The 115343-nt window shown below is 67.5% G+C and carries 91 protein-coding genes (1 of these 91 running past the window's edge); 43 read left to right on the top strand and 48 right to left on the bottom strand.

The genetic code is table 11. The annotated features are described in order from the left end of the window. Both AC3A4T_RS17755 and AC3A4T_RS17760 read right to left on the bottom strand, forming a co-directional pair. On the bottom strand, positions 1–242 hold a 242-nt coding region (locus AC3A4T_RS17755), incomplete at its 3' end, for a helix-turn-helix domain-containing protein (protein ID WP_487676579.1). 141 nt (positions 243–383) lie between these two features. Further along, positions 384–1250, bottom strand: coding sequence for an energy transducer TonB (locus AC3A4T_RS17760; RefSeq protein ID WP_487676580.1), 867 nt, complete (start codon positions 1248–1250; stop codon positions 384–386). A 225-nt stretch (positions 1251–1475) separates the two neighbouring features. On the opposite strand from AC3A4T_RS17760, the gene AC3A4T_RS17765 reads away from it, so the two are divergent. After that, a complete protein-coding gene (locus AC3A4T_RS17765) occupies positions 1476–3311 on the top strand; it encodes a monovalent cation:proton antiporter-2 (CPA2) family protein (protein WP_487676581.1) in 1836 nt (611 codons plus the stop codon). A gap of 222 nt (positions 3312–3533) precedes the next feature. On the opposite strand, the gene AC3A4T_RS17770 is transcribed toward AC3A4T_RS17765, so the two are convergent. The 4 genes from AC3A4T_RS17770 to AC3A4T_RS17785 all read right to left on the bottom strand — a co-directional run bounded on the left by AC3A4T_RS17770 (position 3534) and on the right by AC3A4T_RS17785 (position 9909). Next, positions 3534–6884, bottom strand: a complete 3351-nt coding sequence (locus AC3A4T_RS17770) for an ankyrin repeat domain-containing protein (RefSeq protein WP_487676582.1) — start codon at positions 6882–6884, stop codon at positions 3534–3536. Beyond that, entirely contained in the window at positions 6877–7149 is a 273-nt protein-coding gene (locus AC3A4T_RS17775) for a YcgL domain-containing protein (protein WP_487676583.1), read from the bottom strand. Before AC3A4T_RS17775 ends, AC3A4T_RS17770 begins: the two co-directional genes overlap by 8 nt. 237 nt (positions 7150–7386) lie before the next feature. Continuing rightward, positions 7387–8391 (bottom strand): cytochrome d ubiquinol oxidase subunit II, encoded by a 1005-nt coding sequence (cydB, locus tag AC3A4T_RS17780; protein ID WP_056110569.1) that lies wholly within the window; start codon positions 8389–8391, stop codon positions 7387–7389. Positions 8392–8508: 117 nt separating this feature from the next. Further along, a complete protein-coding gene (locus AC3A4T_RS17785) occupies positions 8509–9909 on the bottom strand; it encodes a cytochrome ubiquinol oxidase subunit I (RefSeq protein WP_487676584.1) in 1401 nt (466 codons plus the stop codon). 1037 nt (positions 9910–10946) lie between these two features. Here AC3A4T_RS17785 and AC3A4T_RS17790 point away from each other — a divergent pair. From AC3A4T_RS17790 to hemF, 3 genes are all read left to right on the top strand, one after another. Then, a complete protein-coding gene (locus tag AC3A4T_RS17790; protein WP_487676585.1) occupies positions 10947–13331 on the top strand; it encodes a prolyl oligopeptidase family serine peptidase in 2385 nt (794 codons plus the stop codon). An 8-nt stretch (positions 13332–13339) separates the two neighbouring features. Beyond that, the gene (locus AC3A4T_RS17795; RefSeq protein WP_487676586.1) at positions 13340–14359 is read left to right on the top strand and encodes a hypothetical protein; all 1020 of its coding nucleotides are present in this window, start codon (positions 13340–13342) and stop codon (positions 14357–14359) included. Positions 14360–14756: 397 nt separating this feature from the next. Beyond that, entirely contained in the window at positions 14757–15686 is a 930-nt protein-coding gene (hemF, locus tag AC3A4T_RS17800; protein ID WP_487676587.1) for an oxygen-dependent coproporphyrinogen oxidase, read from the top strand. 128 nt (positions 15687–15814) lie between these two features. Here hemF and AC3A4T_RS17805 read toward each other — a convergent pair whose 3' ends face one another. Then, positions 15815–16291: a DUF421 domain-containing protein gene (locus AC3A4T_RS17805; RefSeq protein WP_487676588.1), complete on the bottom strand. Its 477-nt coding sequence runs from the start codon at positions 16289–16291 to the stop codon at positions 15815–15817. A gap of 343 nt (positions 16292–16634) precedes the next feature. Here AC3A4T_RS17805 and AC3A4T_RS17810 point away from each other — a divergent pair, with 343 nt between their 5' ends. Further along, positions 16635–18638 carry a TonB-dependent receptor domain-containing protein gene (locus tag AC3A4T_RS17810; protein WP_487676589.1) on the top strand — a complete coding sequence of 668 codons (2004 nt, stop codon included), beginning with the start codon at positions 16635–16637 and terminating at the stop codon, positions 18636–18638. Positions 18639–19318: 680 nt separating this feature from the next. Here AC3A4T_RS17810 and polA read toward each other — a convergent pair. Beyond that, complete coding sequence (polA, locus tag AC3A4T_RS17815; RefSeq protein WP_487676590.1) at positions 19319–22090, bottom strand: DNA polymerase I; 2772 nt, start codon at positions 22088–22090, stop codon at positions 19319–19321. A 241-nt stretch (positions 22091–22331) separates the two neighbouring features. Here polA and AC3A4T_RS17820 point away from each other — a divergent pair, with 241 nt between their 5' ends. Both AC3A4T_RS17820 and AC3A4T_RS17825 read left to right on the top strand, forming a co-directional pair. Further along, positions 22332–22592, top strand: coding sequence for a DUF2782 domain-containing protein (locus AC3A4T_RS17820; protein WP_056110750.1), 261 nt, complete (start codon positions 22332–22334; stop codon positions 22590–22592). Positions 22593–22731: 139 nt separating this feature from the next. Next, positions 22732–23166 (top strand): GNAT family N-acetyltransferase, encoded by a 435-nt coding sequence (locus tag AC3A4T_RS17825; RefSeq protein ID WP_487676591.1) that lies wholly within the window; start codon positions 22732–22734, stop codon positions 23164–23166. Between the two features lie 255 nt (positions 23167–23421). On the opposite strand, the gene AC3A4T_RS17830 is transcribed toward AC3A4T_RS17825, so the two are convergent. Further along, positions 23422–25551 carry a S9 family peptidase gene (locus tag AC3A4T_RS17830; protein WP_487676592.1) on the bottom strand — a complete coding sequence of 710 codons (2130 nt, stop codon included), beginning with the start codon at positions 25549–25551 and terminating at the stop codon, positions 23422–23424. Positions 25552–25724: 173 nt separating this feature from the next. Between AC3A4T_RS17830 and AC3A4T_RS17835 the strand changes: the two genes are divergently transcribed. Then, positions 25725–26273, top strand: a complete 549-nt coding sequence (locus AC3A4T_RS17835; RefSeq protein WP_487676593.1) for a hypothetical protein — start codon at positions 25725–25727, stop codon at positions 26271–26273. Positions 26274–26359: 86 nt separating this feature from the next. On the opposite strand, the gene AC3A4T_RS17840 is transcribed toward AC3A4T_RS17835, so the two are convergent. Then, positions 26360–27571 carry a phytase gene (locus AC3A4T_RS17840; RefSeq protein WP_487676594.1) on the bottom strand — a complete coding sequence of 404 codons (1212 nt, stop codon included), beginning with the start codon at positions 27569–27571 and terminating at the stop codon, positions 26360–26362. A 192-nt stretch (positions 27572–27763) separates the two neighbouring features. Between AC3A4T_RS17840 and AC3A4T_RS17845 the strand changes: the two genes are divergently transcribed. After that, positions 27764–30127 carry a TonB-dependent receptor plug domain-containing protein gene (locus AC3A4T_RS17845; RefSeq protein WP_487676595.1) on the top strand — a complete coding sequence of 788 codons (2364 nt, stop codon included), beginning with the start codon at positions 27764–27766 and terminating at the stop codon, positions 30125–30127. Between the two features lie 539 nt (positions 30128–30666). On the opposite strand, the gene uvrD is transcribed toward AC3A4T_RS17845, so the two are convergent. Then, positions 30667–32862: a DNA helicase II gene (gene uvrD / locus AC3A4T_RS17850; RefSeq protein WP_487676596.1), complete on the bottom strand. Its 2196-nt coding sequence runs from the start codon at positions 32860–32862 to the stop codon at positions 30667–30669. A gap of 53 nt (positions 32863–32915) precedes the next feature. Here uvrD and AC3A4T_RS17855 point away from each other — a divergent pair, with 53 nt between their 5' ends. Next, the gene (locus AC3A4T_RS17855) at positions 32916–33965 is read left to right on the top strand and encodes a hypothetical protein (protein WP_487676597.1); all 1050 of its coding nucleotides are present in this window, start codon (positions 32916–32918) and stop codon (positions 33963–33965) included. A 139-nt stretch (positions 33966–34104) separates the two neighbouring features. Here the strand turns inward: AC3A4T_RS17855 and AC3A4T_RS17860 are convergent, their stop codons facing one another. Next, positions 34105–34749, bottom strand: a complete 645-nt coding sequence (locus AC3A4T_RS17860) for a TIGR00645 family protein (protein ID WP_487676598.1) — start codon at positions 34747–34749, stop codon at positions 34105–34107. A 229-nt stretch (positions 34750–34978) separates the two neighbouring features. Between AC3A4T_RS17860 and AC3A4T_RS17865 the strand changes: the two genes are divergently transcribed. The 3 genes from AC3A4T_RS17865 to AC3A4T_RS17875 all read left to right on the top strand — a co-directional run bounded on the left by AC3A4T_RS17865 (position 34979) and on the right by AC3A4T_RS17875 (position 40017). Further along, positions 34979–35689 carry a glutathione binding-like protein gene (locus AC3A4T_RS17865; RefSeq protein ID WP_487676599.1) on the top strand — a complete coding sequence of 237 codons (711 nt, stop codon included), beginning with the start codon at positions 34979–34981 and terminating at the stop codon, positions 35687–35689. 73 nt (positions 35690–35762) lie between these two features. Continuing rightward, on the top strand, positions 35763–37970 hold the full coding sequence (locus AC3A4T_RS17870) for a S9 family peptidase (RefSeq protein WP_487676865.1): 2208 nt from the start codon (positions 35763–35765) through the stop codon (positions 37968–37970). A gap of 208 nt (positions 37971–38178) precedes the next feature. Then, the gene (locus AC3A4T_RS17875; protein WP_487676600.1) at positions 38179–40017 is read left to right on the top strand and encodes a DUF885 domain-containing protein; all 1839 of its coding nucleotides are present in this window, start codon (positions 38179–38181) and stop codon (positions 40015–40017) included. Positions 40018–40881: 864 nt separating this feature from the next. Here the strand turns inward: AC3A4T_RS17875 and AC3A4T_RS17880 are convergent. After that, the gene (locus AC3A4T_RS17880) at positions 40882–42858 is read right to left on the bottom strand and encodes a serine hydrolase domain-containing protein (RefSeq protein ID WP_487676601.1); all 1977 of its coding nucleotides are present in this window, start codon (positions 42856–42858) and stop codon (positions 40882–40884) included. A 136-nt stretch (positions 42859–42994) separates the two neighbouring features. On the opposite strand from AC3A4T_RS17880, the gene AC3A4T_RS17885 reads away from it, so the two are divergent. Together AC3A4T_RS17885 and AC3A4T_RS17890 are read left to right on the top strand one after the other, a co-directional pair. Further along, a complete protein-coding gene (locus AC3A4T_RS17885; protein WP_487676602.1) occupies positions 42995–43786 on the top strand; it encodes a hypothetical protein in 792 nt (263 codons plus the stop codon). 614 nt (positions 43787–44400) lie between these two features. After that, positions 44401–45111, top strand: coding sequence for a helix-turn-helix domain-containing protein (locus AC3A4T_RS17890; RefSeq protein ID WP_487676603.1), 711 nt, complete (start codon positions 44401–44403; stop codon positions 45109–45111). Between the two features lie 168 nt (positions 45112–45279). On the opposite strand, the gene AC3A4T_RS17895 is transcribed toward AC3A4T_RS17890, so the two are convergent. From AC3A4T_RS17895 to AC3A4T_RS17920, 6 genes are all read right to left on the bottom strand, one after another. Further along, positions 45280–46584 carry a JmjC domain-containing protein gene (locus AC3A4T_RS17895; RefSeq protein ID WP_487676604.1) on the bottom strand — a complete coding sequence of 435 codons (1305 nt, stop codon included), beginning with the start codon at positions 46582–46584 and terminating at the stop codon, positions 45280–45282. A 14-nt stretch (positions 46585–46598) separates the two neighbouring features. Next, positions 46599–47795 (bottom strand): hypothetical protein, encoded by a 1197-nt coding sequence (locus tag AC3A4T_RS17900; RefSeq protein WP_487676605.1) that lies wholly within the window; start codon positions 47793–47795, stop codon positions 46599–46601. Continuing rightward, positions 47792–50230: a DUF6624 domain-containing protein gene (locus AC3A4T_RS17905; protein WP_487676606.1), complete on the bottom strand. Its 2439-nt coding sequence runs from the start codon at positions 50228–50230 to the stop codon at positions 47792–47794. The genes AC3A4T_RS17900 and AC3A4T_RS17905 overlap by 4 nt, the downstream gene beginning before the upstream one ends. A gap of 129 nt (positions 50231–50359) precedes the next feature. Continuing rightward, positions 50360–50509: a hypothetical protein gene (locus AC3A4T_RS17910; protein ID WP_487676607.1), complete on the bottom strand. Its 150-nt coding sequence runs from the start codon at positions 50507–50509 to the stop codon at positions 50360–50362. A 34-nt stretch (positions 50510–50543) separates the two neighbouring features. Beyond that, entirely contained in the window at positions 50544–50696 is a 153-nt protein-coding gene (locus AC3A4T_RS17915) for a hypothetical protein (RefSeq protein ID WP_157476530.1), read from the bottom strand. A gap of 387 nt (positions 50697–51083) precedes the next feature. After that, complete coding sequence (locus AC3A4T_RS17920) at positions 51084–51767, bottom strand: YdcF family protein (RefSeq protein WP_487676608.1); 684 nt, start codon at positions 51765–51767, stop codon at positions 51084–51086. 300 nt (positions 51768–52067) lie between these two features. On the opposite strand from AC3A4T_RS17920, the gene AC3A4T_RS17925 reads away from it, so the two are divergent. From AC3A4T_RS17925 to AC3A4T_RS17935, 3 genes are read left to right on the top strand one after another with little or no spacing between them, the layout of a single operon-like run. Further along, positions 52068–53273: a beta-ketoacyl-[acyl-carrier-protein] synthase family protein gene (locus AC3A4T_RS17925; protein WP_487676609.1), complete on the top strand. Its 1206-nt coding sequence runs from the start codon at positions 52068–52070 to the stop codon at positions 53271–53273. A 23-nt stretch (positions 53274–53296) separates the two neighbouring features. Beyond that, the gene (locus AC3A4T_RS17930) at positions 53297–54085 is read left to right on the top strand and encodes a beta-ketoacyl synthase chain length factor (protein WP_487676866.1); all 789 of its coding nucleotides are present in this window, start codon (positions 53297–53299) and stop codon (positions 54083–54085) included. Next, positions 54078–54962, top strand: coding sequence for a glycosyltransferase family 2 protein (locus AC3A4T_RS17935; protein ID WP_487676610.1), 885 nt, complete (start codon positions 54078–54080; stop codon positions 54960–54962). The genes AC3A4T_RS17930 and AC3A4T_RS17935 overlap by 8 nt, the downstream gene beginning before the upstream one ends. Before the next feature lie 390 nt (positions 54963–55352). Here the strand turns inward: AC3A4T_RS17935 and AC3A4T_RS17940 are convergent, their stop codons facing one another. From AC3A4T_RS17940 to AC3A4T_RS17985, 10 genes are all read right to left on the bottom strand, one after another. Beyond that, a complete protein-coding gene (locus AC3A4T_RS17940) occupies positions 55353–55838 on the bottom strand; it encodes a DUF4156 domain-containing protein (RefSeq protein WP_157476528.1) in 486 nt (161 codons plus the stop codon). A 259-nt stretch (positions 55839–56097) separates the two neighbouring features. Then, on the bottom strand, positions 56098–56838 hold the full coding sequence (gene fabG / locus AC3A4T_RS17945; RefSeq protein ID WP_487676611.1) for a 3-oxoacyl-ACP reductase FabG: 741 nt from the start codon (positions 56836–56838) through the stop codon (positions 56098–56100). Between the two features lie 128 nt (positions 56839–56966). Further along, a complete protein-coding gene (locus tag AC3A4T_RS17950; RefSeq protein WP_487676612.1) occupies positions 56967–57476 on the bottom strand; it encodes a hypothetical protein in 510 nt (169 codons plus the stop codon). Positions 57477–57766: 290 nt separating this feature from the next. Further along, positions 57767–58198 carry a hotdog family protein gene (locus AC3A4T_RS17955; protein ID WP_487676613.1) on the bottom strand — a complete coding sequence of 144 codons (432 nt, stop codon included), beginning with the start codon at positions 58196–58198 and terminating at the stop codon, positions 57767–57769. Then, on the bottom strand, positions 58185–60545 hold the full coding sequence (locus tag AC3A4T_RS17960; RefSeq protein WP_487676614.1) for an MMPL family transporter: 2361 nt from the start codon (positions 60543–60545) through the stop codon (positions 58185–58187). The genes AC3A4T_RS17955 and AC3A4T_RS17960 overlap by 14 nt, the downstream gene beginning before the upstream one ends. Then, positions 60545–61231 (bottom strand): LolA-related protein, encoded by a 687-nt coding sequence (locus AC3A4T_RS17965; protein WP_487676867.1) that lies wholly within the window; start codon positions 61229–61231, stop codon positions 60545–60547. The genes AC3A4T_RS17960 and AC3A4T_RS17965 overlap by 1 nt, the downstream gene beginning before the upstream one ends. After that, the gene (locus tag AC3A4T_RS17970) at positions 61191–62171 is read right to left on the bottom strand and encodes a lysophospholipid acyltransferase family protein (RefSeq protein ID WP_487676615.1); all 981 of its coding nucleotides are present in this window, start codon (positions 62169–62171) and stop codon (positions 61191–61193) included. Before AC3A4T_RS17970 ends, AC3A4T_RS17965 begins: the two co-directional genes overlap by 41 nt. After that, the gene (locus AC3A4T_RS17975) at positions 62168–62488 is read right to left on the bottom strand and encodes an ApeI family dehydratase (protein ID WP_487676616.1); all 321 of its coding nucleotides are present in this window, start codon (positions 62486–62488) and stop codon (positions 62168–62170) included. The genes AC3A4T_RS17970 and AC3A4T_RS17975 overlap by 4 nt, the downstream gene beginning before the upstream one ends. 259 nt (positions 62489–62747) lie before the next feature. Beyond that, a complete protein-coding gene (locus tag AC3A4T_RS17980; protein WP_487676617.1) occupies positions 62748–63455 on the bottom strand; it encodes a COG4648 family protein in 708 nt (235 codons plus the stop codon). Positions 63456–63718: 263 nt separating this feature from the next. Beyond that, positions 63719–63988 carry a phosphopantetheine-binding protein gene (locus AC3A4T_RS17985; protein ID WP_487676618.1) on the bottom strand — a complete coding sequence of 90 codons (270 nt, stop codon included), beginning with the start codon at positions 63986–63988 and terminating at the stop codon, positions 63719–63721. A 219-nt stretch (positions 63989–64207) separates the two neighbouring features. On the opposite strand from AC3A4T_RS17985, the gene AC3A4T_RS17990 reads away from it, so the two are divergent. Next, the gene (locus tag AC3A4T_RS17990) at positions 64208–65614 is read left to right on the top strand and encodes an NAD(P)/FAD-dependent oxidoreductase (protein WP_487676619.1); all 1407 of its coding nucleotides are present in this window, start codon (positions 64208–64210) and stop codon (positions 65612–65614) included. A gap of 14 nt (positions 65615–65628) precedes the next feature. Beyond that, entirely contained in the window at positions 65629–66627 is a 999-nt protein-coding gene (locus AC3A4T_RS17995) for a chorismate transformation FkbO/Hyg5 family protein (protein WP_487676868.1), read from the top strand. A 165-nt stretch (positions 66628–66792) separates the two neighbouring features. Here the strand turns inward: AC3A4T_RS17995 and AC3A4T_RS18000 are convergent, their stop codons facing one another. Continuing rightward, entirely contained in the window at positions 66793–71661 is a 4869-nt protein-coding gene (locus tag AC3A4T_RS18000; protein ID WP_487676620.1) for a beta strand repeat-containing protein, read from the bottom strand. Between the two features lie 366 nt (positions 71662–72027). On the opposite strand from AC3A4T_RS18000, the gene AC3A4T_RS18005 reads away from it, so the two are divergent. From AC3A4T_RS18005 to AC3A4T_RS18015, 3 genes are all read left to right on the top strand, one after another. After that, positions 72028–72462 carry a post-PEP-CTERM-1 domain-containing protein gene (locus AC3A4T_RS18005; protein WP_487676869.1) on the top strand — a complete coding sequence of 145 codons (435 nt, stop codon included), beginning with the start codon at positions 72028–72030 and terminating at the stop codon, positions 72460–72462. After that, positions 72455–74119: a PA domain-containing protein gene (locus tag AC3A4T_RS18010; RefSeq protein WP_487676621.1), complete on the top strand. Its 1665-nt coding sequence runs from the start codon at positions 72455–72457 to the stop codon at positions 74117–74119. Before AC3A4T_RS18005 ends, AC3A4T_RS18010 begins: the two co-directional genes overlap by 8 nt. 177 nt (positions 74120–74296) lie before the next feature. Then, positions 74297–74545 carry a hypothetical protein gene (locus AC3A4T_RS18015; RefSeq protein ID WP_036108061.1) on the top strand — a complete coding sequence of 83 codons (249 nt, stop codon included), beginning with the start codon at positions 74297–74299 and terminating at the stop codon, positions 74543–74545. Positions 74546–74803: 258 nt separating this feature from the next. On the opposite strand, the gene AC3A4T_RS18020 is transcribed toward AC3A4T_RS18015, so the two are convergent. Both AC3A4T_RS18020 and AC3A4T_RS18025 read right to left on the bottom strand, forming a co-directional pair. Beyond that, positions 74804–76393: a dipeptide ABC transporter ATP-binding protein gene (locus tag AC3A4T_RS18020; protein ID WP_487676622.1), complete on the bottom strand. Its 1590-nt coding sequence runs from the start codon at positions 76391–76393 to the stop codon at positions 74804–74806. Next, positions 76390–77235, bottom strand: a complete 846-nt coding sequence (locus AC3A4T_RS18025) for an ABC transporter permease (RefSeq protein ID WP_487676623.1) — start codon at positions 77233–77235, stop codon at positions 76390–76392. Before AC3A4T_RS18025 ends, AC3A4T_RS18020 begins: the two co-directional genes overlap by 4 nt. A 265-nt stretch (positions 77236–77500) precedes the next feature. Here AC3A4T_RS18025 and AC3A4T_RS18030 point away from each other — a divergent pair, with 265 nt between their 5' ends. The 4 genes from AC3A4T_RS18030 to AC3A4T_RS18045 all read left to right on the top strand — a co-directional run bounded on the left by AC3A4T_RS18030 (position 77501) and on the right by AC3A4T_RS18045 (position 81006). Next, a complete protein-coding gene (locus tag AC3A4T_RS18030) occupies positions 77501–78010 on the top strand; it encodes an RrF2 family transcriptional regulator (protein WP_487676624.1) in 510 nt (169 codons plus the stop codon). Next, positions 78007–78336, top strand: coding sequence for a hypothetical protein (locus AC3A4T_RS18035; protein ID WP_487676625.1), 330 nt, complete (start codon positions 78007–78009; stop codon positions 78334–78336). Before AC3A4T_RS18030 ends, AC3A4T_RS18035 begins: the two co-directional genes overlap by 4 nt. A 171-nt stretch (positions 78337–78507) precedes the next feature. After that, positions 78508–79968 (top strand): OprO/OprP family phosphate-selective porin, encoded by a 1461-nt coding sequence (locus tag AC3A4T_RS18040; protein WP_487676626.1) that lies wholly within the window; start codon positions 78508–78510, stop codon positions 79966–79968. Positions 79969–80001: 33 nt separating this feature from the next. Beyond that, the gene (locus AC3A4T_RS18045; protein ID WP_487676627.1) at positions 80002–81006 is read left to right on the top strand and encodes a sulfate ABC transporter substrate-binding protein; all 1005 of its coding nucleotides are present in this window, start codon (positions 80002–80004) and stop codon (positions 81004–81006) included. Positions 81007–81162: 156 nt separating this feature from the next. Here AC3A4T_RS18045 and AC3A4T_RS18050 read toward each other — a convergent pair whose 3' ends face one another. The 3 genes from AC3A4T_RS18050 to AC3A4T_RS18060 form a co-directional block, all read right to left on the bottom strand. After that, positions 81163–81504 carry a DUF6678 family protein gene (locus tag AC3A4T_RS18050; protein WP_487676628.1) on the bottom strand — a complete coding sequence of 114 codons (342 nt, stop codon included), beginning with the start codon at positions 81502–81504 and terminating at the stop codon, positions 81163–81165. Next, complete coding sequence (locus tag AC3A4T_RS18055; RefSeq protein WP_487676629.1) at positions 81488–84493, bottom strand: RHS repeat domain-containing protein; 3006 nt, start codon at positions 84491–84493, stop codon at positions 81488–81490. The genes AC3A4T_RS18050 and AC3A4T_RS18055 overlap by 17 nt, the downstream gene beginning before the upstream one ends. A 105-nt stretch (positions 84494–84598) precedes the next feature. Then, complete coding sequence (locus AC3A4T_RS18060) at positions 84599–87343, bottom strand: RHS repeat protein (protein ID WP_487676630.1); 2745 nt, start codon at positions 87341–87343, stop codon at positions 84599–84601. Between the two features lie 351 nt (positions 87344–87694). On the opposite strand from AC3A4T_RS18060, the gene cysT reads away from it, so the two are divergent. From cysT to hemB, 4 genes are all read left to right on the top strand, one after another. Next, the gene (gene cysT, locus AC3A4T_RS18065; RefSeq protein WP_487676631.1) at positions 87695–88561 is read left to right on the top strand and encodes a sulfate ABC transporter permease subunit CysT; all 867 of its coding nucleotides are present in this window, start codon (positions 87695–87697) and stop codon (positions 88559–88561) included. Next, complete coding sequence (cysW, locus tag AC3A4T_RS18070; RefSeq protein WP_487676632.1) at positions 88554–89429, top strand: sulfate ABC transporter permease subunit CysW; 876 nt, start codon at positions 88554–88556, stop codon at positions 89427–89429. The genes cysT and cysW overlap by 8 nt, the downstream gene beginning before the upstream one ends. 90 nt (positions 89430–89519) lie before the next feature. Further along, positions 89520–90563: a sulfate/molybdate ABC transporter ATP-binding protein gene (locus tag AC3A4T_RS18075; RefSeq protein WP_487676633.1), complete on the top strand. Its 1044-nt coding sequence runs from the start codon at positions 89520–89522 to the stop codon at positions 90561–90563. Positions 90564–90806: 243 nt separating this feature from the next. Next, positions 90807–91799, top strand: coding sequence for a porphobilinogen synthase (gene hemB, locus AC3A4T_RS18080; protein ID WP_487676634.1), 993 nt, complete (start codon positions 90807–90809; stop codon positions 91797–91799). A 214-nt stretch (positions 91800–92013) separates the two neighbouring features. Here the strand turns inward: hemB and AC3A4T_RS18085 are convergent, their stop codons facing one another. The 3 genes from AC3A4T_RS18085 to AC3A4T_RS18095 form a co-directional block, all read right to left on the bottom strand. Continuing rightward, positions 92014–92598 (bottom strand): hypothetical protein, encoded by a 585-nt coding sequence (locus AC3A4T_RS18085; RefSeq protein ID WP_487676635.1) that lies wholly within the window; start codon positions 92596–92598, stop codon positions 92014–92016. 77 nt (positions 92599–92675) lie between these two features. After that, complete coding sequence (locus tag AC3A4T_RS18090) at positions 92676–93005, bottom strand: DUF7684 family protein (protein ID WP_487676636.1); 330 nt, start codon at positions 93003–93005, stop codon at positions 92676–92678. After that, on the bottom strand, positions 93002–93907 hold the full coding sequence (locus AC3A4T_RS18095) for a TolB family protein (RefSeq protein ID WP_487676637.1): 906 nt from the start codon (positions 93905–93907) through the stop codon (positions 93002–93004). The genes AC3A4T_RS18090 and AC3A4T_RS18095 overlap by 4 nt, the downstream gene beginning before the upstream one ends. 361 nt (positions 93908–94268) lie before the next feature. On the opposite strand from AC3A4T_RS18095, the gene aroE reads away from it, so the two are divergent. The 4 genes from aroE (at position 94269) to AC3A4T_RS18115 (ending at position 96208) form a co-directional block, all read left to right on the top strand. Further along, positions 94269–95138 (top strand): shikimate dehydrogenase, encoded by an 870-nt coding sequence (gene aroE / locus AC3A4T_RS18100; RefSeq protein ID WP_487676638.1) that lies wholly within the window; start codon positions 94269–94271, stop codon positions 95136–95138. A 75-nt stretch (positions 95139–95213) separates the two neighbouring features. Then, the gene (locus AC3A4T_RS18105) at positions 95214–95561 is read left to right on the top strand and encodes a hypothetical protein (RefSeq protein WP_487676639.1); all 348 of its coding nucleotides are present in this window, start codon (positions 95214–95216) and stop codon (positions 95559–95561) included. 39 nt (positions 95562–95600) lie between these two features. Then, complete coding sequence (locus tag AC3A4T_RS18110) at positions 95601–95948, top strand: DUF952 domain-containing protein (protein WP_487676640.1); 348 nt, start codon at positions 95601–95603, stop codon at positions 95946–95948. Then, positions 95945–96208: a YkgJ family cysteine cluster protein gene (locus tag AC3A4T_RS18115; protein WP_487676641.1), complete on the top strand. Its 264-nt coding sequence runs from the start codon at positions 95945–95947 to the stop codon at positions 96206–96208. Before AC3A4T_RS18110 ends, AC3A4T_RS18115 begins: the two co-directional genes overlap by 4 nt. A 195-nt stretch (positions 96209–96403) precedes the next feature. Here AC3A4T_RS18115 and AC3A4T_RS18120 read toward each other — a convergent pair whose 3' ends face one another. From AC3A4T_RS18120 to AC3A4T_RS18155, 8 genes are all read right to left on the bottom strand, one after another. Continuing rightward, positions 96404–97798: a DUF58 domain-containing protein gene (locus AC3A4T_RS18120; RefSeq protein WP_487676642.1), complete on the bottom strand. Its 1395-nt coding sequence runs from the start codon at positions 97796–97798 to the stop codon at positions 96404–96406. Positions 97799–97808: 10 nt separating this feature from the next. Next, a complete protein-coding gene (locus tag AC3A4T_RS18125) occupies positions 97809–98798 on the bottom strand; it encodes an AAA family ATPase (protein WP_056110472.1) in 990 nt (329 codons plus the stop codon). Continuing rightward, positions 98795–100009, bottom strand: coding sequence for a DUF4350 domain-containing protein (locus tag AC3A4T_RS18130; protein WP_487676643.1), 1215 nt, complete (start codon positions 100007–100009; stop codon positions 98795–98797). The genes AC3A4T_RS18125 and AC3A4T_RS18130 overlap by 4 nt, the downstream gene beginning before the upstream one ends. Beyond that, the gene (locus AC3A4T_RS18135; RefSeq protein WP_487676644.1) at positions 100006–101667 is read right to left on the bottom strand and encodes a DUF4129 domain-containing protein; all 1662 of its coding nucleotides are present in this window, start codon (positions 101665–101667) and stop codon (positions 100006–100008) included. The genes AC3A4T_RS18130 and AC3A4T_RS18135 overlap by 4 nt, the downstream gene beginning before the upstream one ends. Continuing rightward, on the bottom strand, positions 101664–102677 hold the full coding sequence (locus AC3A4T_RS18140; RefSeq protein ID WP_487676645.1) for a stage II sporulation protein M: 1014 nt from the start codon (positions 102675–102677) through the stop codon (positions 101664–101666). Before AC3A4T_RS18140 ends, AC3A4T_RS18135 begins: the two co-directional genes overlap by 4 nt. Next, a complete protein-coding gene (locus tag AC3A4T_RS18145) occupies positions 102674–103357 on the bottom strand; it encodes an RDD family protein (protein WP_487676646.1) in 684 nt (227 codons plus the stop codon). The genes AC3A4T_RS18140 and AC3A4T_RS18145 overlap by 4 nt, the downstream gene beginning before the upstream one ends. Continuing rightward, positions 103357–103869, bottom strand: a complete 513-nt coding sequence (locus AC3A4T_RS18150; RefSeq protein ID WP_487676647.1) for an RDD family protein — start codon at positions 103867–103869, stop codon at positions 103357–103359. The genes AC3A4T_RS18145 and AC3A4T_RS18150 overlap by 1 nt, the downstream gene beginning before the upstream one ends. Before the next feature lie 67 nt (positions 103870–103936). Continuing rightward, the gene (locus tag AC3A4T_RS18155) at positions 103937–104479 is read right to left on the bottom strand and encodes a gamma carbonic anhydrase family protein (protein WP_487676648.1); all 543 of its coding nucleotides are present in this window, start codon (positions 104477–104479) and stop codon (positions 103937–103939) included. A gap of 292 nt (positions 104480–104771) precedes the next feature. Here AC3A4T_RS18155 and AC3A4T_RS18160 point away from each other — a divergent pair, with 292 nt between their 5' ends. The 4 genes from AC3A4T_RS18160 to xth all read left to right on the top strand — a co-directional run bounded on the left by AC3A4T_RS18160 (position 104772) and on the right by xth (position 109959). Then, on the top strand, positions 104772–106199 hold the full coding sequence (locus AC3A4T_RS18160) for a coniferyl aldehyde dehydrogenase (protein WP_487676649.1): 1428 nt from the start codon (positions 104772–104774) through the stop codon (positions 106197–106199). Positions 106200–106626: 427 nt separating this feature from the next. After that, positions 106627–107916, top strand: coding sequence for a hypothetical protein (locus AC3A4T_RS18165; protein WP_487676650.1), 1290 nt, complete (start codon positions 106627–106629; stop codon positions 107914–107916). After that, positions 107913–109160: a hypothetical protein gene (locus tag AC3A4T_RS18170; protein WP_487676651.1), complete on the top strand. Its 1248-nt coding sequence runs from the start codon at positions 107913–107915 to the stop codon at positions 109158–109160. The genes AC3A4T_RS18165 and AC3A4T_RS18170 overlap by 4 nt, the downstream gene beginning before the upstream one ends. Positions 109161–109188: 28 nt before the next feature. Next, positions 109189–109959 (top strand): exodeoxyribonuclease III, encoded by a 771-nt coding sequence (gene xth, locus AC3A4T_RS18175; RefSeq protein ID WP_487676652.1) that lies wholly within the window; start codon positions 109189–109191, stop codon positions 109957–109959. A gap of 321 nt (positions 109960–110280) precedes the next feature. On the opposite strand, the gene AC3A4T_RS18180 is transcribed toward xth, so the two are convergent. Together AC3A4T_RS18180 and AC3A4T_RS18185 are read right to left on the bottom strand one after the other, a co-directional pair. Then, positions 110281–110556: a GlsB/YeaQ/YmgE family stress response membrane protein gene (locus AC3A4T_RS18180; RefSeq protein ID WP_036107986.1), complete on the bottom strand. Its 276-nt coding sequence runs from the start codon at positions 110554–110556 to the stop codon at positions 110281–110283. Between the two features lie 336 nt (positions 110557–110892). Beyond that, entirely contained in the window at positions 110893–112290 is a 1398-nt protein-coding gene (locus AC3A4T_RS18185; protein ID WP_487676653.1) for an AMP-binding protein, read from the bottom strand. 218 nt (positions 112291–112508) lie between these two features. Between AC3A4T_RS18185 and AC3A4T_RS18190 the strand changes: the two genes are divergently transcribed. From AC3A4T_RS18190 to AC3A4T_RS18205, 4 genes are all read left to right on the top strand, one after another. Then, entirely contained in the window at positions 112509–113117 is a 609-nt protein-coding gene (locus AC3A4T_RS18190) for a 4'-phosphopantetheinyl transferase family protein (protein ID WP_487676654.1), read from the top strand. 213 nt (positions 113118–113330) lie between these two features. Continuing rightward, the gene (gene rsmG, locus AC3A4T_RS18195; protein ID WP_487676655.1) at positions 113331–113996 is read left to right on the top strand and encodes a 16S rRNA (guanine(527)-N(7))-methyltransferase RsmG; all 666 of its coding nucleotides are present in this window, start codon (positions 113331–113333) and stop codon (positions 113994–113996) included. Between the two features lie 189 nt (positions 113997–114185). Then, complete coding sequence (locus AC3A4T_RS18200; protein ID WP_487676656.1) at positions 114186–115004, top strand: ParA family protein; 819 nt, start codon at positions 114186–114188, stop codon at positions 115002–115004. After that, positions 115001–115343, top strand: the beginning of a protein-coding gene (locus tag AC3A4T_RS18205; RefSeq protein ID WP_056110446.1) for a ParB/RepB/Spo0J family partition protein. Its footprint extends 575 nt past the window's final position; the window shows 343 of its 918 coding nt (coding positions 1–343); its start codon is at positions 115001–115003; its stop codon lies beyond the right edge, outside the window. Before AC3A4T_RS18200 ends, AC3A4T_RS18205 begins: the two co-directional genes overlap by 4 nt.

The raw sequence follows: 115343 nt of genomic DNA on the forward strand, positions 1-115343 counted from the left end.
CGGCCCAGGGCCGGCGTCGCGGTCGGGGCGCGATGGCCATTGCGGGCCAATTCGCGCGACACGCTGCTGGCCGAGCGCTCCAGCGCACGCGCGATCGCGCGGCTACTGTGGCCCTGCTTCGTCATGATCATGATCACACCGCGTTCTTCTTGGCTGAAGTGGCTGTACTGCGTTCCCATCGGATTGGACTCAAGGCGGGTGATGCACTTGAGGGTAGTCAGTGCAGTCGATGCCGGACTCATGTCGCGAAAAAACAAACGCCTCCCGAAGGAGGCGCTTGGTTCATGCGGAACGAATCGAATCCGGATCAGCCCGCGAACAGCAGACGATTGCCGGCGTGGCGCGTTGCTCGTATCGAGCTTGCGCGTCGCGCGTGCGCGACCTCAGCTGTTGCCGTCGAGCGGCGTCATCAGGCGCCGGCCCCGTCCGACCGATTGCATGCGCTCGTCGCCGAAGGCATCGACGCCCGCGGTCGCATCGCGGTCGGCCTCGATCCAGGGCGCGCGCTGGCGCGGACCGGGGATGTAGAGGTCCCATTGCCCGTAAGCCGGCGCCTTGTCGCGCTTGAGTGCGTACGCCACCGGCACCCGGACCAGCCAATGCGCCTCGTCGGCATACGGCCCCTGGGTCGGCGGCGCGAACCGCCACTGCTTGGCGGTGGTCAGCGTCGACTGCGCCAGCAACTCGCGGAACCGCTTCATCTGGGCTTCGCTGCCGACCGCGTGGAGGTTGACCTGTTCGGCGAAGGCATCCTCGACCCGGCCGTCGCGGCCGATCCGCGCCACCACGTAGACCAGGCCCGACACATTCGAACGCGCGGCCAATTCCGGATAAGTCGGCGGCCGCATCTCCGCCTGGCTGGGCAGGTGCGAAGGCTCGTCGCGGCCGAAGTGGGCGCTGCCCAAGCGCAGTTCGTAGGCCTCATCGGCCTGCTCGTACAGCCGGCGCGCGACCACGCGCAGGTTCATCGGCGTGTCGGTCGCGACCGCGGCATCCGTGGTCGCGAGCGGCTCGAACCGCCATTGCGGGACGTTCTGCCGGATCAGGTCGGCGACGGCTTTGGGGATCTCGTTTTCGCGATCGATCCGCACGCCGTCGACCCGGCCGTCGGCCGCGATGCGGACCTGGCCGGTCACCACCATGCTCATCTCGGCCTGCTTGCGCACCGCGCCCGGGCCCTTGCCGGCCGCGAACGCCGGCGGCGCGAACACCATCGCCATCACCAGCCACATCGCAATCCAATTCCACATCCTGTGATGAATCATTTTTCTGTCCCTTGATTGAGCCGTAGCCACGTGCGCACCATCAGCGCCTGGGCGCCGCGATTTCCTCGCCGGCGATTGAAATCCGCCGACCCGGCAACCATAGCAAAGCACCGGCGTCATCCGCCCTCGTTACGATGCGTTGCATCCACAGCGTCCGTTTCGCCACCTCAGCCTCGGCGCAGCGCGCCATAATCCCCTCAGGAGGTGCCCATGCACGGTGGCGGTCTAGAACTCGCATTGTTGTTTCTGCTCGCCGCGGTCATCGCGGTGCCGGTGTTCCGCAAGTTCGGGCTCGGCGCGGTGCTGGGTTATCTGGCCGCGGGCGTGGTGCTCGGCCCATACGGGGTGAAAGTCATCAGCGACGCCGAACCGGTGCTCGCGGCCTCGGAAATCGGCGTGGTCATGATGCTGTTCGTGATCGGCCTGGAGCTGTCGCCGGCGCGATTGCGGGTGATGCGCAAGCCGGTGTTCGGCGCCGGCGGCCTGCAGGTGCTGCTCAGCGGCCTGGCCCTGGGCGCGCTGGCGATGTTCGGCGGCCACCTGGGCTGGAAGGCGGCGACCGTGGTCGGCCTGGGCCTGGCCCTGTCCTCGACCGCGGTGTGCCTGCAATTGCTGTCCGAACGCAAAGGGCTGGCGGCCGATTACGGCCGGCTCGCGTTCGCGATCCTGCTGTTCCAGGATCTCGCGGCGATCCCGCTGCTGGCGGCGATTCCGCTGCTCGGCAAGGCCGCGGCGGTCGAGGGCCTGAACTGGATCGCGGTGGCCAAGGCGGTCGGCGCGATCGCGGCGGTGGTGTTCGGCGGCCGGGTGCTGCTGCGCCAGGTGTTCCGGATCGTCGCGCGTACCCAGATGCCCGAGGTGTTCACCGGCGCGGCGCTGCTGACCGTGCTGGGTTCGGCGTGGATCCTGCAGACCGCCGGGCTGTCGGCCGGCCTGGGCGCGTTCCTGGCCGGCGTGCTGCTGGCCGATTCGGAATTCCGCCACGAACTGGAATCGCAGATCGAGCCGTTCAAGGGCCTGCTGCTGGGCCTGTTCTTCATGGCCGTGGGCATGAGCATCGACCTGCAGCGCGTGCTCAACGAACCGCTGCTGATCGGTTCGATCGTGGCCGCGTTGCTGACGGTGAAATTTCTGCTGCTGTTCGGCGTGGGCATCAGCGCCGGCGGCCTGGACAAGCGCGGCGCGTTTCAGTTGGCGACGGTGATGTCGCTGGGCGGCGAGTTCGCCTTCATCGTGTTCAACGAAGCGGTCAAGGCCAACCTGCTCGACGATCCGACCCGCGACCGCCTGATCGCCGCGGTCGGCGTGTCGATGGCGCTGACCCCGCTGCTGGTGATCGGCGCCCAACGCATGCTCGACGCCGCGCCCGCGGCCAAGCCCAAGCGGCCGTTCGACGAGATTCCCGATCATCACCCGCAGGTGCTGATCGCCGGCATGGGCCGGTTCGGCCAGATCATCGCGCGCCTGCTGGTCGCGCACCGCACCCCGTTCATCGCGATCGAGAACAGCGCCGAGCAGGTCGATTTCATGCGCCGCTTCGGCAATGCGATCTATTACGGCGACCCGGCCCGGCCCGAGTTGCTGCGTTCGGCCGGCGCGGCCCAGGTCAAGATCTTCGTGATCGCGATCGACGACCGCGACAGCGGCATCCGCACGGTGCGCACGATCCGGCGCCTGTACCCGAAGGCCAAGGTGTTCGCCCGCGCGCGCGATCGCCGGCACGCCTGGGACTTGATGGACCTGGGCGCCGAGCCGATGCGCGAGACCTTCCATTCCAGCCTGAAACTGGGCGAGGACGTGCTGATCGAGCTGGGCGTGGAGGCCGAGACCGCGCGCGACCATGTCGAGCGGTTCCGCGAACTCGACGAACGCATGCTCGAGGCGCAGTACCTGGTCCACGACGACGAAGACGCGCTGATCCAGACCGCGCGCGATGCGCGCAAGGAGCTGGAGGAGTTGTTCAACGCCGATCGCGGCGAGGGCATGTTGGCCGACATGGTCGACAAGCGGGCGACGCCGGCGCCGGAGAATGCGACGCGGCATTGAGGGACGGGTGGCGTGGGGTTTGGCGTGTTGGCGGATCGATGCGTTGAGCTGCTGCGAATTGCGCCGGCCGGTCAGTTGCCGCGGTCGCGGCTCGCGCCGCTCCTACAGTCGCTTCGGTCAATCACGCAGCCCCTGTAGGAGCGGCGCGAGCCGCGACCGCGAAACTTCAAACGCCTGCGCAGGCCTCGACAGCCGCCGCGAACTCAGCCGCGGCGCGGCGCCTTAATTCCCCGGCCCGCGCAAGAACCGCGCCATCGACACCCCGTTGCCGGCATTGCCCGACGGCGTACTCGGCGCGAACTCGGCGGCGATATCGACGAAACCACGCATCACCGCGATCTCGCGCGGGGTGCGGTTGAGCGCGTCGCGCAGATCCGGGTTGGCGCCGTTGCGCAGCAGGCGCTGCACCACGCGCAACAGGCCATGCAGCGCGGCCAAGTGCAGCGGGCCGAAACCGCGCGGGTCCTGCACGTCGAGCGAGGCTTCGTGGTCGAGCAGCAGTTCCAGGCCGGCGATCAGCACGTCCTCGTCGGCCGCGGTGCCCGGTTCGGCGCGCGCGCCGAGCAACAGCAGCAACGGTGTCGCGCCGGCGGCGGATTGGTCGGCGTCGACGCCGGCCAGCAGCAAGGTGTCGAACAAGGCGACCAGGCGGCTGCGCTCGCGCGCGGTGAAGCCGAACATCGCCGCGCAATGCAGGGCCATGCGCCCCTGCGCGTCGCGCGCCTGCACGTCGGCGCCGGCGGCGAGCAGGCGCGCGGCCAGGTCGGTGAGGCCGAGCGCGCACGCAACCATCAGCACGGTCAGGTCGCCGGGCAGGCGCTGCTCCAGCGAAGCGCCGGCCGACACCAGCCGGTCGACGATTTCGCCGTGACGCATGCTGACCGCCGCCGACAGCGGGGTCGCGCCGGAATTGGCCGCGCGCTGCGGGTCGGCGCCGCGCGCGAGCAGCAGGTCGACCACCGCGCGATGACCGCCACCGGCGGCGCGCAGCAGCGCGGTGCAGCCCTGGCTGTCGGGCGAATCGACCGACAGGCCCAGATCGAGCAAGCGCCGCACCGCGTCTGCATCGCCGACGATCGCCGCGGCCGGCACGTCGGCGGCCTGCAGCGGACGCCGCGGCAACGCCCAGCCGCGCCAATCCAGCCAGTCGGCCAGATCGCGCCGGCCCGAGGCCAGAGCGACGCCGAGCGGGGTCTGACCGTCGGCGGCGAGCAGATTCGGGTCGGCGCCGTGCGCGACCAGCCGCTTGAGCATGCCGTCGCGGCCGAGCGCGGCGGCCAGGTGCAACGCGCTCATGCCGTGGCTGTCGCGGGTATTGAGGTCGACGCCGGCGGCGAGCAGGCGATCGAGCAGGCGCGACCAGCCCAGCCGGACCGCGATCGCCAGCGGCGGATCGCCGGCCGGGGTGCGCGAAAACGCATCGGCGCCGCGTTCGAGCAGGTCCAGGGCGAATTGTTCCAGCCCACGCGCGGCCTGATCGCCGGCCGAGCAGGTCGCCAGGAACCGGCCCAGGCCGCCGCGACCGGCCGGCGACACGCCGTGGCGCAGCAGCGCCTGCAGCGCCGGCAACGAGGCCGGGGCCTGACCGAGCAGCGCGAACAGCACGGTATCGCCGTGGCCGTCGTAGACATTGGCGTCGGCGCCCTGGCCAAGCAGCCAGTCGATGCGTTCGGCGGTCGGCACGTGGCCGTCTTCTTCGAACAACTGCGCGCCCAGTTCGGCCGGGCTCAGCAGCTTGGCCAGCCCGGTCAGTTCCGAGGCACGGCCGTCGCGCAGGCCGTCGCGCAGCAGCGCGGCCGGCATGCGATCGACGATCACCCGTTCGCCGTCGGGCGCATCGCTGTCGCCCTCGCCGCTGACCGCGGTCGGCAGCGGATACGCCCGATCGAGCGCGGCGACCAGCGACCAGCGACCGGCCTCGGCGGCGCGATCGACCGCGCGCTTGCCGGTGCGGTCGCGCAGTTCCGGGTCGATGCCCAGGTCGAGCAGGCGCATCACCAGCGGCGGCGAGGCGGTTTCGGCCTGGCAGGCCAGGATCAGCGCGCTGGCGCCGTCGGCGTCGAGCGCCTTGGCCTCGGCGACGCCGCCCTGCGGCAGATGTTCGAGCAAGCGTTCCAGCACCGCGGCGCGGCCGCCGCGCGCGGCCTCGAGCAGCGGCGTGCGCTGCAGGCGGTCGATCGCGTTGGCGTCGGCGCCCGCCGCCAGCAGGGCGGTGACGATATCGAGATGGCCGGCGAACGAAGCCGCATGCAACGCACTGCGACGCTGACCGTCGCGCGCGTCGATCCGCGCCTTGTGCTTGAGCAACAGCAACGCCCCGGCCGGATCGTCCTCCTCGCCGCCGGCCGCGGCCAGCAACGCCGGCACGCCGTCGGCCTGTTCGGTCTTGGCGCCGCGCTCGAGCAGGAACTTGGTCAGGCGCCAGTTGCCGCTGGCGCAGGCCACGCCGAGCGGCGACAGGCCGTCGTGGTTGAGCGGGTCCAGATCGGCCTGGGCGTCGCGCAGCAGCGCGGCCACCCCCGGGTCGGAGCTGCGCGCGGCATGGTGCAGCGGCGTATTGCCGTCTAGGTCGGCCAGGCGCGGGTCGGCGCCGTTGGCGAGCAGAGTCATGACCGCGTCGGGGCGGCCGTGCCAGCTGTCGCGGGTCGCGGCCAGCAGCGGGGTCATGCCGGCGGTGGCGGCGTTGAGATCGACGCCTCGGGCGATCAACTCGCGCAGCAGGCGCAGGTCCGGCAGCACCGCGGCCAGTACCGGCAGGCTGCGGCGGTCGCGTTCGTCGCCGATCGGCGCGGCGTCGATATCGGCGCCCAGCTCGATCAGTTCCAGCGCGCGCTCGACCTTGCCGGTGCGCGCGGCGGCGTACAGCGCCGGCTCCAGCGGGTCGTCGTCGCCGAGCAATTCATCGGCGTTGTGGACGGTGTCGAGATCGGGGTCGAACTCCACGCCCGGCAGCGCCTGCGCCGGGGCGATTTTCTGCAGCACTACGTGCAAGGCCGGCGAAGCCAGCGCGAACACGGCCGCGAGCGACCAGCGTCCGCCGTCGCTCAGCAATCCGGGCCAGGCCAGCACCAGCACCAGCCCGGACAGGCCGGCGACGATCGCCGCCACACCCAGGCCGCGCCAAGCGCCGACGTCGAGATCGGCCAGCCGCGCCCATTGCGGCGCCAGCGCCGCGCCGTCGCGCTCGGCCGCCTGCCACAGCGGCCACAGCCGCCACAGGCCGAGCAGGATCAGGCCGGCGACCACGCTCAAGCCGATCACCGCCAGCAACGAACCGCTTTGCAGCAGCGCGCTCAGCGGCCAGACGACCAGCGCCGCGGTGGCCGCGGTCGCGCCGCCCCACAGCGCGGCCAATGCGCCCAGTTCGGATTTCCAGTCGATCGTCGCGTCGCGGCGCAGCCACAACCGCGCGGCCAGGGCGAACGCGGGTTGCGCCAGGGCGCCGCCGATCAGCGCGATCGCCGCGCCACCGAGACTGCCGCCGAAACCGGTCGCCAGCGCCAGCACCAGACCGGCGGCCAGGGCCAGGCCCAGGTTGCGGGCACCGCCGCGCGCAATGGGAGCGTCAGGCATCGGGCGTCGGCGCCTCGGCGAAATACGGCGCGTCCACCGACGGCGGCAACTGGATATGAAAGCCGTTGGCGAGCAGGTTCTGCCGCACCTGGGCGGCGTCGGCGCGGGCCAGTTTGCGCTCCGGCGTCAGCTCCAGATCCAGCACGAACTGCAGCGAACCCAACTGCGCGCGCAGCGAGTCGGGCAGGCGCGCGAAGTCGTCGCGCGCGCTCAGAAAAACGTAGGTGTCTGCCTTGCGGAGACTTTTGTATACGTAGGCTTGCATGGGGCGGGCGATACAGCCGGGGGAGACTGTTTTTCTGCGTCGCAGATGTGATGCACAGCATACCTGCCCACTCGCGCTACGCGAACTTTCATGTTCAGCGCAAGGCCCGGACGGGGGTGGTAAGGCCCGCCGGCCTGTGGGGCGATCGGGGGACGCCGGTCCGCCGAAGGATTCGCCGGCACGGTCGCCGGATCGAATCGCTGACCTCCCGCCCCCGCGGTCGCCCGCCCGCGCCGGTCAGTGGTAGCCCACGTCGGCCGCGATTTTTCCGCTGAACACCCGGTACGACCAGTAGGTGTACCCCAGGATCGCCGGCAGCAGCACCACCAGCCCGACCAGCACGAACCCCTGCGAGGACGGCGGCGAGGCCGCGTCCCAGATCGTCAGCCCAGGCACGATGTTGGGCCAGATGCCCAGCACCAGCCCGGCGAAGCCGAGCACGAAGAACAGCAGCGCGTACACGAACGGATGCCCGTCGCGGCCGTCGCGCATCACCGAGCGCCACAGCGCCCAGGCGTTGGCGACGACCAGCAGCGGCACCGGGAACAGCCAGTAGAAATTCCCGCCTTCGAACCAGCGCGCCATGATCCGCGAGTCCAGGAACGGCAGCCACGCGCTGACCAACCCGATGAACACCGCGACCACCAACACCAGCGGCCGGGCCAGGGTCCGCGCGATCAACTGCATGCGCCCCTCGGTCTTGAGGATCAGCCAGGTCGACCCGAGCAAGGCGTAACCGAACACCACCGCCGCGCCGGTCAGCATCGAAAACGGACTGAACCAGTCGAAGATGCCGCCGACGTACTTGCCGCCCTGCAGCGGCATGCCTTCCATGATCGCGCCGAGAATCACGCCCTGAGCGAACGCGCACAACAGCGAGCCTAGCGAAAACGCCACGCCCCAGGCCGATTTCGCGCGTCTGGCCTTGAACCGGAACTCGAACGCCACGCCGCGGAACACCAGCGCGATCAGCATCAGCAGCACCGGCAGGTACAGCGCCGACAGCACCAGCGCATACGCCTTGGGAAACGCCGCGAGCAGGCCCGCGCCGCCGAGCACCAGCCAGGTTTCGTTGCCGTCCCAGATCGGCGCGGCGGTGTTCATCATGTGGTCGAGTTGCGCGTCGTCCTCGGCGAACGGCGCCAGGATGCCCAGGCCGAGCACGAAGCCGTCGAGCAGCACGTACATCAACACGCCGAAACCGATCACGCCGAACCAGATCACCGGCAGCCAGTATTCCATCGTCCTACTCCGTCTTGCTGGGCGAGGCCGCGATCGAGCGACCCTCGCGTGCGTTTGCGCCGGCGCGAATGCGCGCGCCGAGTGCGATCGTTACGAGTGCGCGTCGGGCAGGCCGGTTCATGCGCCGGTCTCGCTGGATTCGTCGGGCACCGACAGCGGCCGCGCCGGGGTCTTGTCGCCCAACCCGGCGCGCGGTGGCGGCTCGTGCGGATGCGGGCCCTTGCGGATCAATTTGACGATGTAACGAAAGCCCGCGCCGAACACGGTGAAATACACCAGCGCGAACACGATCAGCGAGGTCATCACGCTGGCCGCCGCGATCGGACTGACCGCATCGGCGGTGCGCAACAAGCCATAAATCACATACGGCTGGCGGCCGATCTCGACCACGTACCAACCGGCCAGGATCGCGACGAAACCGCTCATGGTCAGCACCCGCCAGCCCCACAGCACCGCGCGCGATTGGTACAGGCGCTTGCGCCACAGCAGCAACAGCGACACCAGCACCAAGGCCAGCATCGCCATGCCCAGGCCGACCATCACCCGGAACGCATAGAACACCGGCTTGACCGGCGGCCGCTCGCTGGCCGGGACCGACTTGAGCGGCTGGATATCGCCGTCGAGGGTGTGAGTGAGGATCACGCTGCCGAGCTTGGGAATCGCGACCTCATAATCGTTGCGCTCGGCCTTCTCGTTGGGCACCGCGAACAGGATCAGCGGCACGCCCTCGCCCGGCTCGCCCGACTCCCAATGCGCCTCCATCGCCGCGACTTTGATCGGCTGATGCTCACGCACGTTCAAACCGTGCAGATCGCCGACGAACACCTGCATCGGCACGGTGATCGCGGCGAAGATCACCGCGGCGCGCAGCATCCGCTTGCCCGCTTCGACATGCACCCCGCGCAGCAGGTACGACGCGCCGACGCCGCCGATCACGAAACAGGTGGTGATGAACGCGGCCAGCACCATGTGGGCAAGCCGGTACGGGAACGAAGGATTGAAGATGATCGCCCACCAGTCGGCGGGTTCGAACACGCCGTCGACGATCGTGTAACCGGTCGGCGTCTGCATCCAGCTGTTCGCCGAAATGATCCAGAACGTCGAGATCAACGTCCCCAGCGCGACCATGCAGGTCGCGAGGAAATGCATCTTTTCGTCGACCCGGCTCCAGCCGAACAGCATCACCCCAAGGAAAGTCGCTTCCAGGAAGAACGCGGTCAGCACCTCGTACGACAGCAGCGGGCCGAGGATGTTGCCGGCCTGTTCGCTCAGCACCGCCCAGTTGGTGCCGAACTGGAAACTCATCACGATGCCCGAGACCACGCCCATGCCGAACGAGACGGCGAAGACCTTGGTCCAGAAGAAATACAGATCGCGCCAGAGCGTGTCGCGGGTGCGCAGCCAGCGCCATTCGACGAAGGCCAGCCAGCTCGCCAGGCCGATGGTGAAGGCCGGGAACAGGATATGAAACGAAATCACGAAGCCGAACTGGATACGCGACAGCAACAGAGCGTCCACGTGCATTGCCTCCATGGCACGGAACATCGCGCCAGCGGGTTCATTTTGCGCCGCAACATGCACGCGCGGCGGCGGCTCGGTGGAATCACATAAACCGCAAAGGCGGTGAGCGTGATGTGGTGGGGCCTGTAGCGGCTGCGTTTGCGGCGCCGCATCCTCGCGCGGGCATGTTGGAACAAGCACTTGGACGGCGACCGCAGGCGTCACTGTCTCACGATCGCCTCGTGTTCGGTGGCTCGACGCGGCATGCGCGGTGCGACAAAACGCGGCAAGCCGACGAAACGTTTTAGCGCTCGCCCCAACCGCCCGTGTCGCTCACGTCCGCTCACCTTGAGACGTTTTGTCCAATGGCGTTCTCCCTTCTCCCTCCTGTGGAAGGAGTCATTGATGTCCCTTCTCCCGCAAGCGGGAGAAGGTGCCCGAAGGGCGGATGAGGGTGCGCTTTTCATCGCGCCCCACCCTCACCCCACCCCCTCTCCCGCAGGCGGTAGAGGGGCTTGCTGCAGATCGGCCACCCTCTCGGCGGCAAAGCGTTTTCTCGCAAAGCGTGAGAAAGCATGAGAAGGCCTTTGACCTCCCTTCTCCCGCAAGCGGGAGAAGGTGCCCGAAGGGCGGATGAGGGTCGCTTTTCATCGCGCCCCACCCTCACCCCAAGCCCCTCTCCCGCAGGCGGGAGAGGGGCTTGCTGCAGATCGGCCACCCTCTCGGCGGCAAAGCGTTTTCTCGCAAAGCATGAGAAAGCATGAGAAGGCCTTCGACCTCCCTTCTCCCGCAAGCGGGAGAAGGTGCCCGGAGGGCGGATGAGGGGGCGCTTTTCATCGCGCCCCACCCTCACCCCAACCCCTCTCCCGCGAGCGGGGCTTGATGCAACTCGCCGCAATCGTCCAGCCAGACCCCACCAAATCACCGATCCCGCAAAACCCACGCCTCCACGCCATCCACCGCACCGCCAACCACCACGCCCATGACCAACGGCCGGCCCGGCGCCCGCCCCCGGACTGCTAACCTGCGCCCACTTTTGTCCTAGAGCCCGCTCGATGCGCATCTCCTTTGCCACGCTCGCCGCGCTGCCCCTGGCGCTGTTGTCCACCGCTGCGTTCGCGCAGGCCACCGCGCCCCTGACCCTCGCTGACACCATGGCCAATCCCGACTGGATCGGACCGCCGGTGGAGCGCGCCTGGTGGGCCTGGGACGGCCAGCGCGTGCAGTACCAGATCAAACGCGACGACGGGATCATCCGCGACACCTGGCAGACCGGCGTCGCCGGCGGCACGCCGCAGCGCCTGGACGGCGCCGCGCGCAACGAACTCGACGCAGCCAATCCGGCGTTCGACGCGCAGCGCACGCGCATGGCGTTCGTGCGCAACGGCGACGTGTTCGTGCGCGACCTGCGCAGCGGCGCGTTGACCCAGGTCACCCGCAGCAACGACACCGAATCGCGCCCGCAATTCAGCCGCGACGGCAATCTGGTGTTCCGGGTCGATAACCAGTGGTACCAGTGGCGCGCCGGCCAGGGCCTGAGCCAGGCCGCGCAGGTCCGCGCCGAGAAAGACCCGGCGCAGGCGCCCAAGGCCGACGCGCTGCGCGATTACCAACTCGCCACCATCGACACCCTGCGCAACGACCGCGCCCAGCGCGACGCCGCGCGCGAACAGGACGAGGCCTGGCGTCGCGGCGACGGCAGCCGCGCGCCCAAGCCGGCCTACCTCGGCGACGAGGTCGAGATCATCGACAGCGCCCTGTCGCCCGACGCGCGCTGGCTGCTGGTGGTGACCCAGGAAAAGAAGGGCGACGCCGGCACCGGCGGCAAGATGCCCAAGTACGTGACCGAATCGGGTTACGAGGAATTCGAGGAAGTCCGCACCCGCGTCGGTCGCAACGACCCCTTGCCGCAGAAGCTGTGGTTGGTCGACGTGGCCAACGCCAAGGTCACCGAACTCGGCTTCGACGGCCTGCCGGGCATCAGCGACGATCCGCTCGCGGCGTTGCGCAAGGCCGCCAAGCAGGACCCGCTCAAGGGCGAACGCCCGGTGCGGATCGAATCCGACGGCGACGGCAGCGGCGTATCGATCCGCTGGAGCGACGACGGCCGCCACGCCGCGGTGCTGGTGCGCGCGATCGACAACAAGGACCGCTGGCTGACCTCGGTCGACCTGGCCAAGACCCGTCTGGAAACCCGCCATCGCCTGACCGACAAGGCCTGGATCAACTGGAATTTCAACGATTTCGGCTGGCTGCCCGGCAAAGGCGCCGGCGACCTGTGGCTATTGTCGGAACAAAGCGGCTACTCGCACCTGTACCTCAGCCAGGACGGCGGCGCGCCGCGCGCGCTGACCTCGGGCAAGTGGGAAGTGTCCGAACCCGAACTCGCCGCCGACGGCAAGACCTTCTTCTTCCTGTGCAACCGCAAGTGGCCGGGCGATTACGAAGTCTGCGCGGTCGACCGCAACGGCGGCGCGGTGCGCGAAGTCACCGCGCTCGACGGCGTGGAAAACTTCACCCTCTCGCCCGACGGCCGCAAGGTGCTGGCGCGTTATTCGGAAAGCTACCTGCCGCCGCAACTGGCGGTGGTCGATGCCGGCGGCGGCGACGCGGTCAAGCTCACCGACACGCGCAAGCCCGAGTTCAAGAACCGCGAGTGGATCCAGCCCGAGTACGTGCAGGTGCCGTCCAAGCACGGCGCCGGCACGGTCTGGGGCAAGTTCTACGGCCCGAAGAACTACGATCCGAACAAGAAGTACCCGATCGTGATGTTCGTGCATGGCGCCGGCTACCTGCAGAACGTCAGCACGCGCTACCCGAATTACTTCCGCGAGCAGATGTTCCACAACCTGCTGGTCGACAAGGGCTATGTGGTGCTCGACCTCGACTACCGCGCGTCCGAAGGCTACGGCCGCGACTGGCGCACCGCGATCTACCGGCAGATGGGCCATCCCGAACTCGAGGATTACCAGGACGGCCTGGACTGGCTGGTCGCCAACAAGCACGGCGACCGCGACCGCGCCGGCATCTACGGCGGCTCCTACGGCGGTTTCATGACCTTCATGGCGCTGTACCGCGCCCCGGGCCTGTTCAAGGCCGGCGCCGCGCTGCGCCCGGTCTCCGACTGGTCGCAGTACAACCACGAATACACCGCCAACATCCTCAACACGCCTGAGCTCGACCCGGAGGCTTACAAGAAGTCCTCGCCGATCGAGTATGCCGCCGGCCTCAAGGACAACCTGCTGATCGCCCACGGCATGATCGACGACAACGTGTTCTTCAAGGACTCGGTGATGATGACCCAGAAGCTGATCGAACTGCGCAAGGACAAGTGGGAAATCGCCCCGTATCCGCTAGAGCGCCACAGCTTCGTGCATGCCGACGCGTGGTACGACGAGTATCGGCGTATCTATGAGTTGTTTGAGCGGACGTTGAAGTAAGCGCATCGATGACGAAAGCCGCTCGCAACGCTTTCGTCATTCTCGCCGCCGGCCTGTGGTCGGCGGCCTGGAGCGCGTTGCCCCACGCGGTCTATCAGCAGCTCGAGGAACCGCTGCGTTCACAGATGCTGGAAACCGCGAGCATCGCGGGCATGGCCCTGGCCAAACGCATGGGCGTGACCGCGTTGTCAGGACTGGCCGTGCAGACCACGGCTGTATTCCTCGCCGCGGTCGTTGCTGCCTCGGCATGGCGAGCCGTATTGGGCTGGCTGGATCGCGGAACCGCCTCTGCGCCGGTCGTGCGCTGGGGATTGCGTTCCATCGCAATGCTGGGACTTTGGAGCGCAGGTCTGGGGGCCGGCATCGCACTGGTTTTTTTCTTGCCCCAAGGCCTCGAAATAATCGGTTGGCTGATTGCGGTTGGCAGTTTTTTAGCATTGCCGCTGCTTTGTTGGCGCAGCGAGATCGTGGCCGCTCCATCCCCACCGCGGTTCTGGGCACCGGCTTGGCCCGGGGCCTATCCCGTTGGATTTGCCGCCATCATGGCGATACTGTACTTCGCCTTATCCACCGGGTTCGCAATAGCGGGCGGTCTCATCGCATGGAGCGCGCCCGCATTGGCCTTGGTCGAATTTTGTATCGCAAGTGCGTTGCTCGCCTTCACAGCCGCGCCTTGGCTGCAGCGCGCGCACGGCGCGCAAACGTTGCGAGTCGCCATGCGTGCGTTACGTCCTGGCCCGTTACGCGCGGTCCTGGCCGTTCAATGGCGCATTCAAGGATTCTTTCTACTGGTGTTCGGACCGCCGATCCTGATCGTGATGGTGGATCTGATCTTTTTCATGCCGCAAGCCACCGCCTCTTTCGCCTTGGTCGATCGAGACGTTCCGAACTGGCTGAGTCGTTGGAGCGCATTCGAGGATGGGGTCCGACAGGCATGGTATCTGCCGACAACCGCGGTACTGGCCTGGATGTGCCTGATTTGCACCGCCCGGGCGCTGAAGCAAGCCGACTTAGATGTCCGGCATTAAACCGACCGAACGCTTTCTTTCTGAATCGAGCCGGCGGGCGTTTGATTTATAACAAAGCATTTTCTCTGATTACCTTGCCTGCTTTGTAGTTGAGTTTTCGCGGTCGCGGCTCGCCTCGCTCCTACAAGGAGGCCATGCGGGTTTCGCTTGAAGCCGCGCAGTTCACCCAGCGCTGCGGGACCACGGACTCGCTGCGCTGGGTGAACTGCGCGACCTCAGTCCCAAGCAAAGTCACTGGATGCTCCGCCGTGCCGAAATGGAGCGCGGCCCGCGCTCGCAAGAACGATGGACTGGGGATTTCGCGTACACACACACCGACTCCCGATTCCTCCAGAGGCGCAATCGCGCCATCCGAAAGCCCCTGCCAAGCAATACGCACCCCCGCTAGAATGCGCCCATGAGCGACTTCGACCGCGTACGCGAATATCTATCCGGCCTGCAGGACCGCCTGTGCGCCGCCATCGAACACGCCGACGGCGAAGCCCGCTTCGCCGAAGACCTCTGGCAACGCCCCGAAGGCGGCGGCGGGCGTACCCGCGTCCTGCGCGGCGGCAAGGTGTTCGAACAGGCCGGTATCGGCTTCTCCGACGTGTCGGGCACCAAACTGCCGCCGTCGGCGACCGCCGCGCGGCCGGAACTGGCCGGCGCCTCGTGGCGCGCGGTCGGCGTGTCGCTCGTGTTCCATCCGAACAATCCCTACCTGCCCACCACCCACGCCAACGTGCGCCACTTCCGCGCGATGCGCGACGGCGAGACGGTGGCGTGGTGGTTCGGCGGCGGCTTCGATCTGACCCCGTTCTATCCCTTCGACGAAGACGTGCGCCACTGGCACCGCACCGCGCGGAGCTTGTGCGAGCCGTTCGGCGGCGAGGAGCGCTACCAGGCGCACAAGCGCTGGTGCGACGAGTATTTCTTCCTCAAGCACCGCAACGAAACCCGCGGCGTCGGCGGCCTGTTCTTCGACGACCTGCACGGCGATTTCGAACGCGACTTCGCCTATCAGCGCGCGGTCGGCGACGGCTTTCTCGACGCCTATCTGCCGCTGGTCGAACGGCGCCGCGACACGCCTTATGGCGAGCGCGAGCGGCAATTCCAGCTGTACCGGCGCGGCCGCTACGTCGAATTCAATCTGGTGTTCGATCGCGGCACCTTGTTCGGCCTGCAATCGGGCGGCCGCACCGAATCGATCCTGATGAGCCTGCCGCCGCTGGTGCGCTGGGAATACGGCTTCAGCCCCGAGGCCGACAGCGACGAAGCCAAGCTGGCGCAGTATCTGGTCCCGCGCGATTGGCTGGGCGAAGCCGAAAGCCGACCACCCGCCGCATAGTCTCGTATCCCCCTGTAGGAGCTGCGTAAGCTGCGACCGCGACATCAGGCTTACAACGTCACTGTGATGTCGCGGTCGCAGCTTACGCAGCTCCTACAGCGCGCTATCGCAGCGACGTTCGGGCCTGGTTACTTCGCCTTGGTCAAGATCGTGATATGCCCATTGGTCTCCAGCATCGCCAGACCGATGTGGTCGATCTCGTCGCAATCGTTCTCGCGCATCGCCTTTTCGAAATCGGCGCGGCTGACCAGTTCGCGGCGCAGCACGTCGCGGAACACATGGCCGTCGCGCGCCAGCACCACCGGCTCGCCCTCCAGCACGCGCTCGGCGCGCGCGCTGCGCGCGGCGACATAGCCGACCGTCCAGTTCAGCACGATCAAGGTCGCCGCCAGGATCAAGCCGCCGGTGACCGAATTGTCGGAGCCCAGCAGAGCGTTCTGCACCGCGTTGCCGAGCAGCACCACCAGCAGCATGTCGAACGAGGTGAACTGGCCCATCGAGCGTTTGCCCGAGACCCTGATCATGCCCAGCAGCACGAAGTAGACGATGCAGGCGCGCACCAGGTACTCCCACCACGGCATCGACAGATGAAAGGCGTCGGACATCGGGCGGGCTCCAGCGGCGGGTAATGGATCCGATTGTGGCGCGTGCGCGCGTGCAACGCGCGTTACGGCCGATGCGTTCGTCCCAGCGCACGCCAGCGCGATCGCCTGCGACGAAGACCGCCCCTGCGGCGGACACGGTCACGCTTGCGCGCATCCGCCGAGTCGAGATCAACTCGCATTTGCAACATCCGCGCCGCGCCCGCAGAATGCGCACGCTTCGCCCGCCCCAGCGCTCTGCGCAACGACAGCCAGCGGAAGCCTTCCCCTTATCGCACCCGCCCCCGACCGGCCTGCCACGGCCCGGCCGCGCGGCGCTGCGCCTGACCCGAAGGATCGCCCGCTCATGTCCGTCACCGTCTCCCGTCCGCTCCGCCCGGCCGCCCTCGCCTGCGCCCTGCTCGCCTGCGCGCCGTTCGCCGGCGCCGTCCACGCCGCCGAGGCCGCCGACAGCGGCGACACCGCGCGCACTCTGGATTCGATCACCGTCGTCGCCGAACGCGAACCGGGCAACTTCGATCTCGACCGCGGCGAGATCGAACTGACCCAGGCCTCGGACCTGAGCGATCTGTTGTCGAACGAATCGGGCGTCGCCGTCGGCGGCGGCTCGCCGGTGGCGCAGAAGGTCTACGTGCGCGGCTTCGAAGACACCATGCTCAACGTCACCATCGACGGCGCGCAGGAACCGGCCGAGCTGTATCACCACCAGACCCGGGTGCAGATCGAACCCGAATTCATCAAGTCGATCGAACTCGACGCCGGCGCGGGTGCGGCTACCCAGGGCGCCGGCGCGCTGACCGGCGCGATGCGCGTGCGCACCCGCGACGCGTTCGACCTGCTGCGCCCGGGCCAGGACGCCGGCTTCCTGATCAAGGGCGCGGCCGGCGGCAACAGCAGCAAGGGCGTGCTCGCCGGGTACGGACGCCTGTCCGATCATCTCGGCGTGCTGGCGACCTACGTCTACCAGGACGGCGGCGATTACGACGACGGCCACGGCGACCGGGTCAAGCCGACCGCGTTCGAACACGAGCGCGCCCAGTTCAAGCTCAGCGGCGTGTTCGACGCGCACAGCTTCGACCTGTCGGCCGAGCACCTCGACGACACCGGCACGTACTACGAACGGCCGCACATGACCAACTTCACCGGCCGCTACATCCTGTCCGATCACCAGATGCGCCGCGACACCGTGTCCTACGAACACCGTTTCGATCCCGAAGGCGACGCGGTCGACGCGCGCTTCACCGCCTACCGCACCCGCAGCAGCTACGAGAACCGCCGCAACACCACCGGCATCCTGTACAGCTGGGGCGAGCAGACCAGCACCGGCATGGACCTGCGCAACACCTCGACCTGGGACGCGCTGTCGCTGACCTACGGCATCGATTACCGCGGCGACCGCCTGCACGCGCGCCAGCAGGCCACGCCGCCGCCGTTCTGGGGTCGCACCGAGCAGACCGCGCGGGTGTTCGGCGCGTACGCGCAGGGCCGCTGGACGCCGTCGCCGCAGTGGACGCTGTCGGCCGGCCTGCGATACGACGACTATCGCCACGAGGGCAAGTCAGGCGTCAGCGCCGGCGCGCGTAACAGCGAGGCCAAGGCCAGCCCCAACGCCTCGATCGAGTGGACCCCGATCGAGCCGCTGACCTTCCGCCTGGCCTATTCCGAAGCCTTCCGCGGCGTCACCATCCGCGAAGCCTTCTTCAGCGCGCTGTACACCCACCGCGGCGACCTGGACGGCGAGCAGGCCGACAACATCGAATTCGGCGTGTCCTGGGAGAAGGACGGCTACTTCGCCCGCGCCACCGCGTATCGCCAGCGCATCGAGAACTACATTTCCGCGGTCTACGACGGCGGCGCGGCCTGGGGCTATTGGGAAAACATCGGCACCGCCAAGGTCGAGGGCTACGAGGCCGAGATCGGCAAGCGCTGGCAGCGCATGGGCGTCAGCGTCGGGGTGTGGAATTCCGACAACACCTTCAACGACCGCCCGCTCAACGACGCCGACCTCGGCCTGGGCACCAGCATCGGCCGCACCTGGACCGCGCGCTTCGACTGGCAGCCCGCCTCGCAGCAGGCCACCTACGCGGTGCGCGCGCGCCTGGTCGAGGACGAGCGCAACTCGATCGCGCCGACCGCGCCGGACAAGCCCGGCTACGCGGTGGTGGACCTGATGGCCAACTGGAACCTGCTCGGCGACGACCGGCTCAAGCTGGGCGCGGCGGTCAACAACCTGTTCGACCGGTTCTACTACGACCACGGCACCTACGGTTATCAGGCCGGCTCGGGCCGGTATATCGGCTTCCCGTCGCCTGGGCGCGAGTTGTCGCTGTCGTTGACGTATCGGTTCTAAGTAATTCTAAATTTTGCGTAGACGATGGCGCCCGCGTATGCCGGGCGTCTGGTTTGTTTATCTCGTTGGGCTGGCTTAATGCCTATTAGTGGCTAGCCAACGAACCGAAGCGACGGATTACCCGCAGCGACATCCCTACCTGACGTCATTCCCGCGAACGCGGGAATCCAGCGACTTTCGCGAAAGCGCACGAAGTCTTACGCAAGCGTTCGCACTCACAGAGCAAAGTCACTGGATTCCCGCGTTCGCGGGAATGACGGCTGGAAAGATTGCGGGGGTGCCCGTCATTACGACGCTCAAGCATCCAGCGCTATGCGCAGCCCGCTATACGCACTTCTCTGCGACGCTTATGCACGCGTGCGCCAGAACCAACACGGTGCTCAACTGAGCACCCAAACAAAAAGCCGCCCTGCACAGCAAGGCGGCTTTCGACGACACAAATAAAAAGCCCCGCAGGCAGGGGGGGCCGGCGGGGCTGGTGGAGCGTGCCCTGGGGAGGGGGCGTTCGCTCCGGGGGATCACTCCAGGGGAGGGAGAGATCGGCGACAGACGTTGCATCTGTCGCGACCTATATGACCACCTGGCACATGGATAGTTCGTGAAGATCAGAGTTAATAAATTGTTGGATTCAGGACCGATTCATTCTACCAAACCCAGCAAAATCAACGCTTTCACGATATTTAATGCGCTTCGTCCCAGTTAATACCGATACCGGTGTCAACAACCAGAGGAACGCGAAGTGTGGCCGCGGCCGCCATCCGCTGTGTGGCCTGGGCGATCAAAGTATCCGCGAATGCGCTCTCGACCTCGAACACCAGTTCGTCGTGCACCTGCAGGATCATCTTGGCACTGTCGGCGTGCTGTGACAGCCAGCCGTCGATGTCGATCATCGCGCGCTTGATGATGTCGGCCGCGGTGCCCTGCATCGGTGCGTTGATCGCGGCGCGTTCGGCGCCCGCGCGCAGGCCCTGGTTCGACGCCTTGATGTTCTCCAGATACAGGCGACGGCCGAACACGGTTTCGACATAGCCCTTGTCGCGCGCGTCCTGACGCGTGCGCTCCATGAAATCGCGCACACCCGGATAACGGCTGAAATACAGGGCGATGTAGTCCTGCGCTTCGCCGCGACCGATGCCGAGCTGACGCGCCAGACCGAACGCGCTCATGCCGTACATCAGACCGAAGTTGATCGCCTTGGCCGCGCGCCGTTCGTTCGAGCTGACCTCTTCCAGCGATTTCTTGCCGAACACTTCGGCCGCGGTCGCGCGATGCACGTCGGCGCCGGATTCGAACGCGCGCACCAGGCCCGGGTCCTCCGACAGGTGGGCCATGATCCGCAGTTCGATCTGCGAGTAATCGCAGGCGACCAGACGCCGGCCTTCGGGCGCGACGAAAGCGCGGCGGATGCGTCGGCCGTCGTCGGTGCGGATCGGAATGTTCTGCAGGTTCGGATCGCTCGACGCCAGGCGTCCGGTCGCCGCGCCGGCCTGGTGATAACTGGTGTGGACGCGGCCGGTGTGCGGATTGACCATCCCCGACAGTTTGTCGGTGTAGGTGCTGCGCAGTTTCGCCAAGCCGCGGTATTCCAAAATCACCCGCGGCAGTTCGTGCTGATCGGCGATCGCTTCGAGCGCTTCTTCGTTGGTGCTCGGCTGCCCGGTCGGGGTCTTCACCAGCACCGGCAGCTTGAGTTCGTCGAACAGCAAGGCCTGCAACTGCTTGGGCGAATCCAGGTTGAAGGTGCGCCCGGCCAGTTCGGTCGCCTTGATCTGCGCGGCGAGCATGCGCTTGCCCAGGTCCTGCGATTGCCGGCGCAGTTCGTCGCCGTCGATCATCACCCCGTTGGCCTCGATGCGTTCGAGCACCGGCACCAGCGGCATTTCGATCTCGCGGTAGACCTTTTCCAGCTCCGGTTCCGCGGCCAGACGCGCGCCGAGCACGCGGTGCAGGCGCAAGGTCACGTCGGCGTCCTCGGCGGCGTATCGGGTCGCATCGTCGAGGGCGACCTGCGAGAACAGGATCTGCTTGGCGCCCTTGCCGGCGACATCGGCGTACTTGATCGTGTCGTAACCCAGGTAACGCTTGGCCAGCGAGTCCATGTCGTGACGGCTGCCGGTGGCGTTGTAGACGAAGCTCTCCAGCATGGTGTCGTCGGCGTAACCGAGCACGTCCACGCCATGCCGGCGCAGGACGTGCAGATCGTACTTGCCGTGCTGGCCGAGCTTGCGCCGCGCCGGATCGGCGAACACCGGCCGCAACGCATCGAGCACGGCCTGGCGATCGAGCTGCGCCGGCACCCCGGGATAATCGTGGGCCAGCGGGATATACACCGCGCGGCCCGGCTCGGTCGCGAAACTCAGCCCGACCAGATTCGCCATCATCGGATCGAGCGAATCGGTTTCGCTGTCGAAGGCGAATTCCTCGCTCGACCGCAGCGCCGCGACCAGCGCGTCGAGCTGCGGCTGGGTCACGATCGCCTCGTACTCGCCCTTGGCCGACAGCGCCGCGTCCGGCGTTTCGCCGGCCGCATTGGAACGCGCATGGCCGGCGGCGGTCGCGCGCAGGCCGGCGCGGTCGGCGGCGATCTCGTTGGCGGTCGTGTTGGCACTGCCTTCGATATCGCGCAGCGCCTGCTTGAAGCCGTAGCGCGCGTACAGCGTACGCAGCGCCTCGGTGTCGCGTTCGCGCAGGGCGAGCTGCTGCGGGCCGCGGTCGAGCTCTACGTCGGTCTTGATCGTGGTCAGCTGGCGATTGAGCGGCAAGCGGCCGAGCACCGCCCGCAGGTTCTCGCCGATCTTGCCCTTGATCTGATCGGCGTGTTCGATCACGCCCTCCAGGGTGTCGTATTCGGCCAGCCACTTGGCCGCGGTCTTCGGCCCGCACTTCTCCACGCCGGGCACGTTGTCGACGCTGTCGCCCATCAGCGACAGAAAGTCGACGATCTGATTCGGACGCACGCCGAACTTGGCGATCACCGCTTCGTCGGAATCCATGCGGCTGCCGCTCATGGTGTTGACCAGCACCACGCCGGGCCGCACCAGTTGGGCAAAGTCCTTGTCGCCGGTGGAAATGGTGACGTCGATCGCATCGCCGGCCGCGCGCAGCGCGAGGGTGCCGATCACGTCGTCGGCCTCGACCCCGTCGATGCGCAGGATCGGAATGCCCAGGGCCTCGACGATCTCGCACATCGGCAGCACCTGGGCGCGCAGGTCGTCGGGCATCGGCGGGCGATTGGCCTTGTACTGCGGGTCCAGGTCGTCGCGGAAGGTCTTGCCGGGCGCGTCGACCACGAAGGCCACATAGTCGGGGCGTTCGGCCAGGGTCGAGCGCAGCATGTTGACCACGCCAAACAGCGCGCCGGTGGGCTCGCCGGCGTCGTTGGTCAACGGCGGCAGCGCATGGAAGGCGCGGTAGAGGTAGCTGGAACCATCGATCAGGACGAGTCTTTTCATGCCCGCGATTCTACGCTGCCCGGTCGCCGGGTCTGCGAATGCCGGCCGGCCGTGGCCGATGAATGCGGCACGATGCGCGACGCGACCGGACCGCCAAACCGATGCACACGCTTAACGCAGTCGCGGCGTATGCTGACGGCCTGATACACGGAGAATCGCCATGCGCGCCCCACTCGCATCGCCGCACGCCCGCCTGCGCCGCCTCGCCCCCGTCCTGACCGCCCTCGCGGCCGTCGCCCTGATGGCCGGCTGCGCCAGCATGGGCGGCGCGACCGACGACCCCACCGCCGCGCTCAAGGGCGCCGAGGTCTACACCCGCAGCGTCGAGAACGGCGACACCGTCGAGGAGTACCGGGTCGGCGGCCAGCTGCGCGCGGTCAAGGTCACCCCGTCGCGCGGCCCGGTCTATTACCTGGTCGACAACGACGGCGACGGCCGCCTCGACAGCAGCAAGGGCGAGGGCACGGTGTCGCCGGTGTATTACAAACTCTTCAGTTGGTGATGCGCGGCGAGCCGCGGTCGACGCGCTGTAGTCAGCTACCGTAGCCGTTTCATGCCGCGCCGGCGGTACGCCAGTGCGCCGCTCGTTTTCTGCACGGATCTCTCCGATCCGATCTCTCCGATCCCACTTCTCTTACGCAATGACAACCGCCGAAATCCGCACCATCGTCGGCGACACCGAACTGCGCGCGGTCTGGCCGGTGGTGTCGCAACTGCGCCCCGAATTCGACGAGGCGCGCTTCCTCGCCCAGATGCACCGCCAGATCGCCGAGGGCTGCCGCGCGACGGTGGCCTACGACGCCCAGGGCGTGCCGCGTGCGTTCGCGTGCTGGCGGGTGATGGAGATGCTGGCGGTCGGGCTGCATGTGTACGTCGACGACCTGATCACCGACGAAGCCGTGCGCGGCCAGGGCTACGGCAAGGCGATGCTGGACTGGCTCAAGGCCGAGGCCAAGCGACTGGGCTGCGCGCGGCTGCAACTCGACTCCGGCACGCACCGGCAGGACGCGCATGCGTTTTATCTGCGCGAGCGGTTGCGGATCGAGGCGTTTCATTTTGGGGTGAGGCTGGATTAGTGGCGTGGGTCGCGGGCGGTCGGATGGCTTGCTGACGATGCTTGAATCGACGAAGCCACGATCTGTTGCCCACTTTGTAGAGGGGGCGGGCCCCCGGCGTACCTTGTGAACCGAAAGAGACTGGAGCGCGAGGGATTTGCTTTTCGCGTCGCCGACGGTTGAATCGGCAGGACTTGCGGGGAAAAGCAAATCCCCCCTAGCCCCCCTTTTTCAAAGGGGGAACGGTAACGCGGCGAGCCAGAAGAATCGAAGCGCTTACTCGGTGCGCGCCGCTGCACCCATGTCGCTTGACTGCAAAGTCGCCCCAGCCGCCGGCTTCTCCACCCTCGGCCGATTGCGATACCGCTCGAACCACCCCAGCGTATTGAGCACCTGCGCCAAGGTTTCGCTAGGCCGCGCGCCGATGCCGTGCGAGGCACCGGGGATGCGGATCATCGCGCTGTCGACGCGGTGCAGCTTGAGCGCGGTGTAGTACTGCTCGGTCTCCGAGATCGGCGTGCGGTAGTCGCTTTCGCCGGTGATCAGCATGGTCGGGGTGGTGACGTTGCCGACATAGGCCAGCGGCGAGCGCTTCCAGTAGTTTTCCTGCGCCTGCCACGGCGGACCGGGAAACCAGTGCTGGGTGATGTAGGACGGGCCGTCGGAAGTCAGCGCGAAACTGGTCCAGTTGATCACCGGCTTGGCCACCACCGCGGCGCGGAAACGATCGGTGTGACCGACGATCCACGCGGTCAGCACACCGCCGCCGGAACCGCCGGTGACATACAGTTGCTGCGGATCGACATAACCCTTGGCGATGGTCGCATCGACCGCGCTGATCAGATCGTCGTAGTCGTGGCTCGGATAGTTCTGATGGATGTGATCGGCGAAGGCCTGGCCGTAACTGGTGCTGCCGCGCGGATTAACGTACAGCACCACATAGCCGGCGGCGGCGTACAACTGGGTTTCCACGGCGAAACGCGGGCCGTAGTTCGCATACGGCCCGCCATGGATTTCCAGCAGCAGCGGATAACGCTTGCCGGCTTCGAACTGCGGCGGCTTGACGATCCAGCCCTGCACCGACAAGCCATCGGCCGAGGACTTGGTCCACAAGGTTTCGACTTCGCCCAGGCGCTTGCGCGCGAGCGAGTCGGCATTGAGGTCGGTCAATACCCGCGACTTGCCGCCGCGCGCGACCACCGCCACGTCGGCCATGCGCGAGACGCTGCCATGGGTATAGGCGACACGACCGCCGCCAACTGAAAAACTGCCGCCCGGATAAGGCCGGCCGACCTCGGTGCCACCGATATCGTCGCTGACCGATTCGACCGCGCCGCCGCTCGCCGCGATCCAGCCCAGATGGCTCACGCCTTCGCGGTCGTAACCGAAATACAGCCCGCGCCCGTTGCTGTCCCAACGTGGGTTCTCGATCTCGTAATCGAAACGCTCGGTCAACGCGCGCGAGGCGCCGCTGTCGAGATCGAGCACGTACAGATGCGCGACCTGATAACCGAGCTTGCTATCGTCGTAACCCAGGTAGGCCAGCTGACGCCCGTCCGGCGACAAGGTCGGCGATACGTCCGGGCCGCGCCGGTCGGTCAGCGCCACGGTCGCGCCGCTGGCGACGTCGACGCGGTAAATGTCCTGGTCGATCGGGTGGTACTCGGCCTCGGGGCCGCGATTGGACACCACATACAGCGAGCGCCCGTCGCGGCTCCACACCGGGGTCGATTCGACATCGAAATCGCCCTGGGTGACCTGGCGCGGCGTGCCGCCGTCGGCCGGCATCACGAACACGTGCTCGTAGCCGGGCTTGAGGTAACCGGCGCCGTCGGCGCGGTAATTCATCCGGTCGATCAGCTTGACCGCGTCGGCCCACTGCGCGCCCTCGGGCTTGTCCGGCAGCTTCGCCAGCGGCGTGGTGTCGGCGGCGACGTGCTGGGTGAACGCGATCCAGCGCCCGTCCGGCGACCACGCCAGGTTCGACGGACCTTCGCTCAGACGGCTGATCGGCGACTGCTGGCCGCTGTCCATCCAGCGCACCCAGATCTGCGCCGAACCGTCGCGGTCCGACACCCAGGCGATGCGGTCGCCGCTCGGCGACCACACCGCGGCGCCGTCGCCGTACGCGCCGCTGGTCAGCGGCCGCTGCTGGCCGCTGTCTGCATCGATCAGCCACAGATTGCTGCGCCGACGGTCCTTCATGATGTCGAAGAACTTGCGTTGATAGACGATGCGGCGGCCGTCGGGCGAGATCGATGGCGCGTCGGCCCATTCCAGATCGAATAGGTCCTTGGGTTGCAGGTTGCGCGGGTCACTGTGCAGATCGGCGGCTTGCGCTGGACAGAGAGACAACGGCAGCACGCACAAGGCGAGCGCGGCGACGAAGACGAAACGTGCGGACATCGGTGGGTCCCGTTCGGCAGGCATGAGCCCGCAGCCTAGGCCGATCGCGACCGCAGCTCCCAGTGTCGTTGGTCGTGGCCGGACGCACCTGCGGACCGGCGGCACACGCGCGCGACGCGATGGGCTGCTAGGGTGGGCCGAGTCCACAGGGGGACGGCATAAGGAGGATGTCGATGGCTCATGCTCGTGCAGTGCATCGTGTCGCCCGCGGCTGGCTGGCCGCCGGCCTGGCCCTGCTGCTCGCCGGCTGCGGCGAACCCGCCGCCAACGTGTCGGCGCCCAAGCCCTACGACCGGCTCGGCGTCCACGTGCAACTTCCGGGCAACTGGAAAGTCAGCGACGACCAGCGCGTCGCCGGCTCGCATTACCTGACCGTGGAAAGCCCCGGCTCGGCGATCTTCATCGCGATCGTGCAGGCCGACCGCGGGTTGGAACTGGAAACCTTCGCCCGCGATTTTTCCGCCGAGGCCGACAAGCAGACGCCGTCGGTGCTGCGCCGCGAAACCCGTTTCGACCTGTCGCGCTTCGCCGAAGGCACGATCCGCGAGCACTACACCGTGAGCCTGGCCGGGGTGAAGGTTCCGCACCTGCGCGAGTACCGCAAGATCACCGGCGCGCACCGCAGCGCGTTCCTGATCACTCAGAGCGCGGATGAGGACTTGGCCCAGACTCAACCGGGCTTCGATTTATTGGTTAAGTCGTTCAAGCTCACCGATCGGTGAAGCAGGAACGAGTGCAGAGGAGTGAGGAACGAGTAAGAGCCGCTGTTACTCGTTCCTCACTCCTCTGCACTCTTTTCTCCGCTCCCTCAGCCCGAGCAGCGACTGCGCAACCCCAAGGCCCGAGCCACATCGCGCCAGTCGAACGCGCCGACCGCCTGATCGTCGTGGACGGCGTAGAACACGCCGTCGGGGAAACGCACGGAGCCGTTCTGCTGCAACCACACGCCGTCGGTGTTGCCGACGGTCTTGCCGGCGAAGGCGCCGAGGTGGCGCAGGCTGGCGCGGTCGAACACATGGAACACGCTGCGATCCTTGAACTGATCGGTGGCGATCCAGTAACCGCTGCCGTCGTCGCACTGCCACAACGCGATGCCTTCGGCCTGGGCCTTGAACAGGTCCTGGCCGATGGTCTGGCCGCGATAACGGCCGTCGAGACTGTAGTCGCGCACCGCGGTGCCGGTGGCGAGATCTTCCTCGGCGATCAGCAGACGATCGTGGGCGGGATCGCCCCAGATCGACTCGGGCACGCGGATCGCGCCGGCCGCGCTGGTGTCGCCGAACGCGGCGACGTGCCGCGCGACCGGTGTCGCGCCATCGAGTTGCAGGCGATAACGCTGCATGCGCCGGCCGAGTTGTTCCAGCGGCGGCGGAATTTCGTTGCCGTCGGCGTCCTCGCCGGCCATGTAGGCGTCGGTGACGATCACTTCCAGTTGCTGCGGGCCGAGCGCGCGCACCCACAGCCCATACGGCTGTTGCAGTTGCTGCTGGCCGAAACTCATCAGCGCGCGCAGCTGCGGCGCGCGCGTGTCGGCGACCCCGACCGCGCGACTGGCCGCGGCCGGTATCGACAGCGACAGCACCTGCACGCGGCGGTTATCGCGCTCGACCACGAACGCCAGATCACCGAGCACGGCGATGCCGTTGGGCCGGCGGAATTCGCCGAGCGCATCGCCTTCGCGGCCAAAGCGGCCTATCGCGCGACCGTCGTCGCCGTCGTAGATCGTCAGCGCCCCGCCCTGCTTGGCCGTCGCCAGCAGCCACAAGCGGCCGTTCGGCGCGCGCCACACCGCGGGCGAATCGATGTTGTCCCGCGGCGTGGCCGGGGTCACGAAGGCTTCTTCGACCACCTGATGCGCGACGCCGGCCCGCGATAGCAAAGGATCGGCGTCGGCGCGCTCATCGGGCTCGCGCTTGTCGGGCGCGCGCTCGACCAGCGGCGTGGACGGATCCGACGCGCGCGGCGTCTCGGGCGTCGCGCAAGCGGACAGCGCCAGCAACACTGGCACCAGGACGGACATACATACAGTTGAACGCATCGGCGTGCTCGAATTCACAGGAGTCCCCAGCGGCTGTTATAGAACCGTCACATGCATAATTGATGACAGACCGCGCGGCGGCGACCAACGGAAAAGCCATAAAGTGCGCTGGCCGTCATCGTCCTGCCATTGCCCGGACTTACAACGTTCGCCATCTCTTCACCGGCGAACACCATGCGCAGTCCGCGACGTCCCACGCTCCACCATCGCGCACTCAGCGCCGCGCTGCTGGCCGCGCTCGCCGGCCCGGCGCTCGCGATCGATACGCTCGCGCCCGCCGGCCCCGGCGGCGCGAGCGACGCGGCGACCGAGCTCGATCGGGTCACCGTTACCGGCGACATCGCCTATCGCGACCGCAGCGACGCGACCGCGCCGACCCTGAGCTACGGCCTGGACTATTTCCAGCGCTTCGAACCGCTGACCGTGGGCGACATGCTCAAGCGCGTGCCGAGCGTGGGTTTCGTGTCCGACGTGCTCGAATTCGACGGCGCGCGTCTGCGCGGCCTCGACCCGGGCTACACCCAGATCCTGATCAACGGCAAGAAAGTGCCCGGCGCCGGCGGCGATCGGTCGTTCTATGTCGACCGCATTCCGGCCGAACTGGTCGAACGCATCGAAATCATCCGCAGCCCCAGCGCGAATCGCTCCGGCGATGCGGTCGCCGGCGCGCTCAACATCGTCCTGCGCGACGCCTATCAATTCGACGGCGGCTATCTGCGCGCCGGCGCGGCGTATTTCGACGACGGCGAGGTCAAGCCGGTGTTCGGCGCGGTCGGCAGCGGCGATGTCGCCGGCGGCCGCCTGCTCGGCGGCGTCAACGTGCAGGGCCGGCACAACCCCAAGCGCAAGCGCAGCGATCGCTTCGACGCGCCCGGCGGCGATTTCGTCGACCGCGAAGATCAGAGCGACGTGCGCGACGGCACCGACTACTCGGGAAACCTGTCCTACAGCCGCGAGATCGGCACCGGCAAGCTGAGCCTGGACGGGTTCTATGTGCGCACCGATCGCACCGAGACCGAGCATTCGCTGGAGTACAACGACCCCGCCAGCCGCGCGCGCGACAATCTGCTGTCGGTCAACGACCAGAAAGTCGACATCAAGCAGCGCAACGCCACGCTCAATGCGAGCTACGCCTTCGACATGGCCGGCGGCCGCAGCGAAATCGATCTGGGCTATGCGCGCTTCGACGACAAGCGCTTCGACACCGAGCAGGAGATCGGCTACGACGATGAAGACACGCCGCCCTCGTTCGACGGCTTCGAAGGCACCCGCGTCCTCGGCGACACCCGCGACAGCGAGCTCAGCTTCAAGCTTTCGCATACCCGCGCGGTCGGCGCGGCGAAAATGGAATTCGGCGTGGACGGGCTGGACAAGCGCCGCAAGACTTCATTGCGCACCAGCGAGGTCGAAACCGAGGACGAAGGCGAGCCGTTGCCTCCTTACGAGGAGTTCAGCCGCCAGAGCAGCCGCATCGAGGAGCGCCGGATCGATCCGTACCTGATGTTCTCCGGCAAGCACGAACGGATCGACTGGGAAACCGGCCTGCGTTACGAGACCACGCGCTCGAAGATCGTCAGCAGCGCCGAAGACGGCGACGACCGCCGCCGCGACGACAAGGACTACGGCCTGCTGCTGCCGTCGGCGCATCTGCGCTACAACCTGACCGAGCACGATCGGCTTAGCGCATCGCTCGCGCGCACGGTGCGCCGTCCGAATTTCGATCAACTGCTGCCGTTGACCTTGGAAGAGGAATACGGCGACAACGATTTCCTAGGCAATCCCGGGTTGCGCCCGGAAACGGCGTGGGGCCTGGACCTGGGCTATGAGCACCGGCTCGGCAAGCGCGGCGTGGTCGGGATCAATCTGTTCTACCGCAAGGTGCGCGACCTGATCGAAATCGTCGGCACCGGCCGGCCGAGCGCGACCGCGCTGGACGATCACGAGGATGCGATCGACGACTTCCTCGACGAGAATCCGGGCGCCGGCCCGGGCACGCCCGGGTATCCGGTGCTGGACCCGGACAGCTTCGTGTTCACCGCCGCCAACGTCGGCGACGCGCGCGTGTATGGCGCCGAGTTCGATCTGTCGACGCCGCTGACCGCGCTGGGCCTGCCCAACACCGGCGTGTTCCTCAATTACTCGTGGCTGGACAGCGAAGTCGACGACGATTTCGGCCAGCGCCGTTTCAACAACCAGCCCAGCTCGGTGCTCAACGTCGGTTTCATCCAGGACCTGCCGTCGCTGGGCATGTCGTTCGGCGCGAGTTACCGGCGCCAGGGCGATGCTTTTGGGCGCGTGCTCGGCGAGGAGGTGACGACCCATTACGGCGCCGACCTGGAAGCCTTCGTCGAGAAGCGCTTCGGCTCGCGGGTGGCGGTGCGGTTGACGGGTTCGAACCTGTTGAACGCGTCGAAGGATGAGGCGTTCCACAAGTTCAATACGCTGGCGCAGCAGCTGGATCGGGATTACGACGAGTATGAGCGGGAAAGCGAGAAGGCTGGGCGGGTGTATCAGGTGGTTGTGCGGTATGCGTTTTGAGGGATGAGAGAGGACTGAGGATTGAGGGCTGACCTTGAAGCGAAGCTGAGGCTGAGGCTGAGGCTGAGGCTGAGGCGAAAATTGTTACCTTCTTGTTGCTCTCCCTCGTCCCCGCGTCATTTGTGCTCGTCATTCCCGCGAACGCGAGCTCCGCTTTTATTTCGACGGAGCCGAACACCCAATGACTTTGACGCGACCTGCACGAAAGTCGCTGGATTCCCGCGTTCGCGGGAATGACGGTCTTGGGGGTACGCGGGCGAACGACGCAAACCAGTCGCTGCCGCGTCAGGTTGCCCGCTGCGTCAGATCAAGCGCCGACAGAGCTCAATTGCTCGTCATCCCCGCGAAGGCGGGGATCCAGAGACTTCAGAGTCATGCCGCGGTAAAGCCCTGGATCCCCGCCTGCGCGGGGATGACGGCCTCAAACTGGCGTCACGAGCTGAGCGCGCACTTCGGAGCCGACAACAGCGGCGTTTCCAAAATTACACACTCACAACCTTCACGCCCTCACGCCCTCACGCCCTCACGCCTTCACGCCTTCACGCCGGAACCAGATTCGCATACGCCAACACCAGCCACTTGCTGCCGACATCGTCGAAGTTCACCTGCACCCGCGCATGCGCGCCGCTGCCTTCGTAATCGGTGACCGTGCCGGTGCCGAAGCTCGCATGCCGCACCTGCGCGCCCAGCTTGACCGGCGGCGCTTCGATCGCCGCATGGCCGCGGTTGAGGCCACCGCCGTCGCGGCGCGCCCCTGAGTTGTTGTACATCGGCCGCGACACCTGCACCTTCGGTCGCACCTCGTGCAGCAACTGGCTCGGAATCTCGCGCAGGAAGCGCGAAGGCGAGCCGTAGGTCTCCATGCCGTGGATGCGCCGGGTCTCGGCGTAGCTCAGCACCAGTTTTTCGCGCGCACGGGTGATGCCGACATAGGCCAAGCGCCGTTCCTCTTCCAGCCGACCGGACTCCTCGGTCGAACGGCTGCTCGGAAACAGCCCCTCTTCCAGGCCGCCGAGGAACACCAGCGGAAATTCCAGGCCCTTGGCGCTGTGCAAGGTCATCAGCTGCACGCCGTCCTCGCCGGCCTGGGCCTGGCCTTCGCCGGCCTCGAGCGCGGCGTAGCTGAGGAAGGCGATCAGTTCCGGCATCGCCGCGGCTTCGTCTTCGTCGCTGCGGCTGAAGCGCGAGGCGACCGAGACCAGTTCGTCGAGGTTGTCGGTGCGCGAATCGAGCTGTCCGCGCGATTCGTTGGCGTAGTGGTCGCGCAAGCCCGACCGCTGCAGCACATGATCGATCTTCTCCGGCAGCGGCATGTCGACGACATCGCCCTCCAGTGCTTCGATCAAGGCCATGAACCCCGCCAGCGCATTGCGCGCACGCGCGGCGAGCACGTTCTCGGTCGCGACCAGCCGCACCGCGTCCCACAGCGACACCGCCTCGGCGCGCGCGCGTTTGCGCACTTCGTCCAGGGTGCGGTCGCCGATGCCACGGGTCGGCGTGTTGACCGCGCGTTCGAACGCGGCATCGTCGGCGCGATTGGTCAGCAGGCGCAGATAGGCCAGGGTGTCCTTGATTTCGGCGCGCTCGAAGAAGCGCTGGCCGCCGTACACGCGGTACGGCACCTGCTCGGACAACAAGGCTTCTTCGTAGGCGCGCGACTGCGCATTGCTGCGGTAGAGAATCGCCACGTCGCCGTAGCTGCCGCCGTCGCGCACCCACTGGCGCAGACGCTCGATCACGAACCGCGCCTCGTCCATTTCGTTGTAGGCCGCGTACAGGTCGATCGGCTCACCGTGGCCGGTGTCGGTCCACAGCTTCTTGCCCAGGCGGTCGGGGTTGTGGGCGATGACCGCGTTGGCGGCGTCGAGGATGTTGGCGCTGGAACGGTAGTTCTGCTCCAGGCGGATGGTCTGCGCACCGGGGAAATCGCGCAGGAATTTCTGCACGTTCTCGACCTTGGCGCCGCGCCAGCCGTAGATCGCCTGATCGTCGTCGCCGACCACGAACACATGGCCGGTGTCGCCGGCCAGCACGCGCACGAAGGCGTACTGGATCGCGTTGGTGTCCTGGAATTCGTCGACCAAAATCTCGCGGAAGCGGGTCCGGTAATGGGTCAACAGCGCCGGGTTGTCGCGCAGCAATTCATGCGCGCGCAGCAGCAACTCGGCGAAGTCGACCAGACCGGCACGCTCGCAGCGCTCCTGATAGGCCTCGTAGCAACGCAGCATCACGTCGGCCCAGTCGTCGTTGGCCGGCTGGATGTTGCGCGGGCGCCGGCCCTCGTCCTTTTGCGCGTTGATCCACCAGGCGATCTGGCGCGGCGGGAAACGGGTTTCGTCCAGTTCCAGCGCCTGCACCACGCGCTTGACCAGGCGCAGTTGGTCGTCGCTGTCGAGCACCTGGAAGCCTTCGGGCAGCTTGGCCTCCTGCCAGTGCAGGCGCAGCAGACGGTGGGCCAGGCCGTGGAAGGTGCCGATCCACATGCCGCGCGCGCCGCGCGGCAGCTGCGCGTCGACGCGCGCGCGCATCTCGCCGGCGGCCTTGTTCGTAAACGTCACCGCCAGGATGCCGTGGTTGGGCACGCCGAAGACTTCGTTGAGCCAGGCGATGCGATGGGTCAGCACGCGGGTCTTGCCGCTGCCGGCGCCCGCGAGGACCAGATAATGGCCGGCGGGCGCCGAAACGGCTTCACGCTGGGCCGGATTGAGTGCGTCGAGCAAGTGCGATACGTCCATCGCCCCATTGTACCGGCGATGCCGTGGGAACCTTCCCGTCCGATGGAGTTCCAATGCCGATCATGTCCGTCCGCGCCGCAGCCTTGCTGAGTTTGCTCGTTTGCGCAGGCGCCGCGCCGCCGGCGCATGCGGCCGCGGCGATCGCGGTGGCGCAAGCCGCGACTGTCGCCGCCAATCCAGCCGATTCCAGCGCCGAATGGGCGATCCGCGCCGGCGACACCCAGCTGCGGGTGCGCATCGAGAACCCACCCGACGCCGCGCGCGTCGCGCAGTTGCGCCGCTGGATAGGCGAATGCGCGAACGCCGCGCTGACTTCATCAGGCCCGCTCTCATCGGGCCAGCTCTCATCGGGTCGGTTCCCGCTGCGCGACGCGCTGGTGCGCATTCGCCTGGTGCCGCGCCGCGGCCGCGACGCCAGCCCGGTGCCGTGGGGCCAGACCCGCCGCGACGACGGCGTCTCGGTGCTGCTGTACGTGCGCGACGACGCGACCTATCAGGAATTGCGCGACGACTGGACCGCCGTGCACGAGCTTTCGCACCTGATGCATCCCTACCTCGGCGACGACGGCCGCTGGCTGGCCGAGGGCCTGGCCAGCTACTACCAGAACGTGTCGCGCGCGCGCGCCGGCCTGCTCGGCGGCGACGAGGCGTGGCGCCGGATCGAAGCGGGTTTCCAGCGCGGGCGCAAGGTCGGCGCGGGCGCGCGCATGGACCAGATCGGCCGCAGTCGTGGCAGCACCATGCGTGTCTACTGGGCCGGCGCGGCGTTCTGGCTCGACGCCGACCTCGCCCTGCGCCGCGAACAGCGCACCGACCTGGACCGCGTACTCGCGCAGTACGCGCGCTGCTGCCTCGACGGCAATGCGCAGGTCGAACCCGAAGATTTCATCGCCGCGCTCGATCGCGTCGGCGGCAACGGCGTGCTCGCCCGCCTGTACCGGCGTTACGCCGCGATGCAGGACTTTCCCTCGCAGGACGAGGCGTATCGCGCGCTGGGCCTGCAGCGCGCGGACAACGGCGAACTGCGTTTCTCGGACCGGCCCGATGCGCTGCGGTTGCGACGCGCGATCATGGCGCCGCGCCCGCCGCAGCGCGACGAGTGATCGCGCTCACCCTTATCGATCGCATCAAGACCGCACAAACGAAGAGCCCGAGGCGCATGCCCCGGGCTCTTTGATACGACCAATTTGTCGATCCGACCGCTCGCGGGCCGCAACCCGCGTCGCGTTCGTCGCCGCGGCGTCAGTGCGCGCCCTTGCCGGGCTTGGCCACCGTGGTGCTCATCAGCTTGTCGGTCCAGGCGATGCCGATCGCCGAAACGATGAACAGGAAGTGGATCAACGACTGCCACATCACGCCTTCGGAGGTCAGCTCCGAGCAGCGCGCGGTCGCGTTGGCGACGCCGTTCGCGGTGGCCTGGGCCGCCGCCTGCGCCGCGGCGAACGCATCGGGCGTGCCGCACAACGGCAGGCCGAGGCTGCCGGCGCCGATGAAGGTCTTGAGCAGGTGGATCGAGGAGATGCCGATGATCGCCATCGCCAGCTTGACCTTGAGCACGCTCGCATTGACGTGGCTTAGCCATTCGGGCTGATCGGGATGGCCTTCCAGACGCAGGCGCGAAACGAAGGTCTCGTAACCGCCGACGATCACCATCACCAGCAGGTTGGAGATCATCACCACGTCGATCAGACCCAGCACGATCAGCATGATGCCCTGCTCGGTCAGGGTGGTCGCATCATGGACGAGGTGGATCAGTTCCTTGACGAACTGGAACACGTACACGCCCTGGGCGACGATCAGGCCCAGGTACAACGGCAGCTGCAGCCAGCGCGAACTGAAGATCAGGGCCGGCAGGGGGTTGAGTCGGTTGATCTTGGGATCGGTCATGCGGAACTCGTGAATGTGAAGACGGTACAGGCGGCCAAGAGTAGCCGCCCGTGGGTGACATCGCCACGTCGGGGCCACCCGAGGGTTCATCTGCGCGGCGTTTTCGCCGCCGCCGGATGCGCGTGAAGCCCGCCGCGGCGCGGTTTGCGGCACACGCCATTCCATCCGCGCGGCGGCGGCGAGCAGATCGGCGCACTTAAACTCCAGGCTTTCTCGCGGAGCGCATCCCATGATCGACCTGCATTACTGGCCCACGCCCAACGGCCACAAGATCACCTTGTTTCTGGAAGAGGCCAATCAGGCCGGCGCGGCGCTGGAGTATTCGATCAAGCCGGTCGATATCGGCGCGGGCGATCAGTTCAAGCCCGAATTCCTGGCGATTTCGCCGAACAACCGCATGCCCGCGATCGTCGACCATGCGCCGTCGGATGGCGGCGCGGCGATCAGTGTGTTCGAATCCGGCGCGATCTTGCAGTATCTGGCGGCCAAGACCGGCCGCTTCTCGCCCGGCGACGTGCGCGGCCAGGTCGAAGTCAACGAATGGCTGTTCTGGCAGGTCGGCGGTTACGGCCCGATGCTCGGCCAGAATCACCATTTCACCCGCTATGCGCCCGAGCAGGTGCCGTACGCGATCGACCGCTATCAGCGCGAGACCGAGCGCCTGTACGGCGTGCTCGACCGGCGCCTGGCCGGGCGCGAGTTCATCGCCGCCGATACACTCAGCATCGCCGATTTCGCCTGCCACCCCTGGGCCCACGAACACGCATGGCACCATGTCGACCTCGCCCGCTATCCGAACGTGCAGCGCTGGCACGACGAACTGGCCGCGCGCCCGGCCTTCCAGCGGGCCTACGAAATGGGCAAGGTGTACCGCGCCGACAAGACCATGACCGATGAAATGCGCCGCCATCTGTTCGGCTCGCCGGCGCAGCCCACCTGATGCCTCACCCGCAGCACGTCCCGGACCGATCGCCCTGATGAAGACCACCCGCCTTGCCTTGTGCCTGCTCGCCATGTCGCTGACCACCCCCGCCTTCGCTGCTCCGGCCGCGCCGGTCGCCGGCCGCCTGACGCTCGAAGCGCTCACCGGCGACGCGCCGCTGTCCGGCCCCAGTCTGGTCAAGCCGAAGATCGCGCCGGACGGCAGCCGGGTCGGTTTCCTGCGCGGCAAGGCCCGCGACAAGAACCGCCTGGACCTGTGGGCCTACGACATCGCCAGCGGCAAGACCACGCTGCTGGTCGATTCCGACGACGTGCTGCCGGGCGCGGAAGTGCTCAGCGACGCCGAGAAGGCGCGCCGCGAACGCCAGCGCATCGCCGCGCTGTCGGGCATCGTCGACTACCAGTGGTCGCCCGACGGCAAGCGCCTGCTGTTTCCGCTCGGCGGCGAGTTGTATCTGTACGACCTGGCCAAGACCGGCAAGGCCGCGGTGCGCAAGCTCACCCACGGCGAAGGCTTCGCCACCGATCCCAAGCTGTCGCCGAAGGGCGGTTTCGTCAGCTTCGTGCGCGACCGCAACCTGTGGGTGATCGACCTCGCCGATGGCAAGGCGACCCAGCTTACGAAGGACGGCAGCGACACCATCGGCAACGGCGTGGCCGAATTCGTCGCCGACGAGGAGATGGACCGCCACACCGGTTATTGGTGGGCGCCCGACGATTCGGCGATCGCGTTCGCGCGCATCGACGAATCGCCGGTCCCGGTGCAGAAGCGCTACGAGGTCTATCCCGATCGCACCGATGTGGTCGAGCAGCGCTATCCGGCCGCGGGCGATGCCAACGTGCGCGTGCGCCTGCTGGTCGCGCGCATCGGCGCACAGGCCGCCGCGCCGAGCGAAATCGATCTGGGCAAGGAACAGGACATTTACCTGGCGCGCGTGGATTGGCGCGATGCCGACCGCGTGACCTTCCAGCGCCAGTCGCGCGACCAGCACAAGCTCGAGCTGATCGAAGCCGATCTGCGCAGCGGCAAGCAACGCACGCTGATTACCGAAACCTCCAAGACCTGGGTGCCGCTGCACAACGATCTGCGCTTTCTCAAGGACGATCGCATCCTTTGGAACAGCGAGCGCAGCGGTTACGAGCATCTGTATCTGCTGTCGGCCGATGGCAAGCAGGCCAAGGCGCTGACCTCGGGCGAGTGGCCGGTGGACAGCGTGCTCGCGGTCGATGAAGACGCCGGCCAGCTGTACTTCGCCGCGGGCAAGGATTCGCCGATGGATTCGCAGGTCTATCGCGTGCCGCTTAGCGGCGGCGCGATCGAGCGCATCAGCAAGGCCGACGGCTATCACAGCCCGAGCTTCGCTCTCAACGCCAGCGTGTTCGTCGATGCCTGGTCGAACCCGACCACGCCGCCGCAACTGGAGCTGTATCGCAACGACGGCACCCGCATCGCCGCGTTGATCGCCAACGATCTCGACGACGCCAAGCATCCGTTCGCGCCGTACCGCGCCGCGCAGCGGCCGATCGAGTACGGGCAGCTCACCGCCGCCGACGGCAAGACCGCGCTGCACTACAGTCTGATCAAGCCCAGCGGATTCGACGCAAGCAAGCGCTATCCGGTGGTGGTCAACGTGTACGGCGGCCCGGCCTCGCAGACGGTCAAGCGGGTGTGGGCGCCGGATTTCAATCAGTACCTCGCCCAGCACGGCTATGTGGTGTTCTCGGTCGATAACCGCGGCACGCCGCGGCGCGGCGCGGCGTTCGGTGGCGCGCTGTATCGCAAGCAGGGCACGGTCGAAGTCGCTGATCAGCTCAAGGGTGTGGATTGGTTGAAGTCGCAGCCGTGGGTCGATGGCGACAAGATCGGCGTGTACGGCTGGTCGAACGGCGGTTACATGACCTTGATGCTGCTGGCGAAGGCCAGCAACGCCTATGCCTGCGGCGTTGCTGGCGCGCCGGTCACCGATTGGGGCCTGTACGACAGCCATTACACCGAACGCTACATGGGCCTGCCGAAGAACAATCCCGATGGCTATCGCGAAGGCCGCGTGCTTGAGCATCTGGACGGATTGACCTCCAAGCTGCTGCTGATCCACGGCATGGCCGACGACAACGTGCTGTTCACCAATTCCACCGTGCTGATGAGTGCCTTGCAGCAGCGCGGGCAGCCGTTCGAGTTGATGACCTATCCCGGCGCGAAGCATGGTCTGCGCGGGCGCGACAATCTGCATCGGTTTCGCTTGACCGAGGATTTCTTTGATCGGTGCCTGAAGCGCTGAGGTCACGCTTGCGGCCCTCACCCCAACCCTCTCCCGCAAGCGGGAGAGGGAGACAAGCAGCTTCGAACTGAGCCCCTCTCCCGCTTGCGGGAGAGGGGTTGGGGTGAGGGCAGCTCTGGCCCCCTGCCAACCCCACATGACCTTCGGCGCTTGGCCTAAACCCCAGTCAAGCCGATGCTGGAGCCCTTCACTCCACCCGGGTCACCTCATGAAGCCGCTCGTTCTCGCCGTCGCCCTGGCGCTGTCCGCGCCCGTCCTGGTTCTGTCCGTCGCGCCCGCACACGCCGCCGACGCAGCCAAATCCGATGCAAAGGCCAAGGCGCCCGCCGCCAAACCGTCGCCGGCCTGGGTCGAAACGAGCAACCGCTACACCCAGATCCTGATCAAGGCCCAGGCCGATTTCGCTCCGGAAGGCTTTTCCTTCTTCGGCATTCCCGGCTACGACGACAAGGTCACCGACCTCAAGCCGCAGGTGAACCAGCGCTTCCGCGCCGCCATGGTCAAGGCCAAGAGCGAGCTGAGCGAGAAGCTGCAGGTCGAACGCGATCCCAACGTGCGCCAGGACCTGGAAATCCTGATCGGCGCGATCGACGACAACGTCGAGGGCAACGAACTCAACGAACGCCTGATGCTGCCGTGGTTCGACGCGCCGCAGACGGTGTTCTCCGGCATCAACGGCCTGCTCTCCGACCAGACCCCACCCGAACGCCGCGCCCAGGCGCTCGCGCGCCTGCAAGCCTATGTCGGCCTGACCCCGGGCAGCGAACCGCTGACCGCCCTCGCCCGCCAGCGCTACGAAGAACGCCTGGCCGCCGATTCCAGTCTGCTGCAGCCGACCAAGCTCGAAGTCGATCAGGCCCTGGGCAACGTCGACACCTACGTCGCCGGCATCCGCAAGCTGTTCGACAAGTACAAGATCCAGGGCGCCGAGCCGGCGCTCAAGGCGATGGAAACCCAGTTGCGCGAGTACGGCCAGTGGACCCGCAGCGCGGTGCTGCCCAAGGCGCGCAGCGACGCACGCCTGCCGCCGGAGTTGTATGCGTATCAGCTCAAGCAGTACGGCATCGACATCGATCCGCAGTTGCTGATGCGCCGCGCCCAGGTCGAATTCATGGAAACCCGCGCGGCGATGCGTCAGCTCGCGCCGCTGGTCGCCCAGGCCAAGGGCCTGAAGGTCGCCGATCCGCACGATTACGTCGCGGTGATCCGCGCGCTCAAGCAAGACACCATTCCCAACGACCAGCTCGAACCGCGCTACCGCAAGGTGATCGACGCGATCGATCCGATCATCCGCAAGGAACAGATCGTCGACGTGCCGCAGCGGCCGATGGTGATGCGCCTGGGCAGCGACGCCGAATCGGCCTCGCAGCCGGCGCCGCACTTCCTGCCCGCGCCGTTGGTCGGCAACACCGGCCAGCAAGGCCAGTTCGTGCTGCCGGTGGCGGTTCCCAATCCGTCCGGCAAGACCCTGCACTACGACGACTTCAACTACGAATCGGCGGCGTGGACCTTGTCGGCGCACGAAGGCCGCCCGGGTCACGAACTGCAGTTCACCGCGATGGTCGAGCGCGGCATTTCGCTGGCGCGCTCGATGTTCGCGTTCAACTCGGTCAACGTCGAAGGCTGGGCGCTGTACGCCGAAGCCGAGATGGTGCCGTACGAACCGCTCGACGGGCAGTTGATCGCATTGCAGTTCCGCCTGCTGCGCGCCTCGCGCGCGATACTCGACCCGATGCTCAACCTCGGCCTGACCGACCGCGCCAGCGCCGGCAAGCTGCTGCAGGAGCAGGTCGGTTTCTCCGAGGCGATGACCAAGCAGGAACTCGATCGCTACATGTTCAACGCCCCGGGCCAGGCTGGCAGCTATTTCTATGGCTACAGCCGCATTCTCGAATTGCGCATGCAGACCGAGCTGGCCACCGGCGATCGCTTCGACCGTTTGAAGTTCAACAACTTCCTGCTCGATCAGGGGCTGTTGCCGCCGGCGTTGTTGGCCAAGGCGGTGCAGGAGAACTTCGCGCCGGCGCAGAAGAAGGCCAAGCGCTGATACCTAAACGGAAATTCGTGTTTCGATTTGCGCGTGAAACTTGAAATTACCGTTGCTGTTGCCGTTGCTGTTGTCATTGCTCTGGCTTGGCTCGAGCTCGAAGTCAGGCTCCACCACCAGCGCTGCGAGTCTCGTAACTCGCGTTAGCAACAGGACACCCGAAGGGCGGCGCACATGGATGTGCGCCGCGCGCCACCGGGACAGGATGTCCCGTGTGGCGCGTGCCCGCGTCGGCACCGAAAGCGCGGGCTTTTGACTCACAACAAAGCATTTTTCTTTGGTTACCTTTCTTTTGTTGCTTTAGACAAAAGAAAGTAACCCGCCGCTTCAGCGGCGGAAGCTTTTGATCCTGCTTGCAGCTTCTAAAGCTTTGAAGCTCTATAGCCTTTGAGGCAACAGCAACAGCTTTCGTCCGCAAGCGGCCGAGTTACTTTCTTTTGTCAAAAGCGACAAAAGAAAGGTAACCAAAGAAAAACGCTTTTCTTTGAGTCAAGTGCCCGCAAATGCGGAGCATACGCGGGCATGCACCACACGAGACATCCTGTCTCGGTGGCGCACGGCGCACATCCATGTGCGCCGCCCTTCGGGTGTCCTCTTGTTCTCGCGAGCTACAAGCTTCGCAGCGCTGGAAGGTAGGCGCGACCTCAAGCAAAAGCCGCATGGCTTACCTGTAGGAGCGACGCAAGTCGCGACCACGAAAATACAACTGCCGCGCAGATTGCGAGGTTGTCGCGATGACGCAGTCGCGACTCACGTCACCGCGACAAAAAAATCGGCTGCATCAAGCAGTTGATAACGACACGGCACCAACAAAAAGCCCGCGAAACCGCGGCCTTTTTGTCATCCTCGAAAAACATCGCCTCATCAATACACCAACGACCAACTCATCGTCTTCAACGCGAACACGAACCACACCATCGCCACGCAAGCCACCGCGATCGCCACCGCGCATACCCGCCGCAGACGCTGCATCGGCCCGCGCCAAGCCGCGCGCGCGTTGAGGCAGGCTACGATCGCGATCGGCACGCACAGCAACCCCAGCAACTGGGCAAGACGAATCCAACCGTCCAGGCCGCCGTCGAGCGCGCGCACGGACGCCTCGGCGCGGGCGAGCACCCACCACCACAAACCGGCCAACAACAGGTTCGAGATCACACCGAACATCGTCAGCAGACGCAGATCGCGCTCGCGGCCGTCCAGACGCAGACGACGCTGCGTCTGGTAGCGCACGATCGCCGCGATCGGCCACAGACACAACGCCAGCGCCTGCACGCCCAGGGTCGCGAACAACAGCGGCAACATCCAGCCAGGCGAACGCCAGCTAGGCACCGGCTGCAGCCACATCGCCGCCGGCACGTCGTCGCTGCTGATCGCGACCACCTCGGTGCCGCTCATCTTCGCCGCGAGCCGGCTGTCGCCGTCGACTTCGCGCCACACATACGGCTCGATCTCGCGCCAACGCTTGATCCGGCCGTCGCGGCCGCGCAGCGACGACACACTGACGGTGTCGTCGTCGTTCAAGACCACCGTCGCGCTGCCGAACAGGCGCGCCATCACCAGGAAATTGCTGGCCGAGCCGCGGCTGTTCTCGTAACGCCCGCGCAACTGCTCGCCGTGCAGATGCGCGGTCGGCAGGGTTGGCATGTCGGCGGCCGGGCTGGGGTAATAACGCCGGATCACGGCTTCGACCAGATCGCGATGCAGCGCGCGCCCGGCGCGGGCCGGGCCGTCGGCGGATACGAACACGCCGAGTCGATGCATCGGCAACAGCATCAGGCTGCTCTGGAACGCTTCGGTGGCGCCGCCGTGGCCGATCACCACCGGGCCGCGACCGTCGCGACGGAAAAAGCCAAGCGTCATCGCATCCAGGCCCGGGATCGGCCGCAGCGCGGTCGCCTGCATCGATTGCAGGGTGTGCGGCTGCAGGATCGCATCGCCACCGTAGCGGCCCTGGTCGAGTTGGGCGAGCATGAAATGCGCCATGTCCTCGCCGGTGCTCGACAGGCTGCCGGCCGGCGCGGGATTGACCAGTTCGAACGGCACCGGCGCGGCGCCGGCGGCGACGTAGCCCTGCGCCATGTCGCCGGCCAAGCCCTTCGGCAAGGGCTGGCGGAAACTCGAACGGTGCATGCGCAGCGGTTCGAACAAATGCTCTTCGACGTAGTCGTCGAACGGCTGGCCGGCGACGCGCTCGACGATATAGCCGGCCAGCGCCGCGCCGTAGTTCGAATACGCCGGCACCGTGCCGGGCGCGTAGATGCGCCGCGGCTGCACCGCCTTGAGGTAGTCGCCGAGCTTGAGCAGGCGCGAGGGATCGGCGGCGAACAGGTGCTTGCTCGATTCCTCGAAGCCGGCGCTGTGGGTCATCAGATGGCGCAGGGTGATCGGCTGGCCGTAGTAGTCGCGGATCTTGAAATCCAGATAGCCGTTGACGTCCGCATCCAGGTCGAGCTTGCTGCGCTCGACCAGTTGCATCACCGCGGTCCAGGTGAACAGCTTGGAGATCGACCCCGGCCGCAGCAGCGTGCGCGCCGGGTCCATCGGCTTGCGCCGCTCCACGTCGGCGTAGCCGTAGCCCTTGGACAGCAGCAGCTGGCCGTCCTTGACCACCACCACGACCGCGCCGGCCAGACCGCCGCGCGCGATCGCCTGCGGCACCAGGCCGTCGACATAGGCTTCCAGATCGGCCGCGCCGAGTTGCGGGATCGGCGCGGCGCCGACGGCTTCGACCAGGATCGCGCCGGGCGCGCCGGCTGCGTTCGGGTCGGCAGCGAGGTCGGATACAACGACGGGGGCCAGGGGCGGCAGCGCTTCGATCCTCGCCGGGTCGGACGCGGGCAAGGGGTCGGCCGAGGCTGGAGACGCGGTGGGGTCGGTGTCGGTCAGGACGACCGTGGGCCCGAGTTGCGATGCGGGCGGTTGCGGCGGCGGCGATGACGCGGGGCGCGCAGTCGGGAGATTCGCTGTCGCGATCGGCATGGGTGCGGGTTTCGCAGCGACTGCGCCAGCGGGCGGCGCGTTCGGCGCGGCGGGTCTTGACGAGGGTTCGCTTGGTTCCGGCTTGCGCGCGGGCGCGGCCGACGAAGTCGGTGTGGGCGCGGTGGTGACTGGCTTCGATGGCTTGCGTGGGGACGGCGAAGGCGCAGGTCGGGTCGCGCCCGCCGCGGCGTTCGCGGGCACGCGAGGCGCGGGCACGGCGCGCGACGGGGCGGCGCTCCGGGCCGGCGTGGTCTCGACGCGGCTCGGCGCGGCGGCACCGGGCGCGGGGATCTGCACGCCCGCGGGCGGCGCGACCCTCGGGGTGGCGGCGGCGCGCGCGATCGCCGCGGCCGGCGATTCGCGTTCCTGCGGCGGCGGCGGCCGCAGCGGCTCGCTCAGTGTCGGGCTCAGTGTCGGGCTCAGTGTCGGGCTCGGTGTCGGGCTCGGCGGCGGGCTCGGCGGCGGCGCGGCCGGCGGCGCGGGCGCTGGGCGCAGCGGCAAGGCGGTGGTGGTGGCGGGAAACGCCGACGCCGACGCCGGCGGGCGAGGGTCGGCGGGGCGGCTCGATGGGGCGGCTGCGGCCGGCGGCGCCTGCTGCGCCGTAGCCGATCCGGCCGCGAGCCACACCGCGCCCACGACACCCGCCGCACCGATGGCGCGCATCCAACGTTTGGACTTCATGGTTCCCCCGACCCCTTGCGCCCCGAGCCGCGCGAGCGCGTTCAGGACGCGGCCGCGGGCGATGCCGACCCCGCGTCGGCGCGCAGAGTGTAAGCGCGGAAACCGCTGAATTCAGGGCGAATTCGCGCTATCCGCGCAGGCGGTGGCGATGCTGTGGCGGAGCATGTCGATGGGGATCACAACGACGTGCACTCAGTATGTTTATTGGCATATAAATAGCGCCATGTCCGTCGTGGATGCAGGTGGATACGGCGAGCGAACGTCGTCACCGCTCGCACCGTGCTCGTCGTAATCGGAACGGCAAGCGCTCTGGCCGGCGGTGCCGCGCCGGAGACTTCGCCGCGACCGCGGGCGATCGCGTAAACGTTCAGCCGGTGCGAGCAGCGCAACCGCCTTCGACACCCGCGAAAACGGTTCGCGGAGGAAACCTCAACCTCGACCGCGCCATCCGACCCCCGACGTCTCGTCCCACCGCCACCGCCTCATCCACCCAACCCCAGCCCTCCATCCCACCCCCGCCTCACCTTCCAAACCACCGCCCAAACCACCGCCGACCGTCGACCCCATCGCAAAACCGCGCTTCGACCGCCCGCTCCCGCTCAAGACCCGTCCGCTTTCCAAACCGCCAAACGTATTTCTCAAGATGAACATCCCGCCGGGTATTGCGCTTGGCAAGGCAGGGGCGGCCGCCTAGAGTCGCCGTGAACCCTCTCGGCCGCCTCCATGCCCGCCAAGCGCAGCAAGCACCTCACCTCCGCCGCGCCGACCACCACCCACAACCCGGGCGTGGCGCTGCGCGCGCTGCGCCGTCAGCGCGGCTGGACCCTGGCCGAGATCGGCGCGCGCACCGGCCTGCCGATTTCGACCCTGTCCAAGATCGAGAACGGCAAGATGTCGCTGAGCTTCGACAAGCTCACCCGCATCGCCCAGGGGCTGGAAGTCGATATCGGCGAACTGTTCTCCTCGCAGTCGCCGGTCGGCAACGAGACCTTCAGCGGACGCCGCAGCATCACCCGCGCCGGCGAGGGCTATGCGATCCGCACCGAGCATTACGATCACCTGTACCCGGCCTCGGAGCTGCTCAACAAGCGGCTGGTGCCGATCATCGCCGAGGTCCACGCGCGCTCGCTGGAGGAGTTCGGCGAACTGATCCGCCACAGCGGCGAGGAATTCGCGCTGGTGCTGGAGGGCGTGATCGAACTGCACAGCGAATTGTATGCGCCGACGCGGCTGGAGGCCGGCGACTCGATCTATTTCGACAGCGCGATGGGCCATGCCTACATCGCCGCCGCGCCTGGCCCCTGCCGCGTGCTCGCGGTGTGCTCGGGCGGCGAGTCGCATCTGCGCGAGGCGATGCTGCGCCAGAACGGCGCCGAGGCCGCTCGCTCAACGGCCGGCCGCGGCGCGAAGAAACCGCGCACCGACGAGGCCTGAGTCGCCGCGCCTGGCACAAATCCCTGCGCGGCGGAACGCGCCGCGCAAGCGCCGTTGGCCCCTCATTGCCGATAGCGGTCACAAGACCGGCAGACAGCGATCACGGCGCGCGGTTTTCGATTCCGGAAAATGACATTCACATGACGGCGCGGGCGCGCCGCGGCGCGTTCAATCGCGCAGCCGTCGCAGGCCATGGCATTGATCCAGCCACGCCAGCAAGGCGGCCAGCGCGCGGCGATGCGCCGCCGTGCCGCGCAGCAGTTCGCCCACCCGCGCGGTTTCGCCGTCATGCAGGCGCGCCAGCAACGCGCGTTCGACCGCCGCATCGCCCTGCACGCGCAGGCCATGGCCGTTGATCGCGAACTGCCAGGCATCGCGGTCGCGTCGCTGCAACACCCGCTCGCCGGACGCCAGGGCGATGCGTTGCGCCGGCATCAAGGCGCGCGTGCGCCGGCGCGGCGGCACCGGTTCGAAACCGCCGGCCGACAAGCGCTGCAACGACAGCGCGCCGATCCGCGTCGCCAACGCGCGCGGCTCGGTGAGTTGCGCGGTCAAGCGCCAGGCCTGCGCCAACGCCAGCGGCAATGCGTCGGCGAGTACGCCGTCGGCATCGACGGTATCGCGCGCGTTCACGGGCACCTCGTCGCGCATGAGCGCGCGCAACAGTTGCGCGGACGGATCGATCAGAGCATCGGCCTGGCCGATATCGACCAGCAGATCCTCCAGTTCGTACACCGGCCGGTGCTCGGTGCGCGGCACACCGAGATTGACGCTGGTGGTGACGCCGCCGCCGATGCTTTCGCCGACGTGGTAGTAATCGGCCGGCCAATACAGCACATCGCCGGGCTCGGCCTCGACCACGAACGAACCGGCCAGATGACCGCGGTAATCGGGCAAGGTCGACACCGCGTCGGCCCACGGCCTGGCGGTCCAGAAGCGCATGCGCTTGCGGCCCTCGACCGGGATCATGAAGGTCGCGAAGCGATCGCGATGCACGCCGACCGGGGTGGATTCGTAATTGCCGTGGAACAGCGTGGTGATCGCGCCGGTGATCGGCAGGCCGGCATGACGCCACAGCGGCGCGAAGAACGCGCGCTCGCTGCGCCACAGCGCGAATCGGTAGCTGTGGAAGGCACTGATCACCAGCGCATAGCGTCGCTCGCCGAGCGCGCCCAGCATGCGCTGGCGATACCCCAACATCGAGCCGTCTTCGCGTCGAGGCATCCATGGCGATGGATCGAGTTGTTGCAGGCGATCGAGCGTGACCAGGCTGTTGTCGGGTTCGCCGGGCAGGCGGCGACGGCTGCGCGCGGTCGCGGCCAGCGCGCTGCGGAATACCTCGTCCAGCGCGAACGGCCGGCCGTGGGCGACGCCCTTGAACAGCACCGGACGGCGGTCCCAGTCGTCGCGCACGAACGCGGCCCAGTCCAGCGATTCGCGCACGTGCAGGTCGGGAGCGGGCGATTGAGTCATTTGCGAATCCGCGCTCATGCGGCGTTCTCGCCGCTGCGCAGCACCGCGCGCAACGCGTACAGGCGTTGCAGCAGATCCAGCGCGCCGCGATCGACGCGGCCACGGCGTGGCGAGCGGCACAGGTCAGCGACGCGTTGCATGCGGCCGTCGCGCAGTTCGTCGAGCAATTGCTGCGCGCGCGGATGCTCGGGCATGGCGAAGACATGGCCGTTGATCGCCCACACCCAGCCGTCGCCGTCGCGCAGACGCAGCAGCGGGCTGCGCGGGTCCAGTTGCACGCAGTCGTCGCCGCGCAGGTTCGATTCGTCGCGCGGTGCCGGCACCGGTTCCAGCGCCCAGGCGCTGGCGCGCGCGGCCCAGGTCAGCCGCAACGCGCGCTCCAGGCCACCGCCTGTCACCGCGGCGGTCGCCGCTTCGCCCACCCGGGTCAACGGCGCGAGCGCGGCGATGCCATGACGCCCGGCGCGCGGCGGAAACGCCAGCATCGCCACGCGTTCGTCCGCGCCGAGCGTCTCGTCGACCTGTTCGGCGAGCAGGTTCTTGGCCGCGATCATCGCGTCGGCGGCGTGGGTGGGAATCGCCAAAGCCAGGCCGAGGGTCGCGCCGTCGTCGGCTTCTTCGTACCAACGACGTCCCGGCCAGCACAGCAACTCGCCGGGTTGCGCGCGCAGGACGTGATCGGGCGCGCGCTCGCGTTGCGGACGGCCGCGCCACAGCCGCACCTCGCTCGCGCCCAGCAGCGGCAGGCGTAAACACGCATGGCGCGGATCCAGGCGCGCGCCGAGCGTTTGCGGCTGCGCATTGCCTACCCACAACGCCGCGTCGACCGGCAAGGCGGGACAGCCGATCGTCGCGAACAAACCCGCGAGCAGATCGCGGGTGGCCGACCACAAGCGCTCATCCAGAAACAGCGGCTGGCTGACCCGCAACTGGAAACGCGCGCCGTGCAGGCGCTCGCGTACTCGCTGTACATAGGTCGCCGCATCGCGATCTTCGTCGCCCGGCAGCAGATCGCCGGGCGCTCGCATCAATCCGCCGTCCAGATAAAAGCGCACGTCCGGCAGCGCCATGAAGCGAGTGCCGGCGCGGAACGGTGCGACCGCCTGCACGATCAGAGCAAACGCGCGCTCGGGCGTGAGCCTGTGGGCGACACCCGGCAGGCAGCACGGGCGCCGGTCCCAGTGCGGCAGCAGCAGCGACCAATCGATCATGGTGCGCCCCGATCCGATGCGAACGTCGCGCGAATGCGTTCGGCGTACTCCGCCAGAGGTTCCAGGCCCATCTCGCGGCGGCGCGCATCGACCTGCGCCGGCCGTTCGATCGGACACGGCACCAGCGCCGAACCGCGGCGTCGGAACTTGGTGCCGAAGCATTGCCTGCGTCCGCGCTGCACGCGCAACGCATCGGTCAGATAGGCGAGATCGCGCAGGCTCATCTCGCCGTCGCGCGCGGCTTGCGCGATCAACTTCAGGCATCGGTCCTGGAACTCGCGCGGCCCATCGGCGTGCTGCAGCAATCGGCACGCGGCCGCCGCCGCGTCTTCGCCGACCAGGCTGCGACCGGGCCAGCCATGACGATCGACCACTTCGCGCAACCACGCCATCGCCGCTCGCACCTGCGTCTGCAATTGCGCTTCCAATGCGCTATCGCTGAAACCGCCGTCGCTCCACGGCGTGCGCAAGGCCGTATCGATGCGATCGATGCGCAACAGGCGTTCGCGAATCGCATCGGCATCGTCGAGTGCATCGTCGTCGGCAGACGCGGACGCAGCGGAGATCGCCTCGATCCGCAGCCCGATCGTCTCGCCGGCCCATCGGTACACCAGCCGCCGGTCTTCGCGCGGCCACTCGAACGCCACCTCGCCGTCCTGCGCGCCCTGCCATTGCAGACGCACGCCCAGGCGTGGGTCGTCGAGTTCGCCCAGCAGCCCGCCGCGCGCGCTCAACTCGGGCAGCACGTAGGCGACCGCATCGCGCAACGCGACGCCGAGCTGCAGCAGATCCCAGCTGTCGCCGGTCAACCACTGCGGCGATGGATTGATCTTGTCCGCCGCGCGCGGCTGCGCGCCGACCCGCTGCGTTGTCCAAGCCTGCGGTGGCGGCGCGAGCGCCAGCAGCGGCGCGTCGGACTGGATGCGGCGGAAGAAATACGGCACGTCGCCGCGCCGCAGCTGCACGCGTTCGCTGGCGCTGAAGACGGGCGCGGGCTCGTTCGATTCCGACGGCCCGGCAACCGTTGCAACGACGCCGAACGGGTCGCGCGCCAGCGCGTAATCAGCGGTCGCGCGCACCAGCACGCGGGTGTAACGGCCGCGCACCGCGCGACGCAGATCGCGCTGCACTTCGTCGCGGTGCAGATGCACCAGCATCCACAGATCAAACATGCCGCGCAGGAATTCCAACGGATGCGCGCCGTACCCCGCGCGGCCTTCGCGATCCACGACTAGGCTGCGCGCGTGCTCGCGCCGCCACGGACGCGCCGTCGCACGCAGTCGCTGCACGCCGTCGGCATCGTCGAAGAACGCCACCACTGGACCGTCGATCTCGCCCGTCAGCCTGCGCTCCAGCCCGGCCGGATAGCGGCCACGATCGCGCTCGCCGGTGACCAGGCCGGTGTCTTCCAGGCGCCGCGCCGGAAACAGACACACTTCCAGATCGACCGGAATCAGCATCGTCTCGCCGTCGCGTTCGCCGCACAGCACATTGCCCGGGCCGAGATCGACCAGACCGAAGCCGAAGCAGGCCGCGGCCAGGGAACCGGCGCGATGCCAGAACCGCCGCGCCTGCCGCGCCGGCAAGACCGTCGCATGCACGCGCCCGTGCGCGGCCGGCAAACGGCGATAACCGCCGGGCGGTTCGATCCATTCCTGCCACAGATAAGCCGCTCGGTCGGCGCCGCGCCCATGGAACACGCGCAGCGTAGGCAATCGGATCGCGCCCGAGGCCGGCGCCAAGCGGTTGAGCCGCGCGAACACGCCATCGCCATCGTGTTCGGCGAGAAAGGCGATTTCGCTGTCGGCCGGACGCGGTTTGTAAGCCAGCGCGCCGCCGCGTTCGAACTGCAAGCGCAGCACGCTCTGGCGGCCGTTATGGGTTTCCTCGGGATTGGCCCACAGCGCAACGACGCGGCCGTGGTAACCGTGACTGGCCAGCATGCCGCCGCGATGGTCGCGCGCGAGCCGGCGCAGGAACAGGCGCAGGAATTCGCGATGACGCTCGCCCAGCTCGCGCAGCCGCGACGGCACCCGGCGCCCGGCCAGGCAGATCAGCAAGGCATCGCGCACCACCGGCGCATGCAGCGCGCCGTTGTCGAGCGACAGCGCGGCGGCGGCGACCGTCGCGGCATGACGCCGCGCCAAGGCCGTGCAGTCGCGATCGAGCAGGTCGAGAAATTCGCCCCAGCGCCGCAGTCGTGGATCGCGCAAGGCGGCGCCGATGCGCGCCGCATCGCGCGGTCCTTTCCATGCGCCGGCCGATTGCAACAGTCCGTCGTCGTCGATGCGCACCCGCGGCGGCCACCACCACGCCTCGTCGTCGCGCGTGGCTAACGCGGCCAGCCAGCGGCGCAACACCGGCGATGCTTCGGGCGCGGCCGGTCCCGCATCGCGACCGGCCCGGACCGGCAGTTCGATCGACAAATCGCTCATCGCACTCCGCGGCGACGTCCATGTGCGGGGCGTCGACGCGCGTCGCGCGCGAGGACGGCGAACGCAACGCGGCCGGCGTCAGGCCGGCCGCGTTGCGGGTGATTCGCGCTCACCCGAGCCGATGCCGGCTCAGAGCAAGCAATAAATGCGGATGCAGGTGCGGGGGCGGAAGTTCGCCGCGCTCGGCGACTTGGTCTGCATTTCACCGATCTGCAAGGCGCCGGCCTTGCGCTTGGCCGGCAGCGGCTTCTGCGCGGTCGAGGCTTTCTTCATTTTCATGTGGCGTTCTCCGTAAGAGGTGGCGACCGACGGATCAGACGCAGTAGATGAAACGGCTGCAGCTGCGCGGCGCGTACTGGCCCTGTTGCGGGGCCTTCTTCTCGAACTGCGCGGGGGTGAGCTGCAACTTGGCGGCCGACGGCTTGGCCGCGGAAACGGCCTTCTGGGTGGTGGCGATCTGCTTCATACGAACTCTCCTTGAGACGACTCGTTGTCTGCGCGGAGCGCCGGCGGCGCGGCCGCGAACGATATGCCTGACGGTGATGAACACGCGGTAGCGCGATCGCCGGAAGGCACTTCGACTCTAGCCGAAGCATTCGCGGCGACTGTTTTTATCTGTCCAATCCGTGAGCCGGTTCTCACGACGCGGCCTGCGTCTGAACCCACGCAAACGAACGTCGCGAACCGCGAACGCAAAAAAACCGCTTGAAAACAGCGCGATCGAGCCGCTCGGACGATCGGCCGCCGCGGCCGGAAATTGTGCGCTTGCAACAAGAACCGGCGACTGGTGGCGAACCCACCGCGCAAGGCTTAACCGTTCATCACGTCGGCGCCCGTGACGCGAGCGCCGCGCTTACTTCAGGCGCGACAGCATCCGCCGGTTGCCGGTCAGTTTCGCCCAGCGCGCGCCGATATCGCTCATGCACACGTAGGCCGCTTCGCCGGCCAGCCGCAGCAGCATGCGCGGCCCCAGTTCCAGCCGCGGCTCGGCCGCGCACAGTTCCCAGTCGTAGCCCAGATGACGCGCGAACCAGGCGCAGCGCGCGAGGTGATAGCGGCTGCTGAGCAAGGTCACCCGCGAGCGCATGCCGTCGCCGAGCACGACCCGCGCGTTGCGCAGGTTCTGCAGGGTGTCGCGCGAATCCTGTTCCAGCCGCAGCGGCGCGTCGTCGCCCAGGCCACGCGCGACCAGGCCGCGACGCGCGAGTTCGGCCTCGCTCGGTTCGCCGATCGGGCCGCCGCCGAGCAGCAGCATGCTGTGCGGCGGACGCTCGCGCCACAGCGATACGGTGCGGTCCAGGCGGGCTTCGAAATCGCGGTCGATGCGACCGCCCGGCGCGTGCTTGCCGAACAGCAGCACGCATTCGCCGCGTTCGGGCCGGCACGGCGCGTTGCGCGCGACCCGCAACACGTGCAGGAAATAACCGAAGTAAACCAATCCGGCGCTGAGCACGCACACCGCGCCGGTCACCACCGCGACATGCAGGATGTCGCGATCGCCGAACAATGCGATGCGGTGGGCGGTGCGGGTGGTCACGGCGGTGGAATCGATGCGGAAGAAAGTAAGGATGGATCGATCCGGCGAATGCGCCGGGCCGCTGCGAAGATGGGGACGGTCGGCCACGATCGCGATGACGCGACCGGCCCTGCCATCGCGGATCGCAACCGCGTCGCCGCGAGCCGGCGCCGACGATGAACAAGCCCGCGCCCCTTCACGACGCACCCGGCATGATACTCGCCATCGCCGTCGCGGCCGGCCGCTGCGGCCGCTTGGCTATACTCCGGCCCTCACCGCCAGCAACGACACACACCGATAGTGCTATCCAACGTCTCACCGATGCCGCCCCTGGCGATCCGCGCCTACACCGCGACCACCGCCCTCGGCCGCGGCCTCGATGCCCAGATCCGCGCCCTGCGCGAGCGTCGCAGCGGCCTGCGCCGCAACGATTTCGCCCCGCTGGCGACGGGCGAGGCGCCGCTGGATTGCTGGATCGGCCGGGTCGAAGGGGTCGAAGAGGCGGCGCTGCCGGCGCATCTGGCCTCGTGGGAATGCCGCAACAACCGCCTGGCCTGGCTGAGCCTGCAGCCCGACGGCCTGCCCGAGGCGATCGCCGCCGCGGTCGCGCGCCACGGCGCCGGACGGGTCGCGGTGATCGTCGGCACCTCGACCTCCAGCATCGGCGCGACCGAGGAAGCCTATGCGCGGCTGGAGGGCGAGGATCGGCATTTCCCCACCGACCTGCGCCGTCCGCTGCTGCATACCCCGCATTCGCTCGGCGCCTTCGTCGCCGCCGCCACCGGCTTGAACGGCCCGTGCGTGACCGTCGCCACCGCCTGTTCGTCCAGCGCCAAGGTGTTCGCTCAGGCCGCGCGGCTGATCCATGCCGGCCTGGCCGACGCGGCCCTGGTCGGCGGCGTCGACACCTTGTGCGGCAGCGTGCTGTTCGGCTTCAACTCGCTGCAGTTGGTGTCGAACGAGCCGTGCCTGCCGTTCGATGCGCACCGCGTCGGCCTGTCGCTCGGCGAGGCCGGCGGGTTCGCCGTGCTCGAACGCTGCGACGCCGACGAAGCGCCCGGCTCGCTGCAATTGCGCGGTTACGGCGAATCCAGCGACGCCCACCACATGTCCTCGCCGCACCCCGAAGGCCTCGGCGCGCGGCTGGCGATGATCGATGCGCTGGCGCGCGCCGGCATCGGCGCCGAGCGCGTCGGCTATCTGAACCTGCACGGCACCGCGACCCCGGCCAACGACCAGATCGAAGCGTTCGCGGTGGCGTCGCTGTTCCCGCCGACGCTGCATGCCAGTTCGACCAAAGGCTGGACGGGGCATACGCTCGGCGCGGCCGGCATCGTCGAATCGGCGATCGCGTTGCTTGCGCTGCAGCACGGCCACTTGCCCGGCATCCTCAACAGCCGCGTGCCCGATCCGGCCAACGGCCCGCAGATTCGCTTCGACAACGCCGACGCAACGATCGATTACGCCATGAACAATTCCTTCGGCTTCGGCGGCAACAACTGCTCGCTGGTGTTCGCGCGCGCATGAGCGGTTCCCGTCAGACTCCGGTCGTGTTGAGCGCGGTGATCGAAGGCATCGGCTACTGGAGCCGCGGCCTGCCCTCGTGGGACGCCGCGCGCGCCTATGCGCTGGGCGGCGCGGAGGTCGCCGATGCGCCGTCGCGGCCATCGCCGCTGCTGCTCGCCGCCAACGAACGCCGCCGCGCGCCGGAAACGGTCGCGGTCGCGCTCGATGTCGCCCTCGCCGCCTGCCAGGCGGCCGGCCGCGATCCGGCCGCGTTGCCGTCGGTGTTCGCCTCCAGCCACGGCGACATGGCGATCACCGACTACATGTGCGCCACCCTGGCCAGCGAACCGCGCACGATCTCGCCGACGCGTTTCCACAATTCGGTGCACAACGCCGCCGCCGGCTACTGGACCATCGGCGCCGGCGCGCTGCGCCCGGCGACCGCGCTCAGCGCGCTCGACGCCAGCTTCGCCCAGGGCCTGATCGAAGCGCTGGCGCAACTCGCCGCCGGCGACGACGCGGTGTTGTTGGTCGGTTACGACGGCGCCGCGACCGGACCGTTGGCGCAGGTCGCCGCCAGCCGCGGTTTGCTCGGCGCGGCGCTGGTGCTCGCGCGGCCGGACCGTCACGGCGCGACCGCCGGCCCGTTGCTGCGCGCCTGGCTCCGCGAGGGCGAAGCCGGCGGCGGCGACGGCAAGCTGTCCGCCCGCGAAACCGGCAACGCCAGCGCGGCGATGCTGCCCTTGTTCGACGCCCTCGCCGCGCGCCATGATCGCCTCGCGTTGCCGGCAGGCGCCGGCCGCATTTTGCAGGTGGAATTGGCCCATGACTGATCTCGCCTCGTCGCCAGGACGCGACCCCGCTTCGCCGGCCACGGCGCCGGAGCGTGTCCGTCCCGCGCGACTGGACCGCAACAACATCGCCGTGGTGATTCCCGCTCTCAACGAGGCCTTGCGCATCCGCGAGGTGGTCGAAGGCGCGCTGGCCCAATGCGCCAACGTGATCGTGATCGACGACGGTTCCGACGACGGCACCGGCGAACGCATCGCCGATCTGCCGGTCACCGTGCTACGGCATGCGCAACGCCAGGGCAAGGGCGCCAGCCTGCGCGACGGCTTCGCCGAAGCGCAGCGGCGCGGCTTCCTGGCGGTGATCACCATGGACGGCGACGGCCAACATTCGGCCGAAGACATCCCGCGCCTGATCGACAGCGGCAACCGCCATCCGGGCCATATCGTGATCGGCGCGCGCCTGCGCAAACGCGCGGCGCAACCGACCTATCGCCGGCTGGCCAACAACTTCGGCGATTGGGGCGTGGCCTGGGGCACCGGGTATCAGGTCGCCGACAGCCAGAGCGGCCAGCGCCTGTACCCGGCCGAGGTGATCGCGCTGCGCGACGTGCCCGGCGAGGACTTCGTGTTCGAAGCGCAGATCCTGATGTCGGCCGCGCAGCAGTTGGGAACGCGCTGCGTGTCGGTGCCGATCGAATCGCGCTACAACAGCGACGCCTCCGACGAACAATTCCGCGCCAGCCACTTCAAGCCGCTGCGCGATTTCAGCCGCATCACCTCGCACATCGTGCTGCAGTGCCTGCGCCGTGGCGGCGTGCCCGACATGTACCGCAGCATCCGCGCCAACCCGCCGCTGATCGACGACCCGACCGGCGAGTTCGCTGTGATGGGCGATAAGGTTCACGCGAATACGCGGTGAGCTAGTCGAGTTGCAAACGCAGCGCCGCACGCAACGCGTTGCAGCCGCAAATTACCAAGCGCCTGTGCCTTTCCCCCCTTTGTAAAAGGGGGGCTGGGGAGATTCGCTTTTGCCCTTGCTTCAAAGCGAAAAGCAAAAGCTCAAATCCCTCGCATCCGCTGCGCGGATGCCGCCCCCTTTTTCTAAAGTGGGCAAAAGCAAAGCAACAGCGCGACTATCGACATCGTATTGCTCATGCTCGTCGTATCGCTCGTGCGCAACGAAGTTTGCACAGTCGTGTTCGAGCTGCTTCGCTCCTGCTGCATCGCTGTTACTGCTCTGCTGTTAACGCTTCTTACCGCTCCGCCTGCACCGCTCTGCCCTACCGCTGCTTGAGCCAACCGCCGCGCCTCACTCGCGCGGCGGAACCGGCGCCATCGGCCCCTGCGGGCCGCGATCGCTCATCGGCGGCGGATTGAGCACATAGATCGCGGTGCCGCGCGCGAATTTCTGCCTCGGGCTGATGCTGACGCCGACACCCCCACCGCTGAAATGACGACCGCCGCCGTAACTGCCGCCGCCCGCGCCCAGGCTTACACCGGTGCCGCCAGCACTGTCTTCGGTGCCCTGGAACAACACCCCGTTGGCGCCGAGCTTGGCCGCCTCGACGCGCAACTTGTCGAGCACCGAATTCATCTTGTTCTGCTCGCCGTAGGTGAACGCGCCGCTATTGCTCTGCAACAGCGCGATTTCCTCGTAACGGCTCGGCGGCGGGGCGAAATACACCCGCACCTGCTCCACCGGCACCGGCGGTCGCGGCTGCCCGGTCAGCACGTGGGAACTGGCGCAGGCCGCCAGCAGGGAGACAAATGCGATGAGAATCAATGATCTAAGCATGATATGGCTCCAATCCCCGGACCACCCCATGCTACGCCCAGACGAGGGCGGGTAATACAACCCGGCGGCCGGGTGTTCCACCCGGGCCCATACAGATGAGCAGGCGTCGATCCGACCGCGCATCGGCAATCACCCGTCCTCGCACGCGACCTCGTCCGCTTACGTGAGTCTCCTGCGCGCCATGACCGCGACCGGCGAATACCCGCGACAGCGCATCGGGCGCGGCGCGGGTCGACGCCGCGCTTGCAAAGCAATCTCCTCAGCCCATCGCGCCGTTGATTCCGATCACCTGGCCGTTGATGTAACCGGCCTGTTCGCTGCACAGGAAGCTCACCAATGCCGCGACTTCCTCGACCCGTCCGGCGCGTCCGGCCGGCACCATCTGCTTGATCGCTTCGGGCGGAAACGCCTGCGCGGCCATGCGGCCTTCGATGACTCCGGGCGCGACCACGTTGACGGTGATGCCGCGGCTGGCCATTTCACGAGCCAGCGATTTGCTCGCACCGTGCAGGCCGGCCTTGGCCGCGGCGTAATTGGTCTGGCCACGATTGCCCAGCACCGCCGCCACCGACGACACGCTGACGATGCGGCCCCAGCGCGTGCGCGCCATCGGCAGCAGCAACGGCTGGGTGACGTGGAAGAAGCCGTGCAGCGATACGTCGATCACTCGTTTCCACTGCGCATCGCTCATCCCCGCCATCGGCGCGTCGTCGTGGATGCCGGCGTTGTTGACCACGCCCTGGATCGGGCCGGCCTCGAGCAAGCCTTCGATCGCCGCGCGCGCGGCCTCGCCGTCGGCGACGTCGAACGCGATCGCCTCGGCTTCGCCGCCGCTGTCGCGGATCTGCGCGACCACTGCCTGCGCGCGCTCGAGATGGCCGTTGGCGTGCACGATCACCCGCCAGCCGTCGGCGGCCAGGCGCGCGCAGATCGCGCCGCCGAGATCGCCGCTGCCGCCGGTGACCAAGGCGCGGCGCGCGGAATTGACAGACTCGGGCATGCGGACGGCTCCGTGGACGGTAGCCGATTGTCCCCGTCCCGCCGCCGCGACGGAAGCGGCGCGGAACGGGGACCCGCCGGAAACGGTGCGCGACGGTCGCTGGGGGGCGAAGCTCCGGCGCGCGCCGATCAGTACTGCGGTCGGTCGTCCGGATGCGGCGGCTGATCGCTGCGTCCGTGCAGCGACTGGCCCGGAGTGAACGTATGCGTGAACACCCGGCCTTCGCCGTCGCAGGCCAGTTCCTGCACGCCGCGCCACATCGCCCACTCGCGGGTGTCGTCCTCATCGCCGCGCTCGTCCTCGCCGTCGACGACCACCACGCACCACTCCAGCGTGCGTCGCGCATACGGCTGCAGCCGCATGCACGACAAGGCCGGGAAGTCGAGTTCGGTCCGACCGCTATCGACCGTGCTGTCCAGCCACGACTGGAACACCGGCAGATCCGTGCCGAACAAACGGTGCATGTCGACCCAGGTGTCCTGCGGAACATCGCGGTCGTCGTGGCGATCGTTGCGCTCGAACCAGGCCAGCCGCGCGCCGCGACGCTGGTTTAGCCGGACCCGCAGGGTGAAGCGATGGCCGACCTGCGCTTCGTCGTGATGCAGGCTCAGATCGTCGAAATGGAATTGCATGGGCATGGGACCGGTCCTCGGCGAGCACGCGGCGTGAGCGTGTTTGCCGGGAGGAACGCATCAGGGGTAGTCCTGTGAAGGCATCGCCCGAATCTGAAATGCAATCGCCGCATCCCACCATCGATCGCCGCGAGGTCTTTTGTGGGAGGGGCTTCAGCCCCGACGCTCTTGTTTCAGATCGCCGGACCGGAAGGCCACTTGTGCCGAGATTGAACAGCGCAGCGATCCGAGCGAAAAGCGTCGGGGCTCAAGCCCCTCCCACAAAAGATTTCGCAATATGCGATCGCGCTGGCGGATCAGTCCGGCCGCGCCATCACCGCCGCGCGCCCCTGCGCGATCGGCTCGCCGGCATGGCGGATCTCGAATTCGTACTGCCAGCTCTCGCCGGTATCGATCAACTTGCGCGCGACGCCTTCGAGCGCGCCCGGCAAATCGTCGATGCGCGCGACCTGCAATTGCACCCCGCGCAGCGCGACCAGCACGCCGGGCCGGATCGCCGCGCCGTCGCGCGCGGCCAACAGGCCGCCATGCACGGCCATGGTCTGCGCGCCGTACTCGCACAGATGCACCGCGTGCAGACGCTGCGCATGCCGCAATGGATGCGCCGGATCGCGATGGCCGTGGCTAAGCAGCACGATGCGCTCGTCGTCCCATTCGACGACTTCTTCCCACAGGCACATCAGGCCCTGATGCGGAATCAGCGCGGCGATCGCCTCACGCGTGCGCATCGCTGGCCTCCGCATCTTCGGCAACGGACATCGCGGTCGGCTCGCGCACGATCAGCAACGCGAGCACGAAGTTGAACGCCACGCCCAATGCCACGGTGGCGCCGATCGCGCGCAGCACCGGGATCGAGGACAGGCCGAGCAGGGCGAACACCAGCAGCGTCGTCAGGCTGCACACGATCACCGCGTGCAAGGTGCGCAGTTGTTCGGCGCGGTCGTCGCCGGCGTGGTCGAAGAACAATGCGTAGTCCAGGCCCAGGCCGGCGGCGAGGATCAGCGAGACCAAGTGGAATAGATTCAATTCCACGCCCAAGCCGCGCAACACCGCGAGGATCAGCAAGGTGGTCAAGGCCATCGGCGCGAGCACGCGCAACACGCGTCGCGGCGAGCGCAGCGCGATCCACACCGCGGCGGCGAGCAACACACCGGCCAGCCCCAGGGCCAGCAACACCCGGCCGCGGTATTCGGCGACCAACGACTCCGATGCCTGCTTGAGATCTAGCAATTGGCCACCGTGTTTGCGCACGACCTCGGCGACCGCGGCCGGATCGTGCAGGCCGCTCAGCGATACCAGCGCGGTGGCGTGATCGCCGCGTTGCAACAGCAGACCGTCGACGCTGACCGCCAGCGGCGTGTCGGCCAGATCGCGCGGGGTCAGCGGCGGCGCATGCCGCGCGCGTTCGACATCGGCAAGGAAATCGGCGAAGGCGTCGCTGCGGAACGGGGTCGCCGCGACCGCGCTGTCGAGCGCGGCGCGCAGGCTCGACGCGTCGGGCAACAGGCGTTGGCGTTCGCGCTGGGTCTTGATGCTCGGCAGGTAGCGCGCGGCCAGATCGTATCCGGCGATCGCGCCGCGCTGGCGCAGCAGCGGCAGCTCCGGCAGCAGCGCTTCGGACGCCTGCAACGCGGCCTCGGCGTCGCGGCCTTCGATGGCGATGATGTAACGCACGTCCGGCGCGCCGAGTTCGCCGCGCAATTGCGCGTCGCGCGCCAGCGCCGCGTCCGGCACCGGGGTCAGCTTGGCCAGATCGTTCTGCCAGAACGCGCCCGGCACGAACAGGATCACCGCCAGGGCCAGCGCCGCGATCAGCGACACGCTGGTCACGCCCAGGCGCGGCCAGCGCGCGAGCGCGCTCCACACCCGCGCCAAGCGCACCGAGGTGGCGACATCGCGCGGCGCCGGATCGATCAGGGCCGGCAACACGAACCGCGTCGCCAGCGCGGCGGTGGCGAGGCCGACGATGGTGAACACCGCGAGCTGCTGCAAGCCGTCGACACCGGACACGAAGAACGTCAAATAGGCGATGCAGGTCGAAGCCACGCCGGTGCCGAGCGTCGGCCACAGACTGCGCGCGCTGGCCCATGGCGACAGCCCGGGCCGCTGATGACTGAACAAGTGGATCGGGTAATCCTGGACCACGCCGATCAAGGTGAAACCGAACGCGACGGTGATGCCATGCACGCCGTCGAAGATCGCCGCGACCGCGCCCAATCCGGCCAGGCCCGCGGTCGCCAGCGGCAGGCCGCCGATCAACGGCGCCTTCCAACTGCGATACGCGAGCCACAGCAGCGCGATGAACACCAGGCTGTCGATGCTGCCGATCAGGCTGGCTTCGCGCTGGGTGCGGCCGCCGATCTCGACCGAGAACGCGCCCGGCCCGCTGATGGTGATGCGCGATGCGCTGGTGCCACGTGCCTGTTCGAATGCGCCGCGGATGGCATCGATCGCGCTTTGCTGACCGGTCGGATCGAACCCGGCCGCGCGCGTTTCCACCGCCAGCAAGGCCTGCTTGCCGGCGCGATCGAACCACACGCCGTCGAGGGTCTGCGGCGCTTGCGCCGGTTGCCAGGCTTCGGCCAGGCGCAGCATTTCCAGGGTCGGATCGCTGGCCAACAATGGCTCGATCAATTCGCCGGCCGGCGAGCCCAGATCCTGCACGCGGGTGTCGAGTTGGTCGCGCAGATAGGCCGCGTCCAGCGGCTGATCGTCGAACGTCGGAGTCAGCAGGTATCGATAGGGACGCAGCCGCTCGGGCACCGACTCCAGACCGAAGCCGGCGCCGTTGGCGACCAGCTTGAATTGCGGTTGCGCGCTCAGACGTTCGCGCAGCGCCGTCGATTGCGCGGCCAGCGCGGCCGGTTCGTCGCCTTCGAGCGCGATCAGCAGCAGGCGCGAGCCCGGGCCTTCGCCGAGTTCGTCGATCAGCAGTTTCTGCGCGGGCGTCTGCGCGCTCGGCATGAACCGGCGCAGATCGCCGCTGAGTTTGAGCTGGCTGCCGATCGCCCAGCCGGCCAGCGCGAGCAGCGCCAGCCACAGCAGGGCGAAGCCGATCCGACGCGCGGGCGTCATCAACGCGCGGCGCCGTGGCCGCGGCACAACGCGGCGAGCCGGCTCGCATCGTCGATGCCGGCGGCTTCGCGCGCGGCGCTGCTGAGCAAGGTGCGCTGTTGTTCGTTGCCGCGGGCCGGGCGGGTTTCGATGCAACGCAGTTCATCGTCGCGGCCGAGCAGCACGATCTCGCGGACGCGCGCGGCGACCTTGGCGTCCTTCGGCGTCATCGTGATCGTCCACTGCCGCCGGGTTCCCACCGCGCTCAAGCGATAGTGCTGTTCGAGCGCGGCACGATCGCCGCCGAGCAGCGCGCCGAAACTGGCCTGCAACGCGACCAGTTCGGGCGCGCGCGACAGCGAGAATTTCTTTGCCGGTTTACCAGCGCGGGCGATGCTGACCTCGCCCTGGCCCGGCTGCGCGCCGCTGCGGATGGTCGTGGTCTCGACGTAGGGCGCGCGCACTTCGCGCACCAGGGTCGCGGCATCGGGCCGGCGGTATTCGCCGGACACGCGCAGCGGCGCCTTGAGCAGGGCCGAGCCGCGCATTTCGACGAAATCGGTGCGCGCCGGAATCGGCTGGGCCAGGCGCGGCAGGATCAGGTTCGCATCGGCCGGCGCGTCGGGCGCCGGCAGCGACGACGCGGCGGTCTGCGCCAGCGCGACCTCAGTAACCGGAGCGGCGTGCAGCGACCCGACGCTGGACATCAGCGCCAACGCCAGCGTCAGGCAGTGCTTGTTGGGGGTCATCGGCATGCCAGAAATCGTAGAAGTTGAACCAGTTGTAAGGCGCGCTGCGGGCGTGAGCCTGCAGGCGCTCGGCGTAGCGCTGGACCAGCGCGGCGAGGATCGCCGGACGGTTATGCCGCTCCATCGCCACACCTTCGCTGAACGTTTCGAACACCAGGTCGTAGTGCGAACCGCCGCGGTACAGGCCGAAGCCCAGCACCACCGGCAGTTTCAGCGCCGCCGCGATCAGCCACGGCGCGGTCGGGAACTGCGCGCTCGCGCCGAGGAACGAGGCGCTGGTCGACGGCTCACCGGGCGCGGCGCGGTCGACCAGCAGCGCGACCAGCGCGCCTTCGTCGGTGGCCTGCTTGATCGCGAACACGATCGACGGCCCGTCCTGGCCGGCGTCGATGACGTTGCGCGCGATCTGCGGATCCATCGCATCGAGCAACTGGGTGAGTTGCGGGTTGTGGGCGCGATCGAGCACCACCCGCACCTTCAGATCCGGCCGTTGCCGCGCGAGCACGCGCAGCGCCTCGAAGCTGCCCAGGTGCGAGCCGAACAGCAGCATGCCTTGGCCGCGGTCGAGCTGGCGGTCGATCGGTTCCAGGCCGCTGATGTCGACGTCGAACCGGTCCATGCCGCGACTGAGCATGTACACGCGGTCGAGGATGGTCGCGGCGAAGGTGTGGATGTGGCGGGCGACATCGAACAAGCTCGGCGGGCGATCGAGCACCCGCGCCAGGTACGCGCGCGAGGCGCGTCGCTCGGGACCGCGCACGATCAGGAAGTAGGCGACGATCGGGTACAGCGTGAGCCGCGCGATCGAGCGGCCGCCGTTGCTGGCGATGAAGCGGATCAGATGGAAGGCGAAACGGCTGCCGCCTTCGGGGCGTTGCTTCCAATGCGAGTCGTTCATACTGGTTCGTCCGTGGCGGTCGCTGAAGCGGACGGCGGCTCGGCGACGATCTCGCCGCTGGCCAACAGCTCGCCCGCATGCAGCACGCGAAACCGCCAGCGCGCCGCGCCGAGCGTGTCCAGTTCGATCTGCGCCGACTGCTCCGGCAGCAACGGCCGCAGGAACTTCACCTGCGGCAGACGCAACCCGCTCAGCGGCCCGTGCAGCGCTTCGACCGCTTCGATCGCCCGATCCAGCAGCACCACGCCGGGCACCAGCGGGCGGCCCGGAAAGTGGCCCGGCAGGCAGGGATGATCGGCGGCGAGGGCGAACGGCATGATGCGGACAGGCTACGGCGCGGCTGGTGAAGCCGAAGGATAAAGCAGGCGCCCGGAAAGCGTGACGAAATCCTGCAGTTTGCCGATCAGCTCCCTCTCCGGCTTGCGGCGACCAGAGGCAGTGCAGAGCTGAGAGGGCTGGGGTGAGGGCCGTCGGCAGCTCGCAGCTTCCCTCATCCTCGCGCCCTCATCCGGCCCTTCGGGCCACCTTCCGCCGCAAGCGGGAGAAGAATTCATCCTGACAGCGTGCGAGAAGAACTCACGAAAACAGTTCTTTCCAAAACCCCGGCCCCAACTGCGCCATCTTGCGCAGGAAATCGAAGAATCCCTTCTCCGGCCGGTCCTTGAACAAACGCCGGCGGACCAGGTATTCGCCGGCGAACATGCCGCCGACCACGCCGTAATTGAGGATGTTGGCGAACCACGACCACTGCTCCTGGGTGATCGCGACCACCGGCGTGTAGCCCAGTTGCGCCAGCACGCCGTCGGGCACCGCGATCATCGCCAGCGCGCCGTTGACCAGGCCCAGCCCGGCCAGGACGAAGGCCCACAGCAGGGTCAGGCGGCGGGTGTAGCGGTACAGGTCCGGCGCGAGTTCGCGCGGCGCGCAGCCGTGCAGGGCCGCGACGATGCGGGTGATCAGGCCCTCGCGCGGCGCGCGCAGGCTGCGGCCGAACCACCACGCCAGCCAGCCGTTGAACAGCACCGGCGGGGTCAGCAGCAGCATCTGCGCGTACGGCGTCGGCGCGATCGCGGCGATCGCGGCGAGCAGCAGCGCGGTCGCGATCCACGGCAGCGCGCGCAATCCGAGCAAACCGTCGATGGTCACGAACACCACCAGGTCGGCCAGGGCCAGCGCCGCCAGCACCCCGCTGCCTTCGTGGCTGGCCCAGTGCGCCAGTAACGGATAGGCAATCGCGAGCAGCAGTCGCGCCGGTCCGCTGAGGCTGGACGATGAATCGTTCACGGGATCGAAGGTCCGGCGGGGCGCATGGGCGGGGCGTGCATGACGGGCCACGATAACGGCGAAGCGCGCCGGATGCGCCGGCCGAACGGCATGGGTGAGCGATACGAGACCGGGCGGGGACGCGTCGAACCTGCCGATCGGACCGATTGCGCCGAGCCGGGCCGCAACGGGCCGAATCGAGCGGACCCGATCAAACGGTTCGATTCAGAACGGTTCGATTCAGAACGGTTCGATTCAAAGCGGCCCGACACCGCCGCGACGGCTCAGGCCGCGCGGTGCTGTTCGATATGAGCCGACAGCGCGCGCAGCGAAGCGAAGATGCGGCGGTTCTCGTCACTGTCGGAGCGCAACTGGAAGCCGTAGCGCTTGGTGATCGCCAGCGCGAGTTCCAGCGCGTCGATCGAGTCCAGGCCCAGGCCGTCGTTGAACAGCGCCGCGTCCGGATCGATCTGCTCCGGCGTCACGTCTTCAAGATTCAGGCTCTCGACCAGCAACTGCGCCAGTTCGCGTTCGGCGGGGCTTTGTTCAGACATCGGGCGATCCGGTAACGGCGTAAGCGAGGGGCGCCACGATCCTTCATCGCGGCGCAGCGTGCAACCGGTCACAGCGCACGGGCCACGCGGCCGCCCCACCCGACCGCCTCATTCGCCAGCAATTTCAACCGCTTGCGCATTTTCGGCGATAAATCTGCTGCCCTGCGTCTTGACCTGACCAGCGCACAGTCCGGCGGAGCCGCAGGCTATCATTTGCGCATGAACTCACCTGCTTCCCTGCCCGGGTCGGCCGCCACGCCCGCCGGCGCCGCTGCGTCCCACCACTCCAACCCGCCGCCGGACGACACCACCCAGCTCGAGGTCGATGTGCTCGTCGTCGGCGGCGGCCCGGCCGGCACCACCACCGCGACCCTGCTCGCGCGCAAGGGCTGGAAGGTGCTGCTGCTGGAAAAGGGCAGCCACCCGCGCTTTCACATCGGCGAATCGCTGCTGCCGATGAACCTGGCGATCCTCGAACGCCTCGGCGTGCTCGAACAGGTGCGCGCGATCGGCACCCACAAGCCCGGCGCCGAGTTCCCGATCGACGCCGAGCGCTACAACACCTTCCGCTTCGAACGCGCGCTCAATCCGCAGTTCGGCTATGCCTTCCAGGTCAAGCGCGAACAGTTCGACGAACTGCTGTTCCGCCACAGCCAGGCCAACGGGGTGGATGCGCGCGAACGGGTCAAGGTCGAGAAGGTCGAGTTCAACGATCAAGGCCGGCCGGTCGCGGCGATCGCGCGCGACCACGACGGTCGCGAACTGCGCATCCGCATGCGCTATCTGGTCGACGCCAGCGGCCGCGATACCTTCATCGGCTCGCAGCTCAAGCTCAAGCAGAAAAACAATCTGCACCAGTCGGCGGCGATCTTCAGCCATTTCACCGGCGTGCAGCGCCGCGACGGCGAGAACGCCGGCAACATCACCGTGCAGCGGTTCGCGCATGGCTGGATGTGGCTGATCCCGCTGCAGGGCGATGTGATGAGCGTGGGCGCGGTGTGTTTTCCCGAATACCTCAAGCAACGCCGCGGCGAGACCGAGGCGTTCTTGATGAAGACGCTGGAATCGGAACCGTCGGTGGCCAAGCGCATGCAGGGCGCGCAGCGCTGCGGCGACGTGCATGTCACCGGCAATTATTCCTACACCTGCTCGCGGATGACCGGGCCGGGCTGGGTGATGGTCGGCGATGCGTATGCCTTCGTTGATCCGGTGTTTTCGTCCGGGGTCTACTTGGGCATGAACAGCGGCGAGCAGGCCGCCTCGGTGGTCGACGGCGCGCTGCGCGAACCGGCGCGCGAGGCCGAACTGCAGCGCGGCATGGTGGTGCGGCTCAAGCGCGGGCTCAGGCATTTCCAGTGGTTCATCTACCGCTTCACCACCCCGGTGATGCGCGAACTGTTCAATGCGCCGCGCAATTTCTGGCAGGTGGAACAGGCGGTGATCTCGATGTTGGCGGGCGACGTATTCGACAACAAGGCGGTGCTGCGACGCCTGCGCATGTTCCGTTTCATCTATGCGATGACCGCCATACGCATGGCGCCGCAGGCCTTGCGCGGCTGGTTGCGGCGCAAGCGTCAGGTCGGCGTGGAGTTCCGCGGCGACACCCTGCAGCAGGGCAATCCGTGAGCGCCGCGCCCGCCATGCTGACCGGCCCGCACCTGCAGGTGGATTACCTCGACGGCACGCCCGAGCAAGTGCTCGCGCACGACGACACGCTCGCGGTGTTCGGCTTCGGCCAGGACGCGCCGCATCACGACGACCCGCGCTATCTGCGGGTGGCGCTGGAACCGTTCGGCGACCGTCGGCTGGAACGCTGGCGCGCGAGCGGCCCGGTATCGAGCGGCCGCGACGGCGATCTGGCCTGGTCCGAGGACGGCGCGCTGCAGTTCGGCGTGATCGAACTCGACGAGCCCGAGCCGCTGCCCGGCGAAGCCACCAACGGCGAGATCGCGCGCGCGGCCGAGTACCTGTACCGCAAGCTGATCGCGTTCACCGCGCAGCGCGGTTATCCGCATCTGCTGCGGATCTGGAATTACCTCGACGGCATCACCCTGGGCCACGGCGACGAAGAACGCTACCGCGTGTTCTGCGTCGGTCGCGCCGCCGGCCTGGGCGACTTCCCGATTCCGCGCCTGCCGGCCGCGACCGCGATCGGCCGGGTCGACGGCGCGCGCCGCCTGCAGGTGTATTGGCTCGCTTCACGCACGCCCGGCACGCCGCTGGAAAACCCGCGCCAGGTCAGCGCCTACCGGTATCCGCGCCAGTACGGCCCGCAGTCGCCGAGCTTCGCCCGCGCGATGCTGCCGCCGCAGCCAGGCGCGATGCCGTTGCTGCTGTCGGGCACCGCGGCCGTGGTCGGTCACGAATCCAAGCACGTCGAATCGGTGCTGGCCCAGCTCGACGAAACCCTGACCAACTTCGACAGCCTGATCGACGCCGCGCGGCAACGCTGGCCGAACCTGCCGACCGCGTTCGGCGCCGGCAGTTGCCTGAAGGTCTACGTGCGCGACGTGCAGGACATCGACACCGTCGCCGCGGCGCTGGACCGCCGCTACGGCAACCGCGTCCCGCGCATCCTGCTGCATGCGGCGATCTGCCGGCATGAGTTGCGGGTGGAGATCGACGGGGTGCATGGATGAGCCGTGATTGGGGATTCGGAATTGGGGATTAGAAAAAGCCCGTGAATCGATGCAATGAAAAAGGGAGGCCGAAGCCTCCCTTTTTTCTTGGTTTTCGAGTTGTGATCGGGATGGCCAGCGCTAGCGCACTGACCAATCCCGAATCCCTAACCCCTAATCCCGGCCTTACAAATCCACCCCGAACCCCACGCCGCCCGAGCTCTCCGAACCCGAGAACGCCGCGCCGATGCTGATCGACACGTTTTCGTTGATGCGGCGGCCGTAACCGATCGCCAGGCCGCTTTCGCCTTCCTGGAAACCGGCGCCGACCGACAAGCGACCGCGGCCGGGCTTGGCGTAGGCGTTGTTGGCCGACATCTGCGCCATCGCCGCCGACATCGCGCCGTTGCGGCTGACCCGGCGATCGAGGTCTTCGAACCGATCGTTGACCTCGGAGCGGAAGGTGCCGAAGTCCAGGTTCAAGTTGCTGATGCGCTGGTCGGTGTAGCTGTTGGCCGACTGCAAGGTGCGCGCGTCGCCGGCATCGGCGCGGGTGTTGGCCTGCTGGATCTGGGTGTTGGTGTAGTTGGTCGAGGTCTGCACCGAGGCCACGTCGCCGGCCTGCATCTGCCGCAGGTTGACCGCGTCGGTCGGCGCGGCGCCGTCGGCGAGGTTGGACACGCGGGTGCCGTTGGCGCCTTCCAGGGTCAGCTGATTACGCGAGGCGTCGTCGTAGTTCGCCGACAACGGCGAGCCGCCCGGGCCTTGCGGACCCTGGGGACCGGTCGGACCGTCGGGGCCCTGCGGACCTTGCGGGCCGGTCGGACCCTGCGGCCCTTGCGGACCGGCCGGGATCGCCGCGATGCGCCCGTACAGATCGGTGATCCGTCCGTCGACCGCGCCGAACGCCGAGCCCACGTCGTTGAACGCGCTGCCCTGGATCGTGTAGGTGGGCGCGACGAACACGCCGCCGGTGAAGCTGGCGCCGGCGCCGAACACGCCCATCACGTTGTTGAGCTGCGACAGGTTGACCGCGTCGGTGTCCTGACTGGCGGCCGCGACATTGACGATCTGGCGCTCGCGCCCGGCCGCGCCCACCGACACGGTGTTGGCGCGATCGGCGAGCGAGCCGTTGCCCAACGCGACCGAATCGGCCGCGGTGGTCTGGCTGTTGTTGCCGAGCACCACACTGTCGGCGCCGCTCGCGGTGTTGTTGTTGCCGACGGCGGTGGCGTTGGCGCCGTCGACGGTGTTGGTGTTGCCCAACGCGGTGGCGTTCGCCGCGATCACTTGGTTGGTCGAACCGAAGGCGCTGCTGCCCGCGCCCTGCACCACGTTGAAATTGCCGAACGCGCTGCTGTTCTCGCCGACCGACTGATTGACGTAGCCGAATGCGCTGGAGTAATCGCCGCTCGCGTCGTTCAAGGTACCGACCGCCGCGCTTTCCGCGCCGCTGGCGGTGTTGCCGCGACCGACCGCGCTGGAACTGGCGCCGCTGGCGACACTCTCAAAGCCCAGCGCGCTGCTGCCGACACCGCTCGACTCGCTGCCCACGCCCGCCGCGACGCTGTTGGCGCCGGTCTGGATGCCGCGGACCACGAAGCCGTCGCCGACCGTGGTGATCGCGTTCTGCAACTGACGCACGTTGACCGCATCGGTCGCCTGCGAACCGTCGGCGACGTTGACGATCTGACGCTCGGCGCCGGCCGCGCCGACCGAGACCGTGTTGGCGCGGTCGGCGATCGAGTTCGAACCCAATGCAACCGAATCGTCGGCCGTGGCCCGGCTGTTGAAACCGGCCGCGAGACTGTTGGCGCCGCTGGCGGTGTTGCCGCTGCCGACCGCGGTGGCGTTGGCGCCGGCGACGTTGTTGCCGTTGCCGATCGCGCTGGCATTGACGCCATCGACGGTATTGTCGCCGCCGAAGGCATTGCCATTCACGCCGTTGACCGTATTGAGGCGACCGAACGCATTCGAACCCACGCCGTTGGCGAGATTGAAATTGCCGAGCGCGCTGGCATCGTCGGCGCCAGCGGTGTTGACGAAACCGACCGCGCTGGCGCCGCTGCCGCTGGCGGTATTGGCCGCGCCGACCGCGGTGCTGTCGTCGCCGCTGGCGAGGCTGAGGTTGCCCAGCGCGCTGCTGTTGGCGCCGCTGGCTTCGCTGCCGACACCGGCCGCGACGCTGTTCGCGCCGGTCTGGGTGCCGCGAATCACGAAGCCATCGCCGATCGCCTGCAACTGACGCAGGTTGACCGCATCGGTCGCCGCGGTCGCATCGGCGACGTTGGCGATGTTGCGCTCGGCGCCCGCCGCGCCCACCGACACCGTGTTGGCGCGGTCGGCGATCGAGTTCGAACCCAAGGCCACCGAATCGGCGGCCGTGGCTTGGCTGTTGAAACCGGCCGCGAGACTGTTGGCGCCGCTGGCGGTATTGCCGCTGCCGATCGCGGTCGCGTTGACGCCATCGACGATGTTACCGCTGCCGAACGCGTTGCCGCCGACGCCGCCGACCTCGTTGCCGTTGCCGAACGCGCTGGCGTCGGCGCCGTCGACGTTGTTGTTGTTGCCGAAGGCATTGGCGTTGGCCGACAGCACTTCGTTGGTCGAGCCGAAGGCATTGCTGCCTGCTTCCAGGACCGAGTTGAAGTTGCCGAATGCGCTGCTGTTTTCGCCAGTAGCCTGATTGACGTAGCCGAACGCGCTGGAATAGTCGCCCGAAGCTTCGTTGAACGTGCCGAACGCCGAACTCTCCTCACCGCTGGCGGTGTTGCCGAAACCCACCGCGCTGGCGTTGTCGCCGCTGGCGATGCTGAGGTTGCCCACCGCGGTGCTGTTCGCGCCGCTGGCGAGGCTGCCGTTGCCGAGCGCGCTGCTGTTATCGCCACTGGCTTCGCTGCCCGTGCCGGCCGCGACCGCGTCGGTGCCGGTCTGGGTGCCGCGGATCACGAAGCCGTCGCCGACGGTGGTGATCGCGTCCTGCAACTGACGCACGTTGACCGCGTCGGTGTCGTCGGTGCCGTCGGCGACGTTGGCGATCTGACGCTCGGCGCCGAGCGCGCCGACCGAGATCGTGTTGGCGCGATCGGCGACCGAGTTGGAACCCAGCGCGACCGAGTCGTCGGCCGTGGCCTGGCTGTTGAAACCGGCGGCGAGGCTGTTCGCGCCGCTGGCGGTGTTGCCGCTGCCGATCGCGGTGGCGTTGGCGCCGTCGACGGTGTTGTCGCCGCCGAAGGCATTGCCGTTCGCGCCGCTGACCGTGTTGTTGGCGCCGACCGCGTTGCCGGCATCGCCGTCGACCTGATTGAAGCTGCCGACCGCGTTGCTGTTGGCGGCGTTGGCGAGGTTGCCGGTGCCGATCGCGGTGGCGTTGTCGCCGTCGCTGGTGTTGTCGCCGCCGATCGCGTTGCTGTTCAAGCCGTTGGCGGTGTTGTCGCGGCCCGCGGCGACGCTGCCGTTGCCGGTGGCGGTGTTGAGGTTGCCCAGCGCGCTGGCGTTGGCGCCGCTGGCGATGTTGACGTAGCCCACCGCGCTGGCGCCGTTGGCGCTGGCTTCGTTGGCTATACCTATCGCGTTGGCGTCGTCGGCGCTGGCGGTGTTGTCGGTGCCCAATGCCGCCGCGCCGACGCCGCTGGCGATATTGCCGCTGCCGAAGGCATTGCTGTTGGCGCCGCTGGCGTCGTTGAGACTGCCGACCGCGCTGGCGCTGTCGCCACTGGCGATGTTGTCGCCGCCGACCGCGTTGCTGTTGACGCCGGTGGCGAGGTTGAGCCGGCCGACGGCGTTCGCGCCGACCGCGCTGGCTTCATTGAAATTGCCCAGCGCGCTGCTGTCGTCGGCGCTGGCGGTGTTGACGAAACCCACCGCGCTGGCGCCGCTGCCGCTGGCGGTGTTGGCCGCGCCCAGCGCGGTGCTGTCCGCGCCGCTGGCGACGCTGAGATTGCCGAGCGCATTGCTGCCGGCGCCGCTGGATTCGCTGCCGGCACCGGCCGCGACGCTGTTCGCGCCGGTCTGGGTTCCGCGCACCACGAAGCCGTCGCCGAGCGCCTGCAACTGGCTCAGATTGACCGCGTCGTTGGCCTGAGTGCCGTTGGCGACGTTGGTGATCTGGCGTTCGCTGCCGGCCGCGCCGACCGACACCGTGTTGGCGCGATCGGCGACCGAGCCGTTGCCCAGCGCGACCGCATCGTCCGCGCTGGCCTGCGCGCCGCTGCCGGCGGCGAGACTGCGCGCGCCGCTGACGGTGTTGCTGTTGCCCAGCGCGGTGGCGTTGATGCCGGTGACGACGTTGTCGCCGCCGAAGGCATTGCCGTTTTCGCTCTCGACCCGGTTGCCCCGACCCACGCCGTTGGCGCCGACGCCGGTGACGCTGTTGAACGTGCCCAGCGCGCTGGCGCCGTCGGCGCTGGCGGTATTGACGAATCCGACCGCGGTGGAACCCACGCCGCTGGCTTCGTTGATCCGGCCCACCGCGGTCGCATCGTCGGCGCTGGCGGTGTTGCCGCTGCCGATCGCGAGCGACGCGGCGCCGCCGGCGATGTTGCCGCCGCCCGAGGCATGACTGCCGTCGCCGTCGGCGGCGTTGTCGTTGCCGACCGCCACCGCGCCCACGCCCCCAGCCGAATTGTTGCCGCCCAGCGCGACCGCGCCAGCGCCGTCGGCGCTGTTGTTGCTGCCGAAGGCATTGGCGTTGTCGCCGAGCACCAGGTTGCCGCGGCCGAAAGCATTGCTGCCCAAGCCGCCGGCCTCGTTGAAATTGCCAACCGCACTGCTGTCGTCGCCGCCGGCGGTGTTGACGTAGCCCAGCGCGCTGGCGCTCGCGCCGTCGGCGCGGTTGGCCTGACCGATCGAAACGCTTTCCACGCCTTCGGCGGTGTTGCCGTTGCCGCACGCGATCGCGTCGGCACCGTTGGCGCTGCTGCCGCCGCTGTTTTCGTTGCTGGTGTCGCCGTCGTTGAGGTCGCAGTTGTTGCCTGCGAACGCTACGGGTGCTGCGACCACGTTCATACCGATGACGCTGGCGATAGCCAGCGCCAGTAGGGTGCTGCGATTCATGCGTTTTCCCCCTAATGGCTGACAAGAACCGGATTCGGAACCGTCGAAGCGCGACCATGCGTGTGACCGCGCCCTCCCCGGCACCGGTTTGGTTAACCATAAACGTTTTTGTGCACTTTTTTACATTCGATCCGGTATATAAATTCTGTGGCGTGATGAACAGACTGAGCACGGGCCCTTTCATCACGCTGCAATGCAACAAACCCACCATGGCCGGTTTTGCCCGCTTTTTCACGTCCTTGTGTTCGATCCGTATTCGTGCGCAAACTCGGCCGCGGCTTGTCGTTGCTTCACACAAATAACCGCATTCGTTCGCATAGAAACACCGTCCGAACGAGTCACCAATGCCAATTCTTAGGGGGATTGATCATGAGTACTCGCTTGAAAGTCGGGCTGTTAATGCCCGGCTTGCTCCTTGCCACCTGTTGCGTGGCCCATGCCGCCGAACCGTCCACCGCGGGCGTTTCGGTTTCCAGTTCCAAGGTCGGCATCGACGCGAACGGAAAGCTGCGTCCGCTGACCGAAGCCGAGAGCCAGGCGCTCGACAAAGCCGCGGCGGCACAACAAAAATCAACAACGAAATCCAGCGCCCAACGCGCCACGTTTCCAACCACCGCAGGCGGCGTCAGCGCCACCACGCGTCGCATGGCGAACGGCACGGTCGCACGGAAAATGCCGCGCTCGCAGATGAGTTCGCTGACCGCCACCCGCGATGCGAACGGCAAGATCGTCATCCAGCACAGCGATCCCAGCGACGATGTCGCCCCCGCCACCCAGCAGGGGGAACTGCCGAGTGAATAAGTCCCTGCTCGCGATTTCGATCGCACTCGCTGGCGCCTTCGCCTTCGCACCGAACGCGCAAGCCGCCAACCTCACTCTGATCAACGGCGACGACGGCACGGCCGTCGGCCTCAACGATCCGACCGCGGCCGCTCCGGTCGGCGGCAACCCGGGCGTCTCCATCGGCGAACAGCGCCGCATCGTCTACAAGTACGCGATGGATGCGTGGGGCGCGGTGCTGCAGAGCAACGTCGAGATCAAGGTGTTCGCTACCTTCGACCGCCTGAACTGTACCGCCACCGGCGGCACCCTCGGCGCGGCCGGCACCAACTGGGTCCTCAACGACTTCCCGGGCGCAATCCCGAACACGCTGTACCACTCCGCGCTCGCCGACGCGATCGCCGGCGAAGACCTCGTGCCAAACCCGCTCGATCCGGCCGATATCTACTCCGAGTTCAATGGCGACCTCGGCAAGCCCGACTGTCTGGCGGGTTCGGGCTGGTACCTGGGCTTGGACGGCAAGACGCCCGAAGGGCAGATCAACTTCCTCAACGTGGTCATGCACGAACTCGGCCACGGCTTGGGCGCACAGGGGTTCATCAAGAAGGACTCGGGTGAGCTCGGCTATGATCTCGGCGGTCTGACCGACGTTTACACCGCCAATGCTTACGACTTCGTCGAGAACAAGCGCTTCGACGATCCGACCATGACCGACGCTCTGCGCGCCGCGGCGATGAGAAACCCGGGCCGCACGGTGTGGGCCGGCAATCAAGTCAATGCTCAGGCCGCCTTGGTCCTCGATAACCGCGTCGCGCTGCGGGTGACGGCACCGGCGGCGGCGATGGGCAGCTACGAAATCGGCTTCGCCGCGTTCGGCCCGGCCGCAAGCGAGGCCAGCTTCCCGTCCGCGCAACTGGTGTTGGTCAACGATGGCGTCGCCGCCGCCTCTACCAGCGATGGCTGCGAAACCCCGTTCGTCAACGCGGCCGCGGTCGCCGGCAAGGTCGCGGTGATCGATCGCGGCACCTGCAACTTCGCGGTCAAGGCCAAGAATGCGCAGCTCAACGGCGCGGTCGGCGTGGTCATCGTCAACAACGCCTTCGGCGTGATCACGATGGGCAATGCGGCTCCGCCGATCACCGACATCACCATCCCCACGGTCATGCTCTCGCAAGCCGACGGCGCGCTGGTCAAGGCCAACCTGCCGGCCACGGCAAACGTCCGGCTCGACGATGTGCTGTTGCAGGGCGCCGACCGCAACGGTCGCACGCGTCTGTACTCGCCGACGGTCGTCGCTCCGGGCTCGACCTTCTCGCACTTCGACACCGACCTGCAGCCGAATGCGCTGATGGAACCGTTCGATACGCCGGAAGTGCAGGCCCAACTCAACGTCGATCTGACTCCGGCGCTGTTCAGCGACATCGGCTGGACGCTCAATCCAGGCAACGCGATCCTCGGCACCTGCGACACCACGGTCAAGGCCTTGGAAACGCCAGGCCTGATCATCGGCGCCAACATCGTCGCCGAGAGCAAGCTGTGCGCGACCCACGCCCACGGCAGCCGTGCGCTCTACCTGCGCTGCATCTCCGATCACGCCACCGAGTTGCAGCAGATCGGCGCGATCACCACCACGCAGTTGGGCAAGGTGCGGCAGTGCGCGGCGACGGTGCGTCCGTAAGCCTCACGCTCCACGCATCGTTATAGCGTTGCAAAAAACCGGCGCCGCGAGGCGCCGGTTTTCCTTGCGTCAGCTGAAAGCGCGAAGGTCATGGCGACCTGCGGCACTTGAATTCGCTGCCGCAGACGCTACGTTGCATGCACGAGGCCATTCCGGCCGCATGCGGAGTACGACACGATGGGATTGATCAGCCTGCTCTGGGGCATTTTCGCGCTGGCGTGGATGGTCCTGGCCCTGATTCCGTTGCTCGGCTGGGGCAACTGGTTTCTGATTCCGTTCGCCGCGGTCGGCGCGATCATCGCCGCGATCGGCCTGTTGTTCACCAAGTCGGAAAACAACGGCCGGGCCAAGACCGGCCTGTTGCTCAACGCCATCGTGATCGTGGTCGGCGTGGTCCGGCTCGGGATCGGCGGCGGGATCATCTGACAGTGCGTTCGCGCTGCGCCGTCGCGATGGCGGCGGTGCAGCGACGACCGAGCAACGACGAGCCTGTCTTCAAGCGCCGCGCCGAGACGGTCCACCGCTGCAGGCGTGAGCGCAAACCTCGCCTTGGCGCGAACCCTCGAGGTCTTTTGTGGGAGGGGCTTCAGCCCCGACGCTTTCGTCTCAGATCGCCGATCACCTCAGGCGAAAACCGCGCGGTGGCCAGGGCTCCGCGTCACACCACTCAACTGAACCAGTCCGCTAGACCGACCCAACCGCCACCGGCCGCGCCGCCACCAGCGCGCGCGTATGCGCATGCTGCGGCGCCTTCAACACCTGCGCCGTCGGTCCCGTCTCGACGATGCGCCCGCCTTCGAGCACCGCGATGCGTTCGGCCACCGCGGCCGCGGCCGCAAGATCGTGGGTCACGAACAACAACGCCAGCCCACGCTCGCGCTTGAGCCGCGCGAGCAAGGCCAGGATCGCCGCGCGGTGATGTGCGTCCAGCGCGGATACCGCTTCGTCGCAGACCAACAGATCGGGCGATGTCGCCAGAGCGCGCGCGATTGCGATGCGCTGGCGCTGGCCTCCGGAAAACTGATGCGGATACCGATCCAGCATCGCCTCGTCCAGGCCGACATCGCGCAGCAACTCGGCCGCGCGCGCGCGGCGTGCGGCCTTGTCCAGATTTCCGTGGATACGCAGCGGCTCAGCGACGATCTCGGCCACGCGCAGGCGCGGGTCGAGCGAGGCGTACGGATCCTGGAACACCACCCCGGTCCGCGCGCGCAAGCGGCGCAACGCCGCGGCGTCCAGCGAACCCAGATCGATCCCGTCGATCGACACGCGACCCTGCGCGCCGCGCAACAGACGCAGCAATACCCGACCCAAGGTGCTCTTGCCGCTGCCGCTTTCGCCGACCAAGGCCAGCCCTTGCCCACGTCTTAATTCGATATCGACGCCATCCAGCGCCGGCCGCGGCGCGCGCGGATAGCACATCGACAAGGCTTCGCCGCGCAGCAGCGGTGGCGTGTCGCTATCGGCCTTCCCCACCGACTCGGGCGGCAAGGCATCGATCCGATCCGCGGCCAGCAGCTCGCGCGTATACGCATGCGCCGGCGACGCGAACACCGTCGCGGTGTCGCCGCGCTCGACTACCTCGCCGCGTTGCAGCACCAGTAACTGCTGCGCATACGCGCCCACCAGTGGCAGGTCGTGACTGATCAGCAGCAGCGCCAGGCCGTCCTCGCGGCGCAGTCGATCGAGCAGATCGAGAATGTCGCGGGCGATACGCGCGTCCAGCGCCGATGTCGGCTCATCGGCGATCAGCACCCGCGGCTGCGTCGCCAGGGCCAGCGCGATCGCGATGCGCTGACGCTGGCCGCCGGAGAACTGATGCGGATAACGACGCAGCGATGCGGCCGGGTCGGGCAGTTGCACGCGTTCGAGCAGCGCCTGCGCCTGAGCGCCGGCCGCCGTCGCCGACAAACCACGCACCACGCGCAAGGTTTCGTTGAGCTGCGCGCCGATCCGGCGCAGCGGATGCAGGGCCGCGAGCGGATCCTGCGGCACCCACGCCAAGGTGCGCCCGCGCAACCGCGCGTGCGCGGCGCTGGCGATCGCGATGTCGTGGCCGTCGATGTTCAAGCGTCCCCGCGCGCGCAACTGCGCCGGCAGCAGGCCGAGCAAGGCCAGCGCGGTCAGACTCTTGCCGCTGCCGCTTTCGCCCACGACGCCGAGGCATTGGCCCGCATGCAGTTCCATATCCAACGGGCCGAGCAGACGCCGCGACGGCGACGAACCGCTGTCGACGGCGACGCACAAGCCATGCAGCGAAACCAGTGCGCTCATGCGGCCGCGGCCTGCCGCGGCGCATCGCCCTGCGGCGAACGATGCACATCGAGCCAATCGCGCAGCCCGTCGCCGAGAAACTGGAACGCGGCCAGCGTCGTCACCAGAAAGCCCGCCGGAAACAGCAAGGTCCACGGCGCGCTGTCCAGCTCCTGCACGCCTTCGGCCAGCAGACCGCCCCAGCTCGACGACGGCTCGTCGATCGACAACCCGAGAAAGCCGAGAAAACTTTCGACCAAGATCGCCTGCGGCAGGATCAACCCCAGGTACACGAACGCCAGCGGCATCAGGTTCGGCAGCACATGCCAGCGCAGGCGCTGACCGAAGCTCGCCCCGGCCGCCTGCGCCGCGAGCACGAACGGCGCCTCGCGCAGCCGCGCGGCCTCAGCGCGCATGACCCGGGCCAGATCGATCCAGACATAACCACCGATCGCCGCCAGCAACAGCAGCAGCGAACGTTCGAACAAGGTCAGCAGCAGGATCACCACCAGCAGGAACGGCAGCGCCGAGAACACGTCCAGCACTCGCACCATCAGCCGTTCGACCCAGCCGCCGGCGAGCCCGGCGATCGCGCCGTAGCCCAGCCCGATTACCAACGCGACCACGCTCGCCAGCAAACCGATGCCCAGCGACAGCCGCCCGCCGGCCAGGGTGCGCGCGAACACGTCGCGACCGATCGCATCGGTGCCGAACCAATGCCCGGCGGTCCCGGGCCGGGCCGACAACGCGTCCCAGTCGGGCAGGATCGGACCGTAGCGCCCGAGCCAGGGCGCCAGCCAGCACAGCGCCGCCAGCGCGGCGAGAACCAACAGGCAGGTGCGCGCCAGCGGCGGCAGGGACATGAACGATCGCATTGCCGCGCATCGTAACCGCTCCAGACCAACCCAGAGTCGGGTCTTGCCCTGTAGGAGCGGCGTAAGCCGCGACCGCGACGTCACGGTTACGTCGAACGCTCCGTCGCAGCCGTGGCCTCGCGGTCGCGGCTCACGCCGCTCCTACCCTCGCCCACCCACATGCCGGGCGGTCATAAGCAGATGAAGCAATACCTTTTCCCCTGGCCCGCGCGCCCCGCCACATTCCCTACATGGTGAATAGGAAATGCTGACGATGAAGGCCAAGTACGCCCTGCGCGCGATGTGCGCGCTCGCGCGCGCCGAGCACGCCCGGCGTCCGACCGACCCAGCGCTGGTCCCGCGCCCTCGCCGCGAACGGCTGCAGGCGCGCACCATCGCCGAACACAGCGGCGCGCCGAGCAAGTTCCTCGAAACCATCCTGGTCGACCTGCGCCAGGCCGGCTTCATCGACAGCCGGCGCGGCCAGAAGGGCGGCCACGCCCTCGCCCGCCCGGCCGATCAGATCATGGTCGGCGACCTGATCCGCGCCATCGACGGCCCGCTGGCGCCGGTGCGCTGCGCCAGCGTCAGCGCCTACCAGGCCTGCGCCGACTGCCCCGACCCGGACGCCTGCAGCCTGCGTTCGCTGATGCGCGAGGCGCGCGATGCGATCTCCGACGTGCTCGATCGCCGCAGCCTGCGCGAACTGGCGCTGGCCCCGGATTTTCTCGTCGCCCTGCCGATCGCCGAAGCCAGCTTGAGTCTCGACGGAGGCCTGTCGTGAACCGCGGCCCGGGCTCGGGCGCGAAGCAGAACGCCGCGTCGAGAACGGCCGCGCCCGCGACGCCGACAAAACCCGCCGCCGCGACCCGCAAACGCGCCGCCACCGACGATGCGCAACAAGTTTCGACCGTGCGTTATCCGATCGCCCGCGACCCGGAACCCGAGATCAACATCGTCAACCTCAGCGATACCGAATACGTGCTGTTGAACGCGGTGCGCGAACTGCGCGCGGGACGGATCGAAGTCGTCATTCAGGGCTCGCGCATCGTCGAGATCACCCGCACCCAGCGAGTCGAGGTCGACGCGGCGCACGAGTCGTGGGCGTAAGCAGCACCGTCAATCAAGCAACCACCCGCGGGGAAGCGGGCGGTCGTCAGCAGCATCGCGGTCGACGGGTTCGGCGCTGGGCATTCGCGCCTCGATGATGTCCGCGGCTTTTGTTTTCTCCACTCAGTGCGTGGACCCATCCACGTCCGTCATCGATCGAAGGGGCACGTCATGCAGACCCGGGCTCGACCTGCGCTCAACGCGCGCACCGCGACCGTCTCGTTGTGGAGCGCGCTGGCCTGCGCGCTCGCCCTGCCGGCTCATGCGCAGTCGAACGAGCTCACCGTCGAGCAACTGGCCCAGCGCCTGCGCGCGATCGAGCAACGCCTCGGCGGCGGCGACGCGGTCGCCAATGCATCGGCCGACAGCGGCAACCTCAGCGATCTCGACCAACGCCTGCGGGTGATCGAACGCAAACTCGAACTGCAGGCCGAGGAAAACGCCGCGCGCGTCGCCAGCACGCCGGTGGTGTCGCTCAGCGCGAGCAAGGGCCTGTCGGTGAAATCGCCGCCGCCGGGCGATGTCGAACTCAAGTTCAAGGCGCTGGTGCAGGCCGACGGCCGCTTCTTCATCGACGACAGACAACTGCCGCAGAACGACACCTTCCTGTTCCGCCGGATCATGCCGACCATCGAAGGCACCTGGGGCCCGCTGATCGGCTTCCGCTTCACTCCCGAATTCGCTGGCGACAGCGCGACCATCGCCGATGCGTATTTCGATCTGAAATTCGATCCGCGCGCGACCGTGCGGATCGGCAAGTTCAAGAGCCCGGTCGGCCTGGAACGCCTGCAATCCAGCGGATCCACCGGCCTGATCGAACTGGGGCTGGCTTCGGAACTCACGCCCAATCGCGACCTGGGCGTGCAGTTGCAGGGCGAACTCGCCGGCGCGACGGTGTCGTACGCGCTGGGCGTGTTCAACGGCGCGGTCGACGGCCGCGACAGCCCGACCGTCAATCCCGACAACGAATTCGAACTCGCCGGCCGCGTATTCGTCGAACCGTGGAAGAACGCGAGCAACGCATTGTCAGGCCTCGGCTTCGGCCTGGCCACCAGCAGCGGCGACCGCCGCGGCAACGGCAATAACTTCCTGCCGCGCTACCGCACCCCGGGCCAGACCCAATTCTTCAACTACCGCAGCGCGGTGCTCGCCGACGGCGCGCAGACGCGCTGGTCGCCGCAGGCGTTCTACTACCGCAACGGCCTGAGCCTGCTCGGCGAATACGTCAGCTCCAGTCAGGACGTACGCGTCGGCGCCTTCGCCGACGAACTCGAACACACCGCCTGGCAGCTCACCGCCGGCTACGTGCTGACCGGCGAAGACGCCGGCTACAAGGGCGTGGCCCGGCCTAACCAAGCTTTTACGCTCGGTGCGGCAGGCTGGGGCGCGTTCGAACTGGTCGCGCGCTACGGCCGCCTGGAAATCGACGACGACACCTTCCCGCGTTACGCCGACCGCAACGCCGTCGCCGCGGCCGCGCGTTCGTGGGGACTGGGCTTGAACTGGTATCTGACCGGCAACCTCAAGCTCGTCGCCAACTACACCCAGACTCAATTCGACGGCGGCGCCGCCGCCGGGGCCGATCGAGAAGACGAAAAAGCCTTCTTCACCCGCGCCCAACTCGCATTCTGATTCGACCTCGCCCTTCCCTCACAGGAGCTACCGATGAAAGCCGCACTCCGATCGACCCTGCTGGCGCTGGCGCTCGCCGCCGCTGGCACGGTGTCGGCCAAGGACACCGACCTGCTCAACGTGTCCTACGACCCCACGCGCGAGTTCTACGCCGAGGTCAATCAAGCCTTCGCCGCGCAATGGAAACAGCAGACCGGCGAAACCCTCAACATCCGCGCCTCGCACGGCGGCTCGGGCAAACAGGCGCGCGCGGTGGTCGACGGACTCGAAGCCGACGTGGTCACCCTCGCGCTCGCTGGCGACATCGACACCATCGCCAACGCCAAGCAGTTGCCGGCGAACTGGCAATCGCGGCTGCCGCACCAAAGCTCGCCCTACACTTCGACCATCGTGTTCCTGGTGCGCAAGGGCAACCCGAAGGGCGTCAAGGATTGGGACGACCTGATCAAGCCCGGCGTCGCGGTGATCACCCCGAACCCGAGGACCTCCGGCGGCGCGCGCTGGAATTATCTGGCCGCGTGGGCCTACGCCTCGACCAAGTTCCGCGACGGCGACAAGGTCGTCGACTTCCTCACCCGCTTGTTCAAGAACGTCCCCGTGCTCGACACCGGCGCGCGCGGCTCGACCACCACCTTCGTCGACCGCAAGATCGGCGACGTGCTGATCGCCTGGGAAAACGAAGCCCTGTTGACCCTGGAGCAATCCAACACCCGCGGCCAGTTCGAAGTCGTCATCCCGAGCCTGAGCATCAAGGCCGAACCGCCGGTGGCCTGGGTCGACAAGAACGTCGACAAACACGGCACCCGCAAACAGGCCGAAGCCTACCTGCGTTTCCTCTACACCCCCGAAGGCCAGCGCCTGGCCGCCAAACACGGCTACCGCCCGGCCGAACCGGACAAGGTGCCGGCGGCGGAACTGGCGAAGTTCCCGAACGTGAAGCAGGTGACCATCGACGGCGCGTTCGGCGGCTGGAAGAAGGCGCAGGCGGCGCATTTTTCGGATGGTGGGTTTTTCGACAAGATTTATTTGCCGAAGTGAGGCGATGGCCAACAACCATCTCAACAACGACAAGGCCTGCGGAAGTGGGCCTTGTTCTTATGCTGATGACCAATCCCAGCGCAACTAAATTTAGTTGCGAACGAGGCGCCGCTTGAGTTCCATGGAATATCCTCGCCTCATCGCCGCCTCTCATGACTAGCTAGGGCGCAGGCGGATTAATCCGTCACTATCCAGATCAAATGCGATATCGAAGCCCGCCAATCGCACAATTATTTCTTGGGTATGATCAAATTTCTTTAACGGCACCAGCCGCCCGATATGGCGCTCCTCGACCGGATTGATTTCCAACCACTCTATGGCGTCCACCTTTATTGGCCCACGCCCCTTTACTTCCACATATGACTCAGACGGCTCAATCAGCCAAGGGCTCCACTCCGACGCAGCCCCGGCGTCAGACTCCAACACCCTAACCAACACATTCAGATCACTCAGAATGGTAGAAATCAAGCTATATAGATATTTATTTTTCCTTTTCATAAGAAATATGACTTCCTTTGACGCCGTGATAGTGGGGCAATTCGTGCGTATTGTCGTCTTTGAACCGATGTCCGTTGCTGTGATGATCGATGGAAACTTTTTCGCCGGTTCGAGCATCAGTAGTAATCAACAACTTAGACGGCTCCCCCTTATCGCCTTTTAAATTCTGATTACCCCCATGAACATCCTCTCGCCTAAAGTTATTAGGCTTCGAGACCTGAGCGCCGTGCTGTCGCATAGCCTCTCGACGAGCGGCCCTTTCCGTTTTCATGGTTACATCTCGGGCCCCCTGGGCTCTTCGTGCAGTTGTGGTCGGACTCGGGCCGGTTTTATCGGAGCGCTTGCCACCACCAGTACTCCCTGCCACCGCGTGTGCGAAAAGATAGCCCGCTTTATATGAAGCGCTGCCCTCAGGCATTTCGAACACATCGTCCGCCGCATCCGCACCGCCCTTTCGAGCGCCATCACCAAAGCCACTTGCCTGCCCTGATCTGCCATCTGGGTCAGTGAACATATACGGGCTGTTATACGCATAAGCGTAGCGATTGAAATGCCTGAGATCAGAACTTTCAGCCGTTACTGGATCTACGCTTAGAAATCTACCAATAGCCGAATCGTAATAGCGTTGCTGCATGTAACCAAGCCCGGTTACGCCATCAATTAAATGCCCGGTGTAACCAAGTCCATCATACGCAGGCTTGGCGATCGCACTACCGAACGGTTCCCAATCAGTCCGATCGATGACTTGGCCGGTTTGATTGCTCACCGCCACCGGACTGCCCAGCGCATCGGTGTGCTGGTACTTCACCAGCACGACGTCACCGGCCTCTCCGACGCCGGGCGTAACGTCGCGTTGCGCGATCACGCTACCCGCTAGATAGAAATATTCGCTGGTGGTATTGGTATTCGACTGATGTCTGCTCAACAGCTGGCCCGGACCGCTGTAGAAGGTCCGCTCCTCATTCGAATTGCTCTGGGCGATCACGCGCCGGCCCTGGGCGTCGTAGCGATAGGACTGCAGGCCCACCACCTGGCGCAGCCGGTTGCCGTAGTCGAACTGGAACTGGCGACCGTTCTTGTTGGTGAGGTTGCCCTGCACGTCGTAGCTCATGCCAATGAGGGTGGCACCGGCTGCGCTCTGGATATTGGTGAGTTGGTTACGAGCATCGTAGTAATAGCGATGATCCTTGACCCCACCCAGCGACCACGACTTCAAGTTGTCGATTGCGTCGTAGGTAAAGCGATGCCAGCAGTCGCCGCCGAAGCTACACGATCCCGCGGCCTGCAAACGATCGAGGTCGTCGTATTCCATCGAACGGGTGTACTGATCGCCGCGTCCGAGGTCCTTGATCTGTGCGACGTTGCCGTTGCCGTCGTAGGTCGTCTGCAGATCCAACACACCGGCGTCGACGCTGCGCAGCGGCAACTGGCGCGCGTTCTGCGTCATCGTGTGGACGACGCCGTTCCCGTAGGCAAATGTCCGCAGCGCGCCATTCGGGTAGTAACCGATGGCGGAGGCGTAAACAGCGCCATTGGAATCGCTCACGGTCGTGGGCTGACCCAATGCATTGGGAACATAGTCGATCGTGAGCAGGCTCGGATAACGTACCTGGCTCAAACTTCCATGTGAGTCGTAGTGATAGTCCGCGGAATCATATAGGGCGACGAAATCCGAATTGGATTCGCCTTCGGTCAAGCGGCGCTTGTTGTAGGAGTAGCCGCTGTACAACGGAAATGAAGTGCCGTTGGACGTTCTGATGGAGCTAGGCAAGCCGTCCGGCGTATACGTCCAGATCTGATTGCCGACGCCATCAGGGAACGTGAGGTTCTTGACTCGATTGCGCTTGTCGTAGGTGCGCGTCACCACCCGTCCCGAAGCCTGCGCCTCAGTCCGATTGCATGTCGTCACATCAGCAAGCGCCAGCCCGGCCGCCGACCAACTTACGTTGCCGGCATTGTCGTACTCGGTCACCGTCGCGCCGGTCTCGGGCTCGATCGCCTTGCACAACTGCTGATACTGGTCGTAAACGAAACGTCGCGACAGCAACTGCCAGCCCGGGATCGAATGCTGCCCGGACTGACCGAGCAACACGTTCGCGCCCGCGCCGACGCCGTAAGCGAACAGTTTCTTGTTCGGATGGGCGCGACGGATCGCTTCGGTCAAGGTAAAACTGAAACGATGCGGTATGCCACTGGTGCGGCAGGCCGCCGAAATCGCCGGCTCACTGGCCTGATCGGCGCGAACCGTCCCGATGAGTACCCCACCATTGGGCGCGCTATCGCGGGCGAACAACTGCACGTCGATCGACGCGGACCTGCCGGCGAGGCAGGCCCAGCCGTAGGCGTCGAATCCTCCCGCGCCGTTGTCGCGAACGCCGTCGATCTGGCCGGGCACGCTCATCGGCTCAACGGTAACAGTCCGGGGCTGCGAGACCCGGGCCATGCCGTTGTTGTCGGTGGCCTTGGCCGTCAGCGAATACGAGCCCGCCGCGACACCGGACCAGGTGAACTGAAACGGCGGCTGCGTCGTCGTCGCGATGGATTGGTTGTTGGCGAAATACTCCACCGATACCACTTGCCCATCGCTGTCGGTCGCGGTCACCGACAGGGGAATGGTGGCGGGAGCGCTGTAAGGACCGCCGGTAATCGGATTCAGCGTAATCGAAGGTGGCAAATCGCCTGGGATCAGCACATTGAACGATTGCCGCTGTTCGTTGAGGTTGTGCCCGTGCACATCCACGGCGTTGGTATGCAGGACGTATTGCCCCCGCGGAAGATTCAGCACGTAGTCCGGAACGTCGCAGGCGGAGGTCCGCAACAATACGTCGTCGAGATACAGGTAGACGGTTTTCGGAAAATGGTCGTCGTCGCTGACGCACTGGATCTTGACGTTGATCGTGGCCGGTGCGTAGTACAGGCCATCCGGGCTCAAAAGAATCAGCGCCTCGCCAGCGCGCGCGGTCAGCGCGGGCGCCAGGGTCAGCAACAAGGCCAGTAGCATCCTGGCGACTATCGAATACGACATAAGGTCCTGCCTTGGTTCGCTTGATGGCGCCGGGCGCCGTTGCATGCGTTGCTACGTAAGTCGCGTCGCTCAGGGCGAACCGCTGCGCCGGATTTCCAGCGGCTTGCCGAAGACGTCGCGGCGGATGTACGTGGCCGCGTCGGTGGGCAGGTTCTGCTCGATCGGCACCGAGTACGACGGCGCGTCGAAGGCCTGGTAGCGGGTCACCACCGACTTCCCTCGCGGGTTGGTCACCTTCTGCTGCATGCCCGGCAGATACTCGGTGATGGTGCGCAGCACCCCGAGCTCGGAATCCTGGCGGACTTCGGTGGCGCGACCGAGTGCGTCGTACGAGGTCGCGGTGCCTGACATCGTCGAGTCGAAGTTGGCCACGCCATCCACGAATGGATTGCGCGGGTAGGAAGCGAACACCACCCGGCCTTCGTGGTCGTAGCGCTTGGCGCTCCAGCGCGTGGTCGCCTGCGGGCTGGCGGTGTCCTCTTCCTGCTCGGCGACAGGACGCCATAAGGCATCGAAGTACGTGGTCTTCTTGCGATTGCCGGTGGTGACCGTCTGGCGCCAATGACCGGCCGCCAAGCCCACTTCGGCCGCGGCGACCGGTTCGAAGCGCAGTACCGTGTCGTACCAGGCGACCGAGTCGCCGGTCGGGTAGACGATCTTGGCCAGTCGGCCGGCCGCGTCGTAGTCGTAGCTCTTTACGTAGCCGTTCTCGTCGGTGGTCGACCGGATCCAGCCGTTGTCGTCCACGGTCGCCGAGGCCGAGAAGCCATCTGCGTAGGCAACTGTCTGCGGCAGCCCGCGCTTCCAGTTCGAGAACGTGGTGACGTTGTTATTGCCGTCGGCCGCGGTCGCGATGGTGCCGTCGGCGTTGTAAGTCAGCGCCTGCTGCAACTTGCCGAAGGCGTAGCCGCGCAGCGGCAGGTCGGTGACCGCGTCGAACTCGGTGCGATCGGTCTCGATGCCGTTGGTGGTCGAGCGCTGCACCTGGCCCAACACCCAGCGGGTCAAGCCATCGCGGTACTCGGTAGTGTCGTTCTTGCTGAAGCCGAGCGTGTTCGACTTGGTGACCTTGGTCGGGCGAGCGAACTGGTCGAAACACAGGCCGGTCGCGCCGGTGCAGCTGCCGTCGACCTGCCAGGTGAACGTCGCGCCATCCTGGACGATGGTCTTCTTCTTCAACGGCCTGACCATCGACGAGGTCGAATCGTCACCGCCGATGAGTTCGCCGTAAAACCATGGAAACGGCATCGCCGTGCCGTTCGAGTACTGCACGTACTCGCTGGACTCGGCACGCAGCACCTTGTTGTCGGCACTGACGGTACGTGTACCCAGCGGCTGGCCGTCGTTGTATTCGTAGATGTAACCGAAATCGTGCAGGGTCAGGCTGCCGTCGGGATTACGCACGGTGACTGTTTTGGCGACCGAGCAGCCCGGACAGATTTGCAGCGGACCGTCGATGCGACCTACGCCCATGTCGCCATAGTCGTAGGTCCATTCGTGCGCGATGCCGCCGGTGCCGGTGACCGTCTTGCGGGCCAGTGCATAGACATCGAAGTAGTCGGAAATCAAAAGCTCGTGCGGCCCATCGGGATTGCCGTTGGTATTCTCGATCGCCGGTACGCAGGCATTGCTTGGGGTTCCAAACCGATGCAGTCGCGTGTACGGCAGCACGAAGGTTCCGACCGCGCCAGAAGGATGGGTCGCGGTCAGCGTGAATGTCTCCGGACCGAATTCGGGCTCGGCGCAATAGCCACCGTCGACATCGAGCGGGATGTAGTTCGGATTCAATCCGCCGTATTGCATCGGCATGTTGTAGCTGTAGCTCCAGGCCGACTGATCCGGCAGGGTCACGCCGGAAAGCAAGGGAAACCGGTTGATGCCCAGGGCTCCACCGCCTCCGGTGTAGCCGTATTGCCACACCCGGCCGTTGGCGCTGGCGCGCTTGATGGTGGCGCCGCCGTCGTACTCCAGATCGATGCGTCGGCCGTCGTCGGCGACGATGCTGAGCAATTGCCCGCCCTGCGCACCGCCATAGTTGTAGTTGACGCCGTTACCGAAGCGATCCTCGACCCGCGTGGCCATCAGATAGACCTTCATCCGGCCGAATCCGGGCCGGGTCCGGGTGCCTTTCATCGCACCGGCGCCACGGTAGGCCATCGTATTGAAGAAGTACTTGGTGCCGCTGGTGTCCACCCCGAAGAAGGCCTCGCCGGGATAGTTGTTGACACCGTTGGCGACGCAGCGAAAGCGCATGCCGTCGCGGGTGGAGCGAGTGTAGGCCTGCCCGTCGCTGGGCACCGCATTGCCGGTGGTGCCAAGGACCAGCATTTCCTGATCGCCGCTGCCAGGCAGATGGACGAAATTGCCTTGCCAGATGTCGCGCAGGCGATGATTGAAGGGAACCTTGGGCAACCAGTTGTCCGAGCACCGGTTATCGGCCGGTCGGCTGCCTTCATTCCATTGCGTGCTTGCCGGGAAGGTTCCATAGACGTAGGGCACGTCGATGTCCCAGGCGCCAAACCCACCCAGGTTGACCACTTCTTTCTTGGCCTCGACCTTGAAGCGCCGGATCAAACGCACCGGCAGGGCCGAGTTGCCGGGGATATCGATATCGGTGACAGCGAATTCGGTCGACCCGTTGTAGAGCGAGACGCTGTCGCCGAACAGATCCGAACTCAGCGCGGTGACCATCTCGGTCGCGCGGATACGCTTCTCGTATTCCACCGGCGGCATCAGCGGGGATTGCGCCCATACCGGACCGCACACGCACAGCAGCAACGCAACGCTCGGCTTGAGCGCCGTCGAAATACTCATCCCCATCCCCTTGATGCCCTGTCCATGACGGCCAGCGGACATCCGGCAACGCGCCGTTCAAAACAAGCACGTCAGCTGAATGCATACGGCCAGTTCTTTACTCAACCCCAGTTTGTCAGAACGCCCTCACTTTGTGTGCTTCGAACCTGTTCCTTTTCGGTCCTACGACTAAGCCGTTGGTCTAATGCTCGGCCAGCCCATTCACCCCATCCAAACCCCCACCCCGCCCATCTTCGCCTCCTCATATCTCCATCGCGCACCTAGAAACAACCAACGCGCATTTCCCAGCCCCCCTGGAACGCGATAGCGTCCAACCCCTCTGTCCCCACAACACGTTGCCGCCCACGCCACATGAGCGAGCAAGTCCTTACTCTGCCGACCTCCGCCACCCGCTGGCGCCGGCCGCTGCCCGGTCTCGGGCTCGGGCTGGGCCTCGGGCTGACCTGGCTCGGCCTGATCGTCCTGTTGCCGTTGGCCGCGCTGATCCTGCGATCGGGCGGGCTCGGCTTCGCCGGCTGGCTGCGCGCGATCTCCGATCCGCGGGTGATCGCCTCGCTCAAGGTCAGTTTCGGCGCCGCCTTCGTCGCCGCGGTCGTGGCGCTGGTGTTCGGCGCAGTGATCGCCTGGGTGCTGGTGCGCTATCGCTTCCCCGGCCGGCGGTTGATGGACGCGATGGTCGACCTGCCGTTCGCGCTGCCGACCGCGGTCGCCGGCATCACCCTGGCCGCGATCTACGACCAGAACGGCTGGGTCGGCCAATGGCTGCAACCGTTCGGCATCCAGTTGGTCAATAACGTCACCGGCATCGTGATCGCGTTGATCTTCATCGGCCTGCCGTTCGCGGTACGCACGGTGCAGCCGGTGCTGGAAACCCTCGGTCGCGAGCAGGAGGAAGCGGCGATCTCGCTCGGCGCCTCGCGCCTGACCGCGCTGCGGCGGGTGATCCTGCCCGAACTGCTGCCGGCGCTGCTGACCGGATTTTCGCTGGCGTTCGCGCGTGGGCTCGGCGAGTTCGGCTCGGTCATCTTCATCGCCGGCAACCTGCCGATGAAGACCGAGATCGCGCCGCTGCTGATCACCATCCGCCTGGAAGAGGACGGCGGCGTGACCGCCGCGATCGTGCTGGCGACCTTGTTGCTGTTGATGTCGTTCGCGTGTCTGGTCGCGATCAACGCCGCCTCGGCCTTGTTCGCGCACGGGAATCGCCGCGATGGCTGACGCAAGCACTGCACCCGCGCGCGATCCGCTGCAGGAACCGGCCTGGGTGCGCTGGACCCTGATCGGCCTGGCCACCGCGATCATGCTGTTGATCGTGGTCATGCCCTTGCTGATGTTGCTCGGCGCGGCATTCGGCAGCGGGCTCAAGGTCTGGTTCGCCGCGGTCAGCGAGCCGCACACGATCCACGCGCTCAAGCTGACCTTGCTCACCGCCGCGATCGTGGTGCCGGTCAATGCGATCTGCGGCGTGTTCACCGCGTGGGCGGTGACCCGTTTCGAATTCCGCGGCAAGCGCACCTTGATGGCGCTGATCGATCTGCCGTTCGCGGTGTCGCCGGTGGTCGCGGGCCTGTGCCTGGTGCTGTTGTTCAGCCCGACCCACGGTTATTTCGCCGACCTGCTCAATCATTACGACATCAAGATTTTGTTCGCCACGCCCGGGATCGTGCTGGCGACCATGTTCGTGACCTTCCCGTTCGTGGTGCGCGAGTTGATCCCATTGATGGAGCAACAAGGCAGCGACGAGGAACTGGCCGCGCGTTCGCTCGGCGCCAATGCCTGGACCATGTTCTTCCGCGTGACCCTGCCCAATATCAAGTGGGGTTTGTTGTACGGCGTGCTGTTGTGCAGCGCGCGCGCGATGGGCGAGTTCGGCGCGGTGACGGTGGTGTCGGGCAACGTCATGGGCCAGACCAATACGCTCTCGCTGCATGTCGAGGTGTTGTACAAACAGATGGGGGGCGAAGCGGCGGCGGCGTTCGCGGTGGCCTCGTTGCTGGCGGGCCTGGCCCTGGTCACGTTGGTGGTCAAGATCTGGCTGGAAGCGCGGCACGGCGACGCGCTAGCGCGCTCGCACCGAAGGCACTGACGCAGGCTGCGCTCGCTACTCGCTCCTCACTCCTCTGAACTCACTCCTCTCCACCGCTGCTACTGCTCGCTTCACCAGGTATCGCCACGAATGGATCTGCATCTCAAAGCCATCGCCAAGCGTTATGCGAACGTCGCCGCGCTCGACTCGGTCGATCTCGACGTCGTCTCGGGCGAACTGGTCGCGCTGCTGGGGCCGTCGGGCTCGGGCAAGACCACGCTGCTGCGCGTGATCGCCGGTCTGCTGCAACCCGACTCGGGCCAGCTGTTGTTCGGCGAACACGACGCGACCCGGCTGAGTCTGCGCGAACGCAATGTCGGTTTCGTGTTCCAGCACTACGCCTTGTTCAAGCACATGACCGTGGCCGAGAACATCGCCTTCGGCCTGCGCAGCCGACCCCGCGCGCGGCGGCCGGACAAGGCGACGATCGCCAAGCGCGTGCAGGAGCTGTTGAACCTGATCCAGTTGCCGGAACTCGGCGCGCGCTACCCCGAACAACTGTCCGGCGGGCAGAAGCAACGCGTCGCGCTGGCGCGCGCGCTGGCGATCGACCCGACCGTGCTGCTGCTCGACGAACCGTTCGGCGCGCTCGACGCCAAGGTGCGGGTGGAGCTGCGGCGCTGGTTGCGACGCCTGCACGAGCAAACCGGCCAGACCACCTTGTTCGTCACTCACGATCAGGAAGAGGCGCTGGAACTGGCCGATCGCGTGGTCGTGCTCAAGGACGGCCGGATCGAACAGATCGGCACGCCCGACGAGATCTACAGCGCGCCGGCCTCGGCCTACGTGTTCGACTTCATCGGCCGGGCCAATGTGATCGAAGGCCAGACCGAGGGCGGCGAGTTGTCGGTCAACGGCCACGCCCTGCGCCTGCCGGTGGACGGCAGCAGCCGCAGCCGCGCGCGCCTGTATGTGCGCCCGCACGACATCGCCCTGGTCGGCGAGGGCGAAGGTCTGCCGGCGCGGGTGATTTCCTCGCATCGGCTGGCCGAGCGGATCACCCTGGAACTGGTGGTCGACGGCCAGACCCGGCCGCTGGAGCTGGACCTTGTCGCCACGCCCGACGCGGTGACCCCGGCCTCGGGCAGCACGGTGCATGTGCGGCCGTTGCGGTATCGGGTGTATTCGGAATAAGCCAGATGAAGCCCGTCTCCCGCTTGCGGGAGAGGGGTTGGGGTGAGGGCACGCGACCCGGGCATTCACCTCTGCGCCCCTTCCCTCACCCCGGCCCTCTCCCGCAAGCGGGAGAGGGAGACAAGCGGGTCGGTCGTGTTGAACGCAGTGGCGGCTTGCCCGATCTGGCAGAACACAGCGTCGCCGCCCGCCCGCGACCCATGGTCGCAGGCCCCCGCTCGGCGCGGGAGTAAACTAGCCCCCATGACCTATCCCCACTCGCGCCCGCGGCGGATGCGCCGCGACGACTTCTCTCGCCGCCTGATGCGCGAGACCGTCCTCACCGCCAACGACCTGATCTATCCGGTCTTCGTCCACGAACTCGACGGCCGCGCGCCGGTCGGCTCCATGCCCGGCATCGAACGCCTGTCGATCGACGAGCTGCTGCGCGTGGCCGAACGCGCCAGCGAGCTGCGGGTGCCCGCGCTCGCGTTGTTCCCGGTCACCGCGCCGGAGGCGAAGTCGCTCGACGCCGCCGCCGCGTGGGACGACAACGGGCTGTGCCAGCGCGCGATCCGCGCGCTCAAGCAGCGCTTCCCGGACCTCGGCGTGATCACCGACGTCGCCCTCGACCCCTACACCACGCACGGTCAGGACGGGCTGGTCGACGACAGCGGCTACGTCATGAACGACGAAACCGTCGAAGCGCTGGTCAAGCAGGCGCTCTCGCACGCCGTCGCCGGCGCCGATGTCGTCGCGCCCAGCGACATGATGGACGGCCGCATCGGTCAGATCCGCAACGCGCTGGAACGCGACGGCCACATCCACACCCGCATCCTGGCCTACAGCGCCAAGTACGCATCGAGTTTTTACGGCCCGTTCCGCGATGCGGTCGGCTCGGCCGGCGCGCTCGGCAAGGGCAACAAGTACACCTATCAGATGGACCCGGCCAACAGCGACGAAGCGATGCGCGAGATCGCGCTCGATCTCGACGAAGGCGCCGACATGATCATGGTCAAGCCGGGCATGCCTTACCTCGACATCGTGCGCCGCGCGAAGGACGAGTTCGGCGCGCCGACCTTCGTCTATCAGGTCAGCGGCGAGTACGCGATGTTGCGCGCGGCCATACAGAACGGTTGGCTGGACGAACGCGGCTGCGTGCTGGAAGCGCTGACCTCGATCAAGCGCGCCGGCGCCGACGGTGTGCTGACCTATTTCGCGCTGGATGCGGCGCGGTGGATGCGCGAGGCGATCTGAGCCGTCGCGGTACGACGATGATTACGCGCGTGCATTCGTTGCTGGCGCGCACGCAACGCGAGTTCTTCGGCTTCAGTCGTCTGGCACCGATACTGGCTTCGCATCGGATGCCGCGTCGGTGTACGCGGCGTCCGGATTCGAGCGATGGTGCCCTGCGCGATCTCACGCGCCGCAAATCGCCGCGAGGCTGCAAGCAGCCCCGCGGCAACCTGCATCAATACGGGTAGAAAGTGCAGGGTTGCGTCACCCTCACGTTCAATTGCGAAGCAAAGCCGGACAACTGGCCGTCGCAATCGCTCTGAGTGAGGGCGACGATGTGCTCGTAACGGAACGTGTAGGTCAGCGTGGTGCCGTTCGGACCGGACACGCTATGCGGGTCGGCCCAGCGCACCGTGGCTTGCCAGGTGCCGAACGGCTGCGGCGGCTGCGGCGTGACCGGAAGGCCGCCGACCGGAGCGGCCATGGCCGGCGTCGCCAACAGCAACATCGAGAACAGCAGCCCCCCAAAACTACGTTTCATGTTGCTCATAAAGATCCTTTTTATTGCCACACAACGTGGCGGGGGAAGGATAGCGGCGCGCATCGCGATCGCGGTTCGCGACAGCGTCGCGGCATGCGCACGGCCGATGAGCGGCGAGCCGTCCGCGACTAGCGGAAACGCGCAAACGCAATCCTCCGACGAACGGCCAAACGCTCGTGCTGCAATGCGGCGCAGGCCGAACGCCAGCGCAACGGCGTCGTTCGCGCGCGTCCGTTTGTGTGTTCGCATCGCGTACAACGATGCTTCGCTGCGGCTCATGCACGACGCGGATGTTGCGCGCGCGAAACATCTGATGACGAATATTTCGCAAGCTTCGACGAACTGTGCGCGATGCCTCAGATTTCGACGATGCAGATCGGCGCTTCAGGATGCTCGCCGATCGAACGCGCCAGTTCGATCGCATCGTCGGGACCTTCGTCCGCTTGATGGAAGGCGGTGAGGATGTCGTAGCCGTCATCGCCGCCGGGCTCGCGGCCGTCGCGCAGACTCAGCTCGATGCAGGTCCAATCGATGATGTCCTCCAAGGCGGACGCATCGGCGCCGACCACGCCGACGTAACTCACGCCATCGCGCAGCCATGGCTCGACCCAGTGCGCAAGCGCCGCGCGGTCGCCGCTACGCGAATGCACCACGACCTTCTTTGCGAAGGCGCGGTCGCGAATCACCGCGCTGCTTTCGTCACGCAACCGTCCTGGCCGGTCGCGGCCGGCGCCTTCATCCGGTACAGATCCATCTTGCCGGCCTTCGGCGCCTTGGCCGAACCGCTGACCAACAGTTCGCCGGGCTTGTTCCAATCGAGCGCCGGTCCGAACGTGCTGCCCTCGGCGGTGTTGAACGACAACGCCAGCGGTGTCGCCTCGCCATAACGCGAACCATCGCACTGCGCGAGGTACAGCCGGATCGGATCGCTCTCGACGTTGCTGGAACGCGCGAACACGATGGCGCGGCCATCGCCGAGCCAGGCCGCGTCGAATTCGTCGGCGGCGGTGTTCACGCCCGGCACCGGCGTGGGGTCGGTGAAGGCGCGGCCGTTCCAGCTCGCGACGAACAGATCGTGCCGGCCCGCGCCGCCGAAACCGTTGCTGGCGAACAGCAGGTGCTTGCCGTCGCGGCTCGGGGTCGGCGCCCATTCGTCGCCGTGGCTGTTGACGCCGGGGCCGAGGTTTTCGGCCGCGCCGTAGCTTCCGTCGGCCTGCACCGCCGCGCGATACAGATCGTCGCCGCCTTGGCCGCCGGGCCGGTTGGAGAAGAAATACAGCCAGCGCCCGTCGGCGCTGAACAAGGGATCGAAATCGTTCTTCGCCGAGTTGATCGTCAGCGGCTCGGGCTGTTGCCAGCGGCCGTCGATCAGCTTCGCCTGCCACAGGTCCCAGCCGCCTGCGCCGCCCTTGCGGTCGGTGCTGCCCCAGACGATGCGTTGGCCGTCGGGACGAACCGCGCCGCGCACTTCGCTGTGCGGTGTCGAGACCACGCCCATGCCTTCGATGCCGAATTCCGACAGGGCGAAGGCGCTGCCGGCGAGGGTGCAGCCCAGCATCAGGCTCAGGCGGGAGATGGCGTTGCGCATGAGATGGGGGCTCGCGACGGGTGCTGGGAGTTTAGTCCGGCGGCGCGGTCGTCTGTCGTGGTCGAGCGCTGGCTTCTCGCGTCGGCGTCCCGACCCGGGCCTCGACCACACGGCGTTGGTCATGGGGCGACCCGGTGACCGGGTCCCGGACGATGCGGCGATCAGTGATTCACCATCGCCGCACATCCCACTGTGCGCAGTCGAAACCCGGCCCTTGCGGTCCGTGCCGAGTCGGGCGCCGACGCCGGCCGCGCGCTGGTCAGCCCGCGGGCGAGGAGTAGACTTCGGGGGAACCGGACCCTGGCGCGCCGCTCGGTGCGTCTTCCCCCAGGAAGGGTCATCCGTCCAGAGAGGCGCCTGCATGTCGATCGATTCGAATTCGTCCAGCCCGGTCCTGCGTTACGCGGTGTTCGGCCATCCGGTCGCGCACTCGCTGTCGCCGCGCATCCATGCCGCGTTCGCGCGGCAGTTCGGGATCGCGCTGGAGTACACCGCGATCGATGCGGCGCCGGAACGTTTCGACGTCGCCCTGGCCGAGTTCGCCGCCGAAGGCGGGCTGGGCGCCAACATCACCCTGCCGCTGAAGACGCGCGCGGCGAGCATCTGTTCGCAGCTGAGCGAACGCGCCCAGCGCGCCGGCGCGGTCAACACCTTGATCCGCAGCGCCACCGGCTGGGAAGGCGACAACACCGACGGCGTCGGCCTGATCCGCGATCTCACCGAACGCCATGGCCTGGACCTGCGTTCGCGCCGCACCCTGCTGATCGGTGCCGGCGGCGCCGCGCGCGGGGTGGCGCCGGCGCTGCTCGATGCCGGCATCGGCGATCTGTATATCGTCAACCGCACGCCCGAACGCGCCGATGCGCTGGCCGATGCGCTGGGTCTGCCGGGCCGGGTGCATCCGCGCTATCTCGCCGACGTCAACACGCTCGGCAATTTCGACCTGATCGTCAACGCGACCTCGGCCGCGCGCATCGATGCGATGCCGACCCTGCCGATGAGCCTGGCCACGCCGCGCACCGCGGCGGTCGATCTGAGCTACGGCGAAGTGGCGGTGCCGTTCCTGGCCTGGGCCAAGGTCGCCGGCGCGCACGATCGCGTCGACGGCCTGGGCATGCTGGTCGAACAGGCCGCCGAGAGTTTCGAACGCTGGCATCGCAAGCGTCCGGACACCGATCCGGTGTATGCGCAGTTGCGTCAGGGCGCGCTGGCGCTGGTCACCGCCGACTGATACTCGCTGAGGTTCGCATCGTTCGGCGACGGCGAACGGTCGCGTCAGCGCCGCAAGCCGTCCTTGGAAACCGCGATGAACTCCAACAACCTGTTCGTGGCGATGCTCGGCCCGCTGATGAGCTCGGCGCCGCACGTGCTGGTGTGCACGGTCGGCCTGGTGCTGTGCCTGGCGCGGCGAAGCGCATTGGGCAGCGCCGGTGTCTATGGCAGCCTGGGTTTCGCCTTGCTGATCGGCGGCTCGCTGATCGGCCTGACTGGTCAGGCCTGGTTTCTCTGGGGCCAACTGCACGAGGCAGCCACCCCGCACTCGATCGCGATCCGCATCGGCGCATTCGGCGTCGTCACCACGGTGATGCATGCCATCGCGATGGGACTGTTGGTCGCCGCGATCGTTGCGCGGCGGCCGGCGCAGGCGGCATGAGCGCCGTCGCGCGCGTCATGTCCTGTTGAGGCGATACCGATGTCGATACCAACCACGCAGGCCGACGCGACGCACCCCGACACCGTCTACCACTACGCCGATCCGGCCGACTGGGCGCGCGCGCAGGCGGAAGGCGTTTACGCGCCCGATGCGCTGCATCGCGAAGGGTTCCTGCATTGCGCGACCGGGGCGCAACTGGCCGGCGTGATCGAACGTCATCAACGCGGCCGCGGCGCTCGGGTGTTGCTGAGCCTGGACGCTGCCGCATTGGGCGATGCGCTGCGCTACGACTGGAGCGAGCGCAGCGGCGATCATTTCCCGCACGTCTACGGAGCGATCCCGCTGTCGGCGGTGCGCTCGGCCGAACCGTTTCTCGCGCCGGCATGAACGCGATCTGCCGCGACCGCTGCGGCGCGTGCTGCATCGCGCCGTCGATCACTTCGCCGATTCCGGGTATGCCGAACGGCAAACCAGCGGGCGTGGCCTGCGTGCAACTCGACGAGCAACTGCGCTGCCGATTGTTCGGCAAACCGGAGCGGCCGAAATTCTGCGGCTCGCTACAGCCTTCGTTCGAGATGTGCGGGCGCGATCGCGGCGAAGCGACGAGGACCTTGGATGCGTTGGAGCGGATGACGGCGCCAGGTTGAGGGGGGTGGTCGATCCGGCCGGGCTTCATCGGCGTCTCGACCGCAACGGCCCCGTGCTTTTGCCCCCTTTGACAAAGGGGGCGAACGGCCGCGAAGCGGACGTGGGGGATTTGCTGTTGCTGTTGCTGTTGCTTGGTGCCAGGAGCAAAAGCAAATCCCCCTGCCCGCTTTTGCAAAGGGGGAACAGCAAAAGCCTTACAGCAACCCGTCGCGCTTGACCGCCAGATACTTCTCCACCAGCGACGCGGCCAGTTGGTCGCAGCTCACGTCCAGCACCATCACGCCGTGGTTGCGCAGCGCTTCGTGCGCGGCCACGCGCAGTTCCAGGTACTGCGCGGTCGCGCCGGCGCGGATCGCGCCGGACAGGTCTTCGACGTCTTCGCTCAAGGCCTGGTCCAATGAGCCTTCGCGCAGACTCGCCACGCACACCAGATGCCGGCCGCGCAGCATGCGCACCGCGGCGAGCAAGTCGTCCATATCCTCGTCGCGCAGGTTGGTCACCAGCATCACCAGCGAACGTCGGCGCTGACGCAGCGACAGTTCGGTCGCCGCGGCCAGGAAGTCGGTCGCGATCGGCTGCGGCTGCAAGGCGTAACTGGCGCGCAGCAGGTTGTCGATCGCGCCGACGCCGCGTTGCGGCGGCACCCAGCGGCTTTCGCCGCCGCTGGCGAGCAGGCCCACGCCGTCGCCCTGGCGCAGCGCGAGATACGCCACCACCAAGGCCGCATCGAGCACATGATCGAAATGCGAATGCTCGCCGTCGCGCGCCATCAGGCGGCGGCCGGTGTCGAGCATCAGCACCAGTTGCTGGTTGCGTTCGTCCTGGTACTCGCGCGAGATCAGACGGCGCGCACGCGCGGTCGCTTTCCAGTCGATCTGGCGCAGGCTGTCGCCGACGCGGTACTCGCGCATCTGATGGAAGTCGGTGCCTTCGCCGCGACGGCGCTTGACGTGCGCGCCGACCAGGCGCGAAGCCTGTTCGGCGCTGAACATCGCGAACTTGGCCAGCGGCGCGAAGTTCGGAAACACGCGCACGCGCTGCAGGTCGCCGGACACCCGCGATTGCCACCACAATCCCCATGGCGAATGCAGGCGCAACTGCACGCCGTCGAACTGGAAATCGCCACGGGTATTCGCGCGCAGTTCGTAGTCGAAACTCGCGCGCTCGCCGCGGCGAAGATCGAGCCGGCGCGGCAGGTTGCGCAGCGCCCAGCCGCCGGGATGCAGATCGAACGCGTCCAGTCGTTGCCGGCGCGAGGAGGTCTCGAACGTCAAGGTGACCGGGCGCTCGACGCCGATCGCCCAGGTGTCGTGCATGCGCCGTTCGACCGTCGGGGTCGGCGCGCGCAGCAGCCGCGCCAGATCGGCGAGCAGAATCAGCGCGATCGCCAGCGTCAGCCACTGCCACACATACGGCGCCAGCCAGCCCGCGCTCGCGGCTAGGCCGACCGCCGACCACGGCACCACCAGCCACGCCCAGCGCGGCGACGGCCGCGCCCAGCCGCGTCGCGGCAATGCGCGATCGCGCGGCACCGACAGCGCGGCGGCCGGCGAGGCGACGGGCAACGGCGGCGGCACGCCTGCTTTCATCAAGGTGCACTCATTGACGCGGCGCTTCCACCGTGGCGAGCAACGCGTGCAGCACGTCGTCGGGCGACTGGCCTTCGATCTGCAGCTCCGGCGCCAGCGCGATGCGATGGCGCAGCACCGGCTTGGCGATTTCGCGCACGTCGTCGGGGGTGACGAAATCGCGCTCGGACAGCACCGCCTGCGCGCGCGCCGCGCGGATCAGGCCGAGGCTGCCGCGCGGACCGGCGCCGAGCGAGATGCCGGCCCAGTCGCGGGTCTTGCCGACGATGCGCACCACGTAATCGATGACCGCCTCGTCCACCCGCACCAGCGCGGTGCCCTGCTGCATCGCCACGATCTCTTCCGGACCGAGCACGCGCCGCACCTGCGACAGATCGAAGTCCGACGCGCTGCGGCCCAGGCTGACCGCGGTGACCATGCGCTTTTCGTCGGCGCGGCTGGGGTAGTCGATCAGGATCTTCAACAGGAAACGATCGAGCTGCGCTTCGGGCAGCGGATAGGTGCCTTCCTGTTCGACCGGGTTCTGCGTCGCCAGGGTCAAAAACGGCGGTGGCAGTTCGAAACTGTGGCCTTCGATGGTGACCTGCAGTTCCTGCATCGCTTCGAGCAAGGCCGACTGGGTCTTGGCCGGGGCGCGGTTGATTTCGTCGGCCAACAGCAAGTTGGTGAAAACAGGGCCGCGACGGATATTGAAGCTCTCCGTCTTGGGGTCGTACACCGCGTGGCCGCTGATATCGCTCGGCATCAGATCGGGGGTGAACTGCACGCGCGCATAGCCGCAGTCCAAGGCCTTGGACAGCGCGCGCACCACCAGGGTCTTGCCCAGGCCGGGCACACCTTCGAGCAGCGCGTGGCCGCCGGCGAGCAGCGCGATCAGGATCTGGTCGAGCACGTCGGCCTGGCCGATGAAGGCCTTGCTGACTTCGTCGCGCACGGCGGCGGCGCGTTGCGCCAGCGCGGTGCCGGTGATCGGAACGAGCGGGGCGGCGTCGAGGCTCATAAGCGGTTTCTCATGCGGATCAAAGTGGCGATGCGGGTGCGGAACGCGGCGTGGTCGCGCGTCAGCGGCTGGGTCAGGGCGTCGCCGATCGCGGCGGCGCCCAGGGTCGGGTCTTGCTTGTAGCGCTCCACCAGCAGCGCGACCTGTTCCTGGCCCTGCTGCGCGGCGGCGTACGGATCGCGACGGCGCAGGCGCAGCAGGAAGGCGCGGCGCGCGGCTTCGTACAGGATCGCGCCGTAGCCGTAGCGGTAGATGTGTTCGCCGCTGGCGACGATGTGTTCGAGCAGCGAGCGCCGCTCCAGCGCCGGCGCGGGCCGCAGCGGGCCGAAGCGCTGGGTGCGCTGCCACAGCCAACCCAGCAGCCACAACAGCAACGGCAACCAGGCCATCCAGCTGTTGAAGATCAGGGTCTTCCACAGCGACGGCACTTCCGCCGCGTAGATCAGATGGATGGTGCCGGCGCGGTAGTTCGGCGCCAGCAGTTGCCGCGCGAATGCCGCGTTGGCCGGCGCGGCGATTTCGTCGGTGCCGAAATTGAACGCGCTCAGCAAGGGATTGGCATTGCCGCGATTGGACAGGAAATCCATGTCGGCGAGCACGTCGACCGATCCCTTGCCGCGCGGGAAGCGCGCATAGACGTAGGCTTCGTCTTCATCGCCCCAGGCGTAGTCGGGATCGACGTCGCTGTTGTAGTAGTAGAACCGGCGCGCGTTGCAGAACAGGCTCTGCTGCTCGAGCCCGCGTTCGTACAGGCCGACGCAGTCGTTGCGCTGGTCCTGCGGGTTGCTGTCTTCGGCGTCGAGCAAGGTCAGTCCGAGCGTCTCGAGCACCGGCACCGGCGACTCGCCGAGCTTGTCGCGCAGCGGCGGCGTGCGCACGATCAGATGGCCGCCGCGTTCGACCCAGCCGAGCAGTGCGTCGGCATCGGCTTTCGACAGCGTGCGCGGGTCGCGGTAGATCAGCACCGTGTCGCGCGGCTGCAGCGGGTGCAGGGCCAGCGCCAGGCGCTGACGCGCGTCGACCTTGACCTTGTCGTTGCGCAAGGCCAGCTTGAGGATGTACAGCGGGTTGCTGGCCGCTTCGCCGCTGCGCGGCTCGTCGATCTCTTCCTCGACCTTGACGTAGTTGCTGCGCCACAGCGAAACGCCGAGCAGCAGCGCGGCGATCAGTACCACCGCGCCGACGAGGGTGAACACCAGATTGCGGTTCATACCGCCCACCCGAAGCGCTGGCTGAGCTGGCCGACCAGATCGTCGAAGTCCTGCGATTCGGGCAGGCTTTCGGCGTAGGCCGCGTACTGCCAGGTGCGCACGGCCCGCGCGAACACGTCGCGGTCCTCGGCCGAGCCGAGCTTGCGCGAGGCGCGCAGGCACTGCGCCTCGGTCGCGCCGGGCACCAGCACGATGTCGGCGCGCTTGGCCATCGACTCGACCGCCGCGCGGTACATCAGCGCGAGCGCATCGCGATGGCGACCGGCCTGCCACAGGCGGCGGATCGCGGTGGGAAGATTGTCGGGCAGCGGCTCGGGTTCGCTGTGCACCGCGGTGCGCACGCCGGGCGGCGCCTGCTCTTCTTCGCTGGCGCCGCCGCGGAACCAGCCCAGCCAGCGGCCGAGGCTCAGCAACAGCAGGCCGACGATCACCGCCAATACCGCCCACATCAGCACTTTCGCCACCGCGGCCAGTCCGCCGCCGAGGCCTTCGAACTTGGACGGATCGACCGGCTTGGGCGGGTCTTTCTTTTTGTTCTTGGCTTCGTGCTTGGGCTTCCACACCATCTGCTTGCGCTTGGGCGCGACCGTGGGGTCCTTCATCGCCTTGGCGACCGCATCGCGCATGGCGCGGTCGTCGCTGCGCTGCTCGCCGTAGATCTCGTTCAAGGTCGATGGCAGGCGCTTGGCTTTCTTGCCGTCGACCAGGCCACGGATCGGCGCGCTGGCCGGCTCGTACTGTTCTTCGTCGCCTTCTTCATCCTCGCCGCTCGCCTGCGCGGACGGCGCCTGCTCCGACGGTGACTGCATCGCGGATGCGTCGGGCGATGCCGGCTGCTGCGCCTGCGCATCGGCCAACCAGCCGAAGGTCAGGCACAAGGCCAGGAAACTCGGCGCCGCCGCCGCGGCCAGGCGCGCGCGCAGGCGGCGGAACACGATCTCGATGTCCCAGCCTTCGATATCGGTGCGGCGATTGAGGTACAGGCCGAAGCCGGCGCCGACATAGAACGGCTCGATCACGCTGACCGCGATCCAGGCCACCAGGTTCAACATCGCGTTGAACCACTGCGACTGTTCGGTGAACGATTCCAGCAAGGCCTTGAAGGTGTCGGGCAGGTAGTCGAACGGGATGAACATCATCGCGCCGAGCAAGGTGCCGATCACCAGCAGGATTTCGAAATGCACGCACACCAGGGTCAGCAGCGCGCACATGCCGTAGACCGGCGCGCCCAACGCGGCGCGGCGCTGGCGCGCCTCGCTGCCGCTGCCGCCTTCGAGCAGATCCACCGGCAGGTAAAGCGAACGCGCCGGGCCGAGCCGGCGCCAGGTCAGGTACGGCAACCACCAGCGCGCGCCCCAGCGGAACTGGGCGCGCGCGGTCTGCTGCGTGCTCGGGGTTTCGCCGAACACCGCGCGCGAGATCACGAACAGCGGGATGCGGTCGAACCACGGCTTGAGCCACCACATCAGCAGGCCAGACAACCACAGCAGGTCCAGTGCCCAGCCGAGCGCGTTGAGCAGCACCAGGATCGGCACGGTCACCAGCAGCCAGGGTTTCCAGATCGCGCCGGCGTGGCGGCGCACCAGGGCCATGCCGAGTTCGGCGGCTTCCCAGGAGGTGCGCGGACGCAGGGTGACGGTGAGCGCTTCGAGTTTCATGCGGCGTCTTCGTCGTCGCGATGGATCGCGTTGCGGCCGCCGCGCAGCAGCCAGACGAACACCAGCAGCCACAGGACCGCGCCGACCGCGTACTTGACCGGCGCCGGGATGCTGGAAATCGACGACCAGAACGCTTCGACGAAGGCCGCGAACACCAGCATCGCGAACACGCCGATGCAGATCTTGGCGCCGCGCCGGCCGCCGTGGATCAGCGAATCGATGCGCCGGCGCTGGCCTGGCGCGATCAGGCTCAGACCCAGACGCAGGCCGGCGCCGCCGGAGATCACGATCGCGGTGAGTTCGGGCGCCGAATGGCCGGCGACGAAACGCCAGAACGGATCGCCGTGGCCGACCGCCTGCAGGTGGCCGGCGACGCCGCCGATCATGATGCCGTTGAAGATCAGCACGAATACCGTGCCCAGCCCGGCCAGCAAGCCGCTGGCGAAGGTCTGGAAGCCGATGCCGACGTTGTTGCCGATGTAATGGGCGAACATCTGCAGATCGTCTTCGTTGGTACGGCCCAGGTCGCCCTTGCCGGCCGGGTCGTACATCTGCTCGAAGTTGGCCAGGTTTTGCGCGTTGAACAGGCCGGCGGCGAGGTCGGGCTTGATCTGGATGGCGATGAAGATGCTCACCAGCGGCACCACGAACAGCAGCGCCGCGGCCAGCATGCAGCGGGCCTCGGCGCGCACCAGCCGCGGAAAGCCGGCCAGCAGGAATTCGACCGCGCGCCGCCAATGCACCGGCTTGGTCTGGTACAGCACGCTGTGGCCGCGCTGCATCAACTGCTGCAGGCGGTCGGTGACCACCGCGCTGTAACCGCGCCGCCGCGCCAGCGCGAGCTGCTGGCACAGCCGGCGATGGCGCGCGGGCAGTTCGTCGTCGGCGATGCCGGTCCATTCGCGCCGATGGCGGCGCGCGTCGCGCGCGCTGACCGAGCGTTTTTCCAGCCACAGCTCGAAATCGCGCCATTCGGCCTGGTGGCGTTCGACGAAGCGTTCCTGTCTCATCGGCGGCCCAGCAACCAGTTGGCGATGCCGTACAGGCGCACGACCGCGGCCTGGCCACGCGACAAGGTCAGCGGTTCGACCAGTTCGGCCAGTTCGGCCTGGCGCGCGGCGGTCAAGCGCGGCGCGCGTTCGGCGAAGGCGACCACGGCCGCCTGTTCGTGCTGCAGCAGGACGATGGTCGGCGCGAGCGCGGGCGCGACCTGCGCTTCGTACAACGTTTGTTGGCGCGCGGCGTGGACGACCAACGTGCCGGCGACCATGTCGCCCAGGCGCCGGCCCCAGGGATCGATCAGGCTGGTCACCAGACCGACCGCGTAACCGACCGGCAACGCATCGACCACGCGCAGCAGATTGCGGGTGAACGAGGCCATCCAGCCGACCGGAGCGCCGTCGGCGGCGACCACGCGCAGGCCCAGCGCCCACTTGCCGGGCGTGCGGCCCTGCATCAGCACCTCGAACAGGACCATGTAGAACCAGCTCAGCACGAAGGTCACCAGCATCAGGATCGCGTAACCGGCGCCGCCGAACAGCGCGGTCAGCAGTTGGTACAGCGCCAGGTAGATCGCGATGCGCGCGATCAGGTCCAGCACGTAGGCCAGCGCGCGCGGCAACGGCCCGGCCGCGCGCAGGTGCAACGCCACGCCCTCGGGCGTCACCACATGGCGGTAGGTGTCGAGCATCAGACGATGACGACCTTGGTGTCGGCGAACAGGTCGTGCAGGCAGCGGCTTTCCTCGCCGAAGATCCAGCACACGTTGACGATCGCGAAGATCAAACCGACGCACGGCACCTGTTCGAGCAGGCCGACCACCAGCATGCGCAGGCCGAAGATGCGGCCGAAGCTGGCATCGGTGCCGTCGTTGCGCACGATCTTGATCCGCATCCAGCGCTTGCCGAGGGTCTGCGAGGACTGCGCCAGCAATACCAGCTGATAGACGAACAAGCCCAGCATCGCCACCGGAACGATCAGCATCATCGCCATCTGCACCGGCGAGGGCTCCTTGCTATGCGGGTCGATCGCCACCGCGATCAGCATCGGCAGCATGCAGGCCATCATCAGGCCGCCGTCGATCAGGCGCGCGACCAGGCGAATCCACGGATCGGCCTTGATGGTGCGGTCGTCCACCCACGCATGGGCCGGCAACGGCGGCGGTGCGCTCGGCGCGGCGTACGGATTCTGCAAGTCTTCCATGCGTTACCGAGTCCTGAGTCCTGCTTTTTCCCCTGCCGCGACTGTAAACGCGGCCACCGGGCCATGGCTAGCCCGGCGTCATGCCCAGGTAACGGTCCTTCAGGCGCACATAGTGCTGCGCGCTGTATTGCAATTGCTCGATCTCGCGCTCGCTGAGCGTGCGCGCCAGCCGGGCCGGATTGCCGACCCACAGCTCGCCCTCGCCGACCACCTTGCCCGGCGCGATGACCGCGCCGGCGCCGACGAAGCCGAAGCGCGAGACGCGGGCGCCGTCGAGGATCTTCGCGCCCATGCCGATCAGGGCGAATTCGTCGATGGTGCAGGCATGGACGATGGCGCCGTGGCCGATGGTCACGTCGTTGGCGATCACCGTCGGCAGGCCGCCGGGACGGGTGAACGGCCCTTCGTGGGTGACATGCACGATGGTGCCGTCCTGCACATTGGTGCGCGCGCCGATGGCAATCGAATTGACGTCGCCGCGCACCACGCAGCCGGGCCAGATCGACACATCGTCGCCCAGGGTGACCGCGCCGATGACGGTCGCGGCGGGATCGACGTAGACGCGTTCGCCCAGGCTGGGGAAGGCGTCGAGATAAGGACGTAGGCTCATGCCGCTTAGTGTAAGCGGTGAGGCGCGATACGCGTCGCCGCGAACCGCAGCCGACACGCAGGGCAAGCCACCCGACACCGCGCATCGGCCCAGCCGCGCGGCGAAGCCCTGGATTTCAGGGGAATGGGTATCGGCCCGACTTCATCGGCTCCGATCGCGACCCGCCATCGCAACCGACAAGCCCCATATCAGGCCACAACCCGCACAACGGCCGCCGCGCCCCCCTCGCCTGACCTCAGCCGCCCCACCGCCGGCACACTTCCGCGCGGCGCGGACGACTACACTGCGGCGTATGGATATCCTCGCCGACACGCCCGTGACCGACCTGCCCGCGACCCGCGAACGCCTGCGCACCGCCTGGCAGGCCCGCAAGCCCGACCTCGCCCAGCGCCGCGCCGACCTGATCCGCCTGCGCGATGCGTTCCGCGCCCGCGTGCCGCAGATGGACGCGGCGATCCGCGCCGATTTCGGCCATCGCTCCAGCCACGAGAATCTGCTGTCCGAAGCGATGATCACCCTGGCCGAGATCGACCACGCGATCAGCCACCTGCGCCGCTGGACGCGGCCGCGCGGCGCATCGGTCGGCTGGCGGTTCTGGCCGGCGCGCGCGGAAATCCGGCCCGAACCGGTCGGCGTGGTCGGCATCCTGTCGCCGTGGAATTACCCGGTGAACCTGGCCCTGGTGCCGGTGGTCTCGGCGATCGCCGCCGGCAATCACGTGTTCCTCAAGCCGTCCGAGCACACCCCGCGCACCTCGCAGTTCCTGCGCGAACTGCTGGCCGAGGTGTTTCCCGAGGACCGCGTCGCGGTCGCGCTGGGCGGGCCGGAGGTCGGCGCGGCGTTCTCCGCGTTGCCGTTCGACCATCTGCTGTTCACCGGTTCGACCGCGGTCGGGCGCAAGGTCATGGCCGCGGCCGCGCCGCACCTGACCCCTGTGACCCTGGAACTGGGCGGCAAGGCGCCGGCGCTGATCTGCGCCGACTACCCGATCGACCTGGCCGCCGCGCGCATCGCCAGCGGCAAATGGTTCAACGCCGGCCAGACCTGCATCGGCGTGGACTATGTGCTGGTCGACGCCGCGCGCCGCGACGAACTGATCGCCGCACTGCAGAAACAACTGCGCGAACGCTACGGCGACCTGCGCGCGCCGCAGGACTACACCCGCATCATTAACGCCAGCCAGTACGCGCGCCTGTCGGGGTATCTGGACGACGCGCGCGGCCGCGGCGCGCAGGTGATCGAGCCGTTCGCCGATCCGGCCCTGCGCGAACAGCGCGAAGCCGAACGGATCTTCCCGCCGGCGCTGGTGATCGACCCCGATCCCGAATCGCAGGTCATGCAGCACGAAATCTTCGGCCCGATCCTGCCGGTGCTGTCCTATCGCACGCTCGACGAAGCCATCGCCCGCATCAACGCGCTCGACCGGCCGCTGGCGCTGTATCCGTTCGGCAACGACCGCGCGCAGATCGAGAAGATCCTCGCCAACACCTTGTCCGGCGGCGTCACCGTCAACGACACCCTGCTGCATTTCGGCGTCCACGACCTGCCGTTCGGCGGCATCGGCCCCAGCGGCATCGGCGCGATCCACGGCCGCAACGGCTTCGACACTTTCAGCAAACTGCTGCCGGTGTTCCATCAGCGCCGGCTGGTCGCCAGCGACCTGCTCAGGCCGCCGTACACCGGCACGATCGATAAGATGATTCGCTGGCTGGCGAAATAATCGCCGCGATTCGAACTGCGTCCAGCGCGCGTGGCGATGCCCGCGCGCGAGACAAGCGATTCGCGGCGTCGGCCTGATCCATGCGGCTTGAATGCATACATCCAAGTCGCCGCGCGATCCGATCCCACCCGCGTGACATCAAGCAGCACAGCGCACCATGCCGTTGCCCCCTTTGACAAATCTTGATCTTGCCGCGACAGATCACGCCCGCAAAAAACCGCTATCTCCACTATTTTCAGCCAGCACGAGCGCAACGGCCGAAGCCCTACGCTTCAATCCACGTGAATCGATGCGATGATCCCCCGGCCGGTCTCAACACCGGTCACCGACACCGCACGAGACGCACGCCATGGCCGGCCCACCCTCGCTTCCACCAGAATCGCCCGTACCAGAGCCGCTTTCACAACAGCCGCCGCAGCCCGCGCCCTTGCCCGCGGCGCGATCGGACTGGCGCGTGTTCTGGTACTCGCTGGCGGTCTACCCGATCGCCGCGGCGCTGTGGCTGCTGTGGATCACCCTGACCTACGGCACCGCCGAGGCCGAAGTCTTCGATTACGTCGATGCGGTCCTGGTCAGCCTCGCCGTGGCCGCGGCGTTGCCGGTGCCGGTGCTGATCTGGGGCGCGTACATGCGCAAACCGCTGCAAGCGCTGGCCGGCCTGGCATTCGGCGCGATCGCGGCGGTGATCGCGTTGCCGCTCAGCATGGAACTGGTCGGCAGCCGCCGCTACGGCCAGTTCGAACACGACAAGGCGCAGTTCGCCGCATTCGAACAGACCGTGCGCGGCGGCGATCGCGCGCGCATCCGCGCGCAGTTGCGCGCGTTGCCGGGCGGTTTCAGCGCGCCGCGCGCGCTGTGCGGGCTCGGCGGCGGCGCCACCTACACCTTCGAACGCTGGCTGTGGTTCAACGATCACGCTTATGGCGAGCCGCTGCCGAGCAAGGACCTGCACACCGCGGCGACCGCGGTGGTCGAAGGCGACTGGCCGCGCGCGGAGAAACAGGCCGCGCTGCTGACCGTGCTGCGCTACCTGCTCGATCGCGAGGAAAGTGCGCGCTTCCCGGCGTGGGCGCGGCTGTGGCGAGCGACCTTGGAGCAGCCCGATGCGCCGGACGCGACGCTGACCGCCCCGGGTTTCGAAGGCGATTACGGCGGCTGCGATCTCGGCGATCCGGCCGACCCGGTGTTCCGGCGCTGGCACGACGAGGGCTTGCGCATGTGGATGCAGGCCGGCTTCGTTTTCGCCGAAGATCAGCATCGTCCGGCGCTGCGCGCGGTGCGTTCCAAGGCCATGCTCGACGCCTTGTTCGCCGCCGATCCGGCCTTCGCGAAGTTGCTCGGCGGCGAGCACTACCTCGGCCAGGACGTGTTGTCGGCGCAGGTCGACGAGCTGTCCGCGCGGCTGGACCGCAGTTCGAATCCGGGCGAATTGGCCGATCTGGTCGAAGCATTGGCGAAGGCCAGCGTCGATCCGACCCGTTCGGTATCCGGCGTATCGCCGTGCCGGCGCTTCGACCAGACCGAAGCGCAGCGCGACGCGAGCAAGGACGCGCCGCAACGCCGCGCGGCCGCGGCGCGCATCCGTACCGCGTTGTGTCCGGCCGGTTCGAAGCCTTCGCTCGCACCGGCGCAGCCGCCTGAGGCCAAGGCCGAATCGGCCGCGACGCCAGGCGACGCAACGCAGCCGGCACCAACGCAGCCCGCACCGCAGCCATGAATCAGGCCACTCCGCCCGCCGCCGCACCGCTGTTGAAACTCACCGGCAAGCAAGTCTTCGCGCTGTGCCTGATCGTCGTCGCGATCGGCAGTTGGATCGTGCTGGAACTGCTCGCCGAAGCCGACTACCCCGCCGGCCAGCAGCGTTTCATGAGCGTGCTGTGCATCGCCGGCAGCGCCTTCGCGGCCCTGGTGACCGGCGTATTGGGGCGGCGCATCGGCGCGGCGCTGCTGGGCTGGGCGCTCGGGCTGCTGCTCGGCGTCGCCAGCCATACCCTCGTCGTGCAGATGCAGGCGCAGTCGGCGCAGGAACTGCAAACCGCGCGACGCGACGCGATCGAGCGGCTGCTGCGCGAGGCCGCGGCCAAGCGCGAGCCGGCCGCGCTCGGCGCGAGCATGAAGCACCTGCCGCTGTCGGTACCCGGCGTGTTCTGCGTGCTGGCCGATCTCGACAGCAGCGAGGCGGCCCAGGCCTACGCGCCGGCCGAACCGGTATCGACCGACACCCTGATGCACCTGGGCGCCGGCGTGGCCGCTGCCGGCGATCGCGCCGCGAGCCTGGCGCAGCGGCAACTGGCCCTGCGCTATCTGCTTTCGGTGCTGATCGATCGCAACGAACCCGCGCGTCTGCCGCAATGGCTGGAACTGTGGCGGCGCAATCAGCCCGGCGGCCGCGCCGACGCGGTCGAACTGGTCGACGACGTGGGCTGGGATTCGCCCGAAAACTGCCCGAACAACACCGGCGCCGACGATCTGGGCGATGTGTTCCGCGCCTGGGGCATCGACGGCCTGCGCAGCTGGCGCCAGGCCGGCTTGCGTTTCACCGCCCGGCAGCAATACCAGTTGCTCGAATATGTGGTCGATGCACAGTCGCTGGACCAGCTCGTCGCCGCCGGCGTCGACGTCAACGCCTCGCCCTACCCCGGCGCCGGCCCGGTGGCGCAGAACGCGTTGCTGTGGCACGCCGAACAACTCGGACAGCGCCTGGCCGCGGCCGAACCGGATATGGCGTTCGCCATGGACCTCGACCTGATCGCCGCGTTCGTGCGCCATGGCGCGGACCTGCGCTCGCGCGACGAACACGGCCGCGACGCCTGCGCGCTGTTGAAGGACGGTCTGACATCGGCGCCCGTGCGCGTGCCCGTCCATCCGCAGTTCGCGCGGGCACAGGCGCTGCTGTGCCGCGCGCCGGCCGATGCGCCCATCGACCCGCCGGCTAAAACGCCCGGCGCGTCCCCGCCATGACGGCGCTTCGCCGGCTACACTCACGCCCATGAAAATCGTCAGCTGGAACGTCAACTCCCTCAACGTGCGCCTGCCGCACCTGGAACAGTGGCTGGCCGGGTTCGCGCCGGACATCGTCGCGCTGCAGGAAACCAAGCTCGAGGACCCGCGCTTTCCCGATACCGCGCTCAGCGCGGCCGGTTATCGCAGCGTGTTCGCCGGGCAGAAGACCTATAACGGCGTCGCCATCGTCTCGCGCGAGAATGCGCAGGACGTGCAGATCGGCATCCCCGGGTTCGAGGACGAACAAAAGCGCGTGATCGCCGCCACCGTCGGCGGCCTGCGCATCGTCAACCTGTACGTGGTCAACGGCCAGGATGTGGGCACGGACAAATACGCCTACAAGCTGCGTTGGCTCGATGCGGTGCATGCGTGGATCGAACAGGAAATCCGCCGATACCCCGACCTGATCGTGCTCGGCGATTTCAACATCGCCCCGGAAGCGCGCGACACCCACGACCCGGCGGTGTGGAACGAGAACCACATCCTGACCTCGACCGCCGAACGCGACGCCTTGCAACGGCTGCTGGCGCTGGGGCTGCACGACGCCTATCGGCTGCACAACCAGGAAGAAGGCCAGTTCTCGTGGTGGGATTACCGCCAGGCCGGCTTCCGTCGCAACCTGGGCCTGCGCATCGACCTGACCCTGATTTCCGAATCGCTGCGCGGCCGCTGCATCGCCGCGGGTATCGATCGCGAACCGCGCACTTGGGACCGGCCGAGCGATCACGCGCCGGCTTGGGTGGAGTTGGCGGAGTGAGTATGGCTACGATTTGATTCGGATTGGCTTGATTGGATTTGGCTTCGCCCTTGCTTCTGCTCGTCATTCCCGCGAACGCGGGAATCCAGGGCCTTTCGTGCGAGAACGCGTGAAGTCACTGGATTCCCGCGTTCGCGGGAATGACGTTCTGAAGAGATGACGCTGAAGCCTCTGGATGTTCGGCTTCGCCGAAGTAAAGCGGAGCCCGCCTTCGCGGGAATGACATCCATGAAAAATTTCGCGATTCCAGAAACGCAAAAGGCCCGGCAATCGCCGGGCCTTTCGCTTTCAATCGTTCAACAACGCAAACCGATGATGCGCTCAGCGCACCCGGCCGCGGCGGAACAGGTTCACGATCGCCAGCAGCACGACCGCGCCGACCAGCGACAGCACCAGGCCGCCGAGACTGAAGCTGCCACTGTTGATGGTGCCCGCGCCGATGCCGAGCACGCCGCCGAGCCAACCGCCCAGGAACGCGCCGACGATGCCGACGATGATGTTGAGGAACACGCCCTGCTGACCATCGGTCCTCATGATCATGCTGGCGATCCAACCGATGACGCCGCCTACGACCAGCCAAATGATGATACCGAGCATGTGCGTCCTCCTGGCAATTCGATGGTGTCGAAACGTTGCGCGGCTAAGCGCGTCGTCTTGCCCTGACAGGGCGAGCGCAGTCTGGATCGCGCTGCGTGACGACAGCGTAAGAAAAACCCCGGATCGCACGACAAGCCCGACGATGAATCGGTCACGATCCGCCGGCGTACGCACACGTCCTGCGCGGGATACGCTCAGTGAGTTCACACAAGGCGTGACCAAACGTTCGCTTCTGTGATGCCACGCCTTCGCAGCGTCCACGACGCCGCGGACAGACGATGCGATGAAGAGACGATTGGGTGAAGAAACCGGCCGGTTAAAATCCACCGCGGCGCTTTACTCGACGGTTGAATCCGCCGCGTGCAGCATCGCTTCGAGCGCATGCCGCGGCAGCTTGCCGGTCTCGTTGCGCGGCAATGCGCTCACCCGCCGCAACGGCCGCGGCAGGAACACCGGATCGATGCTCTGGCGCAGCGCATGCACGATCTGCGCCTCGCTCAGCGTCGGCGCGACCACCAGCGCGGCGATGCGGCGCACGCCGAACGCATCGGCGGCATCGAGCTGGAACACCACGCCGTCGACGACGCCGTCGATCGCCAGCAGCTTGCGGGTCAGATCGCCGAGCGAGGCGCGCTTGCCGGCGATTTCCAGCAGATCCGCGCTGCGTCCGCGCAAAACGAAACGGCCGTCGGCCTCGACTTCCATCAGATCGGCCAGCACCACCGGTTCGGGCAGATGCGGCGCGTGGATCGCGGTGCCGTCGGGTTGCGGGCATACGCGCACGCCGGGCAACGGCGTCCACGCGCTTTCGCGGGCGGTGCGGCGGCGCGCGAACACGCAGGTTTCGGTGGAACCGAACACTTCGCGCACTTCGCAGCCGTAGCGCGCTTCGGCGGCTTGCGCGAGTTCGGCCGGCAACGGCGCGGTCGCCGAGACGATGCCGGCCAGCGCCGGCAGTTCGATCCCGGATTCGACCAGCGCGCGCAGATGCACCGGCGTGGTCACCAACAGCGGCGGGGTCGGCGCATCGCTCAGCGCGCGCGCGACATCGCCGGGGAAAAACGGCCGCTGCGCATGCACCGCGACCGGCCCGAGCAAGGGCAGCAGCACCGACATCTCCATGCCGTACATATGCTGCGGCGGCACGGTCGCGACCAGATAGGTGACCTCGTCGGCGCGCAGCAGATCGCCGAGCGCGGCCAGGTTCTGCGCGGTGCTGGTGCGGAACGCCTGCCAGGTCTTCGGGTTCGGCTTGGGCTGGCCGGTGCTGCCGGAGGTGAAGCCGATCGCCAACAGCGCCCGCGCATCGACCTGCAACGCTTCGCCGTCGAGTTCGGCCAAGCTGGACGGCAGTTGCAGATAACGCGGCGGCGCCGGGTCCAGCGCCTCATCGCCGATACAGTAGCTGTCGGCGTAGCTGGCCAGCACGTCCTCGACCACCGCCGGCGCGCGCGAGGGCGGCAGCAGATTGGTCTGACCGCGCAAGGCGACCGCGCACAGCGCGACCAGAAAGCGATAACGGTTTTCGCACAGGTTCACCGCGTGCTGTGCCTGCGGCAGCGCGGCCGCCAGCGCGCGCACTTCGCGTTCGAAACGGGCCCGCTCGACGATGCCGTCGGCGCCGAACGCGAGCGCGCGATACGAAGCGCCGGCCACGAGGGCGAAGACGTCGGCCTCGGGCGAGGCAAGATCCTGGCTGAGCGCGTTCTGGCTCGGATCGAAAACCGCTGACATCAAGTGTTTGTCCCGCGGCTATGGCCGCTTGTCGTGTACGCAACTTGCTCCGGTCCAGCTGAATCGCATGCTGACGGCCGATGGCCGCCCGAGCCTGCGCGATGCCCACGCCGCCGCGCCCCCGCGCTGCGTTCGTGGTCCGATCGCGTATCAACCAACCCGCCCCAAGGGTTTAGCTTACGCTGAGCGGCCCGGCGCCCGCCAAGAATCGCTCGTTCATGTCCCTGTCCGGCCGTTCACCTTTCCCCAGCGATGCGATCCACGAATCCGACGATGGCGCGGTGCGCTGGACCGGCCTGGCGCATGCGCACGGGCAGCCGGCCGAACCCGAGGCGCGGCGCTGGCTGGCCGCGCAACTGCGCGATCCGGACCTGTCGCTGTGGCGCGACGAACGTCAGCGCCCACACCTGAGCCCGCCGCACCAGGACTACGACTGCAACTGGAGCCACAGCGGCGAGCGTCTGTTGGTTGCGTTGGCGCCGCGGGCGCGGGTCGGGGTCGACCTGGAACGATTGCAGCGCCGGCCGCGCGCGATCCAGATCGCGCGGCGCTACTTCACCGATGCCGAAACCGCATGGCTGGCCGCGCATCCCGACCTGGACCGCGCCTTCCTGCGCCTGTGGTGCGCCAAGGAAGCGGTGCTCAAGGCGCATGGGCACGGGCTGTCGTTCGGCCTGGAGAAACTGCGTTTCGCCGAACACGACGGCGTCCTGCGCCTGATCGAATGCGACCCGGCCCTGGGCGAGCCGGCGCAATGGCGACTGAGCGAAATCGCGCCCGAGCCCGGTTACCTGGGCGCCCTCGCGTGGCGCCCGCACCAGATGTGAGCGCAAACCTCGGTGCCTACCTGTAGGAGCGGCGTGAGCCGCGACCGCGAAACCTCGACGACGACGCAAACGACAGAACACTCGCGCACCTGCACCGAGGTCGAGGCGACGCTCGTAGCTCATACCGAACAATGCCCCGCGTCGCATCGCCTCACACCCGCCATCCATATCGCCCCAACCAATCGCCCTCACGCGATCAGCGATAATCCCCGCATGACCGCCCCCATCCCCCTCCCGCCCGCACTGCGCGCCGACCTCGAATCCGGCCTGACCGCGCTCGCGCTCGACCCGGCCCTGGCCGCGCCGCTGCTGGACTACCTGGCCCTGCTCGCGCGCTGGAACCGCACCTACAACCTCACCGCCGTGCGCGACCCGCACGAGATGGTCGGCAAGCACCTGCTCGATTCGCTGGCCATGCACCGCTACGTCGACGGCCTGGCCCAACGCGGCGGCGCCCTGGCCGACCTGGGCACCGGCGCCGGCCTGCCGGGCATTCCGCTGGCGATCGTCAAACCCGGCCTGCGCGTGACCCTGGTCGAAAGCAACGGCAAGAAGGCCCGCTTCATGCGCGAAGCGCTGCGCCAGCTCGGGCTGAAGGACGCGCGGGTGGCCGAATCGCGGATCGAGGCGTTCGCCGAACCCGGCGCCTACGACGCCATCACCGCGCGCGCGCTGGCGACCTTGCCGCTGATCCTCGAACTTGGCGGCCACCTGCTCAAGCCCGGCGGGGTGCTGCTGGCGATGAAAGGCCAGCGCCCGGACGAGGAAATCGCCGCGCTGCCGGACGGCTGGGAAGTGCGCGCGGTCGAAGCGCTGCGGGTGCCCGGCCTGGTCGGCGAGCGCCACATGGTGACCGTCGGCCGCCGCGGCGAAGGCTGATCGGGGCGTTCGCGCCGGGCGAGTACCATACGCCGGCCCGCCCGAGCGTCTGTCGCCGGGCGTCTTGACGGCCCACCGCCTCCTGCGCAAGCGCAGGGCAGCCGGCGCGGGCATAATCCCCAGTCCGGCCGGCGCCAGGCGCCGTCCGCTTTCTTTCGTCATCACACCGAACAGCAGGGGACGAGCCGCATGGCCCGCATCATCGCCGTCGCCAACCAGAAGGGCGGGGTCGGCAAGACCACCACCGCGGTCAATCTGGCCGCCGCGCTCGCACGTACGCCCAAGAAGGTGCTGCTCGTCGACCTGGACCCGCAGGGCAACGCGACCATGGGCAGCGGCATCGACAAGCGCCAGCTGGAGAATTCGGTGTGCGACGTGCTGCTCGGCGAAGCCGACGCGGCCGCGACGATCGTGCGCACCCAGGAAGATTTCGACCTGCTGCCCGGCAACATCGACCTGACCGCGGCCGAAATCAGCCTGATGAACCAGGACGAGCGCGAGCAGCGGCTCAAGCGCGCGCTGGCGCCGCTGCGCGGCAGTTACGACTACATCCTGATCGACTGCCCGCCGGCGCTGTCGCTGCTGACCTTGAACGCGCTGACCGCGGCCGACTCGATCATCGTGCCGATGCAGTGCGAGTACTACGCCCTGGAAGGCCTGAGCGCGCTGGTCGACACGATCGAGGCGCTCAAGGCCAACCTGAATCCCTCACTGGAAATCGAAGGCGTGCTGCGCACCATGTTCGACGTGCGCAACAACCTCGCCAACGCCGTGTCGGCCGACCTGACCAGCCACTTCGGCGACCGCGTGTTCCGCACCATCGTGCCGCGCAACGTGCGCCTGGCCGAAGCGCCGAGCTACGGCCAGAGCATCGTCGGTTACGACAAGGCCAGCCGCGGCGGCATCGCCTACATGGGCCTGGCCGGCGAAGTGCTGCGCCGCCAGCGCGAACGCGACCAGGCCGCCAAGGCCGGCGTGCGCCCCGCCAGCGCGGAGACCGCGGCATGAGCAATCCCGCCAAGAAGCGCGGCCTGGGCCGCGGCCTGGAAGCCCTGCTTGGCCCGAAGGCCGCCGCCGAGGCGCCGGCCCTGGTCGAGGCCCAGCCCGGCGACCTGCTGCGCAACCTGCCGGTCGATTCGCTGAGCGCGGGCAAGTACCAGCCGCGCAAGCACTGGGACGAAGCCAAGCTGGCCGAGCTGGCCGAGTCGATCAAGGCCCAGGGCGTGATCCAGCCCATCGTGGTGCGCGAGATCGGCGAACGCGGCGGCAAGACCTACGAGATCATCGCCGGCGAACGCCGCTGGCGCGCCTCGCGCCTGGCCGGGCTGAGCACGATCCCGGTGGTGA

Source organism: Lysobacter sp. Soil_N_51, assembly GCF_057655755.1.

Excerpts from the sequence above, each read along its gene's own strand:
- AC3A4T_RS17790 (WP_487676585.1), top strand. The coding sequence starts at position 10,947 with ATGCGCATCTCCTTTGCCACGCTCGCCGCGCTGCCCCTGGCGCTGTTG.
- AC3A4T_RS17805 (WP_487676588.1), bottom strand. The coding sequence starts at position 16,291 with ATGTCCGACGCCTTTCATCTGTCGATGCCGTGGTGGGAGTACCTGGTG.
- AC3A4T_RS17895 (WP_487676604.1), bottom strand. The coding sequence starts at position 46,584 with ATGACTCAATCGCCCGCTCCCGACCTGCACGTGCGCGAATCGCTGGAC.
- polA (WP_487676590.1), bottom strand. The coding sequence starts at position 22,090 with ATGAAAAGACTCGTCCTGATCGATGGTTCCAGCTACCTCTACCGCGCC.
- AC3A4T_RS17970 (WP_487676615.1), bottom strand. The coding sequence starts at position 62,171 with ATGAACGACTCGCATTGGAAGCAACGCCCCGAAGGCGGCAGCCGTTTC.
- AC3A4T_RS17975 (WP_487676616.1), bottom strand. The coding sequence starts at position 62,488 with ATGCCGTTCGCCCTCGCCGCCGATCATCCCTGCCTGCCGGGCCACTTT.
- AC3A4T_RS18185 (WP_487676653.1), bottom strand. The coding sequence starts at position 112,290 with ATGTCAGCGGTTTTCGATCCGAGCCAGAACGCGCTCAGCCAGGATCTT.
- AC3A4T_RS18060 (WP_487676630.1), bottom strand. The coding sequence starts at position 87,343 with ATGAGTATTTCGACGGCGCTCAAGCCGAGCGTTGCGTTGCTGCTGTGC.
- AC3A4T_RS17935 (WP_487676610.1), top strand. The coding sequence starts at position 54,078 with ATGACTGATCTCGCCTCGTCGCCAGGACGCGACCCCGCTTCGCCGGCC.
- AC3A4T_RS17840 (WP_487676594.1), bottom strand. The coding sequence starts at position 27,571 with ATGTCCGTCCTGGTGCCAGTGTTGCTGGCGCTGTCCGCTTGCGCGACG.
- AC3A4T_RS18150 (WP_487676647.1), bottom strand. The coding sequence starts at position 103,869 with ATGGAAGACTTGCAGAATCCGTACGCCGCGCCGAGCGCACCGCCGCCG.
- AC3A4T_RS17835 (WP_487676593.1), top strand. The coding sequence starts at position 25,725 with ATGGCTCATGCTCGTGCAGTGCATCGTGTCGCCCGCGGCTGGCTGGCC.
- AC3A4T_RS17995 (WP_487676868.1), top strand. The coding sequence starts at position 65,629 with ATGCTGACCGGCCCGCACCTGCAGGTGGATTACCTCGACGGCACGCCC.
- AC3A4T_RS17955 (WP_487676613.1), bottom strand. The coding sequence starts at position 58,198 with ATGCGCACGCGTGAGGCGATCGCCGCGCTGATTCCGCATCAGGGCCTG.
- AC3A4T_RS17845 (WP_487676595.1), top strand. The coding sequence starts at position 27,764 with ATGCGCAGTCCGCGACGTCCCACGCTCCACCATCGCGCACTCAGCGCC.
- AC3A4T_RS18085 (WP_487676635.1), bottom strand. The coding sequence starts at position 92,598 with ATGAGCCGCAGCGAAGCATCGTTGTACGCGATGCGAACACACAAACGG.
- AC3A4T_RS17900 (WP_487676605.1), bottom strand. The coding sequence starts at position 47,795 with ATGATCGATTGGTCGCTGCTGCTGCCGCACTGGGACCGGCGCCCGTGC.
- AC3A4T_RS17950 (WP_487676612.1), bottom strand. The coding sequence starts at position 57,476 with ATGCCCATGCAATTCCATTTCGACGATCTGAGCCTGCATCACGACGAA.
- cysW (WP_487676632.1), top strand. The coding sequence starts at position 88,554 with ATGGCTGACGCAAGCACTGCACCCGCGCGCGATCCGCTGCAGGAACCG.
- AC3A4T_RS18015 (WP_036108061.1), top strand. The coding sequence starts at position 74,297 with ATGGGATTGATCAGCCTGCTCTGGGGCATTTTCGCGCTGGCGTGGATG.
- AC3A4T_RS17910 (WP_487676607.1), bottom strand. The coding sequence starts at position 50,509 with ATGAAAATGAAGAAAGCCTCGACCGCGCAGAAGCCGCTGCCGGCCAAG.
- xth (WP_487676652.1), top strand. The coding sequence starts at position 109,189 with ATGAAAATCGTCAGCTGGAACGTCAACTCCCTCAACGTGCGCCTGCCG.
- AC3A4T_RS17820 (WP_056110750.1), top strand. The coding sequence starts at position 22,332 with ATGGCCGGCTGCGCCAGCATGGGCGGCGCGACCGACGACCCCACCGCC.
- AC3A4T_RS17890 (WP_487676603.1), top strand. The coding sequence starts at position 44,401 with ATGCCCGCCAAGCGCAGCAAGCACCTCACCTCCGCCGCGCCGACCACC.
- AC3A4T_RS18200 (WP_487676656.1), top strand. The coding sequence starts at position 114,186 with ATGGCCCGCATCATCGCCGTCGCCAACCAGAAGGGCGGGGTCGGCAAG.
- AC3A4T_RS17855 (WP_487676597.1), top strand. The coding sequence starts at position 32,916 with ATGCCGATCATGTCCGTCCGCGCCGCAGCCTTGCTGAGTTTGCTCGTT.
- aroE (WP_487676638.1), top strand. The coding sequence starts at position 94,269 with ATGTCGATCGATTCGAATTCGTCCAGCCCGGTCCTGCGTTACGCGGTG.
- AC3A4T_RS17985 (WP_487676618.1), bottom strand. The coding sequence starts at position 63,988 with ATGTCTGAACAAAGCCCCGCCGAACGCGAACTGGCGCAGTTGCTGGTC.
- AC3A4T_RS17925 (WP_487676609.1), top strand. The coding sequence starts at position 52,068 with ATGCCGCCCCTGGCGATCCGCGCCTACACCGCGACCACCGCCCTCGGC.
- AC3A4T_RS17860 (WP_487676598.1), bottom strand. The coding sequence starts at position 34,749 with ATGACCGATCCCAAGATCAACCGACTCAACCCCCTGCCGGCCCTGATC.
- AC3A4T_RS17905 (WP_487676606.1), bottom strand. The coding sequence starts at position 50,230 with ATGAGCGATTTGTCGATCGAACTGCCGGTCCGGGCCGGTCGCGATGCG.
- AC3A4T_RS17990 (WP_487676619.1), top strand. The coding sequence starts at position 64,208 with ATGAACTCACCTGCTTCCCTGCCCGGGTCGGCCGCCACGCCCGCCGGC.
- AC3A4T_RS18140 (WP_487676645.1), bottom strand. The coding sequence starts at position 102,677 with ATGAGACAGGAACGCTTCGTCGAACGCCACCAGGCCGAATGGCGCGAT.
- AC3A4T_RS17940 (WP_157476528.1), bottom strand. The coding sequence starts at position 55,838 with ATGCTTAGATCATTGATTCTCATCGCATTTGTCTCCCTGCTGGCGGCC.
- AC3A4T_RS18180 (WP_036107986.1), bottom strand. The coding sequence starts at position 110,556 with ATGCTCGGTATCATCATTTGGCTGGTCGTAGGCGGCGTCATCGGTTGG.
- AC3A4T_RS17765 (WP_487676581.1), top strand. The coding sequence starts at position 1,476 with ATGCACGGTGGCGGTCTAGAACTCGCATTGTTGTTTCTGCTCGCCGCG.
- AC3A4T_RS17775 (WP_487676583.1), bottom strand. The coding sequence starts at position 7,149 with ATGCAAGCCTACGTATACAAAAGTCTCCGCAAGGCAGACACCTACGTT.
- AC3A4T_RS18145 (WP_487676646.1), bottom strand. The coding sequence starts at position 103,357 with ATGCTCGACACCTACCGCCATGTGGTGACGCCCGAGGGCGTGGCGTTG.
- AC3A4T_RS17875 (WP_487676600.1), top strand. The coding sequence starts at position 38,179 with ATGAAGCCGCTCGTTCTCGCCGTCGCCCTGGCGCTGTCCGCGCCCGTC.
- AC3A4T_RS18105 (WP_487676639.1), top strand. The coding sequence starts at position 95,214 with ATGAACTCCAACAACCTGTTCGTGGCGATGCTCGGCCCGCTGATGAGC.
- AC3A4T_RS18000 (WP_487676620.1), bottom strand. The coding sequence starts at position 71,661 with ATGAATCGCAGCACCCTACTGGCGCTGGCTATCGCCAGCGTCATCGGT.
- AC3A4T_RS18110 (WP_487676640.1), top strand. The coding sequence starts at position 95,601 with ATGTCGATACCAACCACGCAGGCCGACGCGACGCACCCCGACACCGTC.
- AC3A4T_RS18130 (WP_487676643.1), bottom strand. The coding sequence starts at position 100,009 with ATGAACCGCAATCTGGTGTTCACCCTCGTCGGCGCGGTGGTACTGATC.
- AC3A4T_RS18170 (WP_487676651.1), top strand. The coding sequence starts at position 107,913 with ATGAATCAGGCCACTCCGCCCGCCGCCGCACCGCTGTTGAAACTCACC.
- AC3A4T_RS18135 (WP_487676644.1), bottom strand. The coding sequence starts at position 101,667 with ATGAAACTCGAAGCGCTCACCGTCACCCTGCGTCCGCGCACCTCCTGG.
- hemB (WP_487676634.1), top strand. The coding sequence starts at position 90,807 with ATGACCTATCCCCACTCGCGCCCGCGGCGGATGCGCCGCGACGACTTC.
- AC3A4T_RS18025 (WP_487676623.1), bottom strand. The coding sequence starts at position 77,235 with ATGTCCCTGCCGCCGCTGGCGCGCACCTGCCTGTTGGTTCTCGCCGCG.
- AC3A4T_RS18095 (WP_487676637.1), bottom strand. The coding sequence starts at position 93,907 with ATGCGCAACGCCATCTCCCGCCTGAGCCTGATGCTGGGCTGCACCCTC.
- AC3A4T_RS17960 (WP_487676614.1), bottom strand. The coding sequence starts at position 60,545 with ATGACGCCCGCGCGTCGGATCGGCTTCGCCCTGCTGTGGCTGGCGCTG.
- AC3A4T_RS17870 (WP_487676865.1), top strand. The coding sequence starts at position 35,763 with ATGTCGCTGACCACCCCCGCCTTCGCTGCTCCGGCCGCGCCGGTCGCC.
- AC3A4T_RS17810 (WP_487676589.1), top strand. The coding sequence starts at position 16,635 with ATGTCCGTCACCGTCTCCCGTCCGCTCCGCCCGGCCGCCCTCGCCTGC.
- AC3A4T_RS17965 (WP_487676867.1), bottom strand. The coding sequence starts at position 61,231 with ATGTCCAGCGTCGGGTCGCTGCACGCCGCTCCGGTTACTGAGGTCGCG.
- cydB (WP_056110569.1), bottom strand. The coding sequence starts at position 8,391 with ATGGAATACTGGCTGCCGGTGATCTGGTTCGGCGTGATCGGTTTCGGC.
- AC3A4T_RS18190 (WP_487676654.1), top strand. The coding sequence starts at position 112,509 with ATGTCCCTGTCCGGCCGTTCACCTTTCCCCAGCGATGCGATCCACGAA.
- AC3A4T_RS18155 (WP_487676648.1), bottom strand. The coding sequence starts at position 104,479 with ATGAGCCTACGTCCTTATCTCGACGCCTTCCCCAGCCTGGGCGAACGC.
- fabG (WP_487676611.1), bottom strand. The coding sequence starts at position 56,838 with ATGCCCGAGTCTGTCAATTCCGCGCGCCGCGCCTTGGTCACCGGCGGC.
- AC3A4T_RS18115 (WP_487676641.1), top strand. The coding sequence starts at position 95,945 with ATGAACGCGATCTGCCGCGACCGCTGCGGCGCGTGCTGCATCGCGCCG.
- rsmG (WP_487676655.1), top strand. The coding sequence starts at position 113,331 with ATGACCGCCCCCATCCCCCTCCCGCCCGCACTGCGCGCCGACCTCGAA.
- cysT (WP_487676631.1), top strand. The coding sequence starts at position 87,695 with ATGAGCGAGCAAGTCCTTACTCTGCCGACCTCCGCCACCCGCTGGCGC.
- AC3A4T_RS18160 (WP_487676649.1), top strand. The coding sequence starts at position 104,772 with ATGGATATCCTCGCCGACACGCCCGTGACCGACCTGCCCGCGACCCGC.
- AC3A4T_RS18120 (WP_487676642.1), bottom strand. The coding sequence starts at position 97,798 with ATGAAAGCAGGCGTGCCGCCGCCGTTGCCCGTCGCCTCGCCGGCCGCC.
- uvrD (WP_487676596.1), bottom strand. The coding sequence starts at position 32,862 with ATGGACGTATCGCACTTGCTCGACGCACTCAATCCGGCCCAGCGTGAA.
- hemF (WP_487676587.1), top strand. The coding sequence starts at position 14,757 with ATGAGCGACTTCGACCGCGTACGCGAATATCTATCCGGCCTGCAGGAC.
- AC3A4T_RS18125 (WP_056110472.1), bottom strand. The coding sequence starts at position 98,798 with ATGAGCCTCGACGCCGCCCCGCTCGTTCCGATCACCGGCACCGCGCTG.
- AC3A4T_RS17825 (WP_487676591.1), top strand. The coding sequence starts at position 22,732 with ATGACAACCGCCGAAATCCGCACCATCGTCGGCGACACCGAACTGCGC.
- AC3A4T_RS17830 (WP_487676592.1), bottom strand. The coding sequence starts at position 25,551 with ATGTCCGCACGTTTCGTCTTCGTCGCCGCGCTCGCCTTGTGCGTGCTG.
- AC3A4T_RS17760 (WP_487676580.1), bottom strand. The coding sequence starts at position 1,250 with ATGTGGAATTGGATTGCGATGTGGCTGGTGATGGCGATGGTGTTCGCG.
- AC3A4T_RS18075 (WP_487676633.1), top strand. The coding sequence starts at position 89,520 with ATGGATCTGCATCTCAAAGCCATCGCCAAGCGTTATGCGAACGTCGCC.
- AC3A4T_RS18045 (WP_487676627.1), top strand. The coding sequence starts at position 80,002 with ATGAAAGCCGCACTCCGATCGACCCTGCTGGCGCTGGCGCTCGCCGCC.
- AC3A4T_RS17770 (WP_487676582.1), bottom strand. The coding sequence starts at position 6,884 with ATGCCTGACGCTCCCATTGCGCGCGGCGGTGCCCGCAACCTGGGCCTG.
- AC3A4T_RS17915 (WP_157476530.1), bottom strand. The coding sequence starts at position 50,696 with ATGAAGCAGATCGCCACCACCCAGAAGGCCGTTTCCGCGGCCAAGCCG.
- AC3A4T_RS18050 (WP_487676628.1), bottom strand. The coding sequence starts at position 81,504 with ATGAAAAGGAAAAATAAATATCTATATAGCTTGATTTCTACCATTCTG.
- AC3A4T_RS17885 (WP_487676602.1), top strand. The coding sequence starts at position 42,995 with ATGGGTGCGGGTTTCGCAGCGACTGCGCCAGCGGGCGGCGCGTTCGGC.
- AC3A4T_RS18020 (WP_487676622.1), bottom strand. The coding sequence starts at position 76,393 with ATGAGCGCACTGGTTTCGCTGCATGGCTTGTGCGTCGCCGTCGACAGC.
- AC3A4T_RS18040 (WP_487676626.1), top strand. The coding sequence starts at position 78,508 with ATGCAGACCCGGGCTCGACCTGCGCTCAACGCGCGCACCGCGACCGTC.
- AC3A4T_RS17795 (WP_487676586.1), top strand. The coding sequence starts at position 13,340 with ATGACGAAAGCCGCTCGCAACGCTTTCGTCATTCTCGCCGCCGGCCTG.
- AC3A4T_RS17865 (WP_487676599.1), top strand. The coding sequence starts at position 34,979 with ATGATCGACCTGCATTACTGGCCCACGCCCAACGGCCACAAGATCACC.
- AC3A4T_RS18030 (WP_487676624.1), top strand. The coding sequence starts at position 77,501 with ATGAAGGCCAAGTACGCCCTGCGCGCGATGTGCGCGCTCGCGCGCGCC.